Origin of the sequence: Sinomonas atrocyanea, from assembly GCF_030811715.1 — a bacterium.
GTDB lineage: Bacteria > Actinomycetota > Actinomycetes > Actinomycetales > Micrococcaceae > Sinomonas > Sinomonas atrocyanea_A.
Genome location: NZ_JAUSRH010000004.1, coordinates 111255 through 223581 on the forward strand (window position 1 = coordinate 111255; position 112327 = coordinate 223581).

General features: G+C 71.2%; 107 protein-coding genes and 2 tRNA genes (2 of these 109 only partly in view). 38 read left to right on the forward strand and 71 right to left on the reverse strand.

Features of this window, described 5'->3' with window-relative positions:
* The 7 genes from J2W21_RS08580 to J2W21_RS08610 all read right to left on the reverse strand — a co-directional run.
* Window positions 1-926, reverse strand: partial view of a cation:dicarboxylate symporter family transporter gene (locus J2W21_RS08580; protein ID WP_307114086.1) — the 5' portion only. It extends 397 nt beyond the left edge of the window; only the first 926 of its 1323 coding nucleotides appear in the window; its start codon is at window positions 924-926; the stop codon falls past the left edge of the window.
* Between the two features lie 274 nt (window positions 927-1200).
* Window positions 1201-2298 carry a tartrate dehydrogenase gene (locus tag J2W21_RS08585; RefSeq protein ID WP_307114087.1) on the reverse strand — a complete coding sequence of 366 codons (1098 nt, stop codon included), beginning with the start codon at window positions 2296-2298 and terminating at the stop codon, window positions 1201-1203.
* A gap of 131 nt (window positions 2299-2429) precedes the next feature.
* Complete coding sequence (locus tag J2W21_RS08590) at window positions 2430-3344, reverse strand: LysR family transcriptional regulator (RefSeq protein ID WP_307114250.1); 915 nt, start codon at window positions 3342-3344, stop codon at window positions 2430-2432.
* Between the two features lie 617 nt (window positions 3345-3961).
* Window positions 3962-5254, reverse strand: coding sequence for an MFS transporter (locus J2W21_RS08595; RefSeq protein WP_307114088.1), 1293 nt, complete (start codon window positions 5252-5254; stop codon window positions 3962-3964).
* Window positions 5255-5345: 91 nt separating this feature from the next.
* Window positions 5346-6182: a fumarylacetoacetate hydrolase family protein gene (locus tag J2W21_RS08600; protein ID WP_307114089.1), complete on the reverse strand. Its 837-nt coding sequence runs from the start codon at window positions 6180-6182 to the stop codon at window positions 5346-5348.
* 30 nt (window positions 6183-6212) lie between these two features.
* On the reverse strand, window positions 6213-6950 hold the full coding sequence (locus J2W21_RS08605) for a DUF4286 family protein (RefSeq protein ID WP_307114090.1): 738 nt from the start codon (window positions 6948-6950) through the stop codon (window positions 6213-6215).
* A gap of 1 nt (window position 6951) precedes the next feature.
* Window positions 6952-7971 (reverse strand): NAD-dependent epimerase/dehydratase family protein, encoded by a 1020-nt coding sequence (locus tag J2W21_RS08610; RefSeq protein ID WP_307114091.1) that lies wholly within the window; start codon window positions 7969-7971, stop codon window positions 6952-6954.
* 106 nt (window positions 7972-8077) lie between these two features.
* Between J2W21_RS08610 and J2W21_RS08615 the strand changes: the two genes are divergently transcribed.
* Window positions 8078-9313 carry a PucR family transcriptional regulator gene (locus J2W21_RS08615; protein ID WP_307114092.1) on the forward strand — a complete coding sequence of 412 codons (1236 nt, stop codon included), beginning with the start codon at window positions 8078-8080 and terminating at the stop codon, window positions 9311-9313.
* 75 nt (window positions 9314-9388) lie between these two features.
* Here the strand turns inward: J2W21_RS08615 and J2W21_RS08620 are convergent, their stop codons facing one another.
* Window positions 9389-10276, reverse strand: a complete 888-nt coding sequence (locus J2W21_RS08620; RefSeq protein WP_307114093.1) for a LysR family transcriptional regulator — start codon at window positions 10274-10276, stop codon at window positions 9389-9391.
* 145 nt (window positions 10277-10421) lie between these two features.
* On the opposite strand from J2W21_RS08620, the gene J2W21_RS08625 reads away from it, so the two are divergent.
* Entirely contained in the window at window positions 10422-11582 is a 1161-nt protein-coding gene (locus J2W21_RS08625) for an iron-containing alcohol dehydrogenase (RefSeq protein ID WP_307114094.1), read from the forward strand.
* 36 nt (window positions 11583-11618) lie between these two features.
* Window positions 11619-13118, forward strand: a complete 1500-nt coding sequence (locus J2W21_RS08630; RefSeq protein ID WP_307114095.1) for a CoA-acylating methylmalonate-semialdehyde dehydrogenase — start codon at window positions 11619-11621, stop codon at window positions 13116-13118.
* Between the two features lie 185 nt (window positions 13119-13303).
* On the opposite strand, the gene J2W21_RS08635 is transcribed toward J2W21_RS08630, so the two are convergent.
* From J2W21_RS08635 to J2W21_RS08730, 20 genes are all read right to left on the reverse strand, one after another.
* Complete coding sequence (locus J2W21_RS08635; RefSeq protein WP_444965507.1) at window positions 13304-13921, reverse strand: recombinase family protein; 618 nt, start codon at window positions 13919-13921, stop codon at window positions 13304-13306.
* Between the two features lie 199 nt (window positions 13922-14120).
* Window positions 14121-14645: a flavin reductase family protein gene (locus J2W21_RS08640; RefSeq protein ID WP_307114097.1), complete on the reverse strand. Its 525-nt coding sequence runs from the start codon at window positions 14643-14645 to the stop codon at window positions 14121-14123.
* A gap of 100 nt (window positions 14646-14745) precedes the next feature.
* The gene (gene soxR / locus J2W21_RS08645; RefSeq protein ID WP_307114098.1) at window positions 14746-15192 is read right to left on the reverse strand and encodes a redox-sensitive transcriptional activator SoxR; all 447 of its coding nucleotides are present in this window, start codon (window positions 15190-15192) and stop codon (window positions 14746-14748) included.
* Window positions 15179-16099, reverse strand: coding sequence for a ribonuclease Z (locus J2W21_RS08650; RefSeq protein WP_307114099.1), 921 nt, complete (start codon window positions 16097-16099; stop codon window positions 15179-15181). The genes soxR and J2W21_RS08650 overlap by 14 nt, the downstream gene beginning before the upstream one ends.
* A 49-nt stretch (window positions 16100-16148) precedes the next feature.
* Window positions 16149-16982 carry an urease accessory protein UreD gene (locus tag J2W21_RS08655; RefSeq protein WP_307114100.1) on the reverse strand — a complete coding sequence of 278 codons (834 nt, stop codon included), beginning with the start codon at window positions 16980-16982 and terminating at the stop codon, window positions 16149-16151.
* A complete protein-coding gene (ureG, locus tag J2W21_RS08660) occupies window positions 16979-17590 on the reverse strand; it encodes an urease accessory protein UreG (protein ID WP_307114101.1) in 612 nt (203 codons plus the stop codon). Before ureG ends, J2W21_RS08655 begins: the two co-directional genes overlap by 4 nt.
* 55 nt (window positions 17591-17645) lie before the next feature.
* Window positions 17646-18347: an urease accessory protein UreF gene (locus J2W21_RS08665; RefSeq protein ID WP_307114102.1), complete on the reverse strand. Its 702-nt coding sequence runs from the start codon at window positions 18345-18347 to the stop codon at window positions 17646-17648.
* 16 nt (window positions 18348-18363) lie between these two features.
* Entirely contained in the window at window positions 18364-18849 is a 486-nt protein-coding gene (gene ureE, locus J2W21_RS08670; RefSeq protein ID WP_373423091.1) for an urease accessory protein UreE, read from the reverse strand.
* Window positions 18850-18896: 47 nt separating this feature from the next.
* Window positions 18897-20624 carry an urease subunit alpha gene (ureC, locus tag J2W21_RS08675; protein WP_307114103.1) on the reverse strand — a complete coding sequence of 576 codons (1728 nt, stop codon included), beginning with the start codon at window positions 20622-20624 and terminating at the stop codon, window positions 18897-18899.
* 22 nt (window positions 20625-20646) lie between these two features.
* Window positions 20647-20955: an urease subunit beta gene (locus J2W21_RS08680; RefSeq protein WP_307114104.1), complete on the reverse strand. Its 309-nt coding sequence runs from the start codon at window positions 20953-20955 to the stop codon at window positions 20647-20649.
* Between the two features lie 9 nt (window positions 20956-20964).
* Complete coding sequence (locus J2W21_RS08685) at window positions 20965-21267, reverse strand: urease subunit gamma (protein ID WP_307114105.1); 303 nt, start codon at window positions 21265-21267, stop codon at window positions 20965-20967.
* Between the two features lie 165 nt (window positions 21268-21432).
* Window positions 21433-21636 carry a hypothetical protein gene (locus tag J2W21_RS08690; protein ID WP_307114106.1) on the reverse strand — a complete coding sequence of 68 codons (204 nt, stop codon included), beginning with the start codon at window positions 21634-21636 and terminating at the stop codon, window positions 21433-21435.
* Between the two features lie 215 nt (window positions 21637-21851).
* Window positions 21852-22355, reverse strand: coding sequence for a MarR family winged helix-turn-helix transcriptional regulator (locus tag J2W21_RS08695; RefSeq protein ID WP_307114107.1), 504 nt, complete (start codon window positions 22353-22355; stop codon window positions 21852-21854).
* A gap of 10 nt (window positions 22356-22365) precedes the next feature.
* Window positions 22366-23895 carry a cryptochrome/photolyase family protein gene (locus J2W21_RS08700; RefSeq protein ID WP_307114108.1) on the reverse strand — a complete coding sequence of 510 codons (1530 nt, stop codon included), beginning with the start codon at window positions 23893-23895 and terminating at the stop codon, window positions 22366-22368.
* Complete coding sequence (locus tag J2W21_RS08705; protein WP_307114109.1) at window positions 23892-24806, reverse strand: prenyltransferase; 915 nt, start codon at window positions 24804-24806, stop codon at window positions 23892-23894. Before J2W21_RS08705 ends, J2W21_RS08700 begins: the two co-directional genes overlap by 4 nt.
* Entirely contained in the window at window positions 24803-25180 is a 378-nt protein-coding gene (locus J2W21_RS08710) for a lycopene cyclase domain-containing protein (protein WP_307114110.1), read from the reverse strand. The genes J2W21_RS08705 and J2W21_RS08710 overlap by 4 nt, the downstream gene beginning before the upstream one ends.
* Window positions 25177-25512 (reverse strand): lycopene cyclase domain-containing protein, encoded by a 336-nt coding sequence (locus J2W21_RS08715; protein WP_307114111.1) that lies wholly within the window; start codon window positions 25510-25512, stop codon window positions 25177-25179. The genes J2W21_RS08710 and J2W21_RS08715 overlap by 4 nt, the downstream gene beginning before the upstream one ends.
* Window positions 25500-27164, reverse strand: coding sequence for a phytoene desaturase family protein (crtI, locus tag J2W21_RS08720; RefSeq protein WP_307114252.1), 1665 nt, complete (start codon window positions 27162-27164; stop codon window positions 25500-25502). Before crtI ends, J2W21_RS08715 begins: the two co-directional genes overlap by 13 nt.
* 29 nt (window positions 27165-27193) lie before the next feature.
* The gene (locus tag J2W21_RS08725; protein ID WP_307114112.1) at window positions 27194-28108 is read right to left on the reverse strand and encodes a phytoene/squalene synthase family protein; all 915 of its coding nucleotides are present in this window, start codon (window positions 28106-28108) and stop codon (window positions 27194-27196) included.
* Between the two features lies 1 nt (window position 28109).
* The gene (locus J2W21_RS08730) at window positions 28110-29243 is read right to left on the reverse strand and encodes a polyprenyl synthetase family protein (RefSeq protein WP_307114113.1); all 1134 of its coding nucleotides are present in this window, start codon (window positions 29241-29243) and stop codon (window positions 28110-28112) included.
* Between the two features lie 107 nt (window positions 29244-29350).
* On the opposite strand from J2W21_RS08730, the gene J2W21_RS08735 reads away from it, so the two are divergent.
* Genes J2W21_RS08735 through J2W21_RS08745 form a run of 3 tightly spaced genes read left to right on the forward strand, consistent with a single transcriptional unit; the run spans window position 29351 to window position 34052 of the window.
* Window positions 29351-30235 (forward strand): tryptophan-rich sensory protein, encoded by an 885-nt coding sequence (locus J2W21_RS08735; RefSeq protein WP_307114114.1) that lies wholly within the window; start codon window positions 29351-29353, stop codon window positions 30233-30235.
* A complete protein-coding gene (locus J2W21_RS08740; protein WP_307114115.1) occupies window positions 30232-31788 on the forward strand; it encodes an SDR family oxidoreductase in 1557 nt (518 codons plus the stop codon). The genes J2W21_RS08735 and J2W21_RS08740 overlap by 4 nt, the downstream gene beginning before the upstream one ends.
* The gene (locus J2W21_RS08745; RefSeq protein WP_307114116.1) at window positions 31785-34052 is read left to right on the forward strand and encodes an MMPL family transporter; all 2268 of its coding nucleotides are present in this window, start codon (window positions 31785-31787) and stop codon (window positions 34050-34052) included. Before J2W21_RS08740 ends, J2W21_RS08745 begins: the two co-directional genes overlap by 4 nt.
* A gap of 185 nt (window positions 34053-34237) precedes the next feature.
* On the opposite strand, the gene mgrA is transcribed toward J2W21_RS08745, so the two are convergent.
* Window positions 34238-35269 carry an L-glyceraldehyde 3-phosphate reductase gene (mgrA, locus tag J2W21_RS08750; RefSeq protein WP_307114117.1) on the reverse strand — a complete coding sequence of 344 codons (1032 nt, stop codon included), beginning with the start codon at window positions 35267-35269 and terminating at the stop codon, window positions 34238-34240.
* Window positions 35270-35418: 149 nt separating this feature from the next.
* Between mgrA and J2W21_RS08755 the strand changes: the two genes are divergently transcribed.
* A complete protein-coding gene (locus J2W21_RS08755; RefSeq protein ID WP_307114118.1) occupies window positions 35419-36207 on the forward strand; it encodes a COG4705 family protein in 789 nt (262 codons plus the stop codon).
* A 6-nt stretch (window positions 36208-36213) separates the two neighbouring features.
* Here J2W21_RS08755 and J2W21_RS08760 read toward each other — a convergent pair whose 3' ends face one another.
* Window positions 36214-37986: a glycoside hydrolase family 15 protein gene (locus J2W21_RS08760; protein ID WP_307114119.1), complete on the reverse strand. Its 1773-nt coding sequence runs from the start codon at window positions 37984-37986 to the stop codon at window positions 36214-36216.
* Window positions 37987-38149: 163 nt separating this feature from the next.
* On the opposite strand from J2W21_RS08760, the gene J2W21_RS08765 reads away from it, so the two are divergent.
* The 3 genes from J2W21_RS08765 (at window position 38150) to J2W21_RS08775 (ending at window position 40500) form a co-directional block, all read left to right on the forward strand.
* Window positions 38150-39106, forward strand: coding sequence for an aldose 1-epimerase family protein (locus tag J2W21_RS08765; protein ID WP_307114120.1), 957 nt, complete (start codon window positions 38150-38152; stop codon window positions 39104-39106).
* Window positions 39107-39169: 63 nt separating this feature from the next.
* On the forward strand, window positions 39170-40186 hold the full coding sequence (locus J2W21_RS08770) for an SDR family oxidoreductase (protein WP_307114121.1): 1017 nt from the start codon (window positions 39170-39172) through the stop codon (window positions 40184-40186).
* Entirely contained in the window at window positions 40183-40500 is a 318-nt protein-coding gene (locus J2W21_RS08775; protein ID WP_307114122.1) for a hypothetical protein, read from the forward strand. Before J2W21_RS08770 ends, J2W21_RS08775 begins: the two co-directional genes overlap by 4 nt.
* Window positions 40501-40567: 67 nt before the next feature.
* Here the strand turns inward: J2W21_RS08775 and J2W21_RS08780 are convergent, their stop codons facing one another.
* The 9 genes from J2W21_RS08780 to benA form a co-directional block, all read right to left on the reverse strand.
* The gene (locus tag J2W21_RS08780; protein WP_307114123.1) at window positions 40568-41053 is read right to left on the reverse strand and encodes a MarR family winged helix-turn-helix transcriptional regulator; all 486 of its coding nucleotides are present in this window, start codon (window positions 41051-41053) and stop codon (window positions 40568-40570) included.
* A 54-nt stretch (window positions 41054-41107) separates the two neighbouring features.
* Window positions 41108-41386, reverse strand: a complete 279-nt coding sequence (gene catC, locus J2W21_RS08785) for a muconolactone Delta-isomerase (RefSeq protein ID WP_307114124.1) — start codon at window positions 41384-41386, stop codon at window positions 41108-41110.
* 10 nt (window positions 41387-41396) lie between these two features.
* Window positions 41397-42500, reverse strand: coding sequence for a mandelate racemase/muconate lactonizing enzyme family protein (locus J2W21_RS08790; RefSeq protein ID WP_307114125.1), 1104 nt, complete (start codon window positions 42498-42500; stop codon window positions 41397-41399).
* Window positions 42490-43443: a LysR substrate-binding domain-containing protein gene (locus tag J2W21_RS08795; RefSeq protein WP_307114126.1), complete on the reverse strand. Its 954-nt coding sequence runs from the start codon at window positions 43441-43443 to the stop codon at window positions 42490-42492. The genes J2W21_RS08790 and J2W21_RS08795 overlap by 11 nt, the downstream gene beginning before the upstream one ends.
* A gap of 103 nt (window positions 43444-43546) precedes the next feature.
* Window positions 43547-46387, reverse strand: a complete 2841-nt coding sequence (locus J2W21_RS08800) for a helix-turn-helix transcriptional regulator (protein ID WP_307114127.1) — start codon at window positions 46385-46387, stop codon at window positions 43547-43549.
* 51 nt (window positions 46388-46438) lie between these two features.
* A complete protein-coding gene (locus J2W21_RS08805) occupies window positions 46439-47296 on the reverse strand; it encodes a 1,6-dihydroxycyclohexa-2,4-diene-1-carboxylate dehydrogenase (RefSeq protein ID WP_307114128.1) in 858 nt (285 codons plus the stop codon).
* On the reverse strand, window positions 47293-48363 hold the full coding sequence (gene benC / locus J2W21_RS08810) for a benzoate 1,2-dioxygenase electron transfer component BenC (RefSeq protein WP_307114129.1): 1071 nt from the start codon (window positions 48361-48363) through the stop codon (window positions 47293-47295). Before benC ends, J2W21_RS08805 begins: the two co-directional genes overlap by 4 nt.
* A 13-nt stretch (window positions 48364-48376) precedes the next feature.
* Window positions 48377-48895 carry a benzoate 1,2-dioxygenase small subunit gene (gene benB / locus J2W21_RS08815; protein ID WP_218030580.1) on the reverse strand — a complete coding sequence of 173 codons (519 nt, stop codon included), beginning with the start codon at window positions 48893-48895 and terminating at the stop codon, window positions 48377-48379.
* Window positions 48896-48921: 26 nt separating this feature from the next.
* Complete coding sequence (gene benA / locus J2W21_RS08820; protein WP_307114130.1) at window positions 48922-50271, reverse strand: benzoate 1,2-dioxygenase large subunit; 1350 nt, start codon at window positions 50269-50271, stop codon at window positions 48922-48924.
* Window positions 50272-50515: 244 nt separating this feature from the next.
* Between benA and catA the strand changes: the two genes are divergently transcribed.
* Window positions 50516-51382 (forward strand): catechol 1,2-dioxygenase, encoded by an 867-nt coding sequence (gene catA, locus J2W21_RS08825; protein ID WP_307114131.1) that lies wholly within the window; start codon window positions 50516-50518, stop codon window positions 51380-51382.
* A 105-nt stretch (window positions 51383-51487) separates the two neighbouring features.
* A complete protein-coding gene (locus J2W21_RS08830; protein ID WP_307114132.1) occupies window positions 51488-54214 on the forward strand; it encodes a cation-translocating P-type ATPase in 2727 nt (908 codons plus the stop codon).
* Window positions 54215-54228: 14 nt separating this feature from the next.
* On the opposite strand, the gene J2W21_RS08835 is transcribed toward J2W21_RS08830, so the two are convergent.
* Window positions 54229-55905: a helix-turn-helix domain-containing protein gene (locus J2W21_RS08835; RefSeq protein WP_307114133.1), complete on the reverse strand. Its 1677-nt coding sequence runs from the start codon at window positions 55903-55905 to the stop codon at window positions 54229-54231.
* A gap of 100 nt (window positions 55906-56005) precedes the next feature.
* Between J2W21_RS08835 and J2W21_RS08840 the strand changes: the two genes are divergently transcribed.
* The 5 genes from J2W21_RS08840 (at window position 56006) to J2W21_RS08860 (ending at window position 61433) form a co-directional block, all read left to right on the forward strand.
* Window positions 56006-57292 carry an alpha-hydroxy acid oxidase gene (locus J2W21_RS08840; protein WP_307114134.1) on the forward strand — a complete coding sequence of 429 codons (1287 nt, stop codon included), beginning with the start codon at window positions 56006-56008 and terminating at the stop codon, window positions 57290-57292.
* A gap of 58 nt (window positions 57293-57350) precedes the next feature.
* Window positions 57351-58268 carry an ABC transporter substrate-binding protein gene (locus J2W21_RS08845; RefSeq protein WP_307114135.1) on the forward strand — a complete coding sequence of 306 codons (918 nt, stop codon included), beginning with the start codon at window positions 57351-57353 and terminating at the stop codon, window positions 58266-58268.
* A 6-nt stretch (window positions 58269-58274) separates the two neighbouring features.
* Entirely contained in the window at window positions 58275-59264 is a 990-nt protein-coding gene (locus J2W21_RS08850) for an amino acid ABC transporter permease (RefSeq protein ID WP_307114136.1), read from the forward strand.
* Window positions 59261-60028 carry an amino acid ABC transporter ATP-binding protein gene (locus tag J2W21_RS08855; protein ID WP_307114137.1) on the forward strand — a complete coding sequence of 256 codons (768 nt, stop codon included), beginning with the start codon at window positions 59261-59263 and terminating at the stop codon, window positions 60026-60028. Before J2W21_RS08850 ends, J2W21_RS08855 begins: the two co-directional genes overlap by 4 nt.
* Before the next feature lie 70 nt (window positions 60029-60098).
* Window positions 60099-61433: a DUF2254 domain-containing protein gene (locus J2W21_RS08860; protein ID WP_307114138.1), complete on the forward strand. Its 1335-nt coding sequence runs from the start codon at window positions 60099-60101 to the stop codon at window positions 61431-61433.
* A gap of 55 nt (window positions 61434-61488) precedes the next feature.
* Here J2W21_RS08860 and J2W21_RS08865 read toward each other — a convergent pair whose 3' ends face one another.
* Window positions 61489-61653, reverse strand: a complete 165-nt coding sequence (locus tag J2W21_RS08865; RefSeq protein ID WP_307114139.1) for a hypothetical protein — start codon at window positions 61651-61653, stop codon at window positions 61489-61491.
* Window positions 61654-61910: 257 nt separating this feature from the next.
* Here J2W21_RS08865 and J2W21_RS08870 point away from each other — a divergent pair, with 257 nt between their 5' ends.
* Window positions 61911-62219 (forward strand): hypothetical protein, encoded by a 309-nt coding sequence (locus tag J2W21_RS08870; protein ID WP_307114140.1) that lies wholly within the window; start codon window positions 61911-61913, stop codon window positions 62217-62219.
* Here the strand turns inward: J2W21_RS08870 and J2W21_RS08875 are convergent.
* Window positions 62216-62995 carry a sigma-70 family RNA polymerase sigma factor gene (locus J2W21_RS08875; RefSeq protein WP_307114141.1) on the reverse strand — a complete coding sequence of 260 codons (780 nt, stop codon included), beginning with the start codon at window positions 62993-62995 and terminating at the stop codon, window positions 62216-62218. The two genes, J2W21_RS08870 and J2W21_RS08875, sit on opposite strands and share 4 nt — an antisense overlap.
* Window positions 62996-63210: 215 nt before the next feature.
* On the opposite strand from J2W21_RS08875, the gene J2W21_RS08880 reads away from it, so the two are divergent.
* The 3 genes from J2W21_RS08880 (at window position 63211) to J2W21_RS08890 (ending at window position 66185) form a co-directional block, all read left to right on the forward strand.
* Window positions 63211-64275, forward strand: coding sequence for a sodium:calcium antiporter (locus J2W21_RS08880; protein ID WP_307114142.1), 1065 nt, complete (start codon window positions 63211-63213; stop codon window positions 64273-64275).
* Between the two features lie 87 nt (window positions 64276-64362).
* Complete coding sequence (locus J2W21_RS08885; protein ID WP_307114143.1) at window positions 64363-65331, forward strand: ABC transporter ATP-binding protein; 969 nt, start codon at window positions 64363-64365, stop codon at window positions 65329-65331.
* A gap of 2 nt (window positions 65332-65333) precedes the next feature.
* Window positions 65334-66185: an ABC transporter permease gene (locus J2W21_RS08890; RefSeq protein ID WP_307114144.1), complete on the forward strand. Its 852-nt coding sequence runs from the start codon at window positions 65334-65336 to the stop codon at window positions 66183-66185.
* Window positions 66186-66222: 37 nt separating this feature from the next.
* Here J2W21_RS08890 and J2W21_RS08895 read toward each other — a convergent pair whose 3' ends face one another.
* The 5 genes from J2W21_RS08895 to J2W21_RS08915 all read right to left on the reverse strand — a co-directional run bounded on the left by J2W21_RS08895 (window position 66223) and on the right by J2W21_RS08915 (window position 70864).
* Window positions 66223-67035: a DeoR/GlpR family DNA-binding transcription regulator gene (locus J2W21_RS08895; protein ID WP_307114145.1), complete on the reverse strand. Its 813-nt coding sequence runs from the start codon at window positions 67033-67035 to the stop codon at window positions 66223-66225.
* 98 nt (window positions 67036-67133) lie between these two features.
* Window positions 67134-67814, reverse strand: coding sequence for an SDR family NAD(P)-dependent oxidoreductase (locus J2W21_RS08900; protein WP_307114146.1), 681 nt, complete (start codon window positions 67812-67814; stop codon window positions 67134-67136).
* Entirely contained in the window at window positions 67807-69060 is a 1254-nt protein-coding gene (locus tag J2W21_RS08905) for a sialidase family protein (protein ID WP_307114147.1), read from the reverse strand. Before J2W21_RS08905 ends, J2W21_RS08900 begins: the two co-directional genes overlap by 8 nt.
* Before the next feature lie 7 nt (window positions 69061-69067).
* The gene (locus J2W21_RS08910; RefSeq protein ID WP_307114148.1) at window positions 69068-69847 is read right to left on the reverse strand and encodes an HpcH/HpaI aldolase family protein; all 780 of its coding nucleotides are present in this window, start codon (window positions 69845-69847) and stop codon (window positions 69068-69070) included.
* 33 nt (window positions 69848-69880) lie between these two features.
* A complete protein-coding gene (locus tag J2W21_RS08915) occupies window positions 69881-70864 on the reverse strand; it encodes an aldo/keto reductase (RefSeq protein WP_307114149.1) in 984 nt (327 codons plus the stop codon).
* A gap of 222 nt (window positions 70865-71086) precedes the next feature.
* On the opposite strand from J2W21_RS08915, the gene pdxA reads away from it, so the two are divergent.
* Window positions 71087-73354 (forward strand): 4-hydroxythreonine-4-phosphate dehydrogenase PdxA, encoded by a 2268-nt coding sequence (gene pdxA, locus J2W21_RS08920; RefSeq protein WP_307114150.1) that lies wholly within the window; start codon window positions 71087-71089, stop codon window positions 73352-73354.
* Window positions 73355-73419: 65 nt separating this feature from the next.
* Complete coding sequence (locus J2W21_RS08925; RefSeq protein WP_307114151.1) at window positions 73420-74769, forward strand: MFS transporter; 1350 nt, start codon at window positions 73420-73422, stop codon at window positions 74767-74769.
* Window positions 74770-74835: 66 nt separating this feature from the next.
* On the opposite strand, the gene J2W21_RS08930 is transcribed toward J2W21_RS08925, so the two are convergent.
* Window positions 74836-75741, reverse strand: a complete 906-nt coding sequence (locus J2W21_RS08930; RefSeq protein ID WP_307114152.1) for a LysR family transcriptional regulator ArgP — start codon at window positions 75739-75741, stop codon at window positions 74836-74838.
* A gap of 70 nt (window positions 75742-75811) precedes the next feature.
* Between J2W21_RS08930 and J2W21_RS08935 the strand changes: the two genes are divergently transcribed.
* Together J2W21_RS08935 and J2W21_RS08940 are read left to right on the forward strand one after the other, a co-directional pair.
* Window positions 75812-76414, forward strand: coding sequence for a LysE/ArgO family amino acid transporter (locus J2W21_RS08935; RefSeq protein WP_307114153.1), 603 nt, complete (start codon window positions 75812-75814; stop codon window positions 76412-76414).
* Window positions 76415-76531: 117 nt separating this feature from the next.
* Window positions 76532-77107 (forward strand): hemerythrin domain-containing protein, encoded by a 576-nt coding sequence (locus J2W21_RS08940; protein WP_307114154.1) that lies wholly within the window; start codon window positions 76532-76534, stop codon window positions 77105-77107.
* 42 nt (window positions 77108-77149) lie between these two features.
* On the opposite strand, the gene J2W21_RS08945 is transcribed toward J2W21_RS08940, so the two are convergent.
* Window positions 77150-78187, reverse strand: a complete 1038-nt coding sequence (locus tag J2W21_RS08945; protein ID WP_307114155.1) for a lactonase family protein — start codon at window positions 78185-78187, stop codon at window positions 77150-77152.
* Between the two features lie 39 nt (window positions 78188-78226).
* Window positions 78227-78649 (reverse strand): SRPBCC family protein, encoded by a 423-nt coding sequence (locus tag J2W21_RS08950; RefSeq protein ID WP_307114156.1) that lies wholly within the window; start codon window positions 78647-78649, stop codon window positions 78227-78229.
* 267 nt (window positions 78650-78916) lie between these two features.
* Here J2W21_RS08950 and J2W21_RS08955 point away from each other — a divergent pair, with 267 nt between their 5' ends.
* Window positions 78917-80329 carry an aldehyde dehydrogenase family protein gene (locus J2W21_RS08955; RefSeq protein ID WP_307114253.1) on the forward strand — a complete coding sequence of 471 codons (1413 nt, stop codon included), beginning with the start codon at window positions 78917-78919 and terminating at the stop codon, window positions 80327-80329.
* Window positions 80330-80505: 176 nt separating this feature from the next.
* Window positions 80506-81852: a serine/threonine-protein kinase gene (locus J2W21_RS08960; protein WP_307114157.1), complete on the forward strand. Its 1347-nt coding sequence runs from the start codon at window positions 80506-80508 to the stop codon at window positions 81850-81852.
* 104 nt (window positions 81853-81956) lie between these two features.
* On the opposite strand, the gene J2W21_RS08965 is transcribed toward J2W21_RS08960, so the two are convergent.
* On the reverse strand, window positions 81957-82487 hold the full coding sequence (locus tag J2W21_RS08965) for an SRPBCC domain-containing protein (RefSeq protein ID WP_307114158.1): 531 nt from the start codon (window positions 82485-82487) through the stop codon (window positions 81957-81959).
* A 60-nt stretch (window positions 82488-82547) separates the two neighbouring features.
* Complete coding sequence (locus tag J2W21_RS08970; RefSeq protein ID WP_307114159.1) at window positions 82548-83366, reverse strand: oxidoreductase; 819 nt, start codon at window positions 83364-83366, stop codon at window positions 82548-82550.
* A gap of 354 nt (window positions 83367-83720) precedes the next feature.
* On the opposite strand from J2W21_RS08970, the gene J2W21_RS08975 reads away from it, so the two are divergent.
* Both J2W21_RS08975 and J2W21_RS08980 read left to right on the forward strand, forming a co-directional pair.
* Entirely contained in the window at window positions 83721-83957 is a 237-nt protein-coding gene (locus tag J2W21_RS08975) for a metal-sensitive transcriptional regulator (RefSeq protein WP_307114254.1), read from the forward strand.
* Window positions 83958-83981: 24 nt separating this feature from the next.
* Window positions 83982-85196 carry an aminotransferase class I/II-fold pyridoxal phosphate-dependent enzyme gene (locus tag J2W21_RS08980; RefSeq protein ID WP_307114160.1) on the forward strand — a complete coding sequence of 405 codons (1215 nt, stop codon included), beginning with the start codon at window positions 83982-83984 and terminating at the stop codon, window positions 85194-85196.
* 1 nt (window position 85197) lies between these two features.
* Here J2W21_RS08980 and J2W21_RS08985 read toward each other — a convergent pair whose 3' ends face one another.
* The 3 genes from J2W21_RS08985 to J2W21_RS08995 form a co-directional block, all read right to left on the reverse strand.
* The gene (locus tag J2W21_RS08985; protein WP_307114161.1) at window positions 85198-86691 is read right to left on the reverse strand and encodes a DUF5129 domain-containing protein; all 1494 of its coding nucleotides are present in this window, start codon (window positions 86689-86691) and stop codon (window positions 85198-85200) included.
* A gap of 124 nt (window positions 86692-86815) precedes the next feature.
* Entirely contained in the window at window positions 86816-87817 is a 1002-nt protein-coding gene (locus tag J2W21_RS08990) for an aldo/keto reductase (RefSeq protein ID WP_307114162.1), read from the reverse strand.
* Window positions 87818-87871: 54 nt separating this feature from the next.
* A complete protein-coding gene (locus tag J2W21_RS08995) occupies window positions 87872-88267 on the reverse strand; it encodes an RNA-binding S4 domain-containing protein (protein ID WP_307114163.1) in 396 nt (131 codons plus the stop codon).
* Between the two features lie 63 nt (window positions 88268-88330).
* On the opposite strand from J2W21_RS08995, the gene J2W21_RS09000 reads away from it, so the two are divergent.
* Window positions 88331-88477 carry a hypothetical protein gene (locus J2W21_RS09000; protein WP_307114164.1) on the forward strand — a complete coding sequence of 49 codons (147 nt, stop codon included), beginning with the start codon at window positions 88331-88333 and terminating at the stop codon, window positions 88475-88477.
* An 87-nt stretch (window positions 88478-88564) separates the two neighbouring features.
* Here J2W21_RS09000 and J2W21_RS09005 read toward each other — a convergent pair whose 3' ends face one another.
* Complete coding sequence (locus J2W21_RS09005) at window positions 88565-89062, reverse strand: uracil-DNA glycosylase (protein ID WP_307114255.1); 498 nt, start codon at window positions 89060-89062, stop codon at window positions 88565-88567.
* A gap of 1145 nt (window positions 89063-90207) precedes the next feature.
* On the opposite strand from J2W21_RS09005, the gene J2W21_RS09010 reads away from it, so the two are divergent.
* The 4 genes from J2W21_RS09010 to J2W21_RS09025 all read left to right on the forward strand — a co-directional run bounded on the left by J2W21_RS09010 (window position 90208) and on the right by J2W21_RS09025 (window position 94933).
* Window positions 90208-90651: a GNAT family N-acetyltransferase gene (locus J2W21_RS09010; RefSeq protein ID WP_307114165.1), complete on the forward strand. Its 444-nt coding sequence runs from the start codon at window positions 90208-90210 to the stop codon at window positions 90649-90651.
* Window positions 90652-90663: 12 nt separating this feature from the next.
* Entirely contained in the window at window positions 90664-91659 is a 996-nt protein-coding gene (locus tag J2W21_RS09015) for an ABC transporter ATP-binding protein (protein ID WP_307114166.1), read from the forward strand.
* Complete coding sequence (locus J2W21_RS09020; RefSeq protein WP_307114167.1) at window positions 91656-93245, forward strand: ABC transporter permease; 1590 nt, start codon at window positions 91656-91658, stop codon at window positions 93243-93245. Before J2W21_RS09015 ends, J2W21_RS09020 begins: the two co-directional genes overlap by 4 nt.
* Before the next feature lie 143 nt (window positions 93246-93388).
* A complete protein-coding gene (locus tag J2W21_RS09025; RefSeq protein WP_307114168.1) occupies window positions 93389-94933 on the forward strand; it encodes a DHA2 family efflux MFS transporter permease subunit in 1545 nt (514 codons plus the stop codon).
* Between the two features lie 37 nt (window positions 94934-94970).
* Here J2W21_RS09025 and J2W21_RS09030 read toward each other — a convergent pair whose 3' ends face one another.
* Together J2W21_RS09030 and J2W21_RS09035 are read right to left on the reverse strand one after the other, a co-directional pair.
* On the reverse strand, window positions 94971-95768 hold the full coding sequence (locus tag J2W21_RS09030; RefSeq protein WP_307114169.1) for an SDR family oxidoreductase: 798 nt from the start codon (window positions 95766-95768) through the stop codon (window positions 94971-94973).
* Between the two features lie 242 nt (window positions 95769-96010).
* Window positions 96011-97405, reverse strand: coding sequence for a bifunctional pirin family protein/GNAT family N-acetyltransferase (locus J2W21_RS09035; protein WP_307114170.1), 1395 nt, complete (start codon window positions 97403-97405; stop codon window positions 96011-96013).
* A 339-nt stretch (window positions 97406-97744) separates the two neighbouring features.
* Between J2W21_RS09035 and J2W21_RS09040 the strand changes: the two genes are divergently transcribed.
* Complete coding sequence (locus J2W21_RS09040) at window positions 97745-98158, forward strand: ArsR/SmtB family transcription factor (RefSeq protein ID WP_307114171.1); 414 nt, start codon at window positions 97745-97747, stop codon at window positions 98156-98158.
* The gene (locus J2W21_RS09045; RefSeq protein ID WP_307114172.1) at window positions 98155-98643 is read left to right on the forward strand and encodes an SRPBCC family protein; all 489 of its coding nucleotides are present in this window, start codon (window positions 98155-98157) and stop codon (window positions 98641-98643) included. Before J2W21_RS09040 ends, J2W21_RS09045 begins: the two co-directional genes overlap by 4 nt.
* A 217-nt stretch (window positions 98644-98860) precedes the next feature.
* On the opposite strand, the gene J2W21_RS09050 is transcribed toward J2W21_RS09045, so the two are convergent.
* Window positions 98861-99742 (reverse strand): rhomboid family intramembrane serine protease, encoded by an 882-nt coding sequence (locus J2W21_RS09050; protein ID WP_307114173.1) that lies wholly within the window; start codon window positions 99740-99742, stop codon window positions 98861-98863.
* 9 nt (window positions 99743-99751) lie between these two features.
* Complete coding sequence (locus J2W21_RS09055; RefSeq protein WP_307114174.1) at window positions 99752-100297, reverse strand: peptidylprolyl isomerase; 546 nt, start codon at window positions 100295-100297, stop codon at window positions 99752-99754.
* Between the two features lie 164 nt (window positions 100298-100461).
* Here J2W21_RS09055 and J2W21_RS09060 point away from each other — a divergent pair, with 164 nt between their 5' ends.
* The gene (locus J2W21_RS09060; RefSeq protein WP_307114175.1) at window positions 100462-101508 is read left to right on the forward strand and encodes a hypothetical protein; all 1047 of its coding nucleotides are present in this window, start codon (window positions 100462-100464) and stop codon (window positions 101506-101508) included.
* A gap of 141 nt (window positions 101509-101649) precedes the next feature.
* Window positions 101650-102519: a glycosyltransferase gene (locus tag J2W21_RS09065; protein ID WP_307114176.1), complete on the forward strand. Its 870-nt coding sequence runs from the start codon at window positions 101650-101652 to the stop codon at window positions 102517-102519.
* Window positions 102520-102521: 2 nt separating this feature from the next.
* Here J2W21_RS09065 and J2W21_RS09070 read toward each other — a convergent pair whose 3' ends face one another.
* The 11 genes from J2W21_RS09070 to dnaN all read right to left on the reverse strand — a co-directional run.
* Entirely contained in the window at window positions 102522-103427 is a 906-nt protein-coding gene (locus tag J2W21_RS09070; RefSeq protein WP_307114177.1) for a DMT family transporter, read from the reverse strand.
* A gap of 73 nt (window positions 103428-103500) precedes the next feature.
* A tRNA-Ala gene (locus J2W21_RS09075) sits at window positions 103501-103573 on the reverse strand.
* Window positions 103574-103589: 16 nt separating this feature from the next.
* A complete protein-coding gene (locus J2W21_RS09080; protein WP_307114178.1) occupies window positions 103590-103709 on the reverse strand; it encodes a DLW-39 family protein in 120 nt (39 codons plus the stop codon).
* Window positions 103710-103743: 34 nt separating this feature from the next.
* Window positions 103744-103817: transfer RNA gene (locus J2W21_RS09085), tRNA-Ile, on the reverse strand.
* Between the two features lie 63 nt (window positions 103818-103880).
* Window positions 103881-104492: a DUF3566 domain-containing protein gene (locus tag J2W21_RS09090; protein WP_373423093.1), complete on the reverse strand. Its 612-nt coding sequence runs from the start codon at window positions 104490-104492 to the stop codon at window positions 103881-103883.
* Complete coding sequence (gene gyrA / locus J2W21_RS09095; protein ID WP_307114179.1) at window positions 104489-107137, reverse strand: DNA gyrase subunit A; 2649 nt, start codon at window positions 107135-107137, stop codon at window positions 104489-104491. The genes J2W21_RS09090 and gyrA overlap by 4 nt, the downstream gene beginning before the upstream one ends.
* 34 nt (window positions 107138-107171) lie before the next feature.
* Window positions 107172-109151: a DNA topoisomerase (ATP-hydrolyzing) subunit B gene (gene gyrB, locus J2W21_RS09100; protein WP_373423097.1), complete on the reverse strand. Its 1980-nt coding sequence runs from the start codon at window positions 109149-109151 to the stop codon at window positions 107172-107174.
* Window positions 109152-109486: 335 nt separating this feature from the next.
* Window positions 109487-110026, reverse strand: coding sequence for a DUF721 domain-containing protein (locus tag J2W21_RS09105; RefSeq protein ID WP_307114181.1), 540 nt, complete (start codon window positions 110024-110026; stop codon window positions 109487-109489).
* Window positions 110019-111323, reverse strand: coding sequence for a DNA replication/repair protein RecF (gene recF / locus J2W21_RS09110; protein ID WP_307114182.1), 1305 nt, complete (start codon window positions 111321-111323; stop codon window positions 110019-110021). The genes J2W21_RS09105 and recF overlap by 8 nt, the downstream gene beginning before the upstream one ends.
* 19 nt (window positions 111324-111342) lie before the next feature.
* Entirely contained in the window at window positions 111343-112227 is an 885-nt protein-coding gene (gnd, locus tag J2W21_RS09115; RefSeq protein ID WP_307114183.1) for a phosphogluconate dehydrogenase (NAD(+)-dependent, decarboxylating), read from the reverse strand.
* Window positions 112228-112287: 60 nt separating this feature from the next.
* Window positions 112288-112327: the 3' portion of a DNA polymerase III subunit beta gene (gene dnaN / locus J2W21_RS09120; protein WP_307114184.1), read on the reverse strand. The gene runs 1085 nt beyond the window's last position; the window shows 40 of its 1125 coding nt (coding positions 1086-1125); the start codon falls outside the window, past its right edge; its stop codon occupies window positions 112288-112290.

Sequence of the window (112327 nt, forward strand, 5' to 3'; positions counted from 1 at the left end):
TTGGAGGTCAAGAGCATGACCGCGAGCAGGCCCAGCTGCTGGCCGATGCTCAGGTGCGTGTTCGTGGCCTGGGCGATGTAGAGCGCGGCCAGGGACAGGTAGATGGCGGCGCCGTCCAGGTTGAAGCTGTAGCCGGTGGGGACCACCAGGCCCACGGTCTCCTTCTTGACACCGGCGTTCTCGAGCTTGCGCATCAGGCCGGGCAGGGCCGGCTCGGCGGTGGAGGTGCCCAGGATGAGCATGTACTCCTCTTTGAAGTGCCGGATCATGCTGAAGATGTTCAGCTTCAGGAAAGCCATCACCGATCCGAGGACCACCACGACGAACACGATGGACGTGGCGTAGAACAGCACGATGAGCCCGCCCATGCTGGTCAGCGAGGAGACACCGTACCTGCCCACGGCGAAGGCCATGGCGCCGAACGCGCCCAGGGGCGCGGCCTTCATGATGAAGCCCAAGATCTTGAACATCACCCCGGTGAGGCGCTGCACACCGTCCAGGACCGGGGCGCCCACCTTGCCCAGGGCGTTCAGGGCGATGCCGAAGACCACCGCGATGAAGATGATCTGGAGGATGTCGCCCACCACGAAGGGCTGGACGATGCTCGTGGGGATGATGTTGGTGATGAACTGCCACCATTCCTCGTGCTGTCCCGCATCGATCAGCTTCGCGGCCGCGTCAGAGGTCTTGATCGCGCTGGCGTGCGCGTTGACGCCGTCACCGAGGCGGAAGACGTTGATGGCCACCAGCCCGATCGCCAGGGCGCAGATGGTGCCGATCTGGAAGTACGTCAGGGCTTTCAGCCCAGTCATGCCGACCTTCTTCAGGTCCGCGACGCTGGCTATGCCGCCCACGATCGTGAGGAACACGATGGGGCCGATGAGCATCTTCATCGCGTTCACGAAGGTGGTGCCGATCGGCTCCACCGCGATGCCGGTTGCCGGCGCGAGCCAGCCGACGAGGACGCCGATGAGGATCGCTGTCTACCCAGAAGTAGAGCTGGCGGTACCAGCGGGGCTTGGTGGCGGGCGTCGCCCTGCCGGCTGTGGTGACGTGGTCCATGATTCCTACCTCATTGTGGAATGTCGCTGGAGGATGTTCTGGGAGAAGGTTTGGTGCGGGGCGGGCAGCGGCACTGCTTCACTGCCCGCCCCGGCGCTGGCACCGGCGACCGCGGTGGGGGCGCCGGGAGACTGGTTGCTAGACGGCCGCCGGAGCGAGTGTGAGGGCCTTGATAATGGCCTCGGTGACGTCCACGGTGTCGGACTGGCCGCCCACATCGCGGGTGAGGTGGCCTGCGCCGGTGGCGGCCTCGATGGCGGCCTCGACCCGGCGTGCTTCCTCGTGCAGGCCGAAGTTGTCCAGCATCAGGGCCGCGCTGGCGATCGCGCCGATCGGGTTGCTGATGCCCTTCCCGGCGATGTCCGGGGCGGAGCCGTGGACCGGTTCGAACATCGACGGGAACCGGCGCTCCGGGTTCAGGTTGGCGCTGGCAGCCAGGCCCAGGCTTCCGGCCAGGGCCGAGCCGAGGTCGGAGAGGATGTCGGCGTTCAGGTTGGAGGCGACGACGACGGATAGCTCCTCGGGCTTGAGGATGAACTTGGCGCTCATCGCGTCCACCAGTACGCTCTCGGTCTGCACGTCCGGGTAGTCCAGGGCGACGCGGTTGAAGACCTCGTCCCACAGGACCATGCCGTACTGCTGGGCGTTGGACTTGGTCACCGAGGAGACCTTCTTCACCGTCCGGGTCCGGGCCAGGTCGAAGGCGAAGCGCATGATGCGTTCGCAGCCCTTCTCCGTGAACAGTGCCGTCTGCAGGGCCACCTCGTTGCCCGGGCCGCGGCCGGAGAGGTTGCGCCCGCCAAGGCCGGCGTACTCGCCCTCGCTGTTCTCGCGGACCACGACCCAGTCAAGCTCGGTGCTGTCGGCCTTGCGCAGCGGGGACTGCACGCCCGGGAGGAACTTCACCGGGCGGATGTTGGCCCACTGGTCGAAGTTCTGGGTGATGTTCAGGCGCAGGCCCCACAGGCTCACGTGGTCTGGGACGTTCTCCCAGCCGACGGCTCCGAAGTAGATGGCGTCGAAGTCCTTCAGGGCGTCCAGGCCCTTGGGATCCATCATCTCTCCGTGCTTCGCGTAGTACTCCGAGCCCCAGGGGAACTCGGTCCAGTCGAAGGCGAACTTGCCGTTCGAGTTCTCCGCCAGGGCGTCCAGGACCCGCCGGCCTGCTGCGACGACTTCCTTGCCCACCCCGTCCGCCGGGATGGAGGCGATGCTGAACTTCTGGGTCGTGCTCATGGTGATGTGTCTCCTCGCCGAGTGGGGTGCTCCCCCTGTTAGCGGGGTCACACCGTCCTTCCTCTTCAAGTAGACGGGGCGCAGCGAGACGGGGTCCAAGACCAAGATTGAATGCGCTAAATAGGTTCGGCCTATGTGTGCTGGTGGGGCGGCTCTTCTGGCCGGTTCGCGTGGAGCTCGGCGACCTGCAGGAAGGCCCTTGCTGCCGGGGTGAGGTCCTGCTTGCGGCTGAGGACTGCCACATCCAGGTCGGACACCGGCTCGATGAGAAGGGTGCGGAGCCCGGACTTGTGCGCCAGCGGTGCCCAGGAGGAAGGCATGACGGCGTGCCCGACGCCGGCCAGGACCAGCGGCAGGATGGAGGTGCGGTGTGCCGCCTCGACCACGATCTCCAGCTCGACGCCGCGGGCCAGGGCATCATCGACGAGCCAGCGCATCAGCGATCCGCGCTGGCTCGCGACGAACCGGTGGCCCGCCAGGTCCTCGCGCTGGATTGCGGTCCCCGGCCGGAAGGTGTCGGTGTGGGGGTTCACGATCAGGATCAGCGGCTGGCGCTCCAGCTCGAGCACCTGGACCCCGGGGACCCGTATGGGATTGGGGGACCCGGCCAGCCCGATCTCCGTGCTGCCGCTGCGCACGGATTCGATGACCTCCTCCGGGGTGAACGCAGCTTGAACGTTCAGCCGGACCGAGGGGTGTGATCGGGTGAACCCGGCAATCATGGACGTCAATGGCTCGACCCCCGGGGACGGCATCGTGATGATGTCCAGCCGGCCGCTGCGGACTCCCCGAAGAGCCTGGACCGCGGACTGGGCCGTATCAAGGTCCCGCATGACCAGCCGGGCAGGGCCAACCAGCTCCCGACCGGCCTCACTGAGGACAGCCCGCCTGCCGATCCGATGGAACAGGGGCACCCCCAGATCCTTCTCAAGGCTGGCAATCGTCTGGGACAACGAAGGCTGCGCTACCAGCAGATGCTCTGCAGCCCGATTGAACCCATCGTGGTCCACGACGGCCAGGAAGTACTTCAGCTTTCGGGTATCCACGCGGCTTTCCTTCGCGAAACGAGTGGCAGGAAGGGGCAGGGAGAGCAGGAAACCCTGATAGCCCACGCCTATCACCCATATTGACACCAGGCTCGGTGCTCAGCGGGCCGAGTTCGGATGCCGCGCAGCAGCGGCGCCGAACGCAGACGACCCAGCGCAGTGCAGGCGCACGGTTCCCACCGCCCCCTTGAGCCACCGAGCGTCCCGGCTTCTATCCGGTCAAAGGTTCCTTTGATGGGACGGTTGCGGGGGCGGGGCGCCTTTCCCCGCAGAGCAGCGACTCCCCTGAAATCTCAACGAACCGCAAGGGTCCTGGATGTCTCAGCAATGCGTCTCACTCCGTGATTCTCAAGATCGATGAGATATGGCCCTTGACTGGACGGTGAGAACGGGATGGCGCATCTTGGCAGTGGGTTGTGAGGGACCCTCCGTCTCGCGGTGACTGGAGGCAACAGCTTCGGGAACCGGGGAAACGGGTCGCGCGCAGATCCACGGCCGCCGCGACTGGTCGAAGGATCGGCGAGCATTCCGCATTCTCGAATGCTCGCCGATCCTTCGACCAGTCCCGTGTCTGCCCCTGTCCAAGGTGCCGCTGGCCAGGGTCCTTGCTTCAGTTGTTATTCCTGGGCGGTGATGATCTTGTTTGCTGTGTCCGGGACGAAGATGCAGCCCAGGAGGCCTAGTATCGCGCCGAATCCGCCCAGTGCCAGCGCCCATCGCAGATTGCCGCCGGCGAGCGAGAGGGCAAACAGCGGAAACAGTCCCGAACCGAGGCCGCGTGCGACGTAGTAGGTCGCACCGGATCCGAATGCCCGGAAGCGGGTGGGGTAGAACTCGGAGATCCAGGTGCCGAGCACTCCGAAACCCGCATACCCGATTGCCGCACCCATGAGGGCGACTGTGGCTACCGTCGGGGAGCCGCCGCCGAACAGTGCAAAGGCGCCGAAACCGAGGACGCCGAGCACGCATGACCAGAGCGTTGCCATACGGCGGCCGATGCGATCCGAGAGGATGCCGAAGACCAGATAGGACGCAATCCCCAGGAGAGTGCCGACCGTGAGGACGATCGTCGAGACGCTGAGGGACACGCCGAGGTTTTGGCGGAGGAAGGTCGGCGCGAAGGTGATGTAGGAGTAGCTGGCGGCGAAGACACCGGTGGTGCAGACGGTGAGGAAGACTGCGCCGAGCACGATGCGGCGGGGGCCTGCGCCGGTCTCCAGCGGGGGCTTTGCGGCGCGGGGAGTGTCTTCTTCCCCTCCCTCCCCTCTTTTCTTCGCGTCGCGGGCGGCGCGCCAGAGCTTCGACTCGGGGAGCCGGAATGCTGCGCCGGCCGCAATGAGCAGGCACATGGCGCCGATCACGAGGAATCCCCAGCGCCACCCGGAGTTCGAGCCGAGGGACGAAATCGTGATGAAGAGGATGAGCTGGGTCAGGAGCGTTCCTGCGATGAACATGCCCTGCAGAACCGATCCCATGAACCCACGTTTGGGCGACTTCCAGCTCTCCGAGAACATCGCGAAGATCACCCCGAAGGCGCCGCCCATGGCGAGGCCGGCGAGCACCCGGGTGATGACGAAGATGTCGAAGCTCGTCACCAGGGCGCCGGCGATGGCGAGGACCGAGTAGGTAGCCGTGAAGGCGACGTAGGTTGGGCGCCTGCCCCAGCGGTCGGCGATCCAGCCGAACAGGAAGCCGCCGGCGATGGAGGCGAGGCTCTGGGCGGTGATGGTCGCGACGACGGCCGCATTGGTGACGCGGAAGGACGCCGCAAGATCGCCGAGCGGGTAGCTCAGGAGGTTGAGCTCCATGCTTTCGATGAGGGCGCCCACGATCGCGAACAGGAGCACGAACCTGCGCTCGGCTGGGGTGTAGGCGGTGGCTGCGGTGAGGGCCGCGGGTCTCTGCGCCATGGTGGCTGCCTGCGGACTGGTCTGTTTGGTCATTGGGGTCCCTGCTTCCTTGGAGGGATGCTGCCGGAATGGATGATGATGCGGGTCGGGTTCAGCTTGCGACCATCTCGTGCTGCATGGTCCCGATGCCCTCGATTGTCGTGGTGAGGACCTCCCCCGGGGACAGGTATAGCTGGGGCGAGCGGCCGAGGCCGACTCCCTCCGGGGTCCCGGTGAAGATGAGGTCTCCGGGCAGCAGCGTGACGATGCCCGAGATGTAGGAGACCAGTTCGGGGATGCTGAAGACCAGGTCGGAGGTGCGGGAGTCCTGCCTCACCTCGTCGTTGACGAGGGTCGAGACTCGCAGATCATTCGGGTCGTCGAACTCATCGAGCGTGACGAGCATGGGGCCGATGGGGGCGAACCCGGGGAAGGACTTGCCCATGCTGAACTGTGCGGGCGAGCCGGTGTTCTGAACGGTGCGGTCCGAGAGGTCCTGGCCGGCGGTGAAGCCCGCAACGTAGGACCACGCGTCGGCTTCGGAGACGTTGCGCGCAGCTGCCCCGATGACGGCCACGAGCTCGACCTCCCAGTCGACGGTGTCGCCGGAGAGCTGGATCTGCCCGGTGGGGCCGGTGATCGAGCTCTGGAATTTGGTGAAGATCATTGGCTTGGGCGGCAGGGGGAGGTTGGACTCTTTGGCATGGCGGGCGTAGTTGAGCCCGATCGCGAAGACCTGGCGTGGGGCCGGGACGGGGGCACCGAGGTCCGCGGTGGCAAAGGGGTGTGCCTCGCCTGTTGCGGTGCGCGCCCACTCGGCGAAGGCCTTCCAGTCATCGAACACTGATTCGGGTGCGGGACCGAAACGGCCGTCACTGGCGGCTTGGACGTCGATCGCGCCTTCATCGGTGATGATGACGAGTCGGTTGCGGAGATTGGCGATGCGCATGGATCCTCCTGGTCTGGCTGGGAATTGGGGTCAGCGGGAGCGGAGCTCGAAGAGCAGGTCGAAGGTCCGCGGCGGCCCGGCTGCACGGGCTGCGCCCTGATCAGCGAGGGTGGCAGTCACGTGTGCCGCCAGCTCCTCGCTGTCGACCCCGGTCTGAAGCTCGACCAGCACCAAGAGGGCTTCGGCCTGCTCCTGGGATGAGGACCGGCCCTCCTTCGTGTTGTCCTTGGCCGCGCTGATCTGGGCATCGGGTTCGTAGAGCGAGCCGCCGTGCATCTGATGGGCTGCGATGGCCGCGGGGAATATCTGGTCGCGCAGGGCGCTGCGGAGGGAGCTGATGTCGCTGGACGGTTCGAGCTCGATGGCAAGCACCCGTCCTGACGATCCCTCCCCGGCCACGACAGTCGTCGCGCAGACGGCGCGGCGGAACTGTCGGAACAGCGGTACGACGCGGCGAGTGAGGTCGGTGGGGTTGTCGAGCCGGCGGAGGTACTCCGGTGAGGCGAGCACCGTGGGGTCTTCTGTCTCGTAGACCGTGAGGTAGTCGACGTTTCCGGGGTAGGGCTGATCGACCGCGACGAACCGCCGGGCACGGAGGAAGCCCGGGGTCGACACCCTCTCGGGGAGGTGCTGGAAGTTGTACCAGTCCTCGTAGATCGGGACGTCTTCGGAGGCGACAGTGATCCAATTGACCATCGCGCCCTGGCCGAGGACCGACTCGAAGCGGGGGGAAGCAGCTGTCTGCGGCACAGAGGTGGCCGAGCTCATCTCAGAACGCGCCGTTGCGGATCTGGAACTTGGTCGGCTTGCCGATGCTCGGGCCGGACTGGGCGACCCACTCTGCGACGACGTCGATCATCTCGTGCAGCGTCGTCGTGGGGAACCCGAACTCGCCCTGCAGCACCGAGCCGTCCAGGACATAGGCCGTCCCGCTCTCGGTGCCCTCGAAGACCGGGGCCTTTCCGAGCCGCTCTCCGAACCGCTCCGCGAGCCATCGGATCGAGACGATCTCGGGGCCGGTGATGTTGAGCTTGCGCGGCGGGGTGTCGGCAAGGCCGAGGGACCGGATCGCGTACGCTGCGACGTCCCGCTGCCAGATGACGCTCGCGTGCCCCATCTCCAGCGGGATCGGCTGCCCGTCCTGGACCGCCTGCGCGATCTCCCGGAGAACCCCGTAGCGGGTCTCGATCGAGTAGCCGAGCCTGAAGAGCAGCAGGGGCGTGCCGTTCTTGCGGGAAAAGTGCTCGAAGACGCGCTCACGGCCGAGGCAGGATGCCGCGTACTCCCCGATCGGCCCGGACGGGTCCTCTTCGCGTGAGCCGCCCGTGGCAACGTCGGCGAGCGGGTAGGTGACCAGGGTCGAGAAAGCGACGATCCGCGAGTCGCGGAAGCGCTGTGCGACCCGTCCCGGGAGGTAGGAGTTCATCATCCAGGTCAGGTGCTCGTTGCCCACGGTGTCGAACTTCTTGCCGGCCATGAAGATCACATTCGCCGCATCGGGGAGGGCATCGAGCTGAGCATCGTCGGTGAGGTCAGCCGGGACAGTGGTGACCCCGTACTTCTCGAGCGAGTCCCGGGCAGCCTGGTCGGAGAAGCGCGCGATGCCGTAGACCTTCTTGTCGAGCCCTCCCTCGTCGATCGCCCGCTGGGCCATGATCGCGACGGACGGTCCGACCTTGCCCCCGACACCGAGTACCGCGATGTCGCCGTCAAGCCGTGCGATGTCCTCGATGAGGCCCGGGGTGGGGGTGGTCAGATCCGCTTCGATCTTCTCGATGGTGGTCTTCATCGTCCGGCTCCTTCGCCTTGGTGTTGCTGGGATGTTCCTCCAGCATGCGCTGTGAAATCCATCAGGAATAGCCGCATTTTCCCAACGTTGGGTCTATTCTCATGTGATGGTTTCACAATCGCGGCTTCCGTACGCGCCTGATGTCGATGCACTGACCGATCGTGCCGTCGCGCTGATGTGGGCCGTCTATCCGGGCTACTCGCCTGACCGGCTCGAGAAGAGCGAACTCGTTCCGTCGGTCCGGAGCAACATCGAACTCGCCATCGAGGTCGTCCGACGCGACCAGCCCCCGAGCTATCGTGAACTGGCCCACGCGCGCTCCCTCGGCGTGCGCCGGGCCAGCCAGTCCGTCCCGCTCGAGTCCGTCATCCAGGCCTACCGCTCCACGGAGCGGGTGATCATTCTGGACCTGTTCTCCGACGCGCGGTCGTGGCCCGCCGATCAGGCGAACCACTATGCGGATCTGGTCATCACGATCTTCGACCTGCTCACTGACGAGATGATCAACTCCTACCGTGAAACCTCCACCGCGATCGATGCCGCGAGGCAAAGGGTGGAAAACGAGCTGGTCGGATCGGTGGCCTCGGGACTGCCGGTCGAACGCGATCAGATTGCCGGCTGGGCCCGGATCCTGGGCATCAGCCCCTCTTGGCCGTGGTTCGCTGTCGCCCTGCTGGCGGAGACGGCAGACGAGCCCGCCCAGCTCGACCTGCAACGGTTGCGGCGACGTCTGGCCGCGAAACTCAAGCCCCTCGCTTCGGCGCTGCTCTTCGGCGACGTCGGGACGATGACTGTGGGCCTGATCTCCCCCCACGGAGGCGCAGACAGGGCAGTCGAGGCACTCTCGGCAGCCATTGCCTCCTTCGATGGGGACTCGCGAGTCGTCTGCGGTGTCGGGGAGGAAGTGGCTGGGCTGGACCGCGCGGGAGAGTCCTGCCGCCAGGCTGCCGACTCGGCTCGGGCCGCTGTCGTCCGAGGAGACGGGGCGTCCGTCGTCGAGTACCGGAACGCGCTGCTGGAGGTCATCATCAGCGGCAGACCTGCGGCCGCGGATGCGCTCGTCGCCTCACGCATCGCGCCGCTGTTCCCCTATCCGCATCTTCTGGAGACGCTCGAAACACTGCTCTACGAGGATCTGTCGCAGTCACGGACAGCGCGTCGAATGTTCGTGCATGTCAACACCGTCGGCCACCGAGTCAGGAAGATCGCGGAGCTGACAGGCCACGACCCTACCCGCACTCCGGACATCATAGAGATGGCCCTTGCCCTTCGCTGGGCACAGCTGACGGGAGCAGTTCGAGCTCACCGCGGGCCATCGCCATCCGCGCAGCCGCCGAAGTAGACGGAAGACAGATCCCTGCCGCGCCGTGGACTTCCCGAAAGCGGCCCGCACCGGGCAGGGAATACCTCGGTCCGGTTACGCCGCCCTGAGGTACCCGTGCTCGCGGACCAGCTCGAGGATGGCCGATTCCGCGGCGCGGGTCCTGGCGAGCCGCTGGTGCTCCGTGGGGACAGCGATCCAGTAGGTGCGCTCTATCCTCGTCCCCTCGATGATCCGCACCAGCCTGTCGTCCTGTGCGGCGACGAAGTCGGGGAGGGCGGCGACCCCGAGACCGGCCACGGCGGCCATCCACTGCCCGGTCACATTGTTGGTCTGGATCGCCGGGCGCACCCCGGGAAGTGCGGTGTCGAGGAACCGCAGGGCGGGGATGTCCAGGAGCGAGTCGACGTAGCCGATCACCGGATGCGCGCCCAGATCGGCGAGGCTGGCGGGTTGTCCGGCGCGGGAGAGGTAGTCGGGGCTCGCGTAGAAGCTCAGCCCGTATCTCGCCAGCACCCTCGATTGCACGCCTCTGGTCGTCGGCTCCTCGAGCGCGATCCCGATGTCGAACTCGCGGGTGGCCAGCAGATTCAGGCGCGTCGCCGTGACGACCTCGACCGTGAGGTCCGGGTAGGCGGATCGTAGTCCGCCCAGCCCGGGGGAGAGCACAAACGCGCCGAACCCGTCCGGGGCGGCGATCCGCAGCGTGCCCGACAACCGCCCGCGGGCCGAGCCAAGCTCCTCAGAGGCGGCCAGGAGCGACGATTCGATCGCCTCTGCGTGGACGACCAGCCGCTGCCCGGCCTCAGTGAGCTCCCAGCCGCTGGGCGTGCGGTCGAACAGGCGCGTCCCCGCGGCCCGTTCCAGCTGAGTCACCCTCCGGCCCACGGTCGTGTGCTCGACGCCCAGCCCCCTGGCGGCAGCGACCAGCCTCCCCGTACGGGCGACCTCCAGGAAGAATCGAAGGTCATCTGATTGGATCACGCCCTCAGTCTACGAACCGGTGTGCATCCATGCACAGCGATGCGCCAATGTGTGCCTTGCCCAGCATCTCGTCTGCACAGAGACTGGAAGTCGCTCCCGGCGCCGTGAATTCCCCGCCGGGCCTCACCCCTCACCGGAGGATCCCATGACTTTCCACATTGCTCTGCCGCGCACCATGAAGATCGGCGCCGGCGCCGTCCGAGAACTCGGCGATGTCATCGCCGAAATCGGCGCGCGCCGCCCACTCATCGTCACCGATCCGTTCATGCAGAAGTCCGGGACCGCCGACATCGCCCTCCAGGCCCTGCATGAGAACGGCTTCGAGGCCGCGGTCTTCGCCGAGACCGTCCCCGACCCTACGACGGACTCACTCGCTGCCGGACTCGCGGCGGTCAGGCAGCACGACGCCGACGTCCTGGTGGGCCTCGGCGGCGGCAGCTCGATCGATACCGCCAAGGCGCTGGGCTTCCTCTCCAAGCGGGGCGGGCCCATGCGCCAGTACAAGGCGCCAAGGCGGAACACCGGTCCCTCGCTCCCTGTCGTCGCGGTCCCCACGACGGCGGGCAGCGGGTCCGAGGCGACCCAGTTCTCCATCATCAGCGACTCCGAGACGAACGAGAAGATGCTCTGCGCCGGCCCTGCATTCCTGCCTGTCGCCGCCGTCGTGGACTACGAACTCACCCTCTCGATGCCGGCCCGGCTCAGCGCCGACACCGGCATCGACGCGCTCACCCACGCCATCGAGGCCTACGTGAGCCGCAAAGCCAACCCCTTCTCCGACGGCTTCGCCCTGGCCGCGATCTCCGCTATCGGCGGCAACCTCCGCGAGGTCTACAAGAACGGATCGAACAGGGATGCCCGGGAGGCCATGATGCTGGCCGCCACCCAGGCCGGCATCGCGTTCTCCAATTCGAGCGTCGCCCTCGTCCACGGGATGAGCCGCCCTCTTGGCGCCCACTTCCACATCGCCCATGGGCTCGCCAATGCCATGCTCTTCCCCACCGTCACCGAGTTCTCAATCGCCGGTGCGGAAACCCGATACGCCGACTGCGCCCGCGCCCTCGGAGCCGCCGGCCCCCAAGACGACGACGAGGCGGCCGCCAAGGCGCTCGTCGCCGAACTCCACGCCCTCAACTCGGACCTGGGCGTCCCCACACCCCAGTCCCACGGAATCAGCGCGGGCGACTGGCACCGACTGCTCCCCCTCATGGCCCAGCAGGCCCTCGCCTCGGGCTCCCCGGACAACAACCCCGTCGTGCCGGACGCGGCTGAGATCGAGAAGCTCTACGCCAAGATCTACGCCTGACCCGCCCCCCAAAGATCCACCCAAACAGGAGCAAAAATGACCATCACGACGATTCCGCATTTCCTCAACGGCGAAGAGACGACCGGCCTCGGCGAGCGGACCCAGCCAGTGTTCAACCCGGCGACCGGCGAACAGACCGGTGCCCTGTGCCTGGCAGACCGTCAGGACCTGGAGGCCGCGGTCGCCGCCGCAAAGAAGGCCTCCGAATCCTGGGGCGACATCTCCCTGGCCAAGCGCACCGCCGTCCTGTTCCGGTTCCGCGAGCTCGTCGCGGCCCACACCGATGAGCTGGCCGCGATCATCACATCCGAGCATGGCAAGGTCCTCTCCGACGCCAAAGGCGAGATCGGCCGCGGCCTGGAGGTGATCGAGTTCGCCTGCGGCATCCCGCAGCTGCTCAAGGGCGACTACTCCGACCAGGCCTCCACCGGCATCGACGTCTTCTCCTACCGCCAGCCCGTCGGCGTTGTCGCCGGCATCACCCCGTTCAACTTCCCCGTCATGGTCCCGCTGTGGATGGCACCGATGGCGATCGCGACCGGCAACGCCTTCATTCTCAAGCCCTCGGGCCGCGTCCCGTCTGCGGCCATGCTCCTCGCCGACCTGTGGAAGCAGGCCGGGCTGCCGGACGGCGTGTTCCAGGTCCTCCACGGCGACCGGGAGACCATCTCGGGCCTACTCACCCACCCGGACGTCGACGCAATCTCCTTCGTCGGCTCCACCCCGGTGGCCAAGCACATCGTCGAGACCGCCACCGCCCACGGCAAGCGCGTCCAGGCCCTGGGCGGGGCGAAGAACCACGCCATCGTCCTCCCGGACGCGGACATGGACAACGCCGCCGACCACCTCGCCGCCGCCGCATTCGGCTCCGCCGGCCAGCGCTGCATGGCGATCTCCGTCGCGGTCGCCGTCAGCGACGCGGCCGACCTGCTGGTGAAGAAGGTCGAGGAGCGCGCCCTCGCGGTCAAGGTCAAGAACGGCACCGAGCCCGACGCCGACATGGGCCCGGTCATCAGCCCCGAGTCCAAGGCATTCATCATCAAGACCATCGCCGAGGCCGAGCACGCCGGAGCCGCAATGGTCGTAGACGGGCGCGACCTCGTCGTCGCCGGCCACGAAGACGGATTCTGGGTCGGCCCGACCGTCATCGACCACGTCCAGACCGAGATGAGCGCCTACACCGAGGAGATCTTCGGCCCCGTCCTCGTCGTCGTCCGCGTCGAAGACCTCGAGGAAGGCATCCGGCTCATCAACGCCAATCCCTACGGCAACGGCACCGCGATCTTCACCACCAATGGCGCCGCCGCCCGCAAGTTCCAGCGTCAGGTCCAAGTCGGCATGGTCGGGGTCAACGTCCCGATCCCTGTCCCGGTCGCCTACCACTCCTTCGGCGGCTGGAAGAACTCCCTCTTCGGAGACAAGCACATCTACGGCCCCGAAGGCGTGTCCTTCTACACCCGCGGCAAGGTCATCACCCAGCGCTGGCCCGAGCCAACCCACGCCTCAGGCGCCTCCTACAACTTCCCCTCCAACTAGAAAACGCCCCCGAGCCGACTTCACACAGGGGGGCATACGAGCTGAGGAAGCAAAGCCCATCTGGCGCGGCGGCCCGTCATCTGTGGAGCCGCCGCGCTTCCTCCGCAGATCTGCAGCCAGTTCCCCGATCGCCCCAGCCAGCCGTGTTCGCCCATAACCCATCCGGCCCGGGCACACCCACCGGTTCAGAGCCTGGGATGCTGTTTGGAGAGGTGCCGATAGATGGTGGGGCGGGTGACACCGAACTCTGCGGCAATCTGCGCCACGGTGTGGGCGCGCTTCCCGTCGGGCCCTGTCTCCTCGTACATCTGGCGCGCCAGGCGCACCTGCCGCGGCCCGAGCTTGGGCTTCTGCCCGCCAGTACGGCCGCGGGCCCTGGCCGCGGCGAGGCCGTCCCGGGTCCGCTCGGACATCAGGGCGTGCTCGAACTCGGCAATCGCACCGAGGATGTGGAAGAACATCTTCCCCACCGCGGTCGAGGTGTCGATTCCCTGGTCCAGCACCACGAGGTCCACGCCCTTGGCTTGGAGCTGCTTCGAGAGTTCGATCAGGTTCTCCAAAGACCGGCCGAGCCGGTCCAGCTTCGTCACCACCAGCTGGTCCCCCGCCCGGTTCGCCGAAAGCAGCGCCTTCTCCAGCCCTGGCCGAGAAGCGAGCTTCCCGGAGACCGAGTCCACGAAGACCTGCTCGCACCCAACTGCAGCGAGGGCATCACGCTGGGCGTCCACATGCTGGTCCCTCGTCGACACCCTCCCATACCCCACACGCATGCCGGAGCTGTATCGAATAACTGGGGAAAGCATGGCGTAGGCGCGTACACGATAAGCATCACAACCTGAGTCCACGAAATCCGCGGCAGGACGGGAGCAGTCCGGCGGTGTCTCATAAACGATCGTTCGCGTACAAGAACGGGTACACGGGCGTTCTCGAAGATTGGACGAGGACAGAAGCGTCGTCTAACGCCCCGAGCGCCAGGCGAGTTCCGGCGCCCCGAGACCAGCCCTAGTCGACCCGGGAATGCGCCCCCAGCGCATGGAACGCCTGGTCGTGGTACACGAGCGGCGCGCCCGGGCGCCCCTGCGCGAGCACCTCGAGCACGGTCGCGGCCAGCAGGACGGAGGCGCCCACGGGCACCCGGTGGGTGATGGCGCAGCGCAGGGCCCAGGGGGCGGCGCGGAGCCAGGGCTCGCCGGTCGGCAGGGCCTCCCAGTCCATCGCGTCGGTGAAGCGGGGCGAGCCGGGAGTCGCGAACGTGCGGACCAGGTCGACCTGGCCGGCGTCGACGAGGTGCACCAGGACCGTCTCGGCCTCCGCGATGTGCACGGCCGAGCGGCCGCCGGAGACGGAGAAGGCCAGCGAGGGCGGGTCCACCGCCACGGAGGCGACCGAGGACGCGGTGAGCCCGACCGGCCCCTCGGGGCTCGCGGCCGTCACGACCGCCACGCCCGCGGGATGGGAGCGGAACGCGTCCCGGAAGAGGGCGGAGTCGGCGCCGGAGACGCTGAGGAAGGTCGGGGTCACAGTCATGCCTGGTCTTTCGTCGGGGCGCCCGAGCACCTCGGGGCCTCCTACGACGCTAGGACCTCAACAATCGTTGAGGTCAATCGAACGTGACCATTGTCACCCCTCACGGCTCGAGTGCGGAGGCCCCGGACGTGCCGAGCCTGTCGTCCGGGTTGACGAGGCTGCAGGTCGAGAGCGAGAGGCAGCCGCACGCGATGCACCCGTCGAGCCGGTCCCGCAGGTGCTCGAGCCGGGCGATCCGCTCGTCGATCTCGGCTCGCCACGCCCTCGAGAGCCGGCCCCAGTCCTGCTGGGTGGGCACGCCGTCGTGCGGAAGCAGCCCGAACGCCTCCGCGACCGTGGCCAGCGGGATGCCGGCCCGCTGGGCGGCCTTGATGACGGCCACGCGCCGCAGGATGGAGCGCGGGTAGCGCCGCTGGTTGCCGGAGGTGCGGCGGCTGTGGATCAGCCCCTGCCGCTCGTAGAAGTGCAGCGCGGAGACCGAGAGCCCGCTCCGCGCCGCGAGCTGGCCCACGGTGAGCTCCTCGGCCTCGCCGCTACCCGTCTCCATCGCGGTCCTCCTCCCCCATCCAGGCTCCGCGCCGCCGCGTGAACCCGAACCGGTCCAGGTCCGCCGCTGCGCGCACGACGGCGTCCCCGGCCCGCCGCCGCGCCTGGCCTTCCAGCTCGCCCACCTCTGGATACCGGGAGGAGAAGTGCGTCAGCACGAGGTTCCGGGCGCGCGCGGCGCCTGCAATCGCGCCGGCCTGCCCGGCGGTGAGGTGGAGGTACTGCTCGGCGAGCGCGGCGTCGTCGTCGCTGAACGTGCACTCGGCGACGAGGAGGTCGGCGTCCTCGGCCAGCGCCACGGCGCCCTCGCACGGGGCGGTGTCCATGACGAAGGCGAACCGCTGGCCGCGGCGCGGCACGCTCACGTCCTCGATCCGCACACCGCCGAGGCGGCCCTCGCGCTGCAGCCGCGCTACGTCCGGGCCGTGGATGCCGGCGGCGGCGAGCCGCTCCCGCACGATGGTGCGCCCGTCCGGCTCCGCGAGCCGGTAGCCGAAGGTGTCGATGCGGTGCCGGAGGGGCTCGACGGTGAGCCCCGGGGCGATCTCCCCGGCCGCCCCGTGGGGCACGAGGCGCAGGTCGATCCCGGGCGTCGAGACGGCGACGAGGGCCCGGACCGTCTCCTCTCCGGAGGCGGGGTAGTGCAGCTGGACGGGATGCTCCACACGGTCCAGCGCCATGCGGGAGAGCACGCCGGGCAGCCCGTAGCAGTGGTCGCCGTGCACGTGGGTGAGGCAGATGCGCGTCACCTTCGTCGCGGCCACCCCGGCATGGATCATCTGGCGCTGCGTGCCCTCGCCCGGGTCGAAGAGGATCCCCTCGCCGTCCCAGAGCAGGAGGTAGCCGTTGTGGTTGCGGGCGCGCGTGGGCACCTGCGACGCGGTGCCGAGGACCACGAGTTCGCGCATCTGCCCAGTATCGCCCGCCCGGCGTCGCCCGCCCGGCCTCGCCGCGGCGTCAGTACTTGCGCAGGTCGAGGGCGCCCTGGCCGTGCCAGGCGGCGCGGAGAGCGTTGACCACGGCCAGGATGATCCCGTCCACGGCCTGCGTGGAGCGGCCGAGGACCCGCAGCGCGAACCCGGGCACGGGCAGGGCCGAGACGCCGCCGAGGAGGTCGCCGGCGCGCTCGGCGAGGAGCTTCCGGGCCAGGCCCACGGTCTCCTCGCCCGCGCGCGGGTCGATTACAAGCATCGAGCCCAGATGCGAGCGGCCCTCGAGCAGCCCGAGGCTCGCGATGCCGTTCCTGCTGGCCGCGGGCTCAAGGATGAGGTTGTCCAGCGCCACGGGCCGGCCGCCCATGCTGACCTCGGTGCGCAGGCGGAGCCGCTCGTAGCCGAAGGGCGCCCCGGACGGCGACCACCCCGGCGTCACGACTTCCGCCATGACGAGGCTCGCGGACGGGTCCATGTCGATCCGCGTCTCCTGCTCGTAGCGGGAGGCGCGGTAGGCGATGAGCTGGTCCGGGAGGTAGTCGAGCCGGGCGCCGGGCCCGAGCCGCACGGTGAGGTCCTGGACGGCCCGGTCCCGGGGGGTGCGGTAGACCTTGGTCGCGGCTTGGGTGGTGAGCAGCAGCTGGGCGCCGTCCTCCACGGTGACGTCGAGGCGGTACCGGTCGCCGTCCAGGTACGCCCCGCCGGGATTGACCACGACGTACGTCACCTGCCCGCTCCCGTCCAGGTACATGGGCCGCAGAACGCGGAGCGCCCCGCGGTGGTACTGCGCGGCGGCCACCGACCGTTCCCCGCGCCGGCCGATCACGAGGTCGAGCTCGCCCCGGGCGAGCAGGCTCATACGAGGTCCATCATGAGGACGTCGTGCTTGAGCCAGTGGATCACGCGCTCGAGGCCCTCGTCCGTCTTGAGGTTCGTGAAGCAGAAGGCCTTCTCGCCGCGGAATTCCCGCGAATCCGCCTCCATCACGGCCAGGTCGGCGCCCACGTGCGGGGCGAGGTCCGTCTTGTTGATGATGAACAGGTCCGACTTGATCATGCCCTGGCCGGCCTTGCGCGGGATCTTCTCCCCCTGCGCCACATCGATGATGTAGATGGAGAAGTCCACGAGCTCGGGGCTGAACGTCGCCGAGAGGTTGTCCCCGCCGGACTCGATGAAGATCACCTGCAGGTCCGGGTGGGCCTCGATGAGCCCGTCGACGGCCGCCTGGTTCATCGAGGTGTCCTCGCGGATCGCGGTGTGCGGGCAGCCGCCGGTCTCCAGCCCGACGATCCGGTCGAGCGGCAGGACGCTCGTGTGCGCGAGGATCTTGGCGTCCTCGACCGTGTAGATGTCGTTCGTGATGGCGGCCATGGAGATCTCGTGGCTGAGGGCGCGGGTCAGGCGCTCCACGAGCTGGGTCTTGCCGGCTCCCACTGGGCCGCCGATTCCGATCTTCACCGCGTGCATGCTGCTGTCCTTCCTGGTTCGTGATCTGGGGGCGCCGCGGCGCCCGACGGCCCGGTCAGCTCATGAAGAGCCGGGCCCGCTGGGTCTCGTGCTGCATCTGGGCGATCTCGAGCCCCGGCGGCACGCCGCCGAGGTCCCTGCGGTCGAGGCCCCCGATCCGGTGCGCCGCCGCGTCGACGCGGGGCCGCAGGGCCGCGAGGACGCGCTGCCCCGCGTTCTGGCCCAGGGGCACACCGCGGACCGCGTTCTGCGTGAGGGCCGTGACGGTGGAGAACAGGTAGGAGCGGACCAGGACCTCCACCGGCGCACCGTGGTCCACGCCGATGAGCGCGAACGCGATGGCCTGGTGCCCGCGGCAGCGCCCCTCGTCCACGAGCCGCCCGTACTGCTCGAGCCGCGGCCCGGGGAGCGCGTTCCGGCCGATCTCGATGAGCCGCCGCCCTATGGTCACCCCCGCCGTGCGGAGCTGGAGCGGGAGGGCCTGGGCGTGCATGAGGGCGTCGAGGTCCTCGAGGTCGTCGGCAGCCGCTGCGGATTCACGGCCGACGCCGGCACTCGCCTCGGCGGCGAGGCGCACCGCGAGCCCGTCGGCGGGCACGAGCTGGTGGTCGAGGAACTGCTCGAGCCAGCCGCGGAAGCTCGCCTCGTCGTGGACGGCGCCCCGGTCGAGGTAGGTCTCGAGCCCGAAGCTGTGGGCGAAGGACCCGGTGGGCAGGGCCGAGTCGCACAGCTGCACCAGCGGCAGGAGCCAGTCCATCGTGCAGTCCGGCCCTTCAGTGGGTGTGCCCGGCGTGGCGGAACGGCACCGGCATCACGCGATCCTGCCGCGCGTAGGGGACGCGGTGGTGGTCGAGGTAGTCCTGGACGGTGTGGTCGTACTGGACCACCATGACCTCCGCCCCGTACTCGGAGCCGGCGTCGAAGAACTGCGCCTGCAGGTGCCGGTTGCCGAGCGCGTGCGCGGTCACGCCCATCTCGTGGATCGACCGCGGGGCGATCACGAGCACGTCCGTGGCCTCGACGGAGACGACCACGAGGCCGTGGTCGTCGCGCACGAGGATGTCGCCGTCGCGCAGGTCGCCGTCCGGCCCGGGGGGCGCGGAGAGCCGGAGCCCGATTTCGCGGCCGTGGTCCGTGGTCACGCGCTGGATGCGCCGCACGAGCGCGGCGCTGGGCAGCACGACCCTCTCCACGTGCGCGCGCTCGAGTTCCGCTGGATCGAGCTGCGCGAGGTTCCCGGCGATGCTCTCGACGATCACTGGTTTCCGCCTTCTCTCTCGTGGCCGGCTCTTCGGGACACGGTGGCTCAGAAGAGGAAGTAGCGCTGGGCCATCGGCAGGACGTCCACCGGTTCGCAGGTGGCCTCCTCGCCGTTGACCCGGACCTCGTAGGTCTCGGGGTCCACCTCGATCTGCGGCGTCTCCCCGTTGAACTTCAGGTCCGACTTGCGCAGGTTCCGGATGCCGCGCACGGCCCGGACGCGCTTGCGCAGGCCGAGGGCCTCGGGGACGCCGGCGTCCACGGCCGCCTGGGACATGAAGGTGATCGAGGAGGCGTGCACGGCCGTGCCCATCGCGCCGAACGAGGCGCGCATGGTCTGCGGCTGGGGCGTGGGGATCGACCCGTTCGAGTCGCCCATGAGGGAGCTGACGATCTGGCCGCCCTTGAGGACCGCGTACGGCTTGACGCCGAAGAACGCCGGGTCCCACAGGACGAGGTCCGCGAGCTTGCCCACCTCGATGCTGCCGATGTACTCGGCCACGCCGTGGGCGATGGCGGGGTTGATCGTGTACTTGGAGATGTACCGCTTGATGCGGAAGTTGTCCCCGCGGGCGCTGTCGGCGGCGAGCTTGCCGCGCTGGGCCTTCATCTTGTCCGCGACCTGCCAGGTGCGGATGATCACCTCGCCCACGCGGCCCATGGCCTGCGAGTCGGAGCTCGTGATCGAGAAGACCCCCAGGTCCTGCAGCACGTCCTCGGCGGCGATCGTCTCGGGGCGGATCCGCGAGTCCGCGAAGGCCACGTCCTCGGGGATGTCGGGGTTGAGGTGGTGGCAGACCATGAGCATGTCGAGATGCTCTTCCTCGGTGTTGCGGGTGTAGGGCAGTGTGGGGTTGGTCGAGGCCGGGAGCACGTTGGGCAGCCCGGCGATCCGGATGATGTCCGGGGCATGCCCGCCGCCCGCGCCCTCGGTGTGGTACGTGTGGATGACCCGGCCGGCGATCGCCGCGATGGTGTCCTCGACGAAGCCGCCCTCGTTGAGCGTGTCCGTGTGGATGGCGACCTGGACGTCGTAGTGGTCCGCGACGCGCAGCGAGGCATCGATGGCCGCGGCAGTGGCGCCCCAGTCCTCGTGGACCTTGAGCCCGATCGCGCCGGCCTCGATCTGCTCGGCGAGCGGCTCGACCGAGCTCGCGTGGCCCTTGCCGAGGAAGCCCACGTTGAGCGGCACGTCCTCCACCGCCTTGAGCATGTTCGCGAGGTTCCACGGTCCGGGGGTGACGGTGGTCGCCTTGGTGCCCTCGGCGGGGCCCGTGCCGCCGCCGATGAAGGTCGTGATCCCCGAGTTCAGGGCGGTGGCGAATTGGTCGGGGCTGATGAAGTGGATGTGGGTGTCGATGCCGCCGGCGGTGACGATCCGGCCCTCGCCGGAGATGACCTCGGTGCTGGGCCCGATCACGATCGTCACGCCGTCCATGATGTTCGGGTTGCCGGCCTTGCCGATCGCGAGGATGCGCCCGTCGCGCAGGCCGAGGTCCGCCTTGTAGATCCCGGTGTAGTCGAGGACGACCACGCTCGTGATGACCGTGTCGGCCACTGCGGGGTGCCCGGGGGCGGCGTCGCGCACGGTGTTGCCGTCCTGGCCCATGCCGTCGCGGATGACCTTGCCGCCGCCGAACACCGCCTCGTCGCCGTGGCCGGTGAGGTCGTCCTCGACCTCGAGAAAGAGGTCGGTGTCGGCCAGGCGCACGCAGTCGCCCCGGGTGGGCCCGTAGAGGTCCGCGTACTGGCGCCGGCTCATCTCGAAGCTCATGGAAGTCCTCCCGTGCCTGCGGTCAGTCGAGGGGCCCGTTGACGGCGTTGGAGAAGCCGTGGACGGCCCGCGCTCCCGCCATGGCCACGAGGCGGACCGTCTTCCGGTCCCCGGGCTCGAACCGGACGGCGGTGCCGGCGGGGATGTCGAGGTGGAAGCCCCGGGCCGCCGCACGGTCGAAGTCGAGGGCCCGGTTGGTCTCGGAGAAGTGGAAGTGGGAGCCGACCTGGACGGGGCGGTCGCCGGTGTTGGTCACCTCGAGCTCGACCGTCTCGCGCCCCTCGTTGCACACCACGGGGCCGTCGGCCAGGACGTATTCGCCGGGGATCATGGGCTGCTCCTATCGGATGGGGTCGTGGACCGTGACGAGCTTGGTGCCGTCGGGAAACGTCGCCTCGACCTGCACGTCGTGCACCATCTCGGGCACGCCCTCCATGACGTCCTCGCGCGTGAGGACCGTGGTCCCGTAGCTCATGAGCTCGGCGACGGTCCTGCCGTCGCGCGCCCCCTCGATGAGCTCATAGGTGATGATCGCGACGGCTTCCGGGAAGTTGAGCTTGAGCCCCCGGGCCTGCCGCCGGCGCGCGAGGTCCGCTGCCACCACGATCTGCAGCTTCTCCTGTTCGCGGGGTGTGAGGTGCACGGCTGCTCCTTGCGCTCTGGCCGGGGCGGACCCCTTCACCCTAGGACTGCCGGCGGCGGTTGTGACGGAGGGACCGGGAAACTCTCCGGGAACTCCCAGACGGGCGCCGACCACGGCCGAGGCTCGCGGCCGCCCAGCCGAAGGACCTTCTGAAAGTCAGGCGGGCTAGAGCAGGCTGGCCTCGTGCGTCTCGCCCACCGGGACGGCGGCCGAGGTGGAGACGCTGTACAGGGTGGGGCTGTGGCGCGTGACGAGGATGCCGTGGCCGAAGGCGAGGGCGTGCGGCCGGATGGACTCCTCGGCGTCGTTGAGCAGGGAGTCGCGGGCGGCGGCGTGCGGCACGGACACGGTGATGTTGAGGTTGGTCATGGCGGTCTTCCTGCCCGGGGCGTCTGCCCCCGGGATCTCCTGTGGTGCCCCTGCCCCCGTCAGAAAGCATGATGATTCGGCCGCGCGGTAGCGCCTGCCAGCGTGTTGTCGGTTGGCATCTGATTGTGAGGCCGTGGCCCCCTCCGCGCAAGCTCATGCCATCCGGTGCCGCCCGGGACGGCCCGGAGGGCGCAGCCCCCGGCCGCGGGCGTCAGTCAGTGCCGGGAATTCACCTCGTTGCGGGCGTCCGTGATGGCCTGGATGAGGCGCGCGACCATGCCCTCCACGAGCTCGAGCTGCGCGGGGGTGTACTCGGCGAGGACCGGGAGCATGTGCCGGACCATCGGGTCGAACATCTCCCGGCCCGTCTCCCGGGCGCTCGGGGTGGGGGTCACCTCGACCTGCCGGCGGTCGGTGCTCGAGTGGCGGCGCTCGAGGTGGCCCGAGGCCTCGAGCCTGTCGATCACCGAGGTCATGGCGGCGGAGCTGAGCACGAGCCGCTCGCGCAGCGCGCCGGGGGTGGCGTGCTCCCCGTGGCGCTCGGCCTCCATGACAGCGTTGAGCGCGTGGACGTCGTTGCGCGCGAGGCCGTGCTTGCGCCGCACGGTCTCGGCGTAGCGGTCCGCCTCGTTGGTGAACTTCTGCAGGAGGAACATGAGCTCGAAGCCAGGGGCCCCGCGCATCTGCTCACGGTCCCGGCTCGGGTCTGAATCATGCACGGCGGACATTCTAGGCTCGCCGCCTTCCCTGGCCGCGGCCCTGCGCCTCGCTGAGCGAGCGGTAGGCCTCGAGCGCCTCGGCCCGGCTCTCGCCGAGGTCCACGCACTCGTCGGGGTACTCGTCGGTCCCGAGCTCGGGGATCCAGGCCCTCGCGTAGGCGCCGTGCGGGTCGAACTTCTTCTGCTGCGTGCGCGGGTTGAAGACGCGGAAGAACGGGGCGGCGTCCGCGCCCGACCCCGCGACCCACTGCCAGTTGAACGGGTTCGACGCGGGGTCCGCGTCCACGAGCGTGTCCCAGAACCACCGCTCGCCGAGGCGCCAGTGGATGCCGAGGTTCTTCACGAGCAGGCTCGCCGAGACCATCCGGACCCGGTTGTGCATCCATCCGGTGGCCCACAGCTCGCGCTGCCCGGCATCGACCATCGGGAAGCCGGTGCGCCCGCGCCGCCACGCGTCGAGCAGCCGGTTCGCCTCCCGGTCGCCGAGCACGACGGCGGGCGGGGCCCCGTGCGCGCCGCCCCGCCCGGCGTCGTGCGCGCCGCCCCGCCCGGCGTCGTGCGCGCCGCCCCGGGGGGTGTGCGGGAGCCACCAGGGGTACGCGTCGAACTCGCGGCGGAGGTTCTCCGAGGCGAGGTCGGCGTGGTGGTAGAGGGTGTGCCAGGCGAACTCGCGCCAGCCGAGCTCGGAGGCGAACACGGCGCTGCCCTCGGGGGCGGCGCGGCGCCGGTCGGCCACGGCGTGCCAGACCTGGAACGGGCTCACGTGGCCCCAGCGCAGGTACGGCGAGAGGCGGCTCGTGCCGGCGCGGTCGGGGAGGTCCCGCTCGTCGGGGTACAGCGCCACCGCCGTGTCCGCGGTGTCCGGCCCCACGAAGTCCCTCAGGAGGGCCAGTCCGGCCTCCTCCCCCGGGGTCCAGGCCTCGGCGAGCGGACCGGACCAGTCGGGGTCCCGGGGCAGGAGCGCCCACGCGTCGAGGTCGTCTCCCGCGGGCACGGTCTCGGGCGCCTCGCGCTGGGGGCGCGGGATGGGGAGCGGGTGGCGGTGGTCCCGGCCCGAGAGCTCCTTCCAGAACGGGGTGAACACCTTGTAGCCCGTGCCCTGCTGGGTCACCACGTCCCACGGCTCGTGCAGGAGGGAGGCCTGGAAGCTCTCGGCCTCCCGGCCCGCGCGGCGCAGGAGCGACTTCACCGCGGTGTCGGCGCGCCGCTCGGGGCCGCCGTAGCGGCGGTTCCACGCCACGTAGCCGGCCCGCGCCTTCGCGGCCACGTCGGGCACCACGGCCCCTGCGGGGCCCCGGCGCAGCACGAGCGGCACGCCGAGGCGCCCGAGCGAGGCGCGCAGGTCCTCGAGGGCGTGGTGGAGCCACCAGCGCGCGGCGCCGCCGAGCGGCCGGATCCCGGGGGACTCCTCGTCGAGGACGTAGAGCGCCAGAGTGGGGCCGTGGGCGAGGGCGGCGCGCAGGGCCGGGTTGTCGCGGACCCGCAGGTCGTCGCGGAACCAGACGAGGGCCGGGGTGGGGGCGGAATCGGTGGAGGTCATGCGTGCATCCAGACGGAGATGATGAGGAGGGTGACGGCGAAGCCGGTGAGGTAGTTGAGCCAGAGGAAGCGGCGCCAGCCGGCGCGGGTGGCGCCGGCGCCCGGGTCCGTGACGGACCAGAACGCCCCGGCGTTGGCCGCGTACGGGAGGACGAGCACGGGGGCGAGCCGCACGAGGCCCTCCGCCCACACGGAGAGGGCGAGCAGGAGCATGCCGGCGGCGAGGTAGGCGACGACGGCGAGCCGCACGGTGGCGCGGGCACCGAACAGGGTGGCGATCGAGCCGATGCCGGCCTCGCGGTCCGGGCCGATGTCCTGCACGGCGCCGAACGCGTGGCTCGCCATCCCCCAGAGGAAGAACGCCGCGAGGACGGCAACCGCCGTGGGGCTCGCCGCGCCGCCGGCGAGCGCCAGCCCGTAGACGGCCGGGGACACGAAGTGGGTGCTGGAGGTGATGGAGTCCAGGACCGGGCGCTCCTTGAAGCGCAGGCGCGGGACGCTGTACGCGGCCACGGCGAAGAGCGAGACCGCGAGGACGGCCCAGCTCGCCGGCGTGCCGCCCGCGACGAGCGCGGCGACGAACGGCACGCACGCGCCCCACGCGGCCACGAGCGCGGCCCGGTGCATCGGCGGCGGGAGCACCGCGCCCTCGGCCCCGCCCTTGCGCGGGTTGAGGACGTCGGAGGCGTAGTCGAAGACGTCGTTCGTGCCGTACATCGCGAGGTTGTACGGCACGAGGAAGAACAGCGTGCCGACCACGAGCCGCCAGTCCACCCCGCCGCCGGCGAGCAGGTACGCGGCCGCGAACGGGTAGGCGGTGTTGACCCACGAGAGCGGGCGGGAGGAGACGAGCAGGGCCCCCGCGAGGGAGTGGCGGGCCGGGCTGGCCGGGGCGGCGGAGGCGGCGGTCATGGGCGCTCCTCGGTTCTCAGGGCGCGCGCCCTCGGCGCACGACGGCGGTCTTCCGGGCTGGCGCTGCCCCGGGCCTGCCGGGCCGTGAGGGCGCGCCACAGGAGGGGCACGAGGACGGCGGCGGCGAGTGGGTACGCGAGGTCCTCGACCGGCACGGCGCCGAGGAACAGGCCCGTGAGCGCCGAGGGGGCGTAGGCGTACAGGCCGAGGAGGATGAGCAGGTTGTCGAACACGGCGGTGAGCGCGAGCAGCACCGCGCCGCCGGCCAGGACGGCCGTCCAGGTGCCCGGCCGGCGTCGTGCGCGGCGGGACAGCAGCGCGGCGAGCGCCCCCGCCAGGGCGAGGAAGACGAGGTCGACCACGAGGTAGCTCACGGGCGGGCCCCCTGCCGCCTGGCCGCCCGGGCGGCGAGGGCGTGCTCCGCCCCGGTGTAGAGGGCGAGGGCGGTGTAGCAGAAGAACGCGAGGAAGACGGGCTCCTCGAGGGGCATCTGGGGCGCGAGCATGATCCCGGTCATGAGCGGCGAGCCCGGGTGGAGGAAGACCCCGGCAGCGATCCCGGCCGCGTCCCACGCGAGGAAGAACACGGTGCCGGCCGCGACCGTGAGGGCGGCGGCGCGGGGCGCGCGCCAGAACGCGAGGCGGAAGCGGGCGTCCAGGGTCGCCACGCCGGCGGCGGAGACGAGGAGGGCGATCAGGTAGGCCATGGGGCCTCCTGGCGGGCGGGCGGGGCCGGACGCGCCGCCGGGCTCGGCCCAGCGCCCACGGGGCCGCGCACCGGGACGAGCGCCGGGCCGACGGGGCCCGGGCGCCGCTCGCCGCGCACGCGCTTGAGCACGAGCTCGGCGCTGATGAGGCACATCGGGACGCCGATGCCGGGGCGGACGGAGGCGCCCGCGTAGAGCAGGCCCGCCACGCGCCGGCTCGCGTTGGGCGGGCGGAAGAACGCGCTCTGGCCGAGGGTGTGGGCGAGGCCGAGGGCCCCGCCGCGCCACGCGTTGACGTCCTCGGCGAAGTCCGCGGGGCCGATGGTGCGGCGCACGGCGATGCGCCCGGCCAGGTCGGGGATCCCGGCCCAGCCGGCGATCTGACCGATGGCGGCGTCCGCGATCGCCTCGACCTGCGCAGAGCCCGCGCCGCCCACGCCGCCGCGGCCCCAAGCCGGGGCCGCGGCCGTGGGGACGAGGACGAACAGGCTCTCGTCGCCGGCCGGGGCCGCCCGATGGTCCGTGGCGCTCGTGCGCGAGACGTACAGGGAGGTCGTGGCCGCGGGGGCGCGGCCGTCCCCGATCCGGGCGAAGCCATCCTGCCAGTCGCGGGAGAAGAACAGGCTGTGGTGGGCCAGCTCGGGCAGCGCCCCGCGCACGCCCAGGCAGGCCAGGACCGCGCCGGGGCCCGGGTCGCGCCGGACCCAGGCGGACTCCGGCTGGCTGCGCAGCGCCGGGGGCAGGAGCTCGGTCTCGAGGTGGTGCAGGTCCGCGGCGCCGACCACCACGGAGGCGCCGGAGCGGTGCTGGCGCCCGTCCGCGTCCTGCCAGACCACGCCCTCGACCCTGGCGCCGTCGGGGGCCGGGCCGGTGACGATGCTCTCGGCCCGCGCGCCCGTGCGAATCTGCACGCCGGCGGCGCGGGCGAGGCGCTCCATCGCGTCCACGAGGGCCGCGAAGCCTCCCTCGGGGTACAGGACCCCTTGGGTGAGGTCGAGGTGGCTCATGAGCTCGTACAGGGCCGGGGCCCGGTACGGGGTGGTGCCGAGGAACACGGCCGGGTAGCCGAGGATCTGGCGCTGCCGCGGGTCCCGGAACCGCCGGGCCACCCGCCCGTGCAGGGTCTGGCCGAGGAGCGCCGCCAGGCGCGGCAGGCGCCTGAGGACCTCGCCGTGGGCGAGCCCGCGGAGGGAGGCGAAGTCGTCGTAGAGGAAGTGGGCGAGGGCCACGGCGTAGGCGTCCTCGGCCTCCTCGAGGTACCGGGTGAGCGCTTCCCCCGAGCCGGGGTCGAGGGACTCGAACAGCGCGGCGGCGGCCTCGCGCCCGGCCGGCACGTCCACCGGGCGCTGCTCGCCCTCGAAGAACACACGGTAGCCGGGGTCGAGGCGGTGCAGGTTCAGCTCGGCGGAGGCGCTGGAGCCCATGAGCCGGAACCAGTGGTCGATCACCTCGGGCATGAGGTACCACGAGGGGCCCGTGTCGAAGAGGAAGCCATCCGCCTCCCAGCGCCCGGCGCGTCCGCCGAGCGTTGGCTGCTGCTCGAGGAGCTGGACGGCGTGGCCGTCCCGGGCCAGCAGGCCGGCGGTCGCGAGCCCGGAGATCCCGCCGCCGATCACCACCACGGCGCTGGGCCGCTGGGGCCGTCCAGGCACCCGTGCGGGGCGCTGGCGCTGGGGGCGGTTCACGCCGCCCTCCCCTCGGCCGCCGCCGGCGAGGCCCCGGCGTCGTGCGCGAACGCCGGCCCGGTCCCCGCCACCGCGGCCGCCGCGAGGCGGAGCTTGACGTGCCCCGGGACGCGGACCCGCGTGGTGACCAGCACCCGGGCGGGGCAGGCGTCGATGCGGTCGGCGAGCTCGGAGAAGAGCGAGTGGGCGAGGGCCACGGCCCGCTTCGGGCCCGGCGGGAGCATCCGCAGGCCCGGGAGGGAGGCGTCGAGGTCGCCGCGCAGGTCCGCGACGAGGGCGTGCTTCTGCTGCTCGGTCAGGCGGCGCGGGTCCACGCCGGGGAAGTAGGCGCGGCCGAGCTCCTCGCCGTCCTGGCCGAGGTCGCGCAGGAAGTTGACCTTCTGGAACGCCGCCCCGAGGCAGCGGGCCGAGTGCTCCATCGCGGCCCGGTCGGCCGGGAGCACGGCCAGACCGGCAAGGAACACGCGCAGGCACATGAGCCCCACCACCTCGGCCGAGCCGTAGATGTAGGCGCCGAGGGAGTCCTCGGAGTGGGCGTGCGGGTCGCAGTCGCGGCGCATCGAGGCGAAGAAGGGCGCCACGAGGTCGCCGCCGATCCCGGCCCGCCGCGCAGTCTGGGCGAAGGCGTGGACCACGGGGTTGGTGCTGTAGCCGAGCTCGAGGGCCAGGGAGGTCTCCTCCTCGAGCCGGCCGAGCTGGGCGAGGACCTGCGGGCCGGTGAGCCCAGCCTCGGCGGCGGCCCCGTCCACGGCTTCGTCGGCGATACGCACGAGGGCGTAGACGTTCTCGATGTCCTCGCGCTGCCCGGCGCCGAGGAGGCGGCAGGCGAGGCCGAACGAGGTCGAGTAGCGGCGGATCACCACGGCGGCGCCGGCCACGGCGGCGGCGGTGTACGCCTCGAGGGCTCCCATCTCAGCGCTCCCGGTGGAGGACGTGGTTGCAGATCCGGGTCAGCTCGGACCGCAGCGCCGGGGGGAGGTCGCCGCGGCGGGCCTCCTCGAGCGCGTCCGTGACCATCGAGTGGGCGAGGGTGAGCGCGTAGGACTCGGCGCCGCTGGCCTCGAGGGCCGCGCGGACGCGGTCGACGTCGGCCTCCTCGCCCAGCGTGGCCGTCCCGGGGGCCAGGTGGCGGGCCACGTCGGGATCCTGGCGCGCGTAGGCGGTGAGGACCGTCAGCTTGCCCTCGCGCAGGTCCGAGGTGACGGACTTGCCGGTCTGGCCGGCGTCGCCGAAGGTGCCCAGGACGTCGTCGATGACCTGGTACGCGGTGCCCACGAGCATGCCGACCCGGGCCACGTCCTCGGCACGCTCAGCGGGGGCGCCGGCGAGGATGGCGCCGAGGCGCAGCGGGGCCGCGAAGGAGTAGGCGGCCGTCTTGAGCTGCTCCATGGCGAGGACGTCCTCGACCGTGCGCTCGGCGTCGTGGGCCATGAGCACGTCGTCGAGCTCCCCGGCGGCGGCGTCGGTCACGGCGGAGTGCAGCACGTCCGCGATCCGGGGGGCGAGCTCCTCGTCGCGGCAGGCCCGGTCCGCGAGGCGGAACGCGCCGGTGAGGAGGAGGTCGCCCGCGATGACCGCGATGGAGGCGCCCAGGTGGCGGGCCTCGGCGTCGGGCAGGCCCCGGGCCGCCGCGTCCTCGCGGTACTGGCCGGCCAGGTTGGTGCGGCCGCGGCGCACGAAGTCCCGGTCGATCACGTCGTCGTGCACCACGAGCGCGCCGTGCAGGAGCTCGACGGCGGCGCCGAGGGTCGCGCAGGCCTCCACGTCGGTGCCGCCGAAGGCCGAGTAGGCGTGGAAGACGAGCTGGGGCCTCAGCCGCTTGCCGCCCTGCAGGCACTCCTCGATCCGCTCCCACAGGAGGGCCAGGCCGGGGGTGCCGGCGGTGCCGCGGGAGGTGCCCACCCAGGTCTCGAGGACCTGCTCGGTGGCCGGCCCCACCTCGTCCCACGTGAGCCGCGGGGCGGCCTCCTGGGGCTGTTCGGCCGCGGCGGCGCGGGCGCGGGTGTCGGGAAGCGTGAGACCGGGGTTCGTGGTCGCGGATCGCATGGGTCCTCCTCTGGGGGCCGTTCCCAGCCCGTCCTCTCGACTTCTTGATGTCTCGATTAACTACAAATATGATTGTCTAGGATCGTCCGGTTTGTAAAGGGGGAGCGATGCACCAGCAGGAACACACCGCCGGCGGGGCCCGGCCGAGGCCCGTGGCCGCCGCGGTCCTCACCGCCGCGTCCGCCGTCGCGGCGATCGTCCTCGCCGCGTGGGGCTCCGGAGCGTTCGGCGGGACCACCGTCCAGGACGCCGCCGGCGGGTACCTCTCCGCGACGGCCACTCCCGTGGCCCCGGCGGCAGCGGCCTTCTCGATCTGGAGCCTCATCTACGTGGGCCTGCTGGCCTACGCCGTATGGCAGCTGCTCCCCCGCGCCCTGGCCAGCGGGCGGCAGCGGGCGCTGCGCCCCTGGGCGGCCGCGTCGATGCTCCTCAACGCCGCCTGGCTCTGGGCGGCCCAGATCGGCTCCCCCTCCGTGGCGCTGCCGGTCACGCTCGTGGTCATGCTCGCCCTCCTCGCCGTGCTGTGCCGCATGCTGGTGCTCCACCTCAGCACCCCGGCCGGCTCTTTCCTAGAGTCCACGGTCTCCGACGGCACCTTCGGCCTCTACCTCGGGTGGATCTGCGTCGCCACGGTCGCCAACGCCGCAGCCCTCGTGGCCGCGCTGCTCGGCATCGCGCCCGGGGCGGCCAGGCCTGCGCTCCCCGGCGGGACCAGCGCGGCGGCGGTGGCGATCGTCGTCCTCGCCGTGGCCGTCGCCGTCGGGGTGGCCCTCGCCCTGCGCGGCCGGATCTCTCCCCTGCTCTCCTTCGCGTGGGGCCTCGCCTGGATCGCCGTGGGCCGGCTCACCGGGCCGCTCGGGATGCCCGAGGTGGGCGTCACCGCGGCGGTCGCGGCCGCCGTCGTCCTCGCCGTGGCGATCGCCGCACGCCTGCGGGCCGGGCGCCGCCCCGGCCCCACCACCGCCCGCCGTTCCAAGGAGGCCCCCGCATGAGCCGCGTCATCGCCGTCACCGGCGCCACCGGATACATCGGCGGCCGCCTCGTGCCCCGCCTGCTCGCCGCCGGCAACCGCGTGCGCGTGCTGACCCGGGACGCCTCCAAGCTCCGCGACGTGCCCTGGGGGCACGACGTCGAGGTGGTCACCGGCAGCCTCGACGACCCCACGGCGGCGGCCGAGCTGTGCGCCGGCGCGGAGGTCGCCTACTACCTCGTGCACTCGATGGGCAGCCACGCCGACGCCGACTTCCCCGCCCGCGAGCGCGCGTGCGCCGAGACGCTGGGGGCCGCCGCGCGGGAGGCCGGGGTGCAGCGGATCGTCTACCTGAGCGGCCTCAACCCGGGCACGAGGCTCAGCCGCCACCTCGCCTCCCGCACCGAGGTGGGCCGGATCCTGCTGGAGTCCGGCGTGCCCACGGCCGTGCTGCAGGCCGGTCTCGTGATCGGCTCCGGATCGGCGAGCTTCGAGATGGTCCGCCACCTCACGGACGTGCTGCCCGTCATGCCCGCGCCGCGCTGGGTGCTCAACCGGGTCCAGCCCATCGCCGTCCGGGACGCCCTGCACTACCTCGAGGCGGCCGCGGACCTTCCCTCGGACGTGAACCGGGCCTTCGACATCGGCGGCCCGGACGTGCTCACCTACGCGGACATGATGCGCGGGTACGCGAAGGCCGCCGGGCTGCGCGCGCCCGTGATCCTCGCCCTGCCCGTGCTCACTCCGTGGCTCGCGGCCCAGTGGGTCAACCTCGTCACCCCCATCCCGCGGGCCCTCGCCATCCCGCTCGTCGAGTCGCTGCAGAACGACTGCGTGGTCCGCGAGCACAGCATCGATGCCTACGTGCCCCGGCCCGAGGGGGGCCTCACGTCCTACCAGCGGGCCGTGGAGCTCGCGCTCGGGAAGATCGCCAAGGGCGAGGTCGAGACCACGTGGGCCAGCTCCTCGCCGCTGGACGCGCCGAGCGACCCGCTGCCCAGCGACCCGGGCTGGTCCGGCGGGACCGTCTTCACCGATGTGCGGACGGAGGCCTCCACCGCCCCGCCGGAGCGCCTCTGGGAGGTCGTCGAGGGGATCGGCGGCGAGAACGGATGGTACTCGTTCCCGCTCGCCTGGGCCGTGCGCGGCTGGATCGACAAGGCCGTGGGCGGGGTGGGCCTGCGCCGCGGCCGCCGCAACCCGCACCGGCTCCAGCTCGGCGAGGCCCTGGACTGGTGGCGCGTCGAGGCCCTCGAGCCCGGCCGGCTCCTGCGGCTGCGCGCCGAGATGCGCGTGCCCGGCCGCGCGTGGCTCGAGATGACGGTCGAGCCCCGCGGCACCGGCAGCACCTACTCCCAGCGGGCGGTGTTCGTCCCCCACGGGCTGGCCGGGCGGCTGTACTGGTTCTCCGTGCTCCCCTTCCACGGGGTGATCTTCCGCGGCATGGCCTCGCGGATCGCCGCGGCGGCGGAGGCGGACCGGTCCGCCGGCGGCTCCGCGCCTGCCGCCCCCGCGGCTCCTGCCGCACCCGCCTCACCCGCCGCCTCCGCGGCACCCCGAGAGGACCACCCATGACGACCTTCCGGCGGGGCCTGCGCTGGCTCTTCCCCACCCTCCTCGTCCTCGCCTGGTTCGCGCTCAGCGGGCTCGGCGGCCCGACCTTCGGCAAGCTCTCCTCCGTCTCGAGCAACGACCAGGCGACCTTCCTCCCCGCGAGCGCGGAGTCCACGGAGGTGCGCGCCTGGCAGGAGAAGTTCACGGCGTCGAACGCGATCCCCGCGCTCGTCGTCGTGGAGAAGGACGGCACGCTCTCCCGGGACGACCTGGCCGCGCTCGCCCCCCTCGCGGCCAAGCTCGGCTCCGTGGAGGGCGTGGCCCCGCCGGCCGGCGGCGCGCCCTCGAGCGTCGTCGGCCCCATCCCGTCCAAGGACGGCCGCGCGGCCGAGTTCATTGTCCCGGTCGCGGACGCGGACCAGGTCCGCACCGTCGTCTCCGGCCTGCGGGACGCGGCCGGCACCGTTCCCGACGGCCTGCGGGCCTACGTCACCGGGCCGGCCGGGCTCACGGCGGACCTCGTCTCGGCATTCGGCGGGATCGACGGGATCCTGCTCCTCGTCGCGGTCGGGGCGGTCTTCGTGATCCTCGCCCTCGTCTACCGCTCCGTGGTGCTGCCTTTCGTGGTGCTGTTCTCCGCCATCGCGGCGCTGTGCGGGGCGATCCTCGCCATCTACTGGTTCGCGAAGGCCGGGTGGATCAGCCTCAACGGCCAGAGCCAGGGCATCCTCTCGATCCTCGTGATCGGCGCGGCGACCGACTACGCGCTGCTCCTCGTGGCCCGCTACCGCGAGGCGCTCCACGCGGTCGAGTCCCGCTGGGACGCCATGCGCCGTGCCTGGCGCGCCGCGTTCGAGCCGATCCTGGCCTCCGGCGCCACGGTGATCCTGGCGCTGCTGTGCCTGCTCTTCTCCGACCTGAACTCCAACCGCAGCCTCGGCCCCATCGCTGCCATGGGCATCGCCTTCTCGCTCCTGTCCTCGCTCACGTTCCTGCCCGCGCTGCTGGTCCTGTTCGGCCGCTCCGCCTTCTGGCCGCTGCGTCCGGCGTACGACGCCGGGCACGCGGCTCCGCGGCACGCCGCACGGGCCGCGCGGGCCGGGGCTGGGGCCGCGGCCGGCCGGGGCGCGGCGGGCGGCGCGGCCGGTGCGCCCGAGGGGCTCGAAGACGTCCGCGGCCTGTGGCGGCGGGTCGGGGTCCTGATCGCCCGGCGCCCCCGCACCACGTGGATCGTGGCCCTCGTGCTGCTGTGCCTCGGGGCGGCCGGCCTCCCCCAGCTCAAGGCGAACGGGGTCGAGCAGACCCAGCTCGTGCTCACGGCGACGGACTCCGTGGACGGGCAGAAGGCCCTCGCCCGCCACTTCGACGCGGGCTCCGGCAGCCCCGTGGTGGTCGTGGCCGCCCAGGACCGGGCGGCGGACGTCCTCAAGAAGGTCCAGGACACCCCCGGCATCAGCTCGGCCTCCGTCTATGCCGGTGCCACCGCGCCCGGTGCGCCAGCCGCAGGGGCGAGTGCCGCCGTCGTGCGCGACGGGCGGGTGCTGGTCAACGCCGTGCTTGCGAGCCAGCCGGACTCCGCAGAGGCCGAGCGGACGGTGACTGACCTGCGCTCCTCGCTCGACGCCGTCGACCCGCAGGCCCTCGTGGGCGGCGTGACCGCGATCGCGCTCGACACCAACCTCACCGCCCAGGCCGACCTGCGCAGGATCATCCCCCTCGTGCTCGGGGTGATCCTGCTCGTGCTGATCCTGCTGCTGCGCTCGATCGTGGCGCCGCTGATCCTCATCGGCTCGGTGGTGCTCTCCTACGCGGCCGCGCTCGGGGTCTCGGCGCTCGTGTTCAACCGCCTGCTCGGGTTCCCCGGTGCGGATGCCGCCGTGCCGCTGTTCGGGTTCGTGTTCCTCGTGGCGCTGGGCGTGGACTACAACATCTTCCTCATGACCCGGGTGCGGGAGGAGTCTCTGGCCCACGGGACGCGGCCGGGGATCCTGCGCGGGCTCTCCCTGACCGGCGGGGTGATCACGTCTGCGGGGATCGTGCTCGCGGCGACGTTCGCGGCGCTCGGGGTCATCCCGATCCTGTTCCTCGTGCAGATCGCGTTCATCGTCGCGTTCGGGGTGCTGCTGGACACCGTGGTGGTGCGGTCGCTGCTCGTGCCGGCGGTGGCCTACGACCTCGGCCGGGCGATCTGGTGGCCCTCCCGCCTGTGGCGCGGGTCCCCCTCCTCCCCCGCGTCCCCGGCCTCCCCGGCATCCCCGGCGCCGAAGGAGCCCGTCCCGCGTTGAGGGGTCATGTCCCTGCGCTGAGGGGTCATGTCCCTGCCCGGGCCGGCGGGCAGGTTTCCCCAGAGCCAGCCGGCTCCGCGCCCGGCGCACCGACGGAATCGGCCGCCACGCCGAAGGCCGGGACCCGGCCCTGGGGAGACCTGCACGCAGCGCGCACCCCAGGCCCCGAGGTCCCCGGCCGGCTCCTACTCCTCGGTCTGCTTGGCCCAAAGGTTCACGCCGGCATCGACGGCGTCGCGGTCGATCGCGTTGAGCTCCTCGGTGGTCAGGGGCGGGCCGGAGAGCGCATCGAGGTTCGTGTCGAGCTGCTCGACCGAGGACGCGCCGATCACGGCCGAGGTCACCCTCGGGTCGCGCAGCGCCCACTGCAGGGCGAGCTGGGCGAGCTTCTGCCCGCGCGCCGCGGCGATGTCGTTGAGCCGGCGCACGTGCCCCAGGGTGCGCTCGTCGAGGTGGCCCTCCTGGATGGTGGAGCCCTTGCGGGCGGCGCGGGAGTCCGAGGGGATGCCGTCCAGGTAGCGGTCCGTGAGCACCCCCTGGGCGAGGGCGGTGAAGACGATGCAGCCCATGCCCTGGGTGGCCAGCTCGTCGAGGAGGTCCTCCTCGATCCAGCGGTTGAGCATCGAGTACGAGGGCTGGTGGATGAGCAGCGGCGTGCCGAGCTCGCGGGCGATCTGCGCGGCCTCCCGTGTCTTCGCCGCCGAGTAGGAGGAGATGCCCACGTAGAGCGCCCGCCCGGAGCGGACCGCGGTGTCGAGTGCCATCATGGTCTCCTCGACCGGCGTCTCGGAGTCGAAGCGGTGGCTGTAGAAGATGTCCACGTAGTCGAGGCCGAGCCGGGCGAGCGACTGGTCCAGGCTCGCGAGCACGTACTTCCGCGATCCGCCGCCCTGACCGTACGGGCCTGGCCACATGTCGTAGCCGGCCTTGGTGGAGATGACGAGCTCGTCGCGGTACGGGGCGAAGTCGTCCTTGAGGTACCGGCCCATGTTCTCCTCGGCGCGGCCGTAGGGCGGGCCGTAGTTGTTGGCGAGGTCGAAGTGGGTCACGCCGCGGTCGAAGGCCCGCCGCAGGATCGCCCGCTGAGTGTCCTCCGGCCGATCGTTGCCGAAGTTCTGCCACAGTCCCAGCGAGAGCGCCGGGAGCTTGAGCCCGCTCCTGCCGGTGAAGCGGTACTCCATGCGGTCATAGCGGTCATCGGCTGCTGTGTAGGACATAGGGGTCCCCTTCGCTCGGCTGCGGTCTGCTGGACGTTCCGCGGTTCTCGTGGGCGTTCCGCGCCTAGCCTACGGAAGCCGGGCGCCGGACACGACCGGGGCGTGAGGTTCTTAGAGATCGCTTAGACCGGGGTCCCTAGCCTCGTTCCATGACACGTCCCGGATCCGGCCCCACCGCGGCCAGCCGCCCCCAGCAGCAGGCCTCCGCCCTCCGGAAGGTCCCGGAGGTCACGGCGGCGTTCTGGGCGGTGAAGCTCCTGACCACGGCGCTCGGCGAGTCAGCCTCGGATGCCCTGGTGACCACGGTGGACCCGTACCTGGCCGTCGGCGGCGCGTTCCTGCTCTTCGCGGCCGCGCTCGCCCTGCAGCTGCGCGTGCGCCGGTACATCCCGTGGGTCTACTGGGCGGCCGTGGCCATGGTCGCCGTGTTCGGGACGATGGCCGCGGACGTGCTCCACGTGGTCCTCGCCGTGCCGTATGCGGCCTCGACCGCGGGGTTCGCGGTGGTGCTGGCCGCGGTCTTCTGGCTCTGGCACCGCGCCGAGGGCACGCTGTCGATCCACAGCGTGACCGCGGGCCGGTCCGAGCTCTTCTACTGGGCCGCCGTCTGCGCCACGTTCGCCCTCGGAACGGCGGCCGGAGACCTCCTCGCCTACACGGCGGGCCTCGGATTCCTCACCGCGGGCATCGTCTTCGCGGCCCTGTTCGCCGTCCCGCTGCTCAGCCGCCGCTCCGTGGGCCTGCCCGAGACCGCCGCGTTCTGGAGCGCCTACATCCTCACGCGCCCGCTCGGCGCCTCGTTCGCGGACTGGACCGGCAAGGGCCCCGAGGTGGGGGGCCTGGGCTGGGGGGACGGGCCCGTGGCGGCGGCGCTCCTGCTCCTCATCATGTTCTTCGTCGGCGGCCTCCAGCGCCGGCAGGTCCCCAAGGCCCCGTGACGCCGCTCAGCCGTTGAGGCCACCCCACGGCGGCGGCTCGTCCGCGAGCCGTCGGGCGGCCTCGAGCATCGCCGCGTGCACGAACGCCTGCGGGAAGTTGCCGCGCAGCTGGCGCTGCTCGACGTCGTACTCCTCCGTGAACAGCCCGGAGGTGCCGCACGCGGCCCGGTTCCGCTCGAAGAACCGGGCGGCGTTGATGGGGTCCCCGCTCTGGTGCAGGGCCATGGCGAGGTCGAACCCGCACAGCAGGAACGCGCCCTCGGACTGGTCGAGGGGCCGATCGTCCTGGCGGAACCGGTAGACATAGCCGTGGCGCGCCAAGTCCTCGCGGATGGCGGCAAGCGTCGCGACGGAGCGGGGGTCCTGCGGCGCGAGGGCACCGCGCAGCACCGGCCGGAGGAGTGCGGCGTCGACCCTCTCGTCGTGGGGGGCGCGCTGCCAGCGCCCGCTGGGATGGAGGCAGTCCTTCGTGACGTCGGCGATGAGCTCGTCAGCCTGGGACGTCCAGCGGGAGCCCTGCCGGGCGGGCGCGTGCCGGCCGATCGCGCGGAGCCCCGCGGCGCAGATCAGGCGGGAGTGCGCCCAGCGCGCCGGCTCCAGCTCCCAGATTCCGGCATCCGGCTCCTCGTGCCGCTGGGCGATGGCCTCCACCGCGATCTCCGCCGCCTTCCACTGGTCCAGGTCGAGCCGGTCGTGGTCGGCCGCGGTCGCGAACAGCAGGAGGGCCTCCCCGAACGCGTCGAGCTGGAACTGGTCGTTGACCCAGTTCCCGGCCCTGCCGGAGCCGCCCGGGTAGCCCGGAAGGCCGACGTCGTGCTCGTCCGGCACGCGGCCGCCGTCCACCGTGTAGGCCGGGCTCATCTGCGCACCGTCCTCCTGGAGCCTCGCGGCGACGAACGCGACGGCGTCGTCCAGGAGCGGGAACTCCTTGCACGAGGCGACCGCGATCCCGGTGAAGCACTGGTCCCGGATCCAGGCGTAGCGGTAGTCGTAGTTGCGCCGCTGCTCCGCGCGCTCGGGCAGGCCCATCGTGGCCGCGGCGACCATCGCTCCCCCGGCTCCCGTGAGGCCCCGGAGCACGGCGTAGGACTGCCGCGCGTCGTCGGATGCGATGGTGTTCTCGAACTGCGGCACCTCCTTGTGCCAGCCGTACTCGGTGGCGCTCCAGGTCTCGTCGGGGCGCACCGGCTCGGAGGGGAGCTCGGCGTCGGAGACCTCCAGGACGAGGTCGTGCCGGGCCCCCTCCTCGAGGCGGACGATGAATTCGAGGGCGCCGTCCACCGCCTTCGCCCCGGCGGCCCCCGTCAGCCTGATCCGCAGCGGCCCCGAGCGCGCGCTCCACACGCCCTCGGATTCCTCGCTCAGGCGGGACATCCGGTGCCGGCCGAAGCCCGCGCGCGCATTGACGACGACGCGCACCTCGGCCGGGCCCTGCACGGCCCGGATGCGGCGCAGGATGATGGCCCGGTGCGGGTCTCCGGGGTAGGCGAGGGCTTCGCGGCATTCGGTGATCCCGCCGGGTGTGATCCAGCGGCTGACCCAGATGAGGGTCCCGTCCTCGTAGCGGCCGCCCCAGACGAACCGGGGGTCGGTCGGCGTCACGGCGAAGCAGCCCGAACCGCCGATCATGGAGGAGAAGACGGCGTCGTCGTGCCACTGCGGGGCGCACATCCAGACGATGTCGCCGCGGGGCCCGAGCAGTGCCGCGCGCTCCCCGTCGGCCAGCATCGCGTACTCGCGCAGCACGTGGGGCGGGAACTCCTCGACACCACCAACCATGGCAGCAGGCTATGGCAACCGTTGCGTGGACGCAATGATTCCGGCGCGGCCGCGCGCGCCCCGCACCCCGGTGTTTCACCTCCGTCCGTTGCGGGTACGCAACCATTGCAAGTGGACCGCCCGCGGCTCCATCGCGGGAGCCTCCCGGACAGGAGGGAACAGCATGGACCCCGAAGAAGGCACGCCCCCCGCCCAGGACGCCCTGCCGCCGTCGGGGCGGCAGTTCACTCTCGCGTTCGCCGGGCAGACGGCCCTCGTCACCGAAGTCGGCGGCTCGCTGCGCCGCTACACGGTGGACGGGCACGACCTCCTGGACGGCTACGGCGAGGAGGAGATGTGCACCGGCGCCCGGGGCCAGTCCCTCATCCCCTGGCCCAACCGCATCCGCCACGGGCGCTACGACTGGCACGGCCGCAGCGAGCAGCTCGATCTCAGCGAGCCGGCGAAGGGCGGGGCGATCCACGGGCTGACCCGGTGGGCGAACTGGGAGGTGGAGCAGCAGGCGGAGAGCTACCTCAGCCTCGTCCACACGCAGCACGCGTGCCAGGGCTGGCCCTGGGTCCTCTCCTGTCGGCTCGAGTACAGGCTGGACGCCACCGGCCTCTCCGTCCGCACCACGGCGGTGAACCGCAGCAGCACGCCCTGCCCCTTCGGAACGGGCGCCCATCCCTATCTCACGGTCGGCACCCGGGTCATCGACGGCGCGCTGGCCCAGGTGCCCGGCAGCGTGTACCTCCCGGTCGACGCCGAGGGCATCCCGACCGGGCACGAGCCAGTAGACGGCACCCAGTGCGACCTGCGCAGCATGCAGCCCCTCGGCTCCCGCCAGATCGACGTGACCTACACCGAACTCGCGCGCGACGACGACGGCCGGGCCCGCGTCCGGCTCGCCCACCCCGACGGCTCCCCCGAGATCGCCCTGTGGGCCGACGAGGCCTACCCGTACTTCGAGATCTTCACCGGGGACACCCTGCCCCAGGAGGACCGGCGGCGCACCGGGCTGGGCGTCGAGCCCATGACCTGCGCCCCGGACGCCTTCAATTCCGGCGAGGGGCTCATCACCCTGGCCCCCGGCGCTGCCCACACCGCCGCCTGGGGGATTGAACCACACGCCCGCTGACGGAACGCCCGCGCCAGCACCACCAGAACTGAAGGAACCGCCAGAACTGAAGGAGAGGTCCAGATGGGAACAGCACGTCGCATCGTCGTCGTCACCGGGGCGAGCGGGGGGATCGGCCGCGCCTCGGCGATCGCCTTCGGGAAGGCGGGCGACGCCGTCGCCCTCCTCGCGCGCGGCGAGGCAGGTCTCGCCGCGGCCGCGGCAGACGTCGAGGCCGCCGGCGGCACGGCCCTGCCGATTCCCGTCGACGTCGCGGACCACGAGGCCCTCGACGCGGCCGCCGAGCGGGTCGAGCGGGAACTCGGGCCGATCGACGTGTGGGTCAACGTCGCCTTCACCTCGGTCTTCTCCCGCTTCCACGAGATCGAGCCGGAGGAGTACAAGCGGGTCACCGAGGTCAGCTACCTCGGCTACGTCTACGGCACCATGTCCGCGCTCAAGCGCATGCGGCCGCGGGACCGGGGGACGATCGTGCAGGTCGGCTCGGCGCTGGCCTACCGCGGCATCCCGCTCCAGACGGCCTACTGCGGCGCCAAGCACGCCATCCAGGGCTTCAATGAGTCCCTCCGCACCGAGCTGCTCCACGAGAACAGCGGGATCCGCACCACGATGGTCCAGATGCCGGCGGTCAACACGCCCCAGTTCTCGTGGGTGCTCTCCCGCCTGCCGAATCACGCCCAGCCGGTGCCGCCCATCTACCAGCCGGAGGTCGCCGCCCGCGGGGTGTTCCATGCCGCCGCGCATCCCGAGCGGCGCGAGTACTGGGTAGGCGGGAGCACCGCTGCCACCCTCATCGCCAACGCGGTGGCCCCGGGGGTCCTCGACCGCTACCTGGCCAGGACCGGCTTCAAGGCCCAGCAGACCCCGGACCCGCGGGACCCGGACCAGCCGGTGAACCTCTGGAAGCCCGCAGACGCCGAACGGGACTTCGGTGCGCACGGGGTGTTCGACGCCAAGTCCTCGCCGCGCAGCCTCCAGCTGGTCGCCTCGCAGCACCACGGTGCCGTGGCCGCCGCGGCAGGGGTCGTCCTGGCCGGGGCCGCGGCGGCGGTCGGCGCACTCGTGCGGAGGGCCCGGTGAGGCCGCTCGAGGCGGTGCGGGCCGCGTACGGCGTCACCGAGCTGCTCGCACCGGGGGCGGTGGAGCGCCTGCTCCTCGGCCACCGGCCGGATGAGCGCGCCCGGAGGGTGATCCGCATCCTCGGGGCCCGGCACCTGGTCCAGGCGCTCGTGACGGCGCGCGGAGGCCGCACGCTCCACCGCCTCGGCGGCGCCGTCGACGTGATCCACGCCGTCACGATGGCGGCGCTGGCGGGAGCCGATCCGAGGCGGCGGCGTGCCGCGTCCGTCAACGCCGCGATCGCGCTCGTGTTCGCTGCCGGAGAGCTTCGCTGAGGGCCGGGGTCCGCCGAAGGCGGGCGTCCGGCCGAGCCTGAGGGCCGGGCCTGGGGGGCCGGGCCGGTCAGCCGCCCAGCCCGAGCGTGAACCGGCCGTCCTCCGTGCCCAGGCCGCCGCCGGCGTCGGCGAACGCGGCCATGGCTTCGGCCACGGCCTCCCGGGAATCCGCGGGCATGGAGCTGATGACGTCCGCGATGGCGCGCCGCCGGTGCTCCATCACAGTCTCCACGAGCTCCCGACCCTTGGGGGTGAGGTCCAGCTGGAGGAACCGCCGGTCGGCGGGATCGTCGCGGCGGCTCACGAAGCCTGCGACGACCAGCCGATCGCACGTGCGGGTCGCATTGGAGGCGTGCACGCCCAGTTCGCGCGCCACAGCCCCGAGATTCTGCGGGCCGCGGAATCCGAGGAACACGAGGACGCGCAGCTGGGGCGTGGTGACGAGGTCCTCGACCTCGACCACAGAGGTCGCGGCGACGCGCAGCAGGACGTCGGCGGCCCTCATCACGGCGTCCACCTGGTCGCGGCGGGTGCGGAACCCGGTCTTCTCCATCGCTCCAGTATCCGCTTCCCTTGCGCCCGCGCAAAGCTTGCGGCACAACAGGTTTCAGGCGATGGCGGAGGGGTGGCGCGCCAGCGGCGTCACGTCGATGTCCATGTACGGGAAGAGCGGCAGGCTCGAGAGGAGCTCGTGCAGCTCGTCGTGGCCCTCGACGTCGAACACAGAATAGTTCGCATACTCCCCGGCGATGCGCCACAGGTGCGGCCAGCGTCCGTCCCGCTGGAGCGACTGCGAATAGGCCTTCTCGCGGGCCTTGACCTCCGCGGCCTGCGCGGGCGGCATGTCCGCGGGCAGGCGGACGTCCATGCGGACCAGGTACAGCATCGGGGACCTCCTAGGAGTCTTGGCGGTAGCGGGCCAGCTTGGCCTCGTCGATCTCGGCGCCCACGCCGGGCGCCTCGCGGACGCGCAGGGCGCCGTCGCGGATCTCGAGCGGCTCGGCGAGGAGGTCGTCGGCCATGTCGAGGAAGTTGGAGAGCTCTCCGGCGCGGCGCTGGCTCGCCTCGTGGGCGGCTCCGAAGGTGACGGTCGCGAGAGACCCGATCTGGGTGTCGATCTGGTTGCCCATGGTCACGTCGACACCGAGCCCGGTGCACAGGCCGAGGATCTCGGTGGCCTGGGTGAAGCCGCTGCGGGCGGTCTTGATGCAGACCGCGGTGCAGCCGCCGGAGAGGAGCTCGCGGGAGACGTCGCCGGGGGTGGGCACAGACTCGTCGCCCACGATCGGGACCGGCGAATGCTGCACAAGCCGCCGGCGGCCCATCGCCTCGGCCGCGTCGCAGGGCTCCTCGAGTGCGGACAGCCCCAGGCCCTCCGTGCGGCGCAGCACCTCCAGGGCCTCGTTGGCGCTCCACCCCCGGTTGGCGTCGAGGTAGATCTCGGCCTCGTCGCCGAGGCCCTCCCGCAGGACCCGCGCCGCCTCGACGTCGAGGGCCAGCGGCCGCCGGCCGGTCTTGAGCTTGAAGGTGGTGACCCCGTACTGCTCACGGAAGCGCAGGGCCTCCTCGAGCAGCTCGGGCGCGGGACGGAAGCCGAGCATGTGCGCCACGCGCATGCCGTCCGCGTACCCGCCGAGGAGCCGGTGCACGGGCACTGCCAGGGCCTTCCCCACGAGGTCCCACAGGGCGATGTCGATCGCACCCTTGGCGGTCGCGTTGTGGACCGTGCGGCCCATGATCCGCTGGGCCTTCTCGCGGTCGAGCGGGTCGAGGCCCACCAGCTGCGGGGCGAACAGGTCGCGCACCACGGCGATGATGGACTCCTGCGTCTCCCCGTACGTGTAGGGCCGCGGCGGGGCGTCCGCGACGCCCACAAGCCCCTCGTCCGTGGAGATCCGGATCAGCACGTGCTCCGCGGTGTGCACCTCCCCGCTGGCGAACCTCAGCGGGTGGGTGTACGGGATCGCGTAGGGGATCGCCTCGATGCGTTCAATCTTCACGCGCGGCCTCCTGGGCAAGGGGTGAGCGGACGACGGCGAGGGGCCGGCTCCCGCGGGGAGCGCGCCCGGGTGCCGGGACAGTGTCGAACAGTTCGAGGAGCCGCCGCACGAGCGGCGTCTCCTCGCCCGCGCGCCAGGCGACGGCGAGGTCGACGGCGGGCGGGTGCGCGAGTGGGCGGAAGACGATGCCCTCGATCGTGAGGATGCGCGAGGCCATGGGCACGAGGGCCATCCCCATGCCGGCGGCGACGAGGGAGAGGAGGGTGGAGGTCTCGGCCGCCTCCTGCACCACCCGGGGCGTGAAGCCCTCGGCACGGCAGGCCTCGCGGAAGATCCGGGTGACCACGGAGTCCGCCGGGTAGCCGACGAACGGCTCGTCCGCGAGGTCGCGGAGGTCGAGTTCGGCGTGGTCGGCCCACGGCGAGCCGGCGGGCAGCGCTGCGACGAGGCGGTCCTGCTCGAGCGGGGCGAGGGCCACCTCAGGTGAGGCCACCGGCGGGCGGAGCACCGCGACGTCGAGGCTCCCCTCCTCGAGCCCCCGGACCATCTGCGGGGTGAGCATCTCGCCGTGGACGCTGAGCTTGAGGCCCGGCAGCTCGGTGCGTGCCCTCTTCACCAGGGTGGGCAGCAGGCGGTAGGTCGCGGAACCGGAGAGTCCGATCCTGATCACCCCGGCGGCACCCGCGCCCACCTCGGCGACGTCCGATTCCAGTTCCTCGAGGTCGCGCAGGATGCGGCGGCCACGGTCGAGGAGGAGCTCGCCGGCGGGGGTGAGCTCGACTCTGCGGGTGGTCCGCTCGAACAGCTGGGTGCCCAGCTGCTCCTCGAGCTGCCTGATCTGCTGCGACAGCGGGGGCTGCGCCATGTGGAGGCGCTGCGCGGCACGGCCGAAGTGGCGCTCCTCCGCGACGGCGATGAAGTAGCGCAGATGCCTGGTCTCCATCGGTCCTCCTGGTGCTCGGCCGCGGCCCGTCCGGGCTGCTTCCCGTTTCACCTTAGGCGCGCGGTTGTGTCGAGGGAAATACCCAAACGAGCCGCATCAAGAGCTAGGGGATATCAATCCCGTCCGTCGCACCGGACCGGTAGACCGCTGCGAGCTCCGACCTCGAGCCGATGCCCAGCTTCGCGTAGATGCGGGTGAGGTGGTACTGCACGGTCTTGACGGAGACGAAGAGTTCCCGCGCGGCCTCGCGGTTGCTCCGCCCGGCGGCCACGAGCCGCGCGACGGCCTCCTCCTGGGATGTGAACGGCGCGGAGGGCGGGCCGCTCGGGGCGGACTCGTCCGGCTCTCCCGCCGGGCCGGCCGCGCGGATCCGGAATGCCCCGGTGCCGGCGGCCTGGAGCTCCCGCTCGCAGCGGGCCACGTACACGCTCGCACCGAGGCCCGCGAAGCCGTCGCGTGCCCGGGCGAGCACCGCAGTGGCATCCCTGCGCCTGCCGGCACGGCGGAGCGTCTGCCCGTAGGCGAAGCGGACGCGGGCCGTGCCCCAGGGGAGCGCCAGGCCCTCGATCGCCGCGAGTGCCTCCTCGAACGTGTGCACGGCCTCGTCGGTCTGGCCCCGGGCGCCCAGAAGCCGGCCGCGCACGGAGCCCAGGCGCGCCATCGTGCTGCGGTGGCCCGCCGCGGCGGCCGCTTCCTCGAGCGGGGCCAGGAAGGCATCGGCCGGGTCGAGGTCGCCGACCATCACCAGCGCGTTGGCGTAGACGTCCTGCCACGGCCAGAACCCCGGCTGATCGAGCCCGGAGGACCGGTCCATCCGGACCACTGGCTCGTAGTCACGCAGCACTCCCGCGTAGTCCCCCACGCTCTCGTGCACCGCCGCAGCCGCCATCGCCGCCGCCACCTGCATCACCGGGTAGGCTTCCGGACCCACCTGGGCCCGGCCGCTGTGCTCGGCCGCCTCGCCGGCCCGGCCCCGGAGGGCACTGATCTGCGCCACCGTCAGGTGCAGGAGCGGGGCCACGAGGTCCATGCCCACCGGCCCATTCAAGGCGATGCCTGCATGCGCGGTCGCGAGGGCGTCGTCCCAGCGTCCCGCCGCGAACTCGGCCCGGGCGAGCCAGCCGTGCGCCCACAGCGCGATCCTCAGCGAGCCCGGCCGCGGCGCGGGAGGGATCGCTGCGCGCAGCTCGAGCCGCGCGGCGTCGAGATCGTCCAGGGCGAGTGCGAGCCAGCCCCGGCCGAGGTGGAGGCGCTGGTCGCGGGCGGCGAGGTGCGGAGACGCCGCGAGCTCGTCGTAGGCGCGCCGGGCCTCGTCACACCGCCCCATCGAGCCGAGGGCAAGGCCCAGCATGGCGCGGGATTCGATGCCGGCGGAGCTGTCCGGTCCGGCGAGGCGCACCGCGGTCTCGGTCCAGGCGAGCATGCCGCGGCCGTCCCAGTTCCCGAGGGCGTCGAGGACCCTGTACTGGGCGATGCGCGCGGACAGGTCCGCCGGGGAGGCCGGGGACCGGTGCTCCCACGCGCGGCGAAGCAGCACCCCCGCCCGGCGCGCCTGCCCCCGGTGGATTGCGTAGTAGGCGAGCGCGGCGTCGCGGCCGGGGGTCTGCGGCAGCGACTCGATCTGCCGGGCCAGCGGGGCGGCGCGCTCGAGGTCACCTGCGGCGACCATCGCCTCGGCCGCCCGCACCAGCCGGTCCTCGCGCAGTGCCGGGTCGGCATGCAGCCGCGCCGCGGCGACCAGCGCGTCGGCGGCCGCGCCCCAGTCGCCCGCCTCGGCCTCCTCCTCGGCGAGGCGGTCCACGGTGGCGGCCAGGGCGGCGTCGGGCGTCGGCGCCGCAGCGACCAGGTGACGGACTCTCTCCGCGGTGGTGGGGGCAGTCTCGGCGGCCCGGGCGTGCAGGGCTGCCGCGCGCAGTGGTCCGAGCCCGTGGTGCACGGCCTCTCGGGCGAGCGCGTCCGGGAAGGTGAGGCGGAGGCCGCCCGCCACCGTGTGGCACTCGAGGAGCCCAGCGGCCCAGGCCGCGTCCGCCGCCTCGAGCAGCGCGGGGTCGCCGGGCAGGCCGGCCAGCGCCGCCGCGTCCGCGGCGTCCGGGGCGTCGCCGAGCACGCTCGCCGCCTCGACGAGGGCCCGGGCCTGCGGCGGGAGGGCGGCGAGGGCAGCCGCGGTGCGCGCGGCGACGGAACGGACGACGCCGCGCGGCCCCTCCGCGGCGAACCGCGCCTCCCCTGCCTCCTCGACCCCGTCGGCGATCGCCTCGAGGGCCAGCTCCGGGACGCCCCCGCTGGCGCGCCAGAGCCCGTTCAGTGCTCCTGCCGCGAGGTCCAGCCCGTACCGTGCGGCGGCCAGCTCCTTCAGCCCCTCGACGGTGAGCGGTCCGAGGTGCAGCCGCCGTGCGCCCACGGCCGCGGCGAAGACGGCCGCCGCGCTGCCGGGACGGGTTCCCGCTGGCCCGCACGTGGCCAGGACGGCGACCCCTGACGGGTGGCGGCGGAGCGCGAAGGCCAGGGCCTCGAGGGACAGGACGTCGGCGTGCTCGAGCGCATCGAGCACCACGAGCACGGGGCCGCGGCCCGCAAGCGCGGCAAGGCGGTCCAGTGCGGCGCGTCCCGCGGCCAGCCACCCGGGCGGTTCCCCGGCGGCCCAGGAGTCGGCGCCCACGCCGGCGGGGGGCCCGGCCGGGTTCGGCCCGGCCGGGGTTTCCTCGGGGCCGGGGACGATGCCGAGCTGGGCGAGGAGGCCGCCGTCCAGCGCCTGCTCCCAGGGCGTGGCGGAGGCCCAGAGGATCTCCGCCTCGGGACGGGACGCGGCGAACGCCCTGGCGAGGGCCGTCTTGCCGATGCCCGCTGGCCCCTCGACCACGGCGCAGGGGGCAGCGCCCAGGAGGGCGTCCAGCGCGGACAGCTCCCGGGCGCGCGCAACCACGGCCTCGTGGGGGTTCACCATGCTCCGAGGCTAGCGCCTCCGTCGGCTCGGTGCCGCGGCTTCCCCCTCTGCCTAACCCAGGTCTCCCCCGGCGACGGGCAGGACGGTTCCCGTGATGTAGGAGGCCTCGTCGGAGGCGAGGAAGCAGATCGCGGCGGCCTGTTCGGCGAGGGTCCCGTACCGCTTCAGGAGGGACGACTCGACCGTCTGGTCCACGATCTGCTGGTACCACTCCTTCTCCTGCTCGGTACCGGGCAGGGGGCCGCGCTGGACCGCGCGCGGCGGGGCCTCGGTACCGCCGGGGGCGGTCGCGACGACGCGGACCCCGTGCGGGGCGGCCTCGAGCGCGAGCGCGGTCGTGATGGCGCGCACCCCGCCCTTGGCCGCGGCGTACGGGACGCGGTTGACGCCGCGGGTGGCCACGGAGGAGACGTTGACGATCGTGCCGGATCCCTGGCCGATGAGGTGGGGCAGGGCGGCCCGGCACATCCACAGGGTGGGGAACAGGGAGCGCCGCACCTCCTTCTCGATCTCCTCGGGGGTGTAGTGCTCGTACGGCTTGGCCCAGATGGTCCCGCCCACGTTGTTCACCACGACGTCGATGCGCCCCGCGGCGGCGACGGCCGCCTCGGTGGCGGCCAGCGCGCCGTCGAACGTCTCGAGGTCCGCGGTGACGGCGTGCGCCGCGGCGGCAGCGGCGCCGGAGGCCGACCCGCCGGTGCGGATCCCGTCCGCCACGTCGTGGACCAGATCCGCCCGGTCCACGAGGGTGACCTCGCCGCCCTCCGCCGCGATCCGCTCGGCCACGGCCCGCCCGATGCCCTGTGCCGCACCGGTGACCACCACGGCCTTGCCGGAGAACCGGCCGGGGTGGACGGACACGGCGGCCTCGGCGAGGGTCTCTGGGACTGTGCCCGCTGCGCTGCTCATGCGGCGCCGGCCGCGGCGAGCGCGGGGGCCGGGACGGCGCCCACGGCGAACCGCTCGTAGTAGAAGTTCGCCGGCTCGATCCCCTCGCCCTCGAAGTAGCGGCGCACGGCGTCGACCATGGCCGGCGGCCCACAGAGGTACACGTCCACGTCGCCGTCGTTGAGGTGCTCGGGCAGCAGGTGCTGCGTGACGTAGCCCTTCCGCGGGTGCTGCGACTCCGCGTCGGCCACGATGGTGCTGAACGTGAACCCCGGGATGGCGGCCGCGTACCGCTCGAGGGCCTCGACCTCGATGAGGTCCTTGTCCCACGTGGCGCCGTAGGCGAGGTGGATCGGGTGCCCGGGGGCTGTCCCGCCGGCGGCTGCCTGGGCGATCTTCTCGAGCATGGCCAGCTGCGGCGCGATGCCCGTGCCCCCGGCGAGCATGAGCACCGGGCGCTTCACCTCGCGGAGGAAGAAGCTGCCCTTGGGGCCCTCGAGGACGAGGGTGTCGCCTACCGCTGCCCGTTCCTTGAGGTAGGTGGTCATGGCCCCGTCCGGGGCGGTGCGGATCAGGAAGGTGAGCTGCTCGGCGTCGGGGCCGCTGCTGAACGAGTAGCTGCGCTGCTGGTCCGTGCCCGGCACGAGGACGTTCATGTACTGGCCGGGAAGGTAGGCGAGCTGCTCCCGGTCCTCCACGGAAAGGGTGAGGCCCGCGGTGTTGTCCGCGTACCAGTGGAGCTGATCGATGGTGGCGGTGAAGCGGCCCACGCCGCTCTTGGCCATCTCCGCGGTGCCGGAGATCCGCAGGACGAGGTCGCTCTCGGGGGTCATCTGGCACGGGAGGCAGTAGCCGGCGACGGCCTCGTCCTCGGTGAGGGCCTCCTCGATGTAGTCCCCGCCGTCGTAGGAGCCGGACTCGCAGAAGGCCTTGCAGGTGCCGCACGCGCCGTCGCGGCAGTCGAGGGGGATGTTGATCCGCGCCCGGTAGGAGGCGTCGGCGACCGTCTGGCCGGGGGTGACGCTGATGAAGCGGGTGACGCCGTCCTCGAAGGAGAGCGCGACGCTGTGCCCAGTGTTCGCAGTCATGAGCTGGTCCTTCCTAGATGTGGTAGATGTCCACGACGTGGTGGATGTAGTCGTTCTTGAGGACCACCTTCTTCTTGGTGATCACCGGCTGCGTGCCGGAGAAGTCGATCGTGTAGAACGAGACCCCGAAGTAGGTGTCCACCGTGTTGTAGCGGTAGTAGAGCGTGAACCAGTTGAAGCGGACGTCGACGAGGTCGCCCTCCTGGCGCAGGATCTCGACATTGGTGATGTTGTGGCCGGTGCGCGGGTCGGGGAGGCTCGTGGCGCCCGAGCGCTCGGTCTTGATGCGGAAGACCCGGTCCTCGAGGCCGCCGCGGTTGGGGTAGTAGATGAGTGAGATCTCGCGCTGCGGGTCCTCGGTGAGCGTGTCGTCGTCGGCCCACGCGGGCATCCAGAACTCCGCCTCGGGGTGGTAGCAGTCGACCCAGCGGTCGAACTCGCGGTCGTCGAGGAAGCCGGCCTCGCGGTAGAGGAACTGGCGGATGTCCTCGAGCCCGATGGTCCCGGGAACGATCGTGGTCATGAGCGTCATGGGGTTCTCCTTCTGGTGCCTGCAGGTCAGCGGGACTCGGCCTCGACGGCGGCCCGCATGCACTCGCGCCAGTAGCCGTGCTGGATCGGGTACAGGCCTTCGTCCTCGGTCTTCACCCCGCTCGAGATGGGGTTGAGGCCGAGGCCCTTCGCCGTCTCGTCGGGGCCGGTGATCTGGTGGGCCTGGCCGCGGCTCATGTCGTTCCACGGCGCGGCGGTGGCGAGGTAGGTCTTCTGGCAGGAGCGGAACTCCTCGAGGTCGTCGGGGGTGGCCATGCCCGTGGCGTTGAAGAAGTCCTCGTACTGGCGGATGCGGTTGGCGCGCGCCTCGGCGGATTCGCCCTTCGGGGCGATGCAGTAGATCGTCACCTCGGTCTTGTCCACGGAGATCGGCCGGAAGTGGCGGATCTGCGAGCTGAACTGGTCCATGAGGTAGACGTTCGGATAGAGGCAGAGGTTGCGGGAGGCGCCGATCATGAACTCCGCGCGCTCGGCGCCGAACCGCTGGCTCCATTCCTCGCGCTTGTCGAAGTTGGGGCGGTCCTCGGGGTTGCCCCACCACATCCACAGCAGCAGGTGGCCGTGCTCGAACGAGTAGTAGCCCCCGCCCTGCTTGCCCCACGTGCCGGCGTCCATGGCCTTGGTCTCGTTGGCCGACTCGCCCGTGCCGCGCCGGGCCGTGGTGGCGGCGTAGTTCCAGTGGGTGGCGGAGACGTGATAGCCGTCCGCACCGTTCTCCGCCTGGACCTTCCAGTTGCCGTCGTACGTGTAGGTGGAGGCGCCGCGGAGCACCTCGAGGCCCTCGGGTGACTGGTCCACGATCAGGTCGATCACCTTGGCGGCCTCGCCGAGGTGCTCCTCGAGCGGCTTGACGTCCGGGTTGACGCTGCCGAAGAGGAAGCCGCGGTAGCTCTCGAACCGGGCCACCTTGGTCAGGTCGTGCGAGCCCTCCTTGTTGAACTGCTCAGGGTAGCCGGCGCCCTTGGGGTCCTTGACCTTGAGCAGCTTGCCGTTGTTGGAGAACGTCCAGCCGTGGAACGGGCAGGTGAAGGTGGTGCGGTTGTCCGTCTTCCGGCGGCACAGCATCGCGCCGCGGTGGCTGCACGCGTTGATGTGGGCGTGCAGCTCGCCGTCCTTGGCGCGGGAGATCACGACCGGCTGGCGGCCGATGTAGGTGGTGAAGTAGTCCCCGACCTCGGGGATCTGGCTCTCGTGGGCGAGGTAGACCCAGTTCCCCTCGAAGATGTACTTCATCTCGAGCTCGAACAGCTCCTCGTCGGTGAAGATGCTGCGCTTGGCCCGGAAGGTTCCGGTGGACGCGTCCTCGATGAGCGCGTCGGAGAGCTGGGCGCGGACATGGTCCAGGGTTTCCGTCATGGTGTTCTCCCTTTGCCTGTGGCTTTCCACGACGTCGACGCCGCGGGCTTGAACGATCCTGTCAACTGGTGGCCTGGATCACACTGGGGCATTTCCTAGGGTCGGCCAAGGGTGCTTTTGAAACTCCACGGATATCAATTCAATGGAACTAGGTATTTGTGCAGCGGCAATTGCTCCTCCTAGCGTGAAGGGCAATGCGAGCTGCCTGTGCCGCCCGCCACACCCCAGCTGTTCATCGAGGAGGATGACCATGAGCCAGACCCTGAGCGAATTCGACGCGAAGGCTGCCGAATCCGGGAACAAGGCCACCGAGCGCTTCAAGTCCAGCGGCAAGCGCGCCGCCCTCGAGGTGCCCAAGGAGCGCGTCTCGCTCCTGGCCCGCGAGGTCCTCGAGGCGGTGTACGCCACCATCCGCACCCACAAGGTCACCTACGACGAGTACAACGCCCTCAAGGAGTGGCTGATCGGGGTCGGCGAGGACGGCGAGTGGCCCCTCTTCCTCGACGTGTGGGTCGAGCACGTGGTCGAAGAGGTCGCGACCGAGGACCGCAAGGGCTCGAAGGGCACGATCGAGGGCCCCTACTACGTCCCCGACTCCCCCGCGCAGCCGACTCCGGCGCGCCTGCCGCGCCGCGAGGACGAGCCGGGCACGGAGCTGACGTGGAGGGGCCAGATCCGCGGTCTCGACGGCAGCGGGCTCGCGGGCGGCAAGGTCGAGATCTGGCACGCCGACGGCGCCGGCTTCTACTCCCAGTACGCCCCCGGCCTGCCCGAGTGGAACCTCCGCGGCACGGTCCTCGCCGACGAGGACGGGAACTTCGAGATCCAGACCATGCGCCCGGCGCCGTACCAGATCCCGACCGACGGCGCGTGCGGCAAGCTCATCGCGGCAGCCGGCTGGCACGCGTGGCGCCCCGCCCACATCCACGTCAAGGTCTCCGCGCCGGGCCACCAGCAGATCACCGCACAGCTGTACTTCCCGGGCGATGCCCACAACGACGACGACATCGCCTCGGCAGTCAAGCCCGAGCTCATCCTCGACCCGAAGCCGGCCGCCGAGGGCGCCGGCGAGGAGATGGTCTACGACTTCACCCTCGATCCCGAGGACTGAGCCCGCGGCGACCTCTGGGTGCCCCGTCCTGCGCGCTGCGCCGGGCGGGGCACCATGGTCTGTGGCCTCTGGCCCCGCAACGTCCCCGCGCGGTCTACTGCGGAGATGAACCGCGAGGCCGCCGCCGAGACCGGGGTCCACGTGGATCCGCGTGCCTCAGTGGACCGGCTCCTGCGGGACCTGCGCTCGAGCCGCCGCGGCCTGACCGCCCGGGAGGCGGTGCGGCGCCAAGTGGTCTACGGGCCCAACGCGCTCACGCGGAGGGGCGGCCGCCGGTGGCCCCGGCAGATCCTCGGCCAGCTCACCCAGCCGCTCGCCCTCCTGCTCTGGCTGGCCGCCGTCCTGAGCTGGGTGACGGGATCCGGAGCCCTCGCCGCCGCCATCGTCGCCGTGATCGTCCTCAACGCGGCGTTCGCGTTCCTCCAGGAGCGCCACGCCGAGCACGCCGTCGAGGCCCTCGCCGCCTACCTGCCGCCCTCGGCCCGCGCTGTCCGCGACGGCCAGGAGGTGCTCGTCGACGCCCGGCTCCTCGTCCCCGGGGACGTGATCGTGGTGCGCGAGGGCGACCGCGTCTCGGCCGATGCGCGGCTCCTGGCCGGCTCGGTGGAGATGGACGTCTCGACCCTCACGGGAGAATCGCTGCCCGTGCTGCGCAGCGCCGACGCCGGAGGCCCGCTCGCGCAGCGCCTCCTGGAGGCCTCGGACTCGGTGTTCAGCGGCACGAGCTGCACGGGCGGCGAGGCGACCGCGCTGGTCTTCGCCACCGGCATGCACACGGAGCTGGGCCGCATCGCGGCACTGTCGGAGAGGGTCGGCCACGAAAGCAGCCCGCTCGAGAAGCAGGTGACCCGCGTCGCCCGGGTGATTGCCGTCGTCGCCCTCCTCATGGGCGGAGCCTTCATCCCGGTCGGCACCCTCCTGGCCGGCCTGCCCCTCGGCGACGCGATGAACTTCGCGATCGGGCTCCTCGTGGCCAACGTCCCCGAAGGACTGCTGCCCACGATCACGCTCGCCCTCGCCGTCGGCGTCCGGGTGCTGGCCCGCGAGGGCGCGCTCGTGAAGCGGATCTCCGCGGTCGAGACGCTCGGCTCCACGAGCGTGGTCTGCACCGACAAGACCGGCACCCTGACCATGAACAGGATGCGGGCCGTGGCACTGTGGACCCCGGAGACGGGGACCGTGACGGTCGACGCCGCCCTCCCGCCTGCCGCTGGCGGCTCGGGCCTCGCCCGGCTCGCCGCCGCGGCCGTGGCCTGCAGCAACGCGAGCCTCGGTGCAGACGGCACCGAGGCCGGCGACCCGACCGAGCTGGCCTTCCTGCACGCCGCCCGGGCGCTCGGGCTGCCCAGCGGCCGGGAAGGCGTCACCAGGCTCGCCCAGTTCCACTTCGACCCGGCGCTGCGGCGCATGTCCACGGTCGACGCCGAGGGCAGCGGGGCCTGGGTCCACTGCAAGGGCGCGCCCGAGGAGCTGCTGCCGCTGTGCCGCTGGGCGGCCGCCCCGGGCGGAGGCCGGACGCCGCTCTCCGAGGCTGAGCGCGCCCAGGTGGTTGCGGCCGTGGACGCGTGGGCCGAGCAGGGGCTGCGCGTGCTCGCCGTGGCCGAGCGCAGCGTTGCGGGAGACCCGGCCGCGCTCACCCGGGCTGAGGCCGAGAGCGGGCTCACCCTGCTGGGCGTTGCCGCGCTGCTGGACCCGCCGCGGCCCGAGGTCTCGGACGCCGTGGCCAGCTGCCACGCCGCGGGGATCCGGCTCATCATCGTCACCGGCGACCACGGCCTGACCGCCCGCGGGGTCGCCGCGCGCGTGGGGATCGGGGGCGGGGACATCCGCGTGGTCAACGGCACCGAGCTGGACGCCATGCCCGAGGCCGAGCTCGACGCGCTGCTCGGCACGGAGCAGGAGCTCATCTTCGCGCGCAGCTCCCCCGAGGCGAAGCTGAGGATCGCCGATTCGCTCCGCGACCTCGGTTACGTCGTCGCGATGACGGGCGACGGCGTCAATGACGCTCCGGCGCTGCACCGCGCCGACATCGGGGTCGCCATGGGCCGGTCCGGCACGGACGTGGCGCGGGAGGCCGCCGCCATGGTGCTCACGGACGACGACTTCGCCTCCATCGTCAGCGCGGTCCGCTCGGGGCGCCGTGTCTACGACAACGTGCGCAAGTTCATCGTCTACATCTTCGCCCACGCGACCCCCGAGGTCGTGCCGTTCCTCCTCTATGCCGTGGCCGGCGGGGCGGTGCCGCTGCCCCTGACGGTCATGCAGATCCTTGCCGTGGACCTGGGCACGGAGACGCTGCCGGCGCTCGCCCTCGGCCGCGAGCCCGAGGAGCCCGGCACGATGGAGCGGCCGCCCCGCGAGCGCGGGCAGAACGTGATCGACGGTCCCATGCTCGCCCGCGCGTGGGGGCTGCTGGGCGGCGTCTCGGCCGTCCTGGTCACGGGCGTCTTCCTCGCGGCCCTCCTCGCCGGGGGATGGCACTACGGCGAGTCCACCGCTTCCGGCCACCTCCACGCAGTATGGGTGCAGGCCACCACGATGTCCTTCCTCGGGATCGTCGCGTGCCAGATCGGCACCGCGTTCGCTGCGCGCACCCAGACCGCTTCCCTCCCCCAGATCGGAGTGGGCACCAACCGCCTCCTGCTGTGGGGCATCGCCTTCGAGATCGCCTTCTCCGCGGCCATCGTCTGCGTCCCGCCGCTGCAGGCCGTCTTCGGGACGGCGGTCCCGGCTCCCTGGCAGCTGCTCCTGCTCGTCCCATTCCCGTTCGTGGTGTGGGGCGCAGACGAGATCTTCCGATGGTTCCGCCGGCATCGGGCCCTCCGGCTCTGACGTCGGCGGGATCGCTAGTGATGGTGTCCAGCCCAGAGCTGCAGCCACAGCAGCAGCCGAGTGTCGGCGTCGCCGAGGTCAATGCCGAACACGGGGTGGATGCGCGAGAGGCGGTAGCGGACGGTGTTCACGTGGAGTCCGAGCTGCTTCGCCGCTTCGATGGCGTTGCTGCCGACATCAAGATAGACACGGAGCGTTTCGGCAAAGGACGTCTTGTGCTCGGCATCGTAGTCAGCAATCAGCGTTGCATACTCACCAGGAAGATGGCCTGCCTGCTCCAGTTCCATGACCATGTGGCGCAGGCTGAGCCGAGCGCCCAATGACTCCCGGTCGGCGACCACGCCCCCGGACTCGGCCGTCACCCGACCTCCGTCGAGGTCGCGGACGAGCTCGGCGAGCACCGCTTCTGCATCCGTTCGTGATTGCTCCAACCTGTTCAGCGGAGCGATTCCGCCGAGGCCGGCGACGACCGGGCGGGAAAGCACTCGCGCCCCGTTCTGCACAACGCGCAGTATCGCTTCCCGATGGAACCGCCGCGAGGACTCATCAGTGTGGGGCAGAACGATGTACACGATGTGGTCAGCGAGACCGCAGACGGCGGAGGGGAGGCGCACCGCGCACGCCGTTCGCACGACGTCGAACAGTCGCAGACGCGCCTGCAGCGTCTCAAGCGGATCAGGCTGCAGGGGCCACGAGCTGACGGCTGCGATCCGCACCGACGCTGAGGTGATGCCCAGTCTCAGGGCAGTCAGCTCCGCCCGTTCAGGTTCGAACAGCAGCGGCTTCACCAGATCGACCTGCCGGGTCAGATTGGACACGTAGGTCGTGCGGCGGTGCAGGAGGTGCAGAGCCGCGACATTCCCGGCCTCCCTCATCACCCGGGCGGTATCGGCTCCGATGCTCTCCGCCGAGGTCAGCAGCCACAGCGAACCGAGCACCGAGTCGGCCGCGCGGATGGCCACAGCACAGCGCCTGAGTCCGGGCTCCTCGGTCACCACGTCGACGACGTCGCGAGAGGCGTGCACCCGCCGGTAGTCGACGTCGTTCTGTTCGGTCTGCGGAACATGCAGGCGCAGAATCGAATTCCGTCTGGTGTCGTCGATCGGCTGGTCCGGCAGCGTCGAGTAGGCGAGAATCGTCTGCTCGGGGTCAGCGATGGCGATCGCGCCTCCAGCAAGTCCGGCCACGGTGTTGGCCAGGTCGAAGAGATCTCCTGGTCGGATATCCACAAGTGTTCGCCCGGTAGTCCGGTGGGGAGCGACTGCCGCGTCGATGATCTCGGCGAGCTGGTTCCACGGTGTGGAGTCCGCAGCGCGGAACAGGGCCAATCCCACCGCCCGGGCCGCCTCCCGAAGCTGCTCGTCCGAAGCTGCGTTGGCCTTGTAGACCAGGGCCGCATACCCCGCCTCTTTCAGCTCCTCGAGGCGGCGGCGAAGGCGCTTTCCCGAAAGGGACAGACCGATGCCCAGAGCGACCGCACCGGGGAAAGGGGTCGGCTGCGCATTCGGGTCATAGAGGACCGACCCGGAGACACAACGATCGCGAGCGCCGGCGCCCTCCACCAAGCGGACGAACTCCGTTCCGATAAGCCTGCTCATCGAGTCCACAGTGGGAAGGCCTTCATCGACGGTCGGCGCGACGGGCCGGGCCGGCCCTGGTGCCTCGCCGCCCAGCTCTTGGTAGTTGATCACAATCGTCTGGCCGTCCGTTCGTCGCTAGGTCCATGGTGAGACGAGGCTTCCGATTTTAGGGTGAATTCAGGCTCAATGGCCCACCATCGAAAGGCGCCACGTGAAGTTCAGTGACATCAGGCAGCTCGTGCAGGTCAAGGCACCTGTCGTGTCGAGGCAACGCAGAGTTCTGGCCAACGCCTACAACGTGGCGGAATTCCGCGCGGCCGCACGCCGCGTCCTTCCTGCCGGCATCTTCGACTACCTGGACGGCGGCTCCGAGGACGAGGTCACCCTGCGGCGCAACCGAGAGGTGTTCGGAGCGTGGGGCCTGATGCCGTCGTGGGGGCCCGTATCTGGCCCCGATACCTCCACTTCCTTGCTGGGGAGAAGGAGTGCGCTGCCGGTGATGCTCACTCCGACGGGGGCAACGAGGCTGTTCCATCCCGAAGGTGAGCTGGCTGTTGCCGAGGGCGCGGCTGCGGCAGGAATACCGTACGGATTGGCCGGGATGAGCACGGTGGCGATGGAATCGATCGCCGAGCGCTTCCCGGACCTCGACCGCTGGTTCAACTTCGGACTCTCCCGGGACGCCGACGTCCGCGACGAGAAGCTGGCACGCTGCAAGGCGGCGGGCTTCAACACCCTCATCGTCGGTGTGGACACCCGAGCACTGGGGTCCAGGGAACGGGACCTGCGCAACGGTTTCACCGCTCCGCCCAGCCTGACCCTCTCGACCCTCGTCGACATCGCCAGCCGTCCGGGCTGGTGGGCCAACTTCCTCCGCGCGGAGGGGCTCAGCTTTCCGAACCTGTCTCCCCTGGGCTCCAACCCCACCGTGACGCCCTCGATGTGGCAACAGATTCTCGGGCACTCCGACTCGAGCAGCGGCTGGGCAGAATTGGAAGCGCTCCGCGAGGTCTGGGACGGGAAGATCGTTCTCAAGGGCTGCGTGAACCCTGCCGACGTTGCCCGCGCGGCCAGCATCGGCCTCGACGCAGTGCAGCTCAGCAATCACGGCGGCCGCCAGCTGGACCACATGCTCAGCCCTATGGAGGTCCTGCAGGAATCCCGTCAGCGGGCGGGAAGCGCACTGGAGATCTTTGTCGACTCCGGCATCCGCCGTGGAAGCGACGTCGTCAAGGCCATAGCCCTCGGCGCGGACGGCTGTGCCATCGGCCGACCCTATCTGTACGGCTTGGTCGCCGCGGGCTCCGCCGGGGTCAGCCGGATCATCGAGATCTTCGGCGAGGAGCTGCGCCGGACCATGACGCTTGTGGGAGTCTCCACAGTGGCCGAGCTGAAGTCCAGAGGATCAGAGATCGTGCGAGATCTGAGGCATGCTGCTGAGGCGGGAGCCGAGGCTCCGGCACGCGCCAAAGAAGCACCGCTGCTCACCACGAACTGACCGCTTTCCCCACATCGCCTGGATTCGAGCAGGCGACCCGCCAAACGAAGGATCATCCATGCGCCTCAGCTACAAAGTCCCGGCACTTGCCGCCACGGCCGTCCTGCTCCTGACCGGATGCGTCGACAACTCCGGATCAGCCGCGAATGGGGCGTCGGGGTCCGCAGGTTCCCCGGGCTCTGCCGATACGACGACTGTCAAGAAGGACGATGCACTTGCAGCCCTCCTGCCGGACAAGATGAAGAGTGCTGGGACGCTCAACGTCGGAATGGCCAACAACTACCCGCCGAACGAGTTCAAGGACCCCAACGGGGCGCCGGCCGGCTGGTCCGTCGACCTGACCAAAGCGTTGGGCCAGAAGCTGGGGCTGAAGGTCAATTTCGACATCGGCACGTTCGACAACATCCTGCCTGCGGTGAAGGCGGGAAAGGACGACATGGGCATGTCCTCCTTCAGCGACACCGTGGAGCGTGAGAAGCAGGTCGATTTCGTCAATTACTACTCCGCCGGCATCCAGTGGGCGTCCCCGGCGGGAAAGACGGTCGACCCGAAGAACGCGTGCGGGCTCAAGGTGGCGGTGCAGGCGACCACCTACGAGGACACGCATGAGGTGCCGGCCAAGTCCAAGGCATGCACGGACGCCGGAAAGCCGGCCATCTCGGTCTTCAAGTTCGACACGCAGGACCAGGCCACCAACGCCCTCGCAGTCGGACAGGTCGATGCCATGAGCGCCGATTCGCCCGTGACCCTTTACGCCATTTCCCAGACGAAGGGTAAGCTGCAGACCGCCGGGGACGCGTTCGAGGTGGCCCCGTACGGGATGCCGGTTGCCAAGGACAGCGCCTTCAAGACGGTGCTGCAGAAGGCCCTCCAGGCCCTCATCGACGACGGCACTTACCAGAAGATCCTTTCCAAGTGGGGCGTGGAAAGCGGCGGGGTCAAGACCGCCACCGTCAACATCGCTTCGAAAGGCTAAGCATCGATGAATCCCCGGGACCCCGGCCGTACAGGCGCAGCCGACGCTGAGTCCGCGGACGCCGGGCAGGAAGGCGAAGCGATCAAGGCGATTCCGCTCCGTCACCCGTGGCGCAACCTCGTCGCGGTGATCCTTGTCCTGATGCTGGCCGTCTTCATCATCGATGCAGCGCAGCGGGAAGACTACGGCTGGGCCGACGTCGGCAAGTACGTCTTCGACAAGCGCATCAGCGCAGCCGCTCTGGTCACCCTCCAGCTGACCGTCTATGCGATGGTCATCGCGATCACGTTGGGTCTGGTGCTGGCCATCATGCGCCTCTCCCCCAACCCCGTGCTGAAGAGCATCGCCTGGCTGTACATCTGGATCTTCCGCGGCACACCGGTCTACGTGCAGCTGGTCTTCTGGGGCATCATCCCGCTGATCTACCCCGACCTCACGTTCGGTATCCCGTTCATGACCCCGTGGGTCTCAGTTCCCAACAGCATCTTCACGAATCTCTTCGTCACGGCCGCCATAGGGCTGGGCCTCAACGAGGCGTCCTACATGTCTGAAATCGTCAGGGCCGGGCTCCTCGCCGTGGACAGGGGACAGGAGGAGGCATCCCGCGCTCTGGCGATGTCCTGGGGACAGACGATGCGTTACGTCGTCGTTCCCCAGGCGATGCGCATCATTGTCCCGCCGACTGGCAATGAGATCATCTCGATGCTGAAGACCACCTCGCTGGTAGCCGCGATCCCCCTGAGCATCGACTTGTACGGGGTGTCCCGCGGGATCTCCGCCGTCACGTTCACCCCCGTGCCTCTGCTGATCGTCGCCTCTCTCTGGTACCTGCTCTTCACCTCGGTCCTCATGGTGGGCCAGCACTTCATAGAGAAGCGGTTCTCCCGCGGATCCGGCCAGCGCCGCGAAGGCAAGGGGCCGCACCCCGAAGGCACAGAAGCGAGCATGGCGCTTCCCCCGGCTCCGACGGGCAACGAAGCAGGAGGCAAGGGATGAACAGCGAACCCATGGTGGTCGCCGAGCGGGTGTCCAAGAGCTTCGGAGCCAATCGTGTGCTCAGGAGCATCAGCCTGAAGGTCCAGCCCGGCGAGGTGCTCTGCATCGTCGGGCCCAGCGGCTCGGGCAAGTCAACATTCCTCCGGTGCATCAATCACCTCGAACGGGTCGATGCAGGCCGGCTCTCAGTAGAGGGACAGCTGGTGGGGTACCGCCAGAAGGGGGGCAGGCTCTACGAGCTCAGGCCGAACGAGGCGGCGTACCAGCGCCGTGACATCGGCATGGTCTTCCAACGGTTCAACCTCTTCCCGCACCTCACAGCGTTGGAGAACATCATTCTTGCCCCCATGAGGGTGAAGCGAAGCCCGAAGGCAGAGGCGACGGCGCGGGCAATGGAACTCCTCGGGCGCGTCGGCCTAGCCGGCAAAGCCAATGAATATCCCGCGCACCTGTCCGGAGGCCAGCAGCAGCGCGTGGCCATTGCACGTGCCCTGGCGATGGACCCGAAGCTGATGCTGTTCGACGAGCCAACCAGCGCCCTCGACCCAGAACTGGTCGGGGAAGTACTCGACGTGATGAAGGAACTGGCCAGGAGCGGGATGACCATGATCGTGGTCACCCATGAAATGGGCTTTGCCCGCGAGGTCGCCGATTCGCTGGTCTTCATGGACGGAGGGGTCGTCGTCGAATCCGGAAACCCGCGCGACGTGCTGACGAACCCGCAGCACGAGCGCACGAAGGCGTTCCTCGCGAAAGTGCTCTAGACACGAGGTGCGAGCCGCCGGGTGTTGCCCGCGGTGGGTCTCACGCCCCGACTGCCTCTTGTCTTGACCGATGCAGGGCAGCGATCCGAGAGTGTCCCCTGTGAGGCGCGAGGCGGTCCGAGAATACCTGGCCAGTTCGCTCTGGGCGATGCCGACGGCTGCGGTCGTCGTTGCGCTCATCGTCGGCGCTTGGCTGTCCTCGGTCCTCGTCGATCCCGCGTCGCCCCTTGCTGTCCTGCTGTTCGAGGGGACCGCCGACGACGCGCGCAGCCTCCTCGTCAGCATCGCCAGCACCATGGTCACAGTCATCGCTCTGGTCCTCGGCCTGACGGTGGTGGCCCTCCAGCTCGCATCGACGCAGTTCAGCCCGCGGCTGTTGAGGAACTTCCTCCGGGACATCCCCAATCAGCTGACCTTGAGCGTCTTCGTCGCGACCTTCGCCTACAGCACGGCAGGGCTGTACACGGTCGGCATCGCCAGCGGCCAGCGCGTCGAGACCTATCCCCGGCTCGCCGTCAGCGGCGCGCTGCTCCTCCTGTTCGTGAGCATGGTCATGCTTGTCTACTTCGTGCACCATCTCGCGCATTCGATCCAGATCGACCAGGTGATGAAGGGCGTCGAGAAGGCGACGCTGAGAGTGCTCGAGCACTCCTTCGTCGAGGGAGACCCCCACGTGCGGCTGCCGACGCCGCCCGACGGTGCGATCGCCTTGTCTGCGGCGAGGTCCGGGTACGTCCAGGCGATCCATGTCGGGGCCCTCGTCGCGGCGCTGGAGGCCAGGAACCTGAGCGCCCTGATTGTCCCGATCGTCGGGCGCCACGTCGTCGCGGGGACACCGCTCGCATGGGTCTGGGACACGGACGGCGGGGACCGGCCTTCGCTGGCTCCCCGGCCTCTGGCAGACCTGCGCCGGGTGATTCTGCAGGCCGTCAGGGTCGGCTATGAACGCACCCTCGAACAGGATGTCGCCTTCGGCATCCGCCAGCTCGCCGACATCGCGTCCAAGGCACTCTCGCCCGCGGTGAATGACCCCTACACGGCGAACCAGGCAGTGGACCACCTGGCCTCGATCCTCGCTGCCCTCACCGTCCGGCAGCACGGGCCCCGAGCAGTGAGGGACCGGCAGGGCGTGGTGCGGCTGCACGTGCCCGCCCGCGACTTCGAGTACCTCTTGGAGCTCGCGCTCGGACAGGTGCGCCGCTACGGGGCGAACGAGCCACGCGTAGTCCGCGCTCTCCTTCGCGTATGCCGCGACGTCGGAGGGTTCGGCGACGAGGCCCACCGCGCCGTCGTCCGGCGCTACGTCGAGACGCTCCTCGACGATGTCCAGCGCATGGTTCCCCAAACCGCGGACCGCGAGCCCCTGCTGGCCGAAGGTGCCGCGGTCCTAGCGGTGCTCGCCTAGACCTCCGGGCCGCTCAAGCCTCGGCCGTCCACGTCCCTCCGATGCGTGAGGGTTGTCACCGGCCCCGCCGCCACGCGTCGAGTGCGGCCGCCCTGTCGCGCTCCCTCATGGCTTCCGCATTCTGGGAGAACCTCTTCTCGCTCTCTGCGATCATCGATGCGGCCCGTTCCAGCCGTCCGATCAGGCTCTCCAAACGGTCGAGTACCTCGTCGTCGCCCATGTCTTCCTCCCGCTCCTGAACGCCGCCTCCGGAGGGTGATTGCCCTGCATCCAAAGTCGCACCGCCGCCTCGATGCCGTCACGCGTATTCAGTACTCGATTTCGAGGCCCGGCCGAGGCCGGCACTACCCGAACCGCGCGCGAATCCTGCGGAGGGCACCCTCTAGGACCCCACCCGGATGCCGACTGCGTAGTCGTCCGCGTCACCGATGGACCTCTCTCGGCATCTCCCCCGCGTCGCGCGGTATCTTCGAAAGCATGCCCAACCCCGACGCCCCGTCGCTGCACGAGACGATGCTCGAGATGATCCATGAGGCCCGCAGGCGCGGGATGTCGCACAACATGTACTCCCTGGGGGCCTGCGATCTGCTGCTGGAGATCCACGCCCCGGGCGGGGAGGCGATGGGTTCGCCGCGTGCAGGCTGCCTCGAGCGGTGGCCCTGCAGCACCGTGCTGGGCATCATCGGTGGTCTGGGACGCGTCCCCGAGTGGCAGTCGGGGTCCTTGACAGGCCACCCAGGCGACCCCAGCAGGTCCGCCTGGAGCGGCACCTCGTCCGTTCGCTAGGCGTCCACGGCCACGCGTGGACGCAGCCTTGTGAACAGGCGGTTCAGGCACCGCGAAACGTGCATCTGGTTCGTTCCGAGCCGCCGGGCAATCTCCGCCTGGGTCAGCTCCATGCCGAAGCGCAGGCGGAGGAGCTCGAGATCCTCCGGTGAGGCGTCGACGAGGGCAGCGGCGACCGTCTGGACAGCTTCGACCCGGGCGAATCCGGGGTCCTCACACGCTGCAATCCTGGCGGGAATCTCGTCGGGGCGGTCTTCTTCGCGATCGGCCACTTCGATCGGCGGAGTCATCATCGCGGCGTCGGCAGCGTTGGCCTCGACGATCCTCTCCACTGATACCTGCATCTCCTGCGCGAGCTCTTCGGTCGTGGGCTCCCGGCCCAGCCGCTGCTGGAGCCGGGGCATCACCGAGCGCACCCTGAGCCGCAGGTCCAGTACAGGACGGGGCGGTCTGACCATCCAGCTCTGGTCCCGCAGGTAGTGCTTGATCTCCCCTTCGATGCTCGCCACCGCGTACGGGACGAAGCCGTGCCCCAGGTCCTCGCGGTATCTCCTCGCGGCCTTCACCAGGGCCAGCCGCGCCACCTGACGCAGATCCTCCTGGTCGTGGCCCGGGCACCTGAACCGATGGGCCAGCGCGTCCGCGAGCCCCACATATTCGGCCGCCAGGTCCGCCGGCCCCGAGGCCCGGTCCCCCTCGCGGCATCCGGTCCCCTCACCCCCCGAGGGGCTGTCGCCACCAGCAGAGCGGCGCGGGCGATTGCGGGTGTTCTCCATGACGGACCTCCTTGCTGGGAAAGCCGAACAGGTGCCGCGATTCTAGGAAAACAATTGCGCACCCGCAACCATTTTTCCCAGAAGCGGCGGATGCAAACGTGGATCCTTCTAGTCAGTTGCGCTCATGCAATTGTTTGCCTGACGCAACGGGCGGGAATCAGTGGGTGGAGTCGACCCGGAGGCGTCCCGGGTCCGGACCGAACGGAGGATCACCTATGTCGTCGTGGCCGCTGTGGTTGCTGCTGCTGCTCTTCGTCGCCGCCGCCGCGGTCATCTGGGTGGCGGGCATCCAGCTCTCGAAGCAGACCGACGTCCTCGACGCGCGGCTGCATCTGGGCTCGGCACTGGGCGGCCTGATCCTGCTCGCCGTGGCCACCAACCTGCCCGAGATCGCCATCACGGTCAGTGCCGCCATCTCGGGCAACCTGGGAGTCGCGGTCGGCAACATCCTCGGCGGCATCGCGGTCCAGACGGTGGTCCTGGTGGCCCTGGACGCCTTCGGCACACGAAAGGGAGAACCCCTGATGTACCGGGCGTCCTCCCTGACGCTCGTCATCGAGGCCGTGACCGTGGTGGGCGTCCTGGGAGTCGTGGTCGCCGGTAGCCAGATGCCCTCGAGCCTCGTCGCCTTCCACCTGACCCCCGCCGCCGTCCTCATCACCGCCGTGTGGATCGTCGGCCTCCTCGCCGTCCAGCGGAGCCAGAAGGGCCTGCCCTGGCACGAGCAGGGCAACGCCCCCGGATCCCAGGCCAAGCCGAAGGGACACAGCAAGGACCCCGGCGACGGCAGCAAGGGCAAGAAGGTCGGCACGGGCCGCGCCGCCCTGATCTTCGCCGTGGCCGCCGTGGCCACCCTGGTCGCCGGCGTCGTGCTCGAGCGCAGCGGCGACGAGATCGCCGGCCACATCGGCCTCTCCGGAGTCCTCTTCGGCGCCACCATCCTCGCACTGGCCACCTCCCTGCCCGAGATCTCCACCGGACTGGCGTCCGTCAAGCAGGGCGACTACAGGCTCGCCGTCAGCGACATCTTCGGCGGGAATGCCTTCCTGCCCGTGCTCTTCCTCGTCGCAGTGCTCATCTCCGGCCAGCCCGTGCTGCCGCAGGCGCACAACACCGACATCTACCTCACGGCCCTCGCGATCCTCCTGACCCTCGTCTACGTCATGAGCCTGATCTTCCGCCCCAGGCGCAGGATCGCGGGCATGGGCGCCGATTCGTTCATCGTGCTGGTCCTCTACCTGCTCGGCGTCGCGGGACTCTTCGCCGTCGCCTCCGGATAGGCCGCACCCCGCGCGGCCAACCCGGCGCGGCCCGCGCCGGGCCCATCGGCCCTGACGCCGCCGACGGCCCCTGCGTAGCCTCGCTGTATGGACGGAGTGCCGGCCATCCGCGTGCGCGATCTGGTGAAGACCTTCGGCGACGTCACCGCCGTCGACCGTCTGAGCTTCGACGTCGCCGCCGGCGAGGTGTTCGCGTTCCTCGGCCCGAACGGGGCCGGGAAGTCGACCGCGATCAACGTCCTGTGCACCCTCGCCTCCCCCACCTCGGGGGCCGCGAGCGTGGGCGGGTTCGACGTCGTGGCCAACCCCCACGAGGTCCGCGCCCACATCGGCCTCGTGTTCCAGGAGACCACGCTGGACAAGCAGCTCACGGCCGAGGAGAACCTGCGCTTCCATGCGGTCCTGTACGGGGTCCCGCGGGTGCAGCGGGGCGCCAGGATCGCACACGTCCTCGAGCTCGTGGGCCTCTCGGCGCGCAGGAAGGACCTCGTGGCGACGTTCTCCGGCGGCATGGCCCGGCGGCTCGAGATCGCGCGCGCCATGCTGCACACGCCGGCGGTCCTCTTCCTCGACGAGCCCACGATCGGCCTCGACCCGCAGACCCGGGCCGTCATGTGGGAGGACATCCTCACGCTGCGCCGCGAGGAGGGGGTGACGGTGTTCCTCACGACCCACTACATGGACGAGGCCGAGGTCGCCGACCGCATCGGGATCATCGACCAGGGGCGGCTGATCGCCCTCGGCACCCCGGAGGAGCTCAAGGCGGCCGCAGGCGCGGAGAGCATCCTCCTGCACACGGCGGACGACGACGCGGCGCGGCTCACGCTCGAGGCGTCCGGCTACCGCTGCACCCCGGACGGCGGCCGGCTCGCTGTCGAGGCGACGCACGCCGCGACGGAGCTGCCCGCGGTCATCGCGCTGCTCGGCGGCAGCGTGCTCTCGGCCCAGATCCATGAGCCGTCCCTGGACGACATGTTCCTGCACTACACGGGCCGGCAGATCCGCGACCAGAGTGAGCAGCAGGCGTTCCCGCCGGCGTGGCGGAGCAGGAGGTAGAGATGGCGTCCATCAGGACCGCCTCGCTCGGAACGGTGTCCCTCGGCGCGGTGTCCCTCGGCACGATCGGCATGGTCTGGCAGCGCGAGCTGCTGCGGTACGTACGCACTCCCTCGCGCATCTTCACCGGGCTCGCCCAGCCGCTCCTGTTCCTGTTCGTGCTCGGCTACGGCATGGGCAGCCTCGTCGGCTCGACGGGCGGGCTGGACTTCCGCATGTTCGTCTTCCCCGGCATCGTGGCCATGAGCGTCGTGTCGACGTCGATCTTCAGCGCCATCTCGATCGTCTGGGACCGGGAGTTCGGGTTCCTGCGCGAGATGCTCGTGGCCCCGGTGCCGCGCTGGGCGCTCGTGATGGGCAAGACGGCAGGCGGCGCGACAGTCGCCACGGGGCAGGGCACCATCATGCTCGTGCTCGCGCCGCTCGTCGGGGTGGACCTCACGGTCCTGACCATCGCCGCGGTGATCGCCATCGAGTTCGTCATGGCCGCCGCGCTCACGGCATTCGGGGTGTTCGTGGCGAGCCGCATCACCCGCATGGAGGGCTTCCAGATGGTCATGCAGCTCGTGCTGCTGCCCATGATCTTCCTCTCGGGGGCGCTGTTCCCGCTCGCCGGGCTGCCGCTGTGGCTCGACATCCTCACCCGCCTCAACCCGCTGACCTACGCGGTCGCGCCGCTGCGCTCGGTGGTCTTCGGGGCCCAGAACCTGCCGGCCGCGGCGCTGGCCCGCTTCCCGAGCGACGTGACGCTGTTCGGCTGGACCCTCTCGGTCTGGACCGAACTGGCGATCACCGTGGTGTTCGCCGCCGTCTTCCTCGCCCTCGCGGTCAGGGGGTTCGGGCGCCGGCTCTGACTCACTGCCGCAGCACGGCGGCGGCCCGCGAGCGCGGCTAGCTGGCTTCCTCGGCGCCCAGCCGGCCGGAGGTCCCGGCGTGCGCCCCCTGCGCGATCGTGACGCGGACTCCGGCCCGGCGGAAGAGCTCGACCTCGTGCGGATCGGCATCGGCGTCGGTGACCAGCATCCAGGGCAGGGGCAGCCGCACCCAGGCGTGGAAGGGACGCTGGCCGAGCTTGCTCGAGTCTGCGAGAACGTAGACGTCGGCCCCCCGTCGGGCCATCAGTTCCTTCAGACGGGTCTGGGCCTGGTCCGCCTCGCAGATCCCATCGTCCGCCGTCACAGCGTCGGCACCCAGGAACACCCTGTCGAACGTCATGCGCTCGAGGGCCGCCTCGGCCAGGGGGCCAACGAAGGTCTGGCTCACACTGCGCAGCCGCCCCCCGAGGCAGTCGACGTGGATCCCCGGGGAATCGGCGAGCTCCTGGACGGTGTTGAGGGCCGGCGTGGTGACGGTGAGGCCGCTGCGGTCGCGCAGGGCGTGGGCGAGCGCGCCGACGGTGGACCCGCCGTCGAGCAGGATCGATTCGCCGGCCTGGACCTGCCCGGCGGCCCACTGCGCGATGGCCTGCTTCTCCTCGAAGGCCTCGCCGATCCGCTGCCGGAGGGACGCCTCAGGGTGCGCGCCGATCGCGAGCGCGCCGCCGTAGGTCCTGGCCAGCTTCCCTTCGTCGTTCAGGAGCGCAAGGTCCCGGCGGATCGTGGAGGCTGTCACGTTGAAGCGCTGCGAGAGCTCCTCGACCGACGTCAGCCCCGCCGTGGTGGCAAGGCGGTAGATCTCTTCCCGCCGGGCTTTTGCCGTCGTCATCCGGGTCCCCTTCGGCTCACGTGGGCGCACGGGCTCGACAGTGAGCCGGCGCCTCCCCTCATGGTAGCCAGTGGTGCGGCGCGGCCGCGGGGCGCGCGCTATAGCGACGCCCCGGCGCAGATGACGTAGTCCTGTCCCGTGATCGATCCGCCATGAGGGCCGATGAGGAAAGCTACGAGGGCCGCTACATCGTCCGGGTCGACGAGGTGGCCGAGCGGGGTCGACACGGGGGGCACCTCCGCCCGTCTCGGGTCGGAGAGCATCGGGGTGTCCGTGGGGCCGGGCGAGACCACGTTGACGGTGATCCGGCGGGGCGCAAGCTCCTTGGCCCAGGACCTGCCGAGTCCGAGGAGCGCGGCCTTGGTCGCGGCGTAGTGGCTCTTGCCCGCGGCGCCGGCAGCGGTCCTGCTGCCGAGGAGCACGATCCGGCCGCCGTCCGGCATCGACGGCACGAGGGTGTCCGCGAGGACGCTCGCCGCCGCGACGTGGACGGCGAACATCTCCTGCAGCGCCGCCGTGTCGAGGCCGCCCAAGCGGCCCGTGCGCTGCAGCCCGGCGGCGTGGACCAGCGCACTGGCAGGAGCGAGGCCCGTGACGGCGTCGGCGACCGAGTGCGGATCAGCGAGGTCGGCGTGGCACCAGCTGAACCTATCGCCGAGGTCGGTCTCCCTGCGGCTCAGCCCGGTGACACGCCACCCTTCCGACAGGAGACGTTCCGCGATCGCGCGTCCGATGCCGGAGCTGCAGCCGGTGACGACGGCGTGCTGCTGCTCATGCATCGGTGTCGCCGCCGGGGGTGGTGGCGCCGCCGTAGGCCCACTCCGGACGGACCTTGACGTACTTGATGGCCCGGCGGAAGTAGGTGTAGGCGATGTTGAGCTCGCCGTCCGGTCCTTGGTGGATGGAGGGGTAGGAGAACTCGCGGTTCAGCCCGTCGCGGGAGTTGTTGGACAGGCAGTAGCCGTCCCCGACCTCGAGGTTCCGGCGGATGGGCCAGGTCCGCCCCGAGTCCTCCGAGATCGCGAGGGTCATGGGGGCGCGCGGGGTCCCCCAGAAGGCGGTCCGCCCGGCCGCCTGAGGGGCGGGCTCGGCAGCGGGCGTGCCGGACTCTGGCGTGCCCTCCTCGATGAGGCCGTCGTCGTCGATCTCGTCGTAGAGGGAGAGGCGCCGCTCGGTCGTCTCCTCTGCGCGGCGGTGGTTGTAGACGAGGGCGAGCCGGCCGTCGGCGAGGGCCGTGAACTGGATGGACGAGTTGTTGTTCGGCAGCTCGGTGGGCTCGGGCTCGCTCCACGTGGCGCCATCGTCGCTGGACCGGGACTCGTAGATCGAATCGGCCCAGCGGCTGCGGTAGAGGGCCAGGAGGGACCCGTCGGGGAGCGGCTGGATGTCCATGTGGACGCAGCCGACGCTTCCGGGCACGAGCTGCTCGTGCCAGGTGCGGCCCTCGTCGTCCGAGACCATCACAGCACTGTCGTCATTGTTGCCGACCCACTTCTCTCCCGGGGTGGTGAGGCAGCGGAAGACCGGGACGAGCCACCGGCCGGAGGGGAGGATCAGGGGCGGCTGCCGCACGAAGACGCCGCCGGCCTCGGTGGTCGGGAACAGGGTCTCCACCGGGCCCCACGTCCTGCCGCTGTCGGTCGAGATGCGGCGGCGGACCTCGGCGGTGTCCTGGTTGCCGGCGCGCTGCGCCGTGTACAGGAGCCAGACCTCCTCTCCCCCGGGGGTGAAGAGGATGGGGTTCTGCTCGGAGCGCGTGCCGTCGTCCGAGAGCTGCTGGGGCTCCGACCAGTGGCCGCTGCCGGGTTCGAGGGCGGAGAACCACACCGAGATGTCGCCGATGCCCTCCTGCGTGCCGCCGAACCACACACAGCCCAAGCGCCCGTCGGGGAGGGTCTGGAGGTTGGCGGCGTGGGACTGGACGGTGGCTGCGGGTAGGTAGGCGAAGGTTGCCCCGTCGGCGTCGCGGAGGATGCCGTCGCGGGTGATCGCGCTGTAGGCGCTGTCGATAGTGTTGCTGGTCATGGCGTTCTCAGTCCTGTGGAGTGGCTGCGTCGAGGTGGGCCTTGGCGGCCAGTTCGAGGTGGGTGAGGTCGGAGGCGACCGTCGCGAACGTGTACCCCTGCTGGAACCGCTGGGCCGCGATCGCCCCGGCCGCCGTATGGATCCCCGCCGCGATGCCGGCCGCTGCTGCCGCGTCTGCGACGACGGCGAGGGCCTGGTCGAACTCGGCCTGGACGGCGGGGTCGCCGGGGAAGGCGCCGCCGACGGCGAGGGTGAGGTCGGACGGGCCGACGTAGATGCCGTCGAGCCCGGGGGTCGCGCAGATCTCCTTGACGTTGGCCAGGCCCTCGGGGGTCTCGATCATCGCGAAGACGAGCGTTGTGGCATCGGCCTCGGCCGGGACGGGCCCGATCCGGAGGGCGGAGCGCATCGGGCCGTAGGAGCGGCGCCCCAGCGGCGGGTACTTCGCGGCGGCGACGGCCGCGGCGGCGTCGTCGGCGCTGTCGATGAGCGGGACGATGACGCCGACCGCGCCGGCGTCGAGCGCCTTGCCGATCGAGGTCGGGCTGTTGCCGTCGACCCGGACCAGGCCGACCGCGCGCTGGGAGGCGTCGATGGCCATGAGCCCGTGGAGCACGCCCGAATAGCCGAGCAGCCCGTGCTGGGCGTCGAGGGCCACGTAGTCGTAGCCCAGCCGGGCGATCCGCTCGGTGGCCACCGGTGCGTCGAGCACGGACCAGTAGCCGACGGCGCGCTCGCGCGCGCGGATCTTCCGGGCGAACTCGAGGACCTGAGGTGAGGACGTCATGATGGGTCTGCTTCCGTTTCTCGTGGGCTCGGGTCAGCGGTTGTAGGCGGGCATCGGACCGCGCAGCATGGCGCCGACGCTATCGCACGCCTCGACGACGTCGGCAGCCAGCGGGCCTTGGGCGACCGCGGCGATGTTCGCGCGCAGCTGCTCCGGTTTGGACCCGCCGAGGAGCACCGATCCGACGCCGTCGCGGTGGGCCAGCCACCGCAGTGCGAGCTCGATGAGGGACAGGCCGGCGGCGTCGGCGATGCCACTCAGGGCCTGCACGGCGTCGAAGAGCCGGGGGTCCCAGTAGCGCTGCGTGTACATCGCCGCGAGCCGGGAGTCGCCGAAGCGCCCCTCCGTCGGCTTCGCCTCGAACCGGTGCCTGCCGGTGAGCAGTCCCCCGCCCAGCGGGTTGTAGACCATGGTGTGCACCGCATGGGTCGCGGCGAACTCCAGGTACTCCTCCTCGACCCGGCGTGCGAGCAGGTTGTAGAGCTGCTGGGCCACGACGGGCCGAGGGGCCCCTGCCTTGTCCGCGACATGGATGAGGTCGGCAATCTGCCAGGCGGCGAAGTTGGAGACGCCCAGGGCCTTGATCTTGCCCTCCGCGGCCAGCTCGGCGACGGCGCCGAGCGTCTCCTCGATCGGCACGGAGCGGTCCGGCTGGTGGAGATAGAAGAGGTCGACGCTCTCCACGTCCAGGCGCTTCAGGCTTCCCTCGAGGGAGAGCCGGAGGCCCTGAGCCGACAGGGGCGAGTGGTCGCCGTGGTCGGGATGCGGCATGCCGGCCTTCGTGGCGAGGACGACCTCGTCCCTGCGCCCCTTGAGCAGGCGGGCCAGGATCTCCTCGGTCCTGCCGCCCGCGTAGCCGTTGGCGGTGTCGACCGCCGTGATGCCGGCGCCGAGCGCCTCGTCGAAGATCACCCGGGCGGTGGCTTCGTCGACAGTGTCGCCGAAGGTCATGGTGCCGAGGACCAGCTTCGAGAGGGGAAGTTCCTGCGGGGGAACGGCGGCGGGGTGGTTGCTCATAGTCGTCCTGTCGGTGGAGGGTGGGATCTGCCGACCGGGCAACTGCGCATTCTGCGCGAAACACGCACTCTGACGCCGTCTTCCTCGCCCAGCGATCCGCCTTCGGTGTTTCCACTATCCCATTACTGCGCGAATTGAGCAATAGGACTAGCGTGTTTCGCGCAGCTGTGTCATGCTTGCTGGTGACGCAGCTCTCACAGCACGGTGGAAAGGAGGATGGACATGGCGAAGGTTCTCGTCCAGGCGGACGACTTCTCGGGTGCCGCGGAAGTCGGCCAGCAGTTCACGGCCCACGGGTTCACTGCGCGGATCGCGCTGACGACGGCGGGCACGCACCTCCGCGATCCGTCCTCCGGCACTGCCGAGGTCGTCATCCTGGACACCCACACCCGCAGTGCGTCGCCCACGGCCGCCCGAGCCGCCGTCAGGACCGCCCTCACGAGTGTCGAACCCACGGCAGTCGTCTTCAAGAAGACCGATTCGCTCTGGCGGGGCAACGTCGGCCCGGAGCTGTCGGCGCTGGCCGAGCTCGGATACGACGTGGTGCTTGCCGGCGCCTTCCCTGCGATGGGAAGGACGGTCGTGGGGGGCGAGCCCTCGGTGGCCGGCGTCCCTCTCCGCGCTTCCGGCCTCTGGAGCGTCGAACCGCGCCCTGCCCCGGAGAACCTGAGCGAGCTCTTCGCCACCGACAGCAGCGTCCGGTTCGTGGGGCTCGACGAGGTCCGGTCCCCGGGCCTCACTGAGCACATCGGGTCGGTCCTCGCCGGCGGAGACCCCGCCGTGGTGGTCGTCGACGGCGAGACGGAGGCGGACCTCTCCGCCGTCGTCGAGGCCGTCGTCTCCCTGCGGTTCTCCTCAGGCCGCCGCCCCGTTGCCCTCGCCGGCACGGGACAGCTCGCGGGCCTGCTCGCCCAGCGACTGGCCAAAGAAGCTGCGCACACCGCGCACTCTCCTGCCGCTGCAATGCCCGCCACGGTGACAGACCGCGGCGCGGTGCTCGCCGTCGTCGGCTCCGCCTCCCCCGCCGCACGGCGGCAGCTGGAGCACCTCGGCGCCGAGGGATTCGACGTCGTCGACCTCCCTTCACACGAGGACGGGCCGCGGAACGTCCGCGCAGCCCTCGCGGAGGGCCGGTCCATCGCCCTGACTGTTCCCGCGGGTCCACAGGACCCGGCCCGCTCGGCGGCAATCGTCGCCCGGCTCGCGCAGCTGGCCCGCCAGGCACAGCAGGGCCTCCGGAGTGACCTCATCCTCACGGGCGGGGAGACGGCCCGGGAAATCCTCGATGCCCTCGGCATCGCCTCCCTCATTCCCATCGCCGCAGTCCAGCACGGCGCCGTGGTCTGCATGGCCGACGACGGCCGGCTCGTCGCCACCAAGCCCGGCAGCTTCGGGGACCCGCTCGTCCTCGCCCAGCTGTACCGCGCAATCCAGTCCTCGAACCATCCCCGAGAAACAACGGAGACCTCTATGACCAGTCCACAGGACGACAGGCCCTTCATCGCCGTCACGATGGGCGACGGCGCCGGGATCGGACCCGAAGTCACCGTCGGCGCCCTCATCCACGCTGGCGCCTATGCCGACAGCCGCCCGGTGGTGATCGGCGACGCCCACCGGCTGCGCCTGGCCGCCGAGGCGCTCGGCGTCGCCGCCGAGATCGTCACGGTCCAGGCGGTCGAGGAGGCCGAGTTCACCCTCGGGCGGGTCAACGTGATCGACCCGGAGCTCCTCCCCGCGGACCTCCCGTGGGGCATCGAATCCGCCGAGGCCGGCAACGCCGCGTACCACTACGTGCGGATCGCGTGCGGGCTGGCGATGGCGGGCAAGGTCCAGGGGATCTGCACCGCGCCGCTGAACAAGGCCGCGCTGCACCGGGCCGGCCACGTCTACCCGGGCCACACCGAACTGCTCGCGCACTTCATGGGCGTCGACGAGGTGTCGATGATGCTCTCCACCCCCAAGGTCAAGGTCATCCACGTGACCACGCACATCGGCCTGGTGGACGCGATCCGGAAGATCGAGCCTGGCCTGGTCGAGCGCACGGTCCGCAGGGGCGACGAGGCCATGAAGCGCGCGGGCGTCGCCCACCCAACGATCGGCGTCTGCGCCATCAACCCCCATGCCGGGGAGAACGGGCTCTTCGGCTACGGCGAGGAGGAGGAGAAGATCGTTCCCGCGATCGCGAAGCTCCAGGCCGACGGGATCGACGCCCGCGGGCCGCTCCCGGCGGACACCGCCTTCTTCCTCGCAGGCCGCGGCGACTACGACCTCATCGTCGCCATGTACCACGACCAGGGCCACGGCCCCGTCAAGGTCCTGGGCATTGAGGCCGGAGTCAACATCACGGTCGGGCTCCCCGTCATCCGCACCTCGGTGGACCACGGCACCGCCTTCGACATAGCCGGCAAGGGCATCGCCGATGTCCGCAGCATGATCGAGGCCCTCCGCCAGGCGGCAGAGATGTCGCCCCGCCTGGCACTCCAGCAGTAGGCCGAGCGTCCCGCTGCAGTTCCTCACCGCAACTTCTCACTACAACGAAGTAGAAGGAATCAAGCATGTCCAATGTCCTGAACCCGACCCCTGAGCAGAAGGCCATCTGGGTCCGCCGGGCCATCGTGGCCGGCGTCATCGGCACCACGATCGAGTGGTACGACTTCGTCCTCTTCGGCACGGCGTCGGCCCTGGTGTTCAACACGCTCTTCTTCCCCAAGTTCGACCCGCTGATCGGCACCGCCGCGGCGCTGACCACCACCGCCATCGGATACTTCTTCCGCCCCCTCGGCGGATTCGTGTTCGGCGCCCTCGGCGACCGGATCGGCCGCAAGAACGTCCTCGCGGCAACGCTGGTCCTCATGGGGCTGTCCACCGCACTCATCGGGGCCCTGCCGACCTATGCGCAGGCCGGCATCTGGGCGCCGATCCTGATGCTCCTCCTGCGCATCCTGCAGGGAATCGGCGCGGGGGCCGAGTTCGGAGGGGCCCAGGTCATGGTCTCGGAGCACGCGAGCAAGAAGCGCCAGGGCCTGCTCACGAGCCTGCCCGGCGCGGGCCTGGCTCTGGGCATCATGCTCGGCACGTCGTTCTACTCCCTCCTGGACTTCATGCCCAGGAACGAGTTCATGGCCTACGGCTGGCGCCTTCCCTTCCTGGCCAGCGTGATCGGCATCGGCATCGGCCTGTTCATCCGGATGCGCGTCATGGAGTCCCCCGAATTCCTGGCCGTCACCCGCACGAAGGAGCGACCCAAGAGCCCCGTCAGAGAGGTCTTCGCCTCCCATAAGCGGAACTGGTTCGTGTCCATGTTCGCCTGCTTCGCCGAGAACGCGACCACCAACCTCGTCAAGACCTTCGTCCTGGCCTATGCGGCGACCTTCCTCCACCTCGACAAGAGCGTGGGGCTCAACGGCCTCTTCGTCGCCTCGCTCGTCAGCCTCTTCACCTACCCGCTTTTTGGATGGCTGGGTGACCGCCTTGGCATCGCCCGGGTCTACATCGGCTCCGCCATCGGGGTGGCGCTGTTCATCTTCCCGATGTTCTGGATGATCAACACCAAGTCGGTTCCGGTGGTCATCATCGCCATCGTCCTCACCTACGCCATCGTCGTCCGCGGCATGTCGGCCACGCAGGGCGCGTACCTGGCCAACCTCTTCCCGGCACGCATCCGCTTCACCGGCCTCGCCTCCTCCCGCGAGGTCGGCAGCGCGATCTCCGGCGGCATCGGTCCCGTCCTGGCCACGCTCCTGCTGGCGGCGACCCACTCCTACGTGCCTGTCGCGCTCTACATGATCAGCCAGGCCGCGATCACGATCGCCGCCGTCTGGATCGGGCCGAGCAAGCACAGGGCCGTCGATGCGGACACGGACGCTGTGCAGGAACCCGCGGCGGCACCCCTCCAGGCTTCCTGACCGCCCCGGCACAGACCGCCGAACGCTCATCCCGCGGGCGGGTCCCCTCAGGACCCGCCCGCGGGATCAGCGCTGCCGCAGCACAGCGGCGGCCCGCACGACGGCGTCGCCCACCTCTGCGAGGCCGGGCGAGTCGAGCGTCCACGACTGCCAGTAGAGCCCCAGGTCCTCTCGCCAGTCGGGGGCCAGCTCCACGAGGTCGCCCCCCGGGTCCTGCTGGTCCGGCACCATCCCCCAGCCGAGCCCGGCGCGCACGGCCTCGACGTACTGGACGGAGTCCGGGATGAAGTGCTGCGGCGGTGTCGCCTCGGGCGCCACCCGGGCCAGGAGCGCGAGCTGGTGGCTGTCCTTGCGGTCGTACTGCATGACGGGTGCCACCGCGAGCGCCTCCGGCGTCGCCCCGCGCGGGAACCACCGCGCCGCGAACTCCGCCGAGGCCTTGGCCCGGTACACCATGGTCCCCAGGGGCCGAACGCTGCAGCCCTGGACGGGCCGCGGGTCCGCGGTGACGGCGCCGACGGCGTCGCCGGAGCGGAGGAGATCCGCCGTCGCGTGCTCGTCGTCGCGCAGGAGCTCGACGGCGATCCGGCCTCCCAGCGCCACCTCGCGGATCGCGGGGGGCAGCCACGTGGCGATCGAATCGGCGTTGGCCACGATCGGCACGCGCAGCAGCTCGGTGCCGGCGCCAGCGGAACCCGGGCCGCCGGCGTCGTGCGCCTGCTCGAAGCGGAGGGCGAGCAGCGCCTCGTCGGCGAGCAGGAGCAGCTGGCGGGCCGAGCGCAGGAGCCGCTCCCCCGCCGGTGTGGGCACCACCGGCTTGAGCCGGCGCACGAGCACGCTGCCCACCGAGCGCTCGAGCGCCTTGATCCGCTGGCTCACGGCGGAGGGGGTGATGCGCAGCTCGTCGGCTGCAGCCTCGAACGTCTCCTGGTCCACGACGGCCGCGAGGGCCCTCAGCTGCTCCAAGTCCATGAAGAGATGCTAATGCCTCTGCAGATATAGTTAGTTGATCTTCATACCTCGGCGCCCGTACCGTCGAAGGGTGCTGCTCTCCTACCTCGCCGGACTCGGCGCCAGCCTCGGCCTGATCGTGGTGATCGGGGCGCAGAACGCGTTCGTGCTGCGGCAGGGGATCAAGCGCGAATGGGTGCTGCCCGTCGTGGTGCTGTGCGCGCTGAGCGATGCGGTGCTGATCTTCGCCGGGGTTGCCGGGATCGGCGCGGCGGTACAGGGCGCGCCCCTCCTCCTGCAGGTCATCCGCTGGGTCGGAGCAGCGTTCCTCGTGGCGTACGGGTTCTTCGCCGCCAGGCGCGCACTCCATCCCGGCGCGCTCCGGGCTGCGGGAGGAACCGGCCCGGCAGGCCTCGCGGCCACGCTCGGGACGGTCCTCGCGCTGACCTGGCTCAACCCGCACGTCTACCTCGACACCCTCGTGCTCCTGGGCTCCCTCGCCAACGCGCAGGGCGCGGGGCGCTGGGCCTTCGGGTTCGGCGCGGCGTCCGCGAGCGCCCTGTGGTTCCCGGTCCTCGGGTACGGGGCGCGGGCGCTGAGCGGATTCTTCGCCCGGCCGGCGGCATGGCGGGTCCTGGACGGCGGCGTCGCGGTGCTCATGGTCGCCCTCGCGGCCATGCTCGTCCTCGGTTGAGGCCCCCGCCGCTGACTCTTTCAGTTTGGCGCAGCCGACGGCGCGCCCTGATTGCCACGGGAGGAGCCGGGTAATCGCCAGACGCCCCACCTGCGCCAGAACCAAGGAGAGACTGCCATGACAGAGACCCCAGCAGGCCCCACGGAACCCGACGTCGTCGACATCCTCACCCGCGACCACCAGGAGATGGTCGAGCTGATCAGCCGGATCGAGGGCGCACCCGACTCAGGGACGCGCCGCGACCTCGCGGACACGGTGATCGCCGAGGTCATGCGCCACGCCGTCGCAGAGGAGATGTACGTCTACCCGGCCGTCGAGAAGCATGTCCCCGACGGGAAGGAGGAGGTCGAGCATGACAAGGGCGAGCACGCCGAGATCGTCGACCTCATGAAGGAGCTCGAGGGAATCGACGCCGCGGACGCGCGCTTCATCGAGGTCGTCCGGGAGCTGGACGGGAAGCTGCGCCACCACGCCAACGACGAGGAGACGGACCAGTTCCCCAAGCTCCGGGCCCACATCCCGTACGACGAACTGGTGGACCTCGGCAAGAAGGTGGAGAACGCCAAGAAGATCGCGCCGACCCGGCCGCACCCGCACGCGCCGCACTCGGAGCTGTTCCACAAGACCGTGGGGGCCGGGGTGGGCATGGTCGACCGCCTGCGGGACAAGCTCACAGGCCGGCACACCGGCTGACGGGCTCGCCGGGGTGCCGGCCCGAGCGCGCGGGTCCTGGGCTCAGGCGCCCGTCCCGCATTCGACCGCGACGGGGCCGGCGCTCGTCCGGGCCCTCGAGGCCTCCGAGAGCGAGCCGTCCGCGGCGATGCGGTAGCTCGTCACGGCGTGCGAGCCCTCCCCGGCCACGAGGAGGTACCGGCCGGTCGGATCGACCGCGGCGCCGCCGGGTTGCTGCTCCGTCTCGATGCGGCCGAGCAGCTCGAGCAGACCCTCCCGGAGGGCGAAGCACGCCAGGGTCCCCGTTGACCGCTCGGTCGTGTAGAGGAAGCGCTCGTCCGGGGTGATCCTCAGGTCCGCGGCCCAGACCACGCCGGGCCCCGGATCCGGCGTCTGCGCCGACCGGACGACTCCCGGCTCGAGGTCCAGCCCGTCCACGGCGGAGGTGCGCTGGAGGAGCTCGAGCCGGCCGCTCTCGGCCTGCCTGGCGTACACGGCGACGTCCCCGGAGAGCTCGTGCATGACGTACGCGCGGTCCCCTGCCCGGTTGAGCCGCAGGTATCGGGGACCGGAGCCGGGCTCGGCCGCGACGTGCCCGCTGGGCTCGCGCACTCCCGGGCCGGCGGCGTCTCCGTCCATCGTGAACCAGCTCACCCGGTCGTCGCCGAGGGACGTCGCGTAGAGGAAGCGCCCGTCGGGGCTGACGGCCGCGCAGTGGGTGTTGCGCCCCGTCGCGAAGGTGACGGGCCCGGCGTCGTCCGCGGCTCCAGGGAGGGGGACGAGGTCCAGCCTGCCCTCGCCGTACGAGGCGCTGAACAGCCCGCGGCCGCCGGGGGCGGCCGCGATGAAGCATGTCGAGGCGGGAAGGGGGCGCTCCTCGCCGATTGCGCCGTCGGGGTGGAGGACGACGACGCGCGGCCGCTCCCCGTTGCACGCCGCGTAGAGCGTGCCGTCGGGACCGAACGCGAGGGCCGCGGCGCCGTCGAGCCCGCCGATGCGGCCCGATGGCTCGAGCTGCCCGGTCTGCGCGTCGAGGGTGAGGAGGTCGACGGCGCCTGCTTCCGCGCATGCGACGGCGACGAGGGATGTCTGCTGGGTCACGGTCCGCCCTTTCCGTGGTCGAGTGCTGTCCTCCCGCTGCTACCCGCTTCGGCCCGGGGGAACACACGTGCCGCCCTCGAGCAGGCGCCGCAGGGCGTCGAGGTCGGACTGGACGGCGGCCGCGTCCGACTCGAACGCCTCGTCGGTCACGCCCTCCTCGCGGCGGAGGTGGAAGACCGCGACGCTGTGCGGACCGTCGGCGAGGATGCGGAACTGGTTCAGCACGGTGGTGCCGTCCGGGAGCACGACCTCGTGGTCGAGGATCCCGGCGGAGGTGTCGCCGACGAACCGCACCTCGACCGTGCCGAGCGGCGAGTCGGCGAGCCAGCGCCCGCGCTCCTCGCGGATGCCCGCAGCCAGTCCCGCCGCCCAGCGCGGGAGGTTGGCCGGGTTTCCGGCGAACGCGGACACGGCACGCGGGGACAGGCCGACGGGGACGCTCAGGTGGCGGAACTCGGACACGCGCCCACGCTACCCTCCCCCGTTTCGGGTACGCATCTCGTCGCCATTTAGCCATTTCGGGTACGCATCTCGCCGCCATTTCCCCATTCCGGGTACGGATCTCGTCGCCATATCGGCGTTCCGGGTACGGCGCGCCGATGCCGGGGCGCGCCCATCCGTGCGCCGACGGACAAGCTGCGGGCACGCCACGCCAAGCCGCGCCTTCGAGGCCGGGAGCACTCTAGGAAAGACACAGCACTCGATGAGGAGGACTCAATGGACGACACCCTGCAGACCACGGATTCCCTGCTGGATGCGATCACGGCGGCGCCGGGTGCGCCCGGGCAGGAGCTCTTCGATCCGGCCACGGGCGAACTCGTCGGCGTCGCCCCGGTGCACGGCCTGGCCGAGCTCGAGGCCGCGATCGACGCGGCCAAGGCAGCGCAGCCGGCCTGGGCCGCCGCGGGGCACGAGGCCCGCTCGGCAGCGCTCGTCGTCGCGGCCGACGCCATCGAGGCCCACGCCGAGGAACTCGCCCGCATCCTCTCCCGCGAGCAGGGCAAGCCCCTCAACGGCCCCAACGCCCGCTTCGAGGTCGGCGCCTGCGCCGCCTGGCTCCGCGCCGCCGCCGCCACTGTCCTGGAGCCCGAGACCGTCGTCGACGACGGCACCACTAAGGCCGTGCTTCACTACCGGCCCCTCGGCCTCGTCGGGGCCATCGGCCCCTGGAACTGGCCCATGATGATCACCGTCTGGCAGATCGCCCCCGCCCTGCGCATGGGCAACGCCGCCATCGTCAAGCCCTCCAGCTACACCCCACTGTCCGTCCTGGCCCTCATCCACGTGATCAACCAGGCCCTCCCCGCCGGCGTCCTCACCGTCGTCGCCGGCGACCGGCAGGTCGGCTCCGCCCTGGCCGAGCACCCCGCCATCGGCAAGGTCATGTTCACCGGCTCCACCGGCGCCGGCAAGGCCATCATCCACTCTTCCGCAGACACCGTGAAGCGCCTCACCCTCGAACTCGGCGGCAACGACGCCGGCATCGTCCTGCCCGACGCCGACCCACAGGCCATCGCCGAGGGCGTCTTCTGGGGCGCGTTCATCAACACCGGCCAGACCTGCGCCGCCCTCAAGCGCCTCTACGTCCACGCCGACATCTACGACCAGGTCTGCCAGGCCCTCACCGACTACGCCCGCAACGTCCCCATGGGCGTGGGCCTGGAGGAGCAGAACGTCCTCGGCCCCCTCCAGAACGCCTCGCAGTACGCGATCGTGAAGGACCTCGTCCAGGCCGCCAAGGACTCCGGCGCCCGCATCCTCCTCGGCGGAAACCCCGACGAGGACGCGCCGGGCCACTTCTACCCCACCACCCTCGTCGCCGACATCGACAACACCAACCCCCTCGTCACCGAAGAGCAGTTCGGCCCCGCGCTGCCCATCATCAAGTACTCCACGGTGGACGAGGCCGTCCAGATGGCCAACGCCCTCGAAGTCGGCCTCGGCGCCTCCGTCTGGTCCAGTGACCGCGAAAAGGCGCGCGAGGTCGCCCACCGCCTCGAGGCCGGCAGCGTCTGGATCAATGCCCACGGCGTCGTCCACCCCATGGCCCCCTTCGGCGGTGCCAAGCAGTCCGGCTACGGCCTCGAGTTCGGCGTCGAGGGACTCAAGGCCCTCGGCCAGCCCCAAGTCATCCACGGCTGACCATCACCGCTGAGGCATACATCAACGAGATCAATAACTGACAGCTCATATATCCATCGAGGGGGCGTCGGCACCGTGCCGGCGCCCCCTCGGCCCTCTCCGGCGGAAGGAGCGCCGCAGCAGGCAGTCCACTAGGCTTGATCTACCGGATGCGGCAGGGCGAGGAGGGGCACGAGGTGGCCGAGAGCGACACGGGGTCGGACCCCGTCCTCGTCGGCGGCAGGTACCGGCTCCTCGAACTCGCCGGCAGCGGGGCGATGGCCACCGTCCACCGGGCCCGCGACGAAGTCCTGGGCCGCGATGTGGCCGTCAAGACCTTCCGCGCCCATGCCTCCGATCCCCGTCGCGAGGAGCGCCGGCGGAGTGAGATGCAGGTCCTCGCCCGCCTCAACCACCCCAGCCTCGTGCGGCTCTACGATGCCGGCACCGACGCGCAGGACGACGGCACCCACCACGTGGCCTATCTCGTCATGGAATTCGTGCATGGCACGGACCTGCGGAAGCGGCTCGCCTCCGGCCCGCTGACGCACGACGACGTGCGGCAGCTCGGTCTCGATCTCGCCGGTGCGCTGGCCTGCGTGCATTCCCTCGGGATCGTCCACCGCGACATCAAGCCTGCCAACATCCTGGTGCCCGACCCGGCACCGGGGCGGCGCCAGCCCGCGAAGCTGACCGACTTCGGGATCGCACGGCTCACCGACGCATCGCGGCTCACCGTCACCAACACGACGATCGGCACGGCCAACTACCTCAGCCCGGAACAGGCACGGGGCGAGAAGGTCGGTCCGGCGTCGGACATCTACTCTCTCGGTCTGGTGCTGCTCGAGTGCCTCAAGGGCTCCATGGAATTCACGGGAGGCGCCGTGGAGGCCGCCGTCGCCCGGCTCCTGCGCTCCCCGAGGATCCCCGATGACCTGGGTGAACTCTGGGCTCCCCTGCTGGCGCGGATGACGGCGCGCGACCCTGCAGACCGGCCGACCGCGGCGGAGGTCCTGGGCGTCCTCCGCGGTGAGCTCCCGGCCGCGGGACCGGGCCCGGCGCAGAGCGGGGCGACGGAAGTCCTTCCTCCGGCCTCGCATCCTTCGCCCACGCGCGTCCTCCCTGCCCGGGACACCCGTCCCACGACAGCCCGCACCCCCGTTGTGGGCCCGGATGCCCCGGGGACACAACGGACCGCCGCCCCCGGGCCCCGAGCGACGACACCGCCGGCGGGCGCGCGCCCCGGTCGGCGGCGCACCCAGGGCCGGGCCCTCGTGAGGGCAGCGGTCGTGGTGGGAATCATCGCCGTGCTGCTCGTGGTGGTGCCCTTGGCGCTCCGCGCGGCCATGCTGCCGTCGGGGCCGGTCCAGCCCGCACCAGCGTCTCCCGCCCAGCCCGCTACGGGGGCCTCCGAGGACCCGGCAGCCCCCGATCCTGCCCTGACATCCCCGGCGTCCATGTCCGTCCCCGCGCCCCGTGAGGGGAAGGTCAAGGGCAAGGAGAAGAAGCCCCACGAGGCGCCCCCGCGCGGTTCCGGGGGGTAGCGGAGGGACGACTCCCCCGTACCCGAATCGCCAATTCCGCGACGAGATGCGTACCCGAAACGGGAAAACCGCGACGAGATGCGTACCCGAAACGGGCTGGGGGTTTAGGGGGCCTGACCCGGGATGGGAGCACCGCTCGGGAGCCCTGCCGCGACGTAGCCGTCGTAGAGCGTCCGCCAGTCGGCCGGGCCCTGGGCTCCGGAAGCGGCATGCGGTCCGGCGGCGGGGGCGCCGCCGAGCTTCCTCTCCAGCTCCCGGAGGCAGACGTGCCAGCCGGCGGCGTTCCGCGCGGCCGTCGCCGAGTCCGCGAGCCAGTTCCGGAGCGTGAGCTCCGCGGCGGTCTGGGTGCCCTCGACGGCGAACTCCAGGAGGTCGCCGCCCCAGGTGAACGCCCAACGGTTCGGCGGCTCCCAGTCCAGGATCCTCCCGCTGCTCGCCTCGGCGTTCGGGTCGCCGCTGAACGACACCGTGCCGGCCTCGGGATGCACCGCCACGCGGGAGGGGAACCACCCGTCGAGTCCCCCGGCGGTGGCCACCGCGTTCCACAGCTGCCCGGCACCGGCCTCGTAGGAGCGGATGAAGGTCACCAGGCCGCGTCCCTCGATCTCGGCATACTGGCCGTCGAGCTCTTCCATGTCGTGCTCCGTAACATGCGCATAGGAGAATATAAAGCCTGCCCGGTGGCGGGCCTCGCCTCAGTGGCGGTAGATCGCGCGGACGATCCCGTCGAACAGCCGGTCCGGGAGGACCTTCCGGAGCGCCAGGAGGGGCCGGGCCCCGGCTCCGACCCGGTACCGCGCGTGCGGCCGGTGGGATGTTGCCGCTTGCAGGATGGCTCCCGCGACGGCCTCCGGTGGTGATGCCATTCCTGGCATATAGGCCGTCTTCATCACGCTGGCCACCCGCCGCGCCCCCTTGGCGTACGGGCCGTGGCCCGAGACCTCGAGGAGTGAAGTGCGGGCGATCGAGCTCCACTCGGACCGGATGGCGCCGGGCTGGATGACCACGACGCGGACGCCGAACGGGCGCAGCTCGATCCGCAGCGAGTCGGAGAGGCCCTCGACCGCGAACTTGGTCGCGTGGTACCAGGACCCGAGCGGCTCGTAGAACTGGCCGCCCATCGAGGACACGTTCACGATCGTCCCGGAGCGGCGTTCCCGCATGCCCGGCAGGACGAGCTGGGTCAGGCGTGCGAGGCCGAAGACGTTGACCTCGAACTGGCGCCGGGCCTCCTCGAGCGGGACCTCCTCGAGGGCACCGAAGGAGCCGTAGCCGGCGTTGTTGACGAGGACGTCGATCCGGCCCGTCTCGCCGAGGACCTTCCGTACGGCGTCGGTGAGGGAGGCGTCGTCGGTGACGTCGAGCGAGAGGAGGCGCGCGCCGTCGTGCGCGAGGGCCTCCATGCGCTCCACGCGCCGGGCCGCAGCGTAGACCGTGTATCCCGCACCGAGGAGGGCGCGCACGGTGGCCTCGCCGATTCCGCTCGAAGCGCCTGTGACGAGAGCAACCTGCATGCCGCCACGCTACCCTGAGGCGGCGTGGAAAGGACACGCGATGGTCTTCCCTGCGACGATGCGCGTCGCGTTCATCCGCGCGACCGACCACAGCCTCGGGCACGGCGGAGGGGCGGGACCGCGAGGGCCCCGGGCCATGGTGGGAAGGGGGGCTCCCACCATGGCTCGGCGCCCGCGGTCCCCCCAATTTACCCAACAGTAATTATGAAAACCACGACCGGCGTCCCGGTACCCGCCTCCAGTATGCGATACCCAAGAGGGTATGTGCAAAATACCCTCCGGGGTACACTGGAAGGTGCCTGTCGCGCAGGCCGTGCCAGAAGGAGGAACGCCGTGAATGTCGAGCCGGAGTCGATGAGGGCCGCGATCAACCGCCTCAAGCGCGCCCAGGGGCAGCTCAACGCCGTGGTGCGCATGCTCGAGGAGGGCCAGGACTGCAAGGCGATCGTCACGCAGCTCTCCGCCGTCTCGAGCGCAGTGGACAAGGCCGGATTCAGCATCATCGCCACGAACCTGCAGCAGTGCCTCGCCCACCCTGAGCGCGGCGGCGACATTGCCGAGCTCGAGAAGATGTTCCTCAGCCTCGCCTGAGCCGCGTATGACAAGCTGGGGCGCATGAGCTCCCGCTTCGCCGCCTCGTCCCGCTCCCAGGTGCCCCCGTTCGCGGTCATGGACATCCTGGCCCGCGTCGACGCATTGAGGTCCCAGGGCCGCGACGTCGTGAGCCTGTGCGCGGGCGAGCCCTCCGGCGGGGCGCCCTCCGCGGTCTCCGCGAAGGCCGCGCAGATCCACGCATCGGGCCGGGCCCTCACCTACACGCCGGCGCTCGGCACCGCGGAGCTGCGCGCGGCGATCGCCGACCACTACCGCCGCTGGTACGGCCTCGCCGTGGATCCCGGCCAGGTTGCCGTCACCACCGGGTCCTCTGGAGCCTTCCTGCTCTCCTTCCTCGCCGCCTTCGAGGCCGGGGACCGGGTGGCGCTCGCCCGCCCGGGCTACCCGGCCTACCGGAACATCCTCGCCGCGCTCGGCTGCGAGGTCGTCGAGCTCGACGCCGGCCCGGCCTCCCGCTACCAGCCCACCCCGGCGATGCTCGACGCCGCTGCCTCCGAGCACGGGCCCCTCGCCGGCCTCGTGCTCGCCTCGCCCGCCAACCCGACCGGCACCATGGTGGACCGCGCCGAGCTCACCGCCCTCACGGACTGGTGCGCGGCGAACGGCGTCCGGCTCGTGAGCGATGAGATCTACCACGGCATCACCTACCCCGGCACGGGCACGGCCTCCGACGCGCACAGCCCGCACGGCGTGTGCGCGTGGGAGCTGGACCGCGAGGCCATCGTGATCTCGAGCTTCTCGAAGTACTGGGGCATGACGGGGTGGCGGCTCGGCTGGATGCTCGTGCCGGAGGAGCTGGTCGGCGCGGTGGATGCCCTCGGCGGCAACGTGGCCCTGTGCCCGCCGGCCCCGTCCCAGCTCGCCGCGGTGGAGGCGTTCTCCCTCCAGTCCTACGCCGAGGCCGACGCATGGGTTGCCGACTACGCCCGCACCCGGCAGACGCTGCTCGACGCGCTGCCGGCCCTCGGCTGGGGCCCGGCGGCCCCGGCCGACGGCGCGTTCTACCTCTACGCCGAGCTCGGCGACCAGCTCGCCCGGTTCGGCGACTCGCGTGAGTACGCCCGGGCGCTGCTCGAGGCCGAGGGGGTGGCGCTCGTGCCGGGCACCGACTTCGACGCCGTCCACGGAACCCGCGCGGTCCGCCTCTCCTTCGCGGCCGGCCAGGCCGCGGTCGAGGCTGCCATCGAGCGGATCCTGCGCTTCCAGGGCGCCTGATTCAGAAGCTGGACGAACTGCCCGAGCCGGAGAAGCTCCCTCCGCTGCTGCCGTAGCCGGTGCTCGAGGAGGACGAGCGCGCGGAGTCCACGGCCGAGTAGCCGGCGGCGATGCCGGTGTTGAAGCTCCAGATGCTGATCACCGGCAGCTGCGGGTAGGCGACGTCGAGGATGCTGCCCTGGGTCCGGTGCGTGCTGCGCCAGGACTTCGTGGACGCCGCGAGCTTGGCGTGCATGAGGTCGCTCTCCTTCTGCGTCCTGGCGTGCTGGTCGATCACGGCCTCGGCGTGCGCCCCGAGCAGCGCGCCGATCTGCTCGCGCTGGGCCTTGAGCCCGTCGAGGGCCGCCTCCGGGGTGAGCGTCCCGTCCTCGAGCCCGGCCCCGAGCCGCTCGATCTCGGCCCGGGCGAGGGCGACGCCGGACTGCAGCGCGGCGGCGCTCTCGGGCGTGCCCGCGGTCGTCTTGGCCGCGAGCATGGTGTCCACGCCGTCGAGCTGGCCGGTGAGGTCCTCGGTCTGGCGCTGCCACGCGGAGCGCCAGCTCGAGCCCCGGTTCAGGATCGAGTTGGTGTCCGCGATCGCATCGTCGAGCCCATCGAGGGTCTGGGCGAGCTCCTCGTACTTCCGGGCCTCCTTGACACTGGCGGACCTCGAACGCTCCCGTGCCGTCATGGGGGTGAGGCGGTCCCGGAGCCTGGTGGCCTCGCGGTGCTTCGCCCGGAAGCCCTCCCACCGCTCGAGGACGAGGCCGCCGTAGGAGGAGTCGGCGGGGATGGTCGAGGCGTTGAGCTCGGTCTCGTCGAGCGCGAGGGTGACGGAGGAGTAGGACCGGTCCCCGGAGGCGAGCGCCTCCGCGAACTTCCGCCGGCGCCAGGCCCGCACGCCGGCCCACGCGCCCGCGCCCCCGAGGACCACGACGCCGGCGATCCCGCCGCCGATCAGGAACGCGGGGGAGAGGTACCAGGGCCGCCCGATCCGGGATGCCGCCGACTTCACGCCCGCGATCGTCCCGTCGGTCCACTGCGCCGCGCGGAAGAGGTCCTTGGTGTCGTCCTGGATCGCCTTCTGCTCGTCCAGGCCCACCTTGCGGTCCTCGCCGAAGTACGTCCCGACGTGCCGCCCGGTCGTGTCGAGGGCGAAGATGAACAGCCCATCGGCCCACTTCTGCCCGTCGGCGCTGATCCACTCGGGATGGTTGGCCCGCGCGTACCGCAGGACCTCCTCGTTGAGGTTGTCCGCCGCCGCACCGGCGCGCGTGAACACCACGACCTTGGTGGGCTCGTAGAAGGAGATCTTCGCGAGGGCCGGGTCGAGCTGCGCCCGGTACAGTGCTCCCGCGGTGTCCTCGACCACGATCTGGGTGGGCGGGACCGCGGATGCCGGCGGTGCGGACACGAGCAGCGCCCCCGAGGCGGCCGCCAGCCAGGCGGCGACGAGAAGCAGGGCAGCGCCCCCGGCCACGAGCGCCCGCACGGCGCCCCCCACGAACCGACCCACGACATCCCCCTCTGCGCGGCCCGGGTGGGCCGACAACGCCAGCCTACGCAACGCCGTCGTGCGCCCGCAGGGGAGAAGTCCCCTGCGGGCGTCGAGGCGCGCCCCGCGGATCCGCGGGCCCGGTCTAGGCGGCCGCGAAGTCCTCCGTGTCGACGTCGGCCTGCGCGGCCGGCGAGTACCGGCCGCCGGAGACCGTGCGCTCGTTGACCAGCTCGTCCACGGAGGCGAGCACCCGCGCGGGGAGCTCGAGGGACCCGGCCTCGAGGTCCTCGTCGAGGTGCGCCGCGCTGCGCGTCCCGGGCAGGGCGATGACATGCTCGCCGCGGGAGAGGACCCAGGCGATCGCGAGCTGCGCGGGCGAGCAGCCGGCGTCGCGCGCGAGCTCGCCGAACCGGTCCAGGAGGGAGAGGTTCGCGGGCCAGTGCTCGGCGTCGAACCGGGGCATCGACCGGCGCAGGTCCCAGTCCGGCAGCGCGGCGGGGTCGCGCAGCACCCCGCCGAAGGCGCCGCGGCCCACGGGGCTGAAGGCGACGAACGCGATGCCCAGCTCCCGGCACGCCTCCAGCGTGCCCAGCTCGGGGTTGCGCGTCCACGGCGAGTACTCGTTCTGCAGCGCGGCGACGGGGTGCTCGGCGTGGGCGCGGCGCACCGTGTCCGCGCCGATCTCGGAGAGGCCGACGGCGCCGATCTTGCCCTCGCGCTCGAGCTCGCCGAGCGCCCCGACGGACTCCTCGATCGGCACCGTGCGGTCCCAGCGGTGGAGGTAGTAGAGGTCGATCCTCTCGGTGCGCAGCCGGGCGAGCGAGGCCTCGACGTGGGCGCGCAGGGCCTCGGGGCGGCCGTCGATGACGCGGCGCCCTTCAAGCGAGGACATGCCGCCCTTGGAGGCGAGGAAGAACTCGTCGCGGCGCCCCGCGAGCGTCTCCCCGAGGAGGGTCTCGTTGGCGGTCGCGCCGTAGATGGTGGCGGTGTCGAAGTGGGTGACGCCCGCATCGAGCGCGTGCAGGAGGAGCTTGGCGGCGTCCTCGCGGGAGGGCAGGGGGCCGTAGGACTGGCTCAGGTTCATCCAGCCGAAGCCCACGGGGCCGACGTCGGTTCCGGCGATCGTTCGTGGAGTGGAGGTCATCCTCCGATCCTGTCAGATCCGCCCGGGAGGAATCCCGGGCGGAACCCCGGGGGCCTAGTGCTGCTCGCCGCGCAGCCGCTCCAGCTCGCGCCGGTCCTTCTTGGTGGGCCGCCCGGCGCCGCGGTCGCGCTGCGGCAGGCCGAGGAACGGCGCGGGCGGACGCTCGGGGGTGTGGTCCGTGTAGCACCTCGAGGCCGCCTCGGCGCCCACGCGCTTGACGATGAGGACGTGCACCTCGAGGATGCGCTCGAAGCCCGGCTGGCGGAGCCGGATCGTGTCTCCCGGGACCACCGTCTGCGAGGCCTTGACCGCGTTGCCGTTGAGCCGGACGTGCCCGGCCCGGCACGCGGCCGTGGCGGCGGAGCGCGTCTTGAAGGCGCGCACGGCCCAAAGCCAGGAGTCGATCCTCACGGCCGAGGGGGACGATGCAGGTGCGTTGGAAGGAGGCATGGTGCCCAGCATCCTACCGGCGTATCGTCGTGTGAATCGGGGGACGATCAAAGGAGCTCTGACATGCCTGACAAGCAGCCTCACCAGCCCGAGACCCACAAGAAGCCGTCGAAGACCATCAAGGAGCAGCGCGCGGCGAAGAAGGCCAAGAGGGCTGTCGCCCTGGACGCCGATCCGGTGGCGCACCTGCGCAAGCCCCGCAGCAAGTAGCCCTCACGCAACGGAAGCGGACGACGCCGGCCGGGTGGCCGCCGTCGTCCGCTTCCGTGCCTCTGGGCTGCTGCGGGAGCCGGTGGGCTATTGGCGGCCGGCCTGCAGGCCCGCGCGGGCCATCGCGTCCGCGTACGCGCGGCCCATCTCGATGAGCCACTCGGTCTGGCGCTCCTTGGAGCCGGCGAACGCCCGCCCGTGGAGGGCGCGGGCCTTGTAGACCTTGAGGCCGCGGCGCCAGATGAGCGGGTTGTCCGTCTTGAGGAGCATCTGGGCGAGCCGGTTGGCCTCGGTGCCGTGGGCCACGATCGCGGACACCCTGGGGACGGTCTTGAGGAAGGTCAGCAGCGGCTTGAGGCCGGCGTGCAGCTGCTCGGGGGTGAGCTTGCCGTTGGCCTCGCCCGGGGTGAACCACGGGTAGGCGTTCCACGGCATGATCCACTCCGGCCGCAGGCCCAGCTGGTACTGGAGCCCGAGCAGGCGGGTCGCGGCGGCGTCGTCGCCGGCCCAGACGTAGCCGCGCGGACTCGCCTCGCCGGTGTTGGAGAACAGGCTCACGATCCGGCACTCCTCTACCGAGTGCATGGGGTCGACGTACGGGACCTCGAAGCCGGGCCGCAGCTTGCGCAGGAACTCGACGTGCTGGTTGACCGGGGCGATGTGGGGGGCGAAGTTCGGGTCGCCGGGCGCCACGTCAGCGGCAGCGGCGGGCTCGGCCTCCGCCGCCGGCTCCTCGTCCTCCGCGGCGACGGGCTCCTCCTCCTCGTCGGCCGAGGTCACCCCGGAGGACGCCGAGGTCGGGTCCAGGGACGCCGACGTCACCCCGTCTGACGCCGAGGTCGGGTCCAGGGACGCCGACGTCACCCCGGCGGCGAGCACGAGCTCGAGCTGGGCGGCGGCGCGCAGGGCATCCTGCTCTGCTGCCGTCGAGGCGTCGAGCGCTGCCTGGGCGGCCTGCTCCGCGGCGGACGCCTCGGCAGCGGCGGCCTTCGCGGCAGCGGCCTTGGCCACGGCGTGCGCGACCGCCTGCTTGGCCGCGGCAGCGGCGTCATCGGCGGCGGCGCGGGCCTTCTCGGCCGCGCGGCGGGCCGCGGCAGCGACGTCATCGTCCGCAGAAGCCGACTCGGCAGCAGGAGCCGGCGCGACCTCGGGAGCCACCTCGGCAGCGGCCACAGCAGGCGCCGCGGCAGCGGGCCCCGGGGCGGCCGGCTCCTCGGCGGCGGCAGAGCGGCGCTCGGCAATGGTCGTCACGACCACCTCGGACGCGGCGGGCCTGCCCTTGGCGGTGGCACCCCTCGGCGCGGCAGGTCCCGAGGACGCCTTGGCCGCGGCGGCCTTCTTCGGCGCGGCCTTGGGCCTCACGGGCTCCTCGTCGTCGTCCTCGTCGTCGTCGAAGATCCCGGCGAAGAGGTCATCCAGCCCGTCGTCGTCCTCGTCCTCCATGTGGGGGCTGTAGCCGAACCCCTCCTCGTACTTCGCGTCGAGCTCGGAGCGGAAGTCGGAGTCGAAGTCGTCGTAGTAGTCGGGCTCGGCCAAAGCGGTCATGAGGTCGGGGATCTCCTCTTTTCGGGCGCACGCCGTTTCCGGGCGCGAAGGGGGGCTGCGTCCGTGTCGGGCTGTCGTGGGGTGGCGAGCCGTGGGTGGCTCAGCTGTCCGAGTGTAGCAAGCTGCAGTTGGGCCTGAGGTCGCCCCCGGTTCACCTTCCGTGGCGGAGCGCGTAAGCTCGGGCCGTGGATGCGGACAACGCGCCCAACATCACACTCCGCCGCCTCGGCCCGCACGACGCCGGCCGGCTCACCGCCGCCTCGGACCTGTTCGACGCGCCGGTCACGGAGGCGGGCGCGCGGGAGTTCCTCACCAAGCCGGGCCACCACCTGCTGCTCGCCGAGACCGCGGACGGCCGGGCGATCGGGTTCGTGAGCGGCGTCGAGACGGCCCACCCGGACAAGGGCACCGAGATGTTCCTCTACGAGCTCGCGGTCGACGAGGGCTGGCGCCGCCGAGGCGTGGCCTCGCACCTCGTCAACGCCCTCGCGGAGATCGCCCGCGAGGCGGGGTGCTACGGCATGTGGACGGCCGCGGATCGGGACAACGAGGCGGCCCTGGCGACCTACCGCTCCACGGGAGCACGCCTCGAGCCCGGGACCACCGTCGTCGTCTACGACCTCGCCTGAAGGGCCCGGCACATGGTCACCCCGGTGAGCATCACGGGCCTGGTGAAGACCTTCGGCCGGGTGCGCGCCCTCGACGGGCTGGACCTCGAGGTCCGCGAGGGCGAGGTCCTCGGCTTCCTGGGGCCGAACGGGGCAGGCAAGTCGACCACGCTGCGGATCCTCCTCGGCCTGCTCCGGGCCGAGGCCGGCCATGTCGAGCTGCTCGGCGGGGACCCGTGGCGCGACGTGGTGCGCCTCCACCGCCGCATCGCCTACGTTCCCGGGGACGTGAGCCTGTGGCCCTCCCTCACCGGCGGCCAGGCCATCGACCTCATCGGGCGCCTCCGCGGCGGCCTCGACGAGCGGCGCCGGGCCGAGCTCATCGACACCTTCGAGCTCGACCCGTCCAAGCGCGGCCGCGCCTACTCGAAGGGCAACCGGCAGAAGGTCGCGATCGTCGCCGCCCTCGCCTCCCGCGCCGAACTCCTCATCCTCGACGAGCCCACAGCGGGCCTGGATCCGCTCATGGAGGCGCTGTTCCGCCAGGAGATCCGGCGGGAGAAGGCCGCGGGCCGGAGCGTGCTGCTCTCGAGCCACATCCTCGCCGAGGTAGAGGCCCTCGCGGACCGCATCAGCATCGTGCGCCAGGGCCGGGTCATCGAGACCGGCACGCTCGAGCAGATGCAGGTCCGCGCCCGCACCACCGTTGCTGCGACGCTCGAGGACGGCGAGGCGCGGCCCGAGGCGCTCTCTGCCCTGCCCGGCGTCGCGGACCTGCACATCGATGACGGCCGCGTCCGCTTCAGCGTCGACGGCGAGGGGCTCGGCACGGCGATGAACGCCCTGGCCGCCCACGGCCTCCGCGCGCTGACGGTCACCCCGCCGAGCCTCGAGGACCTCTTCCTCCAGCACTACGGCGACCGCCTCCCGCCCGGCACCGAGGGGAAGGCGGGCGGGACGCACGACGCCGCCACTCGCCGTCGTGCGCGGGGTCGCCACCGCGGCGGGCCCGGGCAGGAGGAGCCATGAGCGGGTTCGCGGGCACGGGGCGCCTGCTCCTGTTCGCGCTCCGGCTCGACCAGCTGCGGCTCGCCCCGTGGGTCCTCATCATCGCGCTCTTCCCTTTCGGCGTGTACAACAGCTACTCGACCGTGTTCTCGGGGCCCGACGAGGCGCGCGCGCTCGAGCAGAGCCTCAGCACCAACCCGGCGTTCATGCTCCTGCTCGGCCCCGCGGACCGCCTCGACGACCCCTTCGGCTTCACGACGTGGCGCATGCAGGTCTTCGCGATGTTCTTCGCCGCGCTCATGGCCGTCTTCGCCGTGACCCGGCACGCGCGGGGCGCCGAGGACACCGGGCAGGCGGAGCTCATCGACTCGGGCGCGGTGGGCCAGCACGCGCGCCTCGCCGCCGCCGTCCTGCTCGCCTGGATCGCATCCGCCGCCGTGGCCGTCACCATCGGCGCCACGCTCACCGCGTCCGGTGCCGCGGTCCAGGAGGCGTTCGCGCTCGGCGCGCTCATCGGCGGGGTGGGGTTCACGTTCGCCGGGATCGCGGCGATCACCTGCCAAATCGGCTCGTATGCCCGCACGGCCAACACGCTCGCTGCGGCCGTCCTTGTCCTCGCCTACGTGGCGCGCGGGCTCGCCGACACGCTCACGGGAGGGGAATGGGCCCTGTGGACGAGCCCGCTGGGCTGGGCGGAGCTCGTCCGCCCGGCCACCGGGCTCAGCCCGGCCCCGCTCGCGCTGCTCGTCGCCGCTGGCGCCGCGGCGGCAGGGGTCGGGGCGTGGCTCGCCGGGCGGCGTGACTACGGCGCGGGACTGGTCCGGGAGCGCCCAGGGCCCTCCCGGTGGCGCGCGGGGGTGTGGGGCCATGCGGCCGCCCTCTACCGGGCGCCGACCCTGACCTGGACGGCGGCCTTCGTGTTCCTCGGCTTCGTGTACGGGCTCGTGACCGGGACGCTGCGGGACTTCTACGAGGGCAACGCGTTCATCCGCCAGCTCCTGGCCGCCCACGCCGCGACGGAGGCGGACCTGACGTTCACGTTCGTCTCGCTGCTCCTGCTCATCCTGGCGCTGACCGGGGCCGTGTTCGGGATCCAGGTCGCCGCGCGGTTCGCCGCCGAGGAAGAGGAGGGCCGCGCCGAGTGGATCCTCTCCACCGCCGTCTCGAGGCAGGGCTACCTCGTCCCCACCGCCGTGGCCGCGCTCCTCGCGCCGTCGGCCACCCTGGCGGTGGGCGGCGTCGTGCTCGCGACGACCGCGGATGCGACGGGCGCCCAGATCGGCGCCTGCGACATCATGCGCCAGACGCTCGCGACCCTTCCAGCACTGTGGCTCGCGGCCGCCGCCGGCCTCGCCCTGGTCGGGGCCGCGCCGGTGCTGCGGTGGATCGCGTGGCTCCTCGTGGTCTACTGGCTCCTCGTCACGGTCTTCGGCCCGGTGCTCAAGGCGCCGGACTGGCTGCTGGACACCAGCCCGTTCCACGTCATCCCCCGGGTCAAGGCGGCCGACGCGAACTGGGCACCGGTCGCGTGGATCCTCGCCATCACGGCAGCCCTCCTCGCCGCGGCCCTCCTCGGCTACCGGGCGCGGAGCATCCGCGGAGCCTGAGCCTCCCGCGCCTGTCCGATTCGCCCACGGTCTGGAAGAATTGGCAGCCTCCCCGCGTTGGACTCCACATCGGACCTGCGCCGGGCGCCCCGGGGGCCCGCCGCGTTCCCCCTGTCCTTCCCTGAAGCACCTCAGGAGCACCCTTGCCTTCCGCACCCGAGCACCCCTCGCCGTCGTCCGCGGCGGCGCGCCCCGCGTCGCCCCGCGAGGCCCACCCCATCAGCCCGGAGAACCGGCTCATCGTCACCGTGCTGGTCATCGCTGCCTTCGTGGTGATCCTCAACGAGACGATCATGAACGTCGCGCTGCCCCGGCTCATGGCGGAGCTGCACGTCGACGCGCCGACGGTCCAGTGGCTCTCCACGGCGTTCATGCTGACGATGTCGGTGGTCATCCCCACCACCGGCTTCCTCCTCCAGCGGCTCTCGACCCGCACGGTGTACATCCTCGCGATGAGCCTGTTCAGCGCCGGAACCCTGCTCGCCGCCCTGGCGCCGGGCTTCGGCGTGCTGCTGCTCGCCCGCGTGGTCCAGGCATCCGGGACCGCGATCATGATGCCGCTGCTGATGACGAGCGTCCTGACCCTCATCCCCGTCCCGCGCCGCGGCCAGGTCATGGGCACCGTCAGCATCGTCATCTCGGTGGCCCCCGCCGTGGGGCCCACCCTCTCCGGCCTGATCCTGCAGTTCTTCTCCTGGCGGTTCATGTTCCTCACCGTCCTGCCGATCGCGGTCGCCGCCCTGCTGTTCGGCGCCGCGAAGCTGCGCGGGGCGTCCGGCGGGGAGCGGAGCGCCCTCGACGCGCTCTCCGTGCTGCTCTCGGTGCCGGCCTTCGGCGGCGTGGTCTACGGGCTGAGCCAGCTGGGCGGCGAGGGGTCGGGCGGTCTCGGCCCCGTGGTGCCCCTCCTCGTCGGCGCCGCCGCGCTGGTGGCCTTCGTGCTCCGGCAGCTCGCGCTGCAGCGCTCCGGCTCGCCGCTGCTGGACCTGCGCGCGTTCACCTACCCGATGTACACGGTCGCCACGGCACTGCTCATGGTCGGCATGATGGCCCTGTTCGGCGTCGTCATCCTCCTGCCGCTCTACCTCCAGCAGCTGCGCGGGCTCGACACGCTCGGCACCGGCCTGCTCCTCCTGCCGGGCGGCCTGGTCATGGGGTTGCTCGCCCCCACGGTGGGCCGCTGGTTCGACCGGGTGGGCCCGGTTCCCCTGACCCTCACGGGGACCTCGCTCATCACCGCAGTCCTCGGGGCGCTGGCCTTCATCACCGCGGAGACGTCGGTGTGGCTGGTGATGGGCCTGCACATCGTCCTGTCGCTCGGGCTCGCCTTCCTGTTCACCCCGACGTTCACGAGCGGACTGAATCCCCTGCCGCCGCGGCTGTACAGCCACGGCTCGGCGATCCTGAGCACCCTGCAGCAGGTCGCGGGCGCCGCCGGCACGGCCCTCCTCGTCGCCGTGATGGCGGGCACGGCCCGCGCGGCCAGCGCTTCCCTGCCGGGGCCGGACGCGGCGATGGCGGGCTTCCGCGCGGCGTTCCTCGTGGCGGCGGCGGCCGGGGTCGCGGCGATCGTGCTCGCCGCCTTCCTCCGCAATCGGCCCTCGGACGCGGCGGGGGAGCACGGGGCCTCTGGGCCTCCCGCCCAGTCCGAGCCGCGTCCTGCAGCCCAGGAGCGCCGGCAGGCGGTCTGATACCTGCCCGCCGGGGAATATGCCCTTTAAGGCATGATCAGTGGGGCGCCGAGAAGCCGCCGTCCGCGCGGAGCAGCTGTCCGTTGATCCAGCCACCGGGGCCGCTCAGGAGGAAGGCCACGACGCCAGCGATGTCGGCCGGGGTGCCGAGGCGTCCCCAGGGCTGCCGGGCGCTGAGGGCAGCTCTGGTTTCATCGTCCATCCAGCCGGTGTCGACCGGGCCCGGATTGAGCGCGTTGGCTGCGATGCCCTGTGGTGCAAGCTCCCGCGCTGCCGCCAGGACGATGCGGTCGAGCGCGCCCTTGCTTGCCCCATAGGGCATATTCCCCGCGGTATGGTCCGAGGTGAGGGCGACGATGCGCCCCCCGCCGTGCCAGTCCGCGGGGAACTGCCGGGCATAGGCGCGGATCAGGAGCCACGACGCCCGGGCGTTCACGGCGAAGTGCCGGTCGAAGGATTCGAGCCCCGTGTCGAGCAGCGCCGAGTCAACCGACTCCGCATGGCTGAGCACTAGCGCTCTCACCGGCCGCGCGGCGCCGGCCTGGGCCAGAAGCCGGTCGGGGGCTGTGGGATCGGCGAGGTCTGCCTCGGCCCTGGTCACCGAGGCTCCGAGCCCCCGCAGTTCCTCCGCGACGGCTTCGGGGTCCTCGGCTCGGACACCCCAGGGCATGCGGCCGTCATAGGGGCTCCAGTAGGAGAGGGCGAGGTCCCACCCCTGGCGTGCGAGTTCGCGGGCGATCCCGGCGCCGATGCCGACGGTGCGCCCCACCCCGGTGATGAGGGCGAGCGGCCGAGCGCCTCCCGCCGGCGGCTGTTCCTCCAGAGTGGGCTCCATGCGGCCATGCTAGCCGGGGCCCCGTACCCGGAGAGCGGATCGGGCGACGAGATGCGTACCCGAAACGGGAGAAGGGCGACGAGATGCGTACCCGAAACGGGGCGGTGGGGGTTGTTCAGGGGGTGTGCACAGCGCCGGCCGAGTTATCCACAAGTTGTGGGAAAACCCGTGGATACCGGGGCGCCGCACGGAACTACATCGGTGTGAGTTATCCACGGCGTGGACAACGCTGTGGACAAGGTTCAGTCCTCGTCCATCACGAAGCCGTCCTCGACGAGATCCGCGTAGTCCTGATGCCGCTTGATGAACGCCCGGACGTAGGGGCAGTATGGGCGGATCCGGCGCCCGGCCGAGCGCACGTCGTCGAGCGCGTACGTGACGAGCTTGCTCGCGAGGCCCATCCCCGAGTAGCCGTCGGCCACCTCGGTGTGGTCGAACGCGTACACGGAGCCGCCCTCCTTCTCGCGGTACTGGGTGAAACCGGCGACCACGCCTCCCACATGCACCTCGTAGCGGTGCCGCTGGTCCGCATGGACGAATTCCGTCTTCCCCGACTGCCTCTCGGATTCCTGCACGGTCATGGGTGTCCCTCTCTTGACTGTTCCTGAAGTGCCGTCCGGCGTAGGTGCGCCCGGCCTCGGCCGGAGCCTGACGTTCGGCAGCGGGGGAGCGGGCAGGGCCGCCTCGCCCCCGGTGAGCTCGACGACGGGACCGAACGGCGCGCCGTCGTCCGCCGGGACCTGCTCCGCGAGCTGGGCGTTCCACGCGTCGCGGAAGGCAGCGATCTCCTCGTGCGATCGGCCCACGAAGTTCCACCACATGGTGATCTCCTCGGGGAAGGGCGGCCCGCCGAGGATCACGGCCCGGACGGGCCGCGGCCCGGGATTGGCGAGCCGCACACGGCCGCGTCCCGGTGCGAGGAAGGCCAGATGCGCCTCGGCCAGCGCGCCGTCCTCGACCTCGAGCGCCCCGCCGTCGGCCAGGATCGCGTGCTCGAACTCCTCCGCGACCTCGAGCACCGCTTCACCTCCAGGCTCGAGGACTGCCTCGGCCCCCAGCAGCGCCGTGTAGGTGCGCACAGGGGAGGCCGAACCGTGCAGCGAGCCGAGGAAGACGCGCAGCTCTCCCGCGCGGCCTCCGCTGCCGTCGCGGAGCACGACGGCGGGCGGCACGTACCGCTCGAACCCCGGCGGGGCGGAGCGGAACGGTGCAGGAAGGGCCGTCCACAGCTGGACCCCATGCAGCGTGGTCGTCTGGGGGGTCGAATACTCGGAGTGGTTGATGCCCCGCCCCGCCGTCATGAGGTTGAGCTCGCCGGGGCGGACCGTCGCCTGGTGGCCCGCGCTGTCCCGGTGCTCGATCTCGCCGGTGAAGAGCCAGCTCACGGTCTGCAGGCCCGTGTGGGGGTGCGGCGGGACGCGCATGCCCCCTGTGGCCGAGACGTCATCGGGTCCGTAGTGGTCGAGGAAGCACCACGCGCCCACGAGCGAACGCTGCCGGGACGGGAGCGTGCGGCGCACGGGCATGGCCCGCGGCCCTCCGAGCGGGACGTCCCGGGGTTCGATGACCTCGATCCCCTGCACGGCGGGCTCGTCCGCGCAGAGGGTCTCGGGCGGGTCGAGTTCAAGATTGCTCACGCCAACTACCTCCTGGCCCGAGCCTACGCCCGGCCGCCGACATCCGGGAGGAGCCTGATCCGTTGTCAACAGCGTTATGCCCAGAGTTATCCACAGGCTGGGGACAAGACCTGTGCGTCAGCCCCGGGTGTGCCGGCGATGGCGCGGTCCGGCGCCCCGGCGACCATGAACTACACCGCTGTAAGTTACGCACACTGTGGACATGCGCTGTGGATAACGGTCCCTTGACCGGCATTGCAGGGCGGCGTAGAGTCGATGTATTCAACCGATCGGTTGAACAACCGAGGTATTGAAGAAGCGTCCCCGCCAACGCGGGGCGCCACCGGAGGTCGAGCCACCATGAGCACCGCCCCACCCGTCACCCCGACCTCGGCGGACGAAGACCGGCTCAACCGCGCCTTCGCGGCCCTGTCGGATCCCCTCCGGAGGAAGCTCGTGGCGCGCCTGGCTCTGGGGGACGCCACGGTCAACGAGCTCGCGGCGCCATTCGCCGTGACCGTCCAGGCCGTCTCGAAGCATCTGAGGGTGCTCGAGGACGCCGGCCTGATCACCCGCAGCCGCGACGCCCAGCGCCGCCCCTGCCACTTGGAACCCACCGCCTTCGGCCCGTTGGCCGCATGGATCGAGGCCTACCGGGTGCGCACCGAGGAGAAGTACCGGCGCCTCGACGCCGTCCTCGCCGCCGAGCCGGACCGGGACGGCGGGCAGGACGCGGCCCAGAGTGCCGCGCAGCAGAGAGGACACCAGCCATGACCGCCACCCAGACCTCCACCGTGACCGCCGAACCCGGGCTGCCGTTCGTCGACGTCGTCCGCGAGTTCGATGCCCCCGCCGAGCGCGTGTTCCGCGCCCACACCGACCCCGCACTCTTTGCCCAGTGGATCGGCCCCCGCGCCTACACCACGGTCATCGAGCGCTTCGACGCCCGCAGCGGCGGTTCGTACCGCTTCACCCAGACCGATGCCGAGGGCGCGAGCTACAGCTTCCACGGGTCCTTCCACGAGCTGAGCGCACCGCGGCGCATGGTCCAGACCTTCGAGTTCGATGGCGCCCCCGGGCACGTCTCGCTCGACGCAGCCGTCCTCGAGGACCTCGAGGGGGGCCGGTGCCGGCTCAGCGTCCACTCGTCCTTCCAGACCGTGGAGGCGCGGGATGCGATGCTGGCCGCCGGGATGACCGAGGGGATGAACGAGGGCTACCAGCGGCTCGACGAGCTGCTCGCGTCGGGTGCCGCCTGAATCCACAGCGGTCCACAGCCTCAGCCGGGAGTTGTCCACAGGCTGGGGACCCGGGCGGCCGGGCGGCGTGCCCCTCGCCCCGGATCGCCGCGTCGCCCCCGCGACGACGGGGCCGCGGGCGCTGGGCGCGGTCCCGCAGTTTGTGCACAGATGTGGAAAACCCCTGTGGAGAAGGCCCTCCACAGGGGTTTTCCGGAGCCGCGTTATGGCCAGTGGGCTACAGGGAGATTCCGCCGAGGGCGGGAACGCTCGATACCCTCACGAGCGTCGCGATCGCCAGGACGACGGCGACCGCGACGAGGCCGCCGGCCTGGACCGCGAGGCGGGAACGCCCCCGCGGCGCGTAGGCGATGACCGCCGTCGCGAGTGCCCCCGTGACGAGGCCCCCCAGGTGCGCCTGCCAGGCGATCCCGGGGACCACGAAGCCGAGCGCCGCGTTGATCACAATCAGCACGACGAGTTGGCGGACGTCGCCGCCGCGCTGGCGCTGGACCACGAACAGGCCGCCGAACAGTCCGAAGATCGCCCCAGAGGCGCCGATGACGGCGACCGGCTGCCCAGGGGCGAGCAGCAGGAAGCCGACCGATCCACCGATCGCCGAGAGCAGGTACACGGCCAGGAACCGGGCCCTGCCCAGGAGCGGCTCGAGGGCCTGGCCGAACAGCCACAGCATGTACATGTTCAGGACGATGTGGAGCACGAAGCCCTGCGAGTGCAGGAACGCGCTCGTGAGCATGCGCCACGGTTCGGCGGCCGTCAGCGTGGCCGAGTTCGCGTAGGCGAAGCCCAGGTAGACGGCGTTGCCCGGGATGAGCCACTGCAGCGCGTACACGAGCGCGCACACGGCGATGATGCCGATGGTCACGAGGGGCCGGGTCCCGGGCCGTGCACGGCCTCCGTACACGGTCCGGGGGGCGCGGGCGGCGCCGGAGAGCTCGCGGACGCAGTCCACGCAGTGGAAGCCCACGGCGGCCGGCCGCTGGCACTCGGGGCACGCCGGCCGGCCGCAGCGCTGGCACGTCACGTAGGAGACGCGGTCAGGGTGGCGGGGGCAGACGGGGACGGCCTCGGGGCCGGCCGCCGGGCTTCCTTCAGTCACGTCAGCGGGTCAGAGCTGCTCGACGTCGATCGAGCTGATGACGACGTCCTCGACCGGGCGGTCCTGCATGCCCGTGCGGACGGCCTCGATGTCGTCGACGACCTTCTTCGACGCGTCATCGGCGACCTCGCCGAAGATGGTGTGCTTGCCGTAGAGCCAGCTCGTGTCCACGGTCGTGATGAAGAACTGGGAGCCGTTGGTGCCCTTGCCGCCCTGGATGCCGGCGTTAGCCATCGCGAGCTTGTAGGGCTCCTTGAAGTTCAGCTCGGGGTGGATCTCGTCGTCGAACCGGTAGCCCGGGCCGCCGATGCCCTTGCCGAGCGGATCGCCGCCCTGGATCATGAAGTCCTTGATGATGCGGTGGAAGACGGTTCCGTTGTAGAGCGGGGTGCCCTTCTTCTCCTCGCCGGTCTCGGGGTGCGTCCAGGCCTGCTCGCCGGTCGCGAGGCCCACGAAGTTCTTGACCGTCTTCGGGGCGTGGTTGCCGAAGAGGTTGACCACGATGTCGCCGTGGTTCGTGTGGATGGTTGCCTTGGCAGTTGCGATTGCGCTCATGGCGGCCATTCTTCCACGGGGCGCCGGGGCGTCCCCGGGTGCGGGGACGGTTCCGCGCTCGGTGAAATCCGGGAACGCCGAGGGCACTCCGGCCGTGTGACCGTAGCCTATGCCCCGTGTGGCACGTAGGCTGGCGTTGGTCCAGCAGACTCCCGGAGGTAGCCGTGAAGAAACCAGTCGAGAAGAGCCTGAACGCATCCGAGTCGCTTGCCCGCGACGTCCAGCAGAATGTGAGCGCAGGCGTCGAGAGCGCGCGCGACTGGGCCCAGCCCCGTGTCGATGCGGCCGTGCAGTGGGCCGTTCCGAGGATCCAGCAGGGACTCGACACGGCGTCCCCGCGGATCCAGGAGGGCCTCAAGTCCGCCGCACACAACATCGCCGAAGGCGTGGCCACCGTGACGCCGAAGATCCAGGACAGCCTCTCCCAGCTCGCACCGCGGATCACCGACGCGGTCGACAGCGCCGCACCGCACATCCACCACGCGGTGGACAGGGCGGTCCCGGCGATCAAGGGTGCCGCTGACGAGTACCTCCCGAAGATCTCGGAGGGCATCGCCCACGCCGCGGACTCCGTGAACCGTGGGCTCTCCACCGCCCCGGGGCGAGTCGATGCCGTCGCGCAGAAGCTCGCCGACTCGGGCGTGGTGCGCCAGGCCGACGCCGCCGCGAAGGAGGCGGTGAGCAGCGCACAGAAGGCGGTCCGCAAGGCCGCCAAGGAGGTTTCCGGGCCGGCCCCGAAGAAGAAGGGCCGCGGCCTGCTGATCTTCGGGGTGATCGCGGCCGCGGTGGCTGCCGGCGTCGCGGCGTGGAAGGCCGCCAAGCCGATAGAGGATCCGTGGAAGACTCCGGCCCCGGTGGCCCCGGCCCCCAAGCCGGCCGCGCCGACCGCCTCGACGTCCACCGGCAGCGCCGCAACCCCTTCCCCCGTCCCCGCCACCGGCGGCGCGGCCGCCGAGCGCGTCGTGACGGCTGAGAAGCCGGTCGACGAGGCTCCGGATGCGGCCGAGGCCGAGGCTGCGGCCACGCTCGACGCCGGCCAGGCCGCCGTCCTCGAGGGTGAGAAGGCCGGCGAGGAGGCAGCGGAGAAGGACGCCGCCGAGAAGGACGCGGCCAGCGAGGGCAAGCACGTCGCCCCGGATGCCACGACGGCCATGAAGAACATCCACGCCGCCTCGAACGGCGGCGAGGGCAAGGAGACCCCGGGCGCCTGAGGCTCCCCTTCCACCGCCTGAGACGGGCGCGGGAGACGCGATCACGCGTCGCCCGCGCCCGTTTCCCGTGCCGCCGTCATCCACGGCCGGCTCACCCGCCGCGGCCCCACGGGGCGGGGGCCCTTTGCTAGATTTGTGGTGATGTCCCCGGACCCTGCCCTCCCCGCCACGACGGCCGCCCCCGAGCCGCCGAGCGTGTCGATCGTCGTGCCGGCGTACAACGAGGAGAGCGTCATCCGCCAGTGCGTCACTGCGGCGATCTACCAGTCCGTCCCGGCGCACGAGATCATCGTCGTCGACAACAGGTCGAAGGACGCCACAGCGCAGATCGTGCGCCAGCTGCAGTCCGAGTACCCCGAGTCGCCGATCATCCTGCTCACCCAGGTGGGGGAGCAGGGACTGATCCCCACCCGCAATTTCGGCCTGAACGCCGCCACGGGGGACGTGATCGGCCGCATCGACGCCGACTCCCTCCTCGAGCCGGACTGGGTGGAGGAGGTCCAGCGCGCGTTCATGGACAGCTCGGTCCAGGCGGCGACGGGGCCGGTGATCTACTACGACATGCCGATGCGGCGGTTCGGCCTCAAGGCCGATGACAAGGTGCGCCAGCTCCTCCTCAAGCTCTCACGGCACGAGTACCACTTCCTGTTCGGCTCGAACATGGCGATCCGGCGCACCGCGTGGGAGGCCATCCGGGACTCGACGTGCCGGGATGAGAAGGACGAGATGCACGAGGACATCGACCTGTCCCTGCACCTCGCGGAGCGGGGGCTCAAGATCCAGTACTGCCCCGACATGGTTTCGGGGATGTCCGCCCGCCGGCTCGAGGACTCGCCCAAGGACTACCGCTACTACGTGCAGCGCTTCGACCGGACGTACAAGGCGCACAACATCAAGAAGATCGCGCTCCGCGCCCCGATGGCGGTGATCTTCTCGGTGTACTACCCCGCCAAGCTCCTGCGCGCCATCCACTCGGCCAACCAGCCGCCGGTCAAGCGCGGCGGCGTCTAGCGTCAGTCCGCGCCGAGTTCCGGCGCGGTCCGCGGCTCGCGGCGGGTGCGCCGCTGGCCGAGGACGACGACGGCGAGCCCCGCGAGGATGAGCCCCAGCCCCGCGTAGGTCCCTCCCGGCAGCACCTCTCCGAGGAACACGGCGGCCAGGAGCGCCGCGCCGGGGATCTCGAGCAGGATGAACATCGACACGACGAGCGGGCTCAGGGTCGCGACGAGGTGGTTGAACGCCGTGTGGCCGACCAGCTGGGCCGCGGCGGTGATCGCGAGGATCCACACCCAGCCGGCCGGTTCGAATCCGATGAGCCGCTCGCCGGTGGCGAGGGCCATGACGGCCACGAGCGCGGCGCATACCCCGTAGCAGAGGGCCGTGTAGGTCCCCGTGCCCATGGTCTGGCGGGCCTTGCCGCCGGCCATCGTGTAGAGGCCGGCGAGGATGCCGCCCGCGACGGCGAGGAGGTCTCCGAGCACCGCCTCGTGCGAGAACCCGAGGTCCAGGCCGGTGATGGCGACGACGCCGAGGAACGCGAGCCCGAGGCCGGCGAGGACGGGCACCGGCAGCTTGCGGCCGCGCAGCACCGAGAAGACAGCGATCCAGCCCGACTGGAGGCACACGAGCGCCGTGGACGCCGCGACCGAGGTCAGCGTCAGGGACACGATGAAGCACACGAAGTGGAAGGCGAGGGCCACGCCGGCGAGGGAGGACCAGAGGAGGTCCCGCCGTGTGAGCAGGCGGAACTGTCGCGGGCTCCTCACGGCGACCGGCGCCGCCATGACGAGGGACGCGATCGCGTTGCGCCAGAACGCTATCGCGAGCGCGGTCACGGACGTGCCCGCGAGCGTGCCGGCGATGAGCGGCCCGGACGCGGAGACGCCGAGCACGCCGAGCACCACGAGGAGGGGGACCACCAGCCCACTCTAGTGCCGCCCCGGACGGCAGAAGGTCCCGGCACCTGAACGGTGCCGGGACCTTCTCTCACGGTGGAGGCAAGGGGACTCGAACCCCTAACCCCCTGCTTGCAAAGCAGGTGCGCTACCAATTGCGCCATGCCCCCGTGTTCAGGGAACGGGCTACTCGACGGTGTCCGTCGAGCCGCTCCAGATTCCCTTCTGGGCCTCGGATTCCTTGGCCTTCCGATACAGGAAGGCACCCGCAAGAGCTGCGACTGCGATCGCAATCAGTCTCTTCACGGGCACCTCCACATGGTTCGGACACCAGGATCCGTGGGCGTACCAGGACTTGAACCTGGGACCTCTTCGTTATCAGCGAAGCGCTCTAACCGCCTGAGCTATACGCCCTCACGTGGCCCTCGGGCCGAGATATGACTCTACAGCACACCTCGGCCCGCGGCCAAATCAGCCTCAGTCGTCAGTAAGGGTGACTCCGACGCCGCCCACGAGGGTGGCCGAGATGTTGTAGAGCACGGCCGTGAGCATCGACAGCGCGGTCAGGAGCACCACGTTGACCACCGCGATGATGGTCGCGAACGAGGCCACCTGGCCGAGGGAGGCGATCTTCTTCAGGTCGAGCGCCCCGCCGCTCTCCGAGCCGCCGATCTCGCCGAGCAGGCCGTTGATCTTGTCGAAGATGCCGGTGACATCCAGGACCATCCACAGCACAATCGACGCGACGACGGTGACGATCCCGAGCGCCACCGAGAGCAGGAAGGACATCTTGAGCACGGACCACGTGTCGACCTTGCTCACGATCAGGCGCGCGCGGCGCTGCTTGGCCTTCGGCGCCGGCCGCACCAGGCCAGCCTGCCCCGGGCGCTGGGCCGGGCCGGCGGGCCGCTGCGCGCCGGCACGCTGCGCCGCCGCCGCGGTGAGCGGACGCTCCGCGGGGCGGGCACCCGGCCGCTGGCCCACGGAGTTCGCCGACTGCGGCGGCACCGTGGGACGCTGCGGCGGCCGCGACGGGGACGCGGCCTGCGGATAGCCCCCGGACGACGGCGTGTTCTCGGGCGTGCTCACTCGTTACCTCCCGGAGTCTGGTCAGAGTCTGGGGACAACGTTACGGCATGAGCCTCCACCGCTGCCTCCTGCTCGTCGCCGGACGCACCCTCCGGGGCGCCCTCGTCGCCTTCCTCCGCGTCGGCTCCCTCGACCGCGAGCGAACGCTCGCTGTTCTTGGCGACGGCGATGATGCGGTCGCCCTTGTCCGGCTTGGCGAAGATGACGCCCATGGTGTCGCGCCCGGTGGCCGGGACCCCGGCCACCGAGGAGCGGACCACCCGGCCGCCGCCCATGACCACGAGGACCTCGTCCTCGTCGGTGACGATGAGGGCACCCATGAGGTGCCCGCGGCCCTCTGCGTACTTGCCGACCTTGATGCCGAGGCCGCCGCGGCCCTGGCGGCGGTACTCCTCGACGCTGGTCTTCTTGGCGTAGCCGGCCTCGGTGACGATGAAGACGTACGAGCCCTCGGCCACGACGTCCGCGGCGAGCAGCTCGTCGTCGTCACGGAACTTCATGCCCGTCACGCCGCTCGTGGCCCGGCCCATGGGGCGCAGGGCGTCGTCGTCCGCCGTGAAGCGCACCGACTGGCCGTGCCGCGAGACGAGCATGAGGTCGTCGTCCTCGGAGACGATCTGCGCGGAGACGAGCTCGTCGCCGTCGCGCAGGTTGATCGCGATGACGCCGGCGGAGCGGTTGGTGTCGTAGTCCTCGAGTCGGGTCTTCTTCACGAGGCCGGCCTTGGTCGCGAGGACCAGGTACGGCGCCTGCTGGTAGTCCCGCAGGTCCAGGACCTGGGCGATGCGCTCATCTGGCTGGAACGCGAGCAGGTTCGCCACGTGCTGGCCCTTCGCGTCGCGGCCGCCCTCGGCGAGCTCGTACGCCTTGGCCCGGTACACGCGTCCGAGGTTGGTGAAGAACAGGAGCCAGTGGTGCGTCGTCGTGACGAAGAAGTGCTCCACCACGTCGTCTCCGCGCAGCTGCGCGCCCCGGACGCCCTTGCCGCCGCGGTGCTGCTGGCGGTACTGGTCGCTGCGGGTGCGCTTGACGTAGCCGCCGCGGGTGATGGTGACGACCATCTCCTCCTCGGGGATGAGGTCCTCGACGCTCATGTCGCCATCGAAGCCCGCGAGGATGCGGGTGCGCCGGTCGTCGCCGTGCTTCTCGACGATCCCGGTGAGCTCCTCCGAGATGATCTGCCGCTGGCGGGCCGGATCGGCGAGGATCGCGTTGTACTCGGCGATGAGCGCCTCGAGCTCGTCGTTGCGGTCCTGGATCTTCTGCCGCTCGAGCGCCGCGAGGCGGCGCAGCTGCATGTCGAGGATCGCTCGGGCCTGGATCTCGTCGATGTCGAGGAGTTCCATGAGCCCGTCGCGGGCCTGCTCGACCGTGGGGGAGCGGCGGATGAGGGCGATGACCTCGTCGAGCATGTCGAGCGCCTTGAGCAGGCCGCGGAGGATATGGATCTCCTCCTCGGCCTTGCGCAGCCGGAAGCGGGTGCGCCGGACGATCACGTCGATCTGGTGGGTGACCCAGTGCCGCACGAACGCGTCGAGCGAGAGGGTGCGCGGGACGCCGTCGACGATCGCGAGCATGTTCGCGGCGAAGTTGTCCTGCAGCTGGGTGTGCTTGTAGAGGTTGTTCAGCACGACCTTCGCCACGGCGTCGCGCTTGAGTACGATCACGAGGCGCTGGCCGGTGCGGCCGGAGGTCTCGTCGCGCAGGTCCGCGATGCCGGAGATCTTGCCGTCCTTGACGAGCTCGGCGATCTTCATCGCGAGGTTGTCCGGGTTCGCCATGTAGGGCAGCTCGGTGACCACGAGGCACGTGCGGCCCTGGATCTCCTCGACGTTGACCACGGCGCGCATCGTGACGGAGCCGCGCCCGGTCCGGTAGGCGTCCTCGATGCCGCGGCGGCCGAGGATCGTCGCCCCGGTGGGGAAGTCCGGGCCCTTGATGCGCAGCAGGAGCGCCTCGAGGAGCTCCTCGCGGGTCGCCTCGGGGTTCTGCAGGTACCACTGCACGCCGTCCGCGACCTCGCGCAGGTTGTGCGGCGGGATGTTCGTGGCCATGCCGACGGCGATGCCGGAGGACCCGTTGACCAGCAGGTTCGGGAACCGTGCCGGCAGGACCGTGGGCTCCTGGTTCTTGCCGTCGTAGTTGTCCTGGAAGTCGACGGTCTCCTCGTCGATGTCCCGGACCATCTCCATGGCCAGCTGGGCCATCTTGGTCTCGGTGTACCGGGGGGCCGCGGCGCCGTCGTTGCCGGGGGAGCCGAAGTTGCCCTGCCCGAGCGCGAGCGGGTACCGCATCACCCAGTCCTGGATGAGGCGGACCAGGGCGTCGTAGATCGCCATGTCACCGTGCGGGTGGTACGTGCCCATGACGTCGCCGACCACGCGCGCGCACTTGTTGAAGGCGCGGTCGGGCCGGTAGCCGCCGTCGAACATCGCGTACAGCACGCGGCGGTGGACGGGCTTCAGCCCGTCGCGCACGTCCGGCAGCGCCCGGCCGACGATCACGGCCATCGCGTAGTCGAGGTAGGACCGCTGCATCTCCGTCTGGAGGTCGACCTGCTCGACGCGGTCGCCCTCGGGCACGAAGGCCGTCGGGTCGGTTCCCGGCGTGCCCGCGGTGGGGTCCTCGGGAGTCTCGTCGCTCAAAGATTCTCTCCTCTAATTGCTTTCCGACCCGAGATCAGATGTCCAGGAAGCGGACGTCCTTGGCGTTCTGCTGGATGAAGTGGCGCCGGGACTCGACGTCGTCGCCCATCAGGACGGTGAACGTCTGGTCCGCGGCCGCGGCGTCCTCCATGGTGACCTGCAGGAGCGTGCGCCGGTCCGGGTCCATGGTGGTGTCCCACAGCTCGGTGTAGTCCATCTCGCCGAGGCCCTTGTAGCGCTGGATCCCGTTCTCCTTGGGCAGCCGCTGGCCGTTCGCCAGGCCCGCCCGGATCGCCTCGTCCCGCTCCCGGTCGCTGAACACGTAGTCGTGCGCGTGGTTGGACCACTTGATGCGGTAGAGCGGCGGCTGCGCGAGGTACACGTAGCCGTTGTCGATGAGCGGGCGCATGTACCGGAACAGCAGCGTCAGGAGCAGCGTGGTGATGTGCTGGCCGTCCACGTCGGCATCGGCCATGAGCACGATCTTGTGGTAGCGCAGCTTGGCGATGTCGAAGTCCTCGCCGATCCCCGAGCCGAACGCGGTGATCATCGACTGGACCTCGGCGTTGCCGAGCGCCTTGTCGAGGCGTGCGCGCTCCACGTTGAGGATCTTGCCGCGCAGGGGCAGGATCGCCTGGGTCTCGGGGTTGCGTCCGCGCTTGGCGGAGCCGCCCGCCGAGTCGCCCTCCACGATGTAGACCTCGCAGCGCGACGGGTCCTTGCTCGAGCAGTCCGAGAGCTTGCCCGGCATCCCGAAGGACTCGAGCGGGCTCTTGCGGCGCGCGTTGTCGCGGGCCTTCCGGGCGGCCATGCGGGCCTGCGAGGCCTGGATGGCCTTGCGGATCACATCCTTGGCAGGACCGGGGTTGCGCTCGAGCCAGTCGCCGAGCTGGTCGGTCACCACGCGCTGGACGAAGCCCTTGGCCTCGGAGTTGCCGAGCTTGGTCTTGGTCTGGCCCTCGAACTGCGGCTCGGCGAGCTTGATGCTGATGACGGCGGTCAGGCCCTCGCGGATGTCGTCGCCCGTGAGGTTGTCGTCCTTGTCCTTGAGGATGCCCTTCTCCCGTGCGTAGCGGTTGACGAGCGAGGTCATCGCCGCACGGAAGCCCTCCTCGTGGGTCCCGCCCTCGTGGGTGTTGATCGTGTTCGCGTACGTGTGCACCGACTCCGCGTAGGCCGTGGTCCACTGCATTGCGACCTCGAGCGCCATCTTGCGCTCGTGGTCCGTGCTCTCGAACGCGATGACCTCCTCGTGGATCACCTCGATCTTCTTCGAGGAGTTGAGGTGCTTGACGTAGTCGAGGAGGCCGTCGTCGTACTTGTAGTCGACCACCCGGCGGGTGGGGGTGGACTTGGACTCCTCGGCGGGGACGCCGGCCTCGGCGCTCTCGCCGGCGACCTCGCTCTCCTCCTCCTCGCCGCGGCGCTCGTCCGTGAGGGTGATCCGCAGGCCCTTGTTGAGGAAGGCCATCTGCTGGAACCGGGCGCGGAGGGTCTCGAAGTCGAATTCGGTGCTCTCGAAGATCGCCGGATCGGGGTAGAAGGTCTGGATCGTGCCGGTCGAGTCCGTCTCCTCGCCCTCGATCAGGTCGCCGACCGGATGGCCGCCGTCGCGGAAGGACATGCGCCAGGCACGGCCCTGCCGCCGCACCTCGGTCTCGACGCGGGTCGAGAGCGCGTTGACCACGGAGATGCCGACGCCGTGGAGGCCGCCCGAGACGCTGTACCCGCCGCCGCCGAACTTGCCGCCGGCATGCAGGATGGTCATGACGACCTCGACGGTGGGTCTGCCCTCGGTGGGGTGGATGTCGACCGGGATGCCGCGGCCGTTGTCCTCGACGCGGACGCCGCCGTCGTCCTGGAGCGTGACCTGGATGTGGTCGCAGTACCCGGCCAGCGCCTCGTCGACCGAGTTGTCCACGACCTCGTACACGAGGTGGTGGAGGCCGCGGGGCCCGGTGGAGCCGATGTACATGCCGGGCCGCTTCCGGACGGCCTCGAGGCCTTCGAGCACGGTGATGCTGCTGGCCCCGTATTCCCGGGGCTCGGGGCTGGATCCTGAGGGCTGCGATGGAACCTGCTGCCCGCTGGGCTGGTGCTCGTTCTGCTGGGTGTTTGGGTCCACTCGACTCTCGTCAGCCACAGGCGTTCTCGACCCCTCTTCCGTTCGGCAGGCTTAACGTGTCAATTCTACCGGTTCCCGCGCGCGGGGGCCGACAGCGGCACCCCGATTGCCTCTGGGAGGGGCGCAGACGGCTCATGGCGACTCGCGGCGGCGGCCTTCCAAGGGGGAGTGTGGGTCCCGGGCTGCCGGGCGCCCCACGCGCCGTCCACGGGATCGGCCCCCGCTCACCCGTAGGTGTCCCGCGGTCCGCGGCCGCGGACGTGCCGCGGGCCCTTCCGCCAGCTCGGCGCCGAGGGCCCCAGGACGTGGATCCGGGTCACGATCCCGTCCCCGAGCTCGCGGCGGAAACGGTCCATGAGGGTCGGGGCCATGAGGCGGAGCTGGGTGGCCCAGGCCGTGGAGTCGCAGCGGACGCGCAGCTCGGTGCCCTCGAAGCTCTCGGGAGTGCAGTGCGCCGAGATCTCCGGGCCCACGAGTTCCGCCCACCGGGACATGACCGAGCCGACGGACACGGGGGAGTTCCAGCCGCGCTCGGCGACCATGCGGCTGACCACACTGCCGAGCCCCTGCGGGTCCCGGCCGCTGTAGCCGGCCGCCGGCCGCTGCCGGCTGCGCGGACGGGGCGCGTTCGGATCGGCTACCAGCGGGCCCGTGGCGCGGACGCGCACCTCGCCGCGCGCCTCGGCGGCCTGGCGCACCCGGTTGAGGGCCGCGCGGGCGGCGTCGATCCCGTCGGGGAGCGCGGCGTCCTTGTCCTCAGCCATCCCCGTGCTCCGGGCGCGCGGCGTCCCCGTCCTCGACGGCTCCCTCTTCGACGGCTCCGGGGAACACGCGGATCCGCCGCCCGCCCAGCTCGGGCGGGATGTCGGCGTCGACCGCGGCCGTGACCAGGACCTGCTCGGCCTTGGCCACGATCGCGGCAAGCCGGGCCCGCCGCGTTGCGTCGAGCTCGGCGAACACGTCGTCGAGGATGAGGATGGGCTCGTCGCCCGACACGGCCGAGTCGTCGAGCATCACGTAGTAGGAGGCGAGCCGCAGGGCGAGCGCGAACGACCAGGTCTCGCCGTGGGAGGCGAACCCCTTCGCTGGCGCCTCGCCGAGGAGCAGCTCGAGATCGTCCCGGTGCGGGCCCACGAGCGTCAGGCCCCGCTCGAGCTCCCGCGGCCGCGCCGCCGCGAGGGCGGCGAGGAAGCGCTCTGCGATCTCATCGACGCCGAGGCCCGCGAGGCCGGTCGAGCCGGCCTCTGCGGCGGGTTCCGCGACGGACGACGGCGAGCGGTCGCCGTCGTCCGCATCCTCCTCCGCGTCGGGGACGGCGCCCTCGACGCTCGAGCGGTAGACGGCGCGGGCCACCTTCGATCCATCTGTCAGCTGGGCGTAGGCCGCATCGAGGTGCGGGGCGAGGCGTCCGACGAGGGCGACCCTCGCGGCCAGCAGGCGCGCGCCGGCCTGGGCTAAGTGCGTGTCCCACACATCGAGCGTCGACTCGACGCTGGCACCGCCCGAAGCGTCACGGGCGTCGGAGCCGCCCCCGCGGCGCGAGAACCTCGCGGACCGGGCGCTCTTCAGGAGCGCGTTGCGCTGCTTGAGCACACGGTCGTAGTCCGCGCGGGTCCCCGCGAGGTGGGGCAGGAGGACGGTCAGGAGCTCGTCGAGGAACCGGCGCCGGGCCGAGGGATCGCCCTTGACGAGCGCGAGGTCCTCGGGGGCGAACAGGACCGTGCGGGCGATCCCGAGCAGATCCCGGGCGCGGACCGTGGCCCCGCGGTTGATCCGACCGCGGTTGGCGCGCCCCGGGTTGATCTCGAGCTCGAGCGCCGAGCGCTGAGTGCCCCGCACGAACGCGGCCCGCACCAGCGCGCGCTCCGCGCCGAAGCGCACGAGCGGGGCATCCGAGCTGACCCGGTGCGAGCTGAGCGTCGAGAGCATCCCGAGCGCTTCCACGAGGTTGGTCTTGCCGACTCCGTTCTGGCCCACGAGGACCGTCGCACCCGGGGACAGCTCGAGGTCGAGCTGGGCGTAGGAGCGGAAGTCGGTCAGGGAGAGGCGTTCGACGTACACCGGTCGGCGGGGCTCGGCTCTACTTCGCCGGGCGCGTCGCGTGCCCGCCGAACTGGTGGCGGAGGGCGGAGACCATCTTCATCGCGGGGGAGGAGTCCTCGCGCGACTCGAAGCGTGCGAACAGCGCTGCGGTGATCGCGGGAGCAGGCACCGCGTTGGCGATCGCCTCCTCGACCGTCCAGCGGCCCTCGCCCGAGTCCTCCACGTAGTCGTCGATGTTCGCCAGGCCGGGGTCCTCCTCGAGGGCCTTGACCAGCAGGTCGAGCAGCCACGAGCGCACCACGGTGCCCTTCTGCCAGGCCCGGAAGGTCCCCGGAAGGTCGGTGATGATGTCCTTGGCAGCCAGCAGCTGGTAGCCCTCGGCGTAGGACTGCATGAGCCCGTACTCGATCCCGTTGTGGACCATCTTGGCGTAGTGGCCTGCGCCCGTGGCGCCCACGTGGACGAAGCTGTCGGCCCGCTCGCCTTCGGGGCGGAGGGCGTCGAAGACGGGCAGCGCGCGCTCCACGTCCGCCGCGTCGCCGCCGGCCATGAGCCCGTAGCCGTTCTCGAGGCCCCACACGCCACCGGAGACGCCGCAGTCGACGAAGCGGATCCCCTTCTGGGCGAGCTGCTCGGCGTGGCGCTGGTCCTCGGTGAAGCGCGAGTTGCCGCCGTCGATCACGAGGTCGCCCTCCTCGAGCTTCTCCGCGAGGTCCGTGATGACGGCATCGGTGACCGCGCCGGAGGGCACCATGACCCACACGATGCGCGGGGCCGGCAGTGCTGCGACGAGCTCATCGACGGACGCGGCGTCCGAGACGTCCGGGTTGCGGTCGTAGCCCGTGACCTCGAGGCCTGCGCGGCGCAGCCGCTCACGCATGTTGAAGCCCATCTTGCCGAGGCCGATGAGTCCGATGTGCATAGCCGGGTCTCCCTTCGTGGGGCTGTGGTCGTCGGAGCGGCGGGGTGTGCCGGACCCGGGTCAGTTCGGCAGGCGCACGGGCATGACGAGGTAGCGGTAG

Coding starts and splice junctions, on each gene's coding strand:
- J2W21_RS09030 (WP_307114169.1), bottom strand. CDS start 95,768: ATGGAGCCCACTCTGGAGGAACAGCCGCCGGCGGGAGGCGCTCGGCCG.
- J2W21_RS08875 (WP_307114141.1), bottom strand. CDS start 62,995: ATGGAGAACACCCGCAATCGCCCGCGCCGCTCTGCTGGTGGCGACAGC.
- J2W21_RS08605 (WP_307114090.1), bottom strand. CDS start 6,950: ATGAGCTCGGCCACCTCTGTGCCGCAGACAGCTGCTTCCCCCCGCTTC.
- J2W21_RS08975 (WP_307114254.1), top strand. CDS start 83,721: ATGAGGGCCGCGATCAACCGCCTCAAGCGCGCCCAGGGGCAGCTCAAC.
- J2W21_RS08940 (WP_307114154.1), top strand. CDS start 76,532: ATGACAGAGACCCCAGCAGGCCCCACGGAACCCGACGTCGTCGACATC.
- J2W21_RS08650 (WP_307114099.1), bottom strand. CDS start 16,099: ATGCGCGAACTCGTGGTCCTCGGCACCGCGTCGCAGGTGCCCACGCGC.
- benB (WP_218030580.1), bottom strand. CDS start 48,895: ATGACGCTCATGACCACGATCGTTCCCGGGACCATCGGGCTCGAGGAC.
- J2W21_RS08730 (WP_307114113.1), bottom strand. CDS start 29,243: ATGCGATCCGCGACCACGAACCCCGGTCTCACGCTTCCCGACACCCGC.
- J2W21_RS08850 (WP_307114136.1), top strand. CDS start 58,275: ATGAATCCCCGGGACCCCGGCCGTACAGGCGCAGCCGACGCTGAGTCC.
- J2W21_RS08910 (WP_307114148.1), bottom strand. CDS start 69,847: ATGACGTCCTCACCTCAGGTCCTCGAGTTCGCCCGGAAGATCCGCGCG.
- catA (WP_307114131.1), top strand. CDS start 50,516: ATGACCATGAGCCAGACCCTGAGCGAATTCGACGCGAAGGCTGCCGAA.
- J2W21_RS08865 (WP_307114139.1), bottom strand. CDS start 61,653: ATGGGCGACGACGAGGTACTCGACCGTTTGGAGAGCCTGATCGGACGG.
- J2W21_RS09055 (WP_307114174.1), bottom strand. CDS start 100,297: ATGAGCGCAATCGCAACTGCCAAGGCAACCATCCACACGAACCACGGC.
- J2W21_RS08690 (WP_307114106.1), bottom strand. CDS start 21,636: ATGACCAACCTCAACATCACCGTGTCCGTGCCGCACGCCGCCGCCCGC.
- J2W21_RS09020 (WP_307114167.1), top strand. CDS start 91,656: ATGAGCGGGTTCGCGGGCACGGGGCGCCTGCTCCTGTTCGCGCTCCGG.
- J2W21_RS08885 (WP_307114143.1), top strand. CDS start 64,363: ATGGACGGAGTGCCGGCCATCCGCGTGCGCGATCTGGTGAAGACCTTC.
- J2W21_RS08600 (WP_307114089.1), bottom strand. CDS start 6,182: ATGCGCATCGCCAATCTCCGCAACCGACTCGTCATCATCACCGATGAA.
- J2W21_RS08725 (WP_307114112.1), bottom strand. CDS start 28,108: ATGGGAGCCCTCGAGGCGTACACCGCCGCCGCCGTGGCCGGCGCCGCC.
- J2W21_RS09065 (WP_307114176.1), top strand. CDS start 101,650: ATGTCCCCGGACCCTGCCCTCCCCGCCACGACGGCCGCCCCCGAGCCG.
- J2W21_RS08615 (WP_307114092.1), top strand. CDS start 8,078: ATGGTTTCACAATCGCGGCTTCCGTACGCGCCTGATGTCGATGCACTG.
- J2W21_RS08655 (WP_307114100.1), bottom strand. CDS start 16,982: ATGAGCCTGCTCGCCCGGGGCGAGCTCGACCTCGTGATCGGCCGGCGC.
- J2W21_RS08995 (WP_307114163.1), bottom strand. CDS start 88,267: ATGCCTCCTTCCAACGCACCTGCATCGTCCCCCTCGGCCGTGAGGATC.
- J2W21_RS08795 (WP_307114126.1), bottom strand. CDS start 43,443: ATGGAGACCAGGCATCTGCGCTACTTCATCGCCGTCGCGGAGGAGCGC.
- benA (WP_307114130.1), bottom strand. CDS start 50,271: ATGACGGAAACCCTGGACCATGTCCGCGCCCAGCTCTCCGACGCGCTC.
- J2W21_RS08980 (WP_307114160.1), top strand. CDS start 83,982: ATGAGCTCCCGCTTCGCCGCCTCGTCCCGCTCCCAGGTGCCCCCGTTC.
- J2W21_RS08925 (WP_307114151.1), top strand. CDS start 73,420: ATGTCCAATGTCCTGAACCCGACCCCTGAGCAGAAGGCCATCTGGGTC.
- J2W21_RS08890 (WP_307114144.1), top strand. CDS start 65,334: ATGGCGTCCATCAGGACCGCCTCGCTCGGAACGGTGTCCCTCGGCGCG.
- J2W21_RS09000 (WP_307114164.1), top strand. CDS start 88,331: ATGCCTGACAAGCAGCCTCACCAGCCCGAGACCCACAAGAAGCCGTCG.
- J2W21_RS08700 (WP_307114108.1), bottom strand. CDS start 23,895: ATGACCTCCACCGATTCCGCCCCCACCCCGGCCCTCGTCTGGTTCCGC.
- J2W21_RS09015 (WP_307114166.1), top strand. CDS start 90,664: ATGGTCACCCCGGTGAGCATCACGGGCCTGGTGAAGACCTTCGGCCGG.
- J2W21_RS08845 (WP_307114135.1), top strand. CDS start 57,351: ATGCGCCTCAGCTACAAAGTCCCGGCACTTGCCGCCACGGCCGTCCTG.
- benC (WP_307114129.1), bottom strand. CDS start 48,363: ATGACTGCGAACACTGGGCACAGCGTCGCGCTCTCCTTCGAGGACGGC.
- J2W21_RS08930 (WP_307114152.1), bottom strand. CDS start 75,741: ATGGACTTGGAGCAGCTGAGGGCCCTCGCGGCCGTCGTGGACCAGGAG.
- J2W21_RS08880 (WP_307114142.1), top strand. CDS start 63,211: ATGTCGTCGTGGCCGCTGTGGTTGCTGCTGCTGCTCTTCGTCGCCGCC.
- J2W21_RS08635 (WP_444965507.1), bottom strand. CDS start 13,921: ATGCTTTCCCCAGTTATTCGATACAGCTCCGGCATGCGTGTGGGGTAT.
- J2W21_RS08860 (WP_307114138.1), top strand. CDS start 60,099: ATGCAGGGCAGCGATCCGAGAGTGTCCCCTGTGAGGCGCGAGGCGGTC.
- J2W21_RS08705 (WP_307114109.1), bottom strand. CDS start 24,806: ATGACCGCCGCCTCCGCCGCCCCGGCCAGCCCGGCCCGCCACTCCCTC.
- mgrA (WP_307114117.1), bottom strand. CDS start 35,269: ATGTCCTACACAGCAGCCGATGACCGCTATGACCGCATGGAGTACCGC.
- J2W21_RS09045 (WP_307114172.1), top strand. CDS start 98,155: ATGACCGCCACCCAGACCTCCACCGTGACCGCCGAACCCGGGCTGCCG.
- gnd (WP_307114183.1), bottom strand. CDS start 112,227: ATGCACATCGGACTCATCGGCCTCGGCAAGATGGGCTTCAACATGCGT.
- J2W21_RS08715 (WP_307114111.1), bottom strand. CDS start 25,512: ATGGCCTACCTGATCGCCCTCCTCGTCTCCGCCGCCGGCGTGGCGACC.
- J2W21_RS08625 (WP_307114094.1), top strand. CDS start 10,422: ATGACTTTCCACATTGCTCTGCCGCGCACCATGAAGATCGGCGCCGGC.
- J2W21_RS08965 (WP_307114158.1), bottom strand. CDS start 82,487: ATGGAAGAGCTCGACGGCCAGTATGCCGAGATCGAGGGACGCGGCCTG.
- J2W21_RS08665 (WP_307114102.1), bottom strand. CDS start 18,347: ATGGACTGGCTCCTGCCGCTGGTGCAGCTGTGCGACTCGGCCCTGCCC.
- J2W21_RS08755 (WP_307114118.1), top strand. CDS start 35,419: ATGACACGTCCCGGATCCGGCCCCACCGCGGCCAGCCGCCCCCAGCAG.
- J2W21_RS08900 (WP_307114146.1), bottom strand. CDS start 67,814: ATGCATGAGCAGCAGCACGCCGTCGTCACCGGCTGCAGCTCCGGCATC.
- J2W21_RS09105 (WP_307114181.1), bottom strand. CDS start 110,026: ATGGCTGAGGACAAGGACGCCGCGCTCCCCGACGGGATCGACGCCGCC.
- J2W21_RS08855 (WP_307114137.1), top strand. CDS start 59,261: ATGAACAGCGAACCCATGGTGGTCGCCGAGCGGGTGTCCAAGAGCTTC.
- J2W21_RS08745 (WP_307114116.1), top strand. CDS start 31,785: ATGACGACCTTCCGGCGGGGCCTGCGCTGGCTCTTCCCCACCCTCCTC.
- J2W21_RS08680 (WP_307114104.1), bottom strand. CDS start 20,955: ATGATCCCCGGCGAATACGTCCTGGCCGACGGCCCCGTGGTGTGCAAC.
- J2W21_RS08915 (WP_307114149.1), bottom strand. CDS start 70,864: ATGAGCAACCACCCCGCCGCCGTTCCCCCGCAGGAACTTCCCCTCTCG.
- soxR (WP_307114098.1), bottom strand. CDS start 15,192: ATGGAGACGGGTAGCGGCGAGGCCGAGGAGCTCACCGTGGGCCAGCTC.
- J2W21_RS08735 (WP_307114114.1), top strand. CDS start 29,351: ATGCACCAGCAGGAACACACCGCCGGCGGGGCCCGGCCGAGGCCCGTG.
- J2W21_RS08770 (WP_307114121.1), top strand. CDS start 39,170: ATGGGAACAGCACGTCGCATCGTCGTCGTCACCGGGGCGAGCGGGGGG.
- J2W21_RS08805 (WP_307114128.1), bottom strand. CDS start 47,296: ATGAGCAGCGCAGCGGGCACAGTCCCAGAGACCCTCGCCGAGGCCGCC.
- J2W21_RS08905 (WP_307114147.1), bottom strand. CDS start 69,060: ATGACCAGCAACACTATCGACAGCGCCTACAGCGCGATCACCCGCGAC.
- J2W21_RS08830 (WP_307114132.1), top strand. CDS start 51,488: ATGAACCGCGAGGCCGCCGCCGAGACCGGGGTCCACGTGGATCCGCGT.
- J2W21_RS09005 (WP_307114255.1), bottom strand. CDS start 89,062: ATGCACTCGGTAGAGGAGTGCCGGATCGTGAGCCTGTTCTCCAACACC.
- ureG (WP_307114101.1), bottom strand. CDS start 17,590: ATGCACGCGGTGAAGATCGGAATCGGCGGCCCAGTGGGAGCCGGCAAG.
- catC (WP_307114124.1), bottom strand. CDS start 41,386: ATGCTGTACCTGGTCCGCATGGACGTCCGCCTGCCCGCGGACATGCCG.
- J2W21_RS08870 (WP_307114140.1), top strand. CDS start 61,911: ATGCCCAACCCCGACGCCCCGTCGCTGCACGAGACGATGCTCGAGATG.
- J2W21_RS08895 (WP_307114145.1), bottom strand. CDS start 67,035: ATGACGACGGCAAAAGCCCGGCGGGAAGAGATCTACCGCCTTGCCACC.
- J2W21_RS08585 (WP_307114087.1), bottom strand. CDS start 2,298: ATGAGCACGACCCAGAAGTTCAGCATCGCCTCCATCCCGGCGGACGGG.
- J2W21_RS08765 (WP_307114120.1), top strand. CDS start 38,150: ATGGACCCCGAAGAAGGCACGCCCCCCGCCCAGGACGCCCTGCCGCCG.
- J2W21_RS08595 (WP_307114088.1), bottom strand. CDS start 5,254: ATGGCGCAGAGACCCGCGGCCCTCACCGCAGCCACCGCCTACACCCCA.
- J2W21_RS08970 (WP_307114159.1), bottom strand. CDS start 83,366: ATGCAGGTTGCTCTCGTCACAGGCGCTTCGAGCGGAATCGGCGAGGCC.
- pdxA (WP_307114150.1), top strand. CDS start 71,087: ATGGCGAAGGTTCTCGTCCAGGCGGACGACTTCTCGGGTGCCGCGGAA.
- J2W21_RS08630 (WP_307114095.1), top strand. CDS start 11,619: ATGACCATCACGACGATTCCGCATTTCCTCAACGGCGAAGAGACGACC.
- ureC (WP_307114103.1), bottom strand. CDS start 20,624: ATGAGCTTCGAGATGAGCCGGCGCCAGTACGCGGACCTCTACGGGCCC.
- J2W21_RS08640 (WP_307114097.1), bottom strand. CDS start 14,645: ATGACTGTGACCCCGACCTTCCTCAGCGTCTCCGGCGCCGACTCCGCC.
- J2W21_RS08780 (WP_307114123.1), bottom strand. CDS start 41,053: ATGGAGAAGACCGGGTTCCGCACCCGCCGCGACCAGGTGGACGCCGTG.
- J2W21_RS08760 (WP_307114119.1), bottom strand. CDS start 37,986: ATGGTTGGTGGTGTCGAGGAGTTCCCGCCCCACGTGCTGCGCGAGTAC.
- J2W21_RS08740 (WP_307114115.1), top strand. CDS start 30,232: ATGAGCCGCGTCATCGCCGTCACCGGCGCCACCGGATACATCGGCGGC.
- J2W21_RS09040 (WP_307114171.1), top strand. CDS start 97,745: ATGAGCACCGCCCCACCCGTCACCCCGACCTCGGCGGACGAAGACCGG.
- J2W21_RS08990 (WP_307114162.1), bottom strand. CDS start 87,817: ATGACCTCCACTCCACGAACGATCGCCGGAACCGACGTCGGCCCCGTG.
- J2W21_RS08800 (WP_307114127.1), bottom strand. CDS start 46,387: ATGGTGAACCCCCACGAGGCCGTGGTTGCGCGCGCCCGGGAGCTGTCC.
- J2W21_RS08610 (WP_307114091.1), bottom strand. CDS start 7,971: ATGAAGACCACCATCGAGAAGATCGAAGCGGATCTGACCACCCCCACC.